Here is a 115,343-nt window from a genome sequence, read left to right as displayed (position 1 = left end):
GCGTGAATCTTTATGCCATAGATAAGGCCAAGATCGAGCAGGTTGATAGGAATCTCTGGATCATAAATCGTGCGTAGGGCTTGGCGAATTTGCTCTTCACGAACAATACCATCATCGTGATTTTCAAATACGATCTCTTCTGCTTCTAAACCTAGCGCTGCGGCATCAGTACCATCAACACGAACCATATTGCCATTCATGGTGACTGTGTAGTTACCACCGAGAGCTTGGTTGATGGTTACGAAGGTGCCCGCAGGAATAACCGTGGGTATACCAGAGGGAACTTGACGGGCCGGACAGGCTTCTTGTGCGACCACCATGCGGCGTTCCATACTCTTCTCCAAAATCGTTTTAGCCGCAGGGGCGATTAGTGAATAGACAGGAACTAATACTGCCTATTTAAAAAGTTTAAACCGAGAACGACTCACCACATCCGCATAAATCTTTTGCGTTTGGGTTGTTAAATTTGATGGTACTGTTTAACCCTTCTTTGGTGAAATCGATCACAGTACCACGTAAGTATGGCCGTGCTTCTTCCGACACAAACAAGGCAACATCGTCGGCTACTTGAATGGTTTGATCGCCATCAGTTGCTTGTTCAACAAATTCAATATCGTATTTAAAACCAGAGCAGCCGCTCTTTTTAACGCCTAAGCGAATGCCCGCCATATTAGCGTTTTTAATTAGTTGTTTACGAATATGCGCGATAGCGGTGTCGGTCATGCTGACATCGGCCATGGCATTAGGATCAAAGGTTTCGATACTCATAGTGTTTCCTTCTATCCGTTACAGTAAAAACATTTTGGCTTTTTCAAGGCCAGTAAATAAGCGTTCAACATCGTCTAATGTGTTATAAAAACTGAACGACGCTCGTACTGTGCCTGGTATTGCATATTGATCCATTAATGGCATTGCACAATGATGACCCGTGCGTACGGCAATACCTTGTTGATCGAGAAGGGTGCCTACATCCCCAGGATGTGCATTAGCGAGTAAAAAGCTAAACACACTGGCTTTTTTTGCAGCAGTACCAATACGACGAATATCTCCAAGCTGCTCAGCTAGTTCATTCGCTTTCAGTAATAACGAGTCTTCGTGCTTGGCTAATGCTACGCGATCGAGCGTGTTTAAATAATCAATTGCCGCAGCTAAGCCAATCGCACCGGCAATATTTGGCGTACCGGCTTCAAATTTATACGGCAATACATTGTACGTCGTTTTCTCAAACGAACAGTGTGCAATCATCTCGCCGCCGCCTTGGTATGGGGGCATTGCATTAAGCAAATCTTCTTTGCCGTACAGTACGCCGATACCCGTTGGCCCAAATAACTTATGACCCGAAAATGCGTAAAAATCGACGCCTAAAGCCTGCACATCGACGTTCCAATGCGATACCGCCTGCGCACCATCGACTAAAACTTTAGCACCAACTTCGTGTGCCATCTTAATAATGGTTTCGACTGGGTTTATGGTGCCAAGTGCATTCGATACATGCACGACAGATACTAGCTTTACCTTATCACTCAACATGGTGGCGAACGCGTCCATATCAAGCTCGCCATTTTCCTTTACTGGAATTGGGCGCAACTTAGAACCAGTTTGCTCACACAGCATTTGCCACGGCACTATGTTGGAGTGGTGCTCCATACCGGTGACTAGAATTTCGTCACCTGCTGTTAAATTCTGACGACCCCAAGTGGAAGCCACGAGATTGATAGACTCGGTTGTACCGCGTGTCCATACAATTTCTTCAGATTTCTTTGCATTTAAAAACTGTTGTAATGTGACACGAGCCCCTTCAAATGCTTGAGTCGCTCGGTCGCTGAGTGTGTGCGCACCACGATGCACGTTCGAGTTATCGTACGCGTAATAATGTGCAAGCGCGTCAATGACGACTTGGGGCTTTTGCGTCGTCGCACCGTTGTCTAAATACACTAATGGCTTACCATTAACGTCTTGGTTTAACGCTGGAAAGTCGGCACGAATCCGCAGTATATCTGCATTGGTCATGCATGTTCTCCCGCTAATGCATTCGCTAATTCTGGGCTACGACCGAAGCGCTCAGACAAAATAGGGTAGAGCCATTCACCCACGCCTTCGTGAGTGGTTGCCGATAGTAATTCGTTAATAAAACCGAAGCTCAGCATGATTTCTGCATCTTTGGCACTGATACCACGACTTTGCAAATAGAAACTGGCCTTCTCGTCCAATTGCGCAACGGTTGCGCCGTGAGCACATTTTACATCGTCGGCGTAAATTTCTAATTCTGGTTTGGTGTAAATCTCTGCCGTATTCGTGAGTAATAAGTTTTTATTACTCAATTCGGCTAAGGTTTTCTGCGCATCCGGATGAATATGAATACGACCGTTAAATACGGCTTTGGATTTGTGATTCATAATCCCACGGAAAACTTCATTACTAGTGCAATGCGCCGCCTTGTGTTCGATGCAGGTGTGAAAGTCGATCAACTGCTGGTTTTGCGGAACATAAATACCCGCCATTTCGCAGTGCGAGCCACCAATGTTGTGATTTACCACCACATCATTACGGGTTAAACGAGTACCTAAGCCAAGGTAGAAGCCGTTGTAATTGGCATCGCGTTGCAGATCAATGTGCGTGCTACCAATATGCAGTGCATCTTCTTGCATCAGCTGTAAGCGGTAATGGGTCAGACGCGCATTATCTCCGACAAGGATTTCGGTTACTGTATTCGTGAAGCTATTTTGAGTTTCGTTAGTCGAGCCGAAGTGTTCAATGATATTGGCACTGGCACCTTGCTCTAACACCACCAATAAGCGCTCGTTCAAGGTGAAGGCGCTTTGTTGTTGCGTCGTAATGTGGCTGATTTGCAATAGGGTATCAGCTTGTACATTGCGGTTAACCAGAACGAAGTAGCCGTCGCTAATCGCAGCATTGTTGAGCTGGTTAAATACATGTCCACTTTTATCATTTAGAGTTTGGCCTAAGTACTGAGCGATCTGATCTTTTTGATCTGCGTTAGCATCGGCAAAACGAACGATGCGGTTAAGTGCAGCTTCGTCGGATAGTTCAATGCGCAATTGACCGTTAACAAGTACCAAACGATCAGCGTCGATATTAGGAATCGTCACTAAGGTACGAATCGCATTCATATCAAAATCGGCGGACTTTGCTTGAGAGGCGAAATCGCCGGTTAGCAAGGTATGTAGCGATGTATATTTCCACGCTTCTGTTTTACGGTTAGGCATACTGGCTTGGGCAAATGCGCTGCGGCCACGCTCATTCAGCGTGCTCAACAGTGCTAATGGTGTTTGCGCAGTGGCTAACGCCAGTTGCTGATTCTGAAACTGCTCAGGCATGTTAAGCGGCTCCGTTGTCTGCGGTTTCTAACCAGCCGTAACCTTTTTCTTCTAACTCTAAGGCCAGTTCTTTACCACCTGATTTTACGATGCGGCCATTGGCCAACACGTGAACATAATCAGGTACGATGTAATCCAATAAACGCTGATAGTGAGTAACGACAATAAAACTGCGGTTAGCATCACGCATGGCATTAACGCCTTCTGCGACCACTTGCAGCGCGTCGATATCTAAACCTGAGTCAGTTTCATCAAGAATGCACAGGCTTGGCTCTAGCATCATCATTTGCATTAATTCGTTACGTTTTTTCTCGCCACCAGAGAAACCTTCGTTAACTCCACGCTTTAAAAAGCCTTGATCTAAGTTAACGGCTTTGCATTTTTCTCGTGCCAATTTTAAAAACTGGACAGAATCCAATGCTTTTTTGCCTTGGTGCGCGCGTACCGCGTCGACCGAAGCTTTTAAGAATTCAAGATTCGACACCCCAGGGATTTCCACCGGGTATTGGAATGCTAGGAATACACCTTCGCGGGCGCGCTCTTCGGTATCCATGGCAAAAATATCTTTACCGTTTAGCGTCGCTGTACCGCTAGTCACTTCGTAACCCGGGCGACCGGCTAGTACGTTGCCAAGAGTGCTTTTACCGGCACCGTTAGGCCCCATGATTGCGTGAACTTCACCCGGCTTAATATCCAGTGATAAACCTTTAAGGATGTCTTTTTCTTCAACGCGGGCGTGCAAGTTATTAATGCTGATCATGCTGTTACCTTGTTTTCTTTGGCCTAACTTAATTCGTTGTATTGGTTGATTAAGCTAGGCATTAAATTTTAATTATGACTCATAGAGTTAGCGTGTTGGCCATCGGCCCGGTTCGTTTCGCTCCTTGAGTACCTCTAACAGGATTCAGTTCAACGATGTATTTCGTTAACCGACCGAACCTTCAAGCGATATCTCTAACAGCTTGCCCGCTTCAACGGCAAACTCCATCGGCAACTCTTTAAACACTTCCTTGCAAAAGCCATTAACAATCATAGAAACGGCTTTCTCAGTGTCGATACCACGTTGTTGACACAAAAATAGTTGGTCATCACTTACCGTAGAGGTCGTCGCTTCATGCTCAATGATGGCAGAAGGGTGCTTACTCTCGATGTAAGGGAAGGTATGTGCCCCACATTTATCACCAATTAATAGCGAGTCACATTGGGTATAGTTGCGAGCACCTTCGGCTGTTGGGTTCATGCGTACTAAGCCGCGATAGGCGTTAGAGCTTTTACCCGCTGAAATACCTTTCGAGATAATGGTCGAGCGCGTATTTTTACCCAAGTGAATCATCTTAGTGCCCGTGTCGGCTTGCTGATAATTGTTGGTTAACGCTACCGAATAAAATTCACCGATTGAGTTATCGCCTTTTAATACACAGCTTGGGTATTTCCATGTAACAGCAGATCCTGTTTCTACTTGAGTCCAACTGACTTTAGCGTTGGTGTGGGCAACCGCACGTTTAGTCACGAAGTTGTAGATGCCGCCTTTACCTTCGGCATCACCTGGATACCAGTTTTGTACTGTGCTGTATTTGATTTCAGCATTATCTAGCACAATCAATTCAACCACGGCGGCGTGCAACTGATTTTCATCGCGCATGGGTGCCGTGCAGCCTTCTAGGTAGCTCACATAAGAACCTTCATCGGCAATAATCAAAGTACGTTCGAACTGACCCGTTTTAGCTTCGTTTATACGGAAGTAAGTCGATAGTTCCATTGGGCAACGCACACCTTTAGGAATATATACGAACGATCCATCGCTAAATACTGCGCTATTTAACGCGGCAAAATAGTTATCGCGTTGCGGCACGACACTGCCCATGTATTTTTTGACTAGCTCTGGGTGCTTATGTACAGCTTCTGAAATTGGCATAAAGATCACGCCAGCTTCTTCTAACTTAGCTTTGAACGTTGTACCCAGCGATACCGAATCGAATACGGCATCGACAGCAATACCCGCCAGCGCCATTTGCTCTTGCAAAGGAATACCGAGCTTGTCGTAAACCGCTAATAGCTCAGGATCAATCTCATCCAAGCTCTTAGGTCGGTCTTCCATGCTCTTTGGTGCGGAGTAGTAAGACACTTCCTGATAATCGATCTTAGGGAAATGAACGTGCGCCCATTCAGGCTCTTTCATCTCTAACCACTGGTGATACGCCTTTAAGCGCCATTCCAGCAACCACTCAGGCTCGCCTTTTTTGGTCGAAATAAAACGGACAGTATCTTCGCTCAGACCCGCAGCTAGGGTTTCTGACTGAATGTCACTGATAAATCCGGCTTTGTATTCCCCGCCCATGCGGCGTTCGATTTCGGCGTTACTACTCATGGCGATCTCTCTTGGGTGTCTGGCTCATGAATGCCCCTAGCGTGTCTGCGGGTTTTGCAAAGACGATCTAAGAACCATGCTCGTGGCGCTGTTTTGGATGTGCGTTCTAATGCGCAACATTCTACCAAATCTCAACGCTGTATCGGAGTATTTTACTCGGGTATCACAATCAATACCAACTTGGTATGATTTGATTTATGGTGATTCTATCAAAGAGAATGAATTCTGACCAATCTACTGGGGTATTTGTTCTCAAAGTCTCGCAAAATCGACCTGTCAGATGGTTCATACAAGCAAAATAAGGCGTTAAAGAGGTGGGATTATGCTGAAGATCAGCAAACTGACAGATTACGGGATCGTGGTACTTAACCACCTTGCCCAGTCGGCCTCGTTGCAGCAATCGACCGACGACATAGGTCTTGCTACTGGTTTGGCTACCGCAACGGTACGCAAAGTGATGAAAGCACTGGCCGATGCCGGCCTAGTGATTACCCGTCGCGGTGCTCATGGAGGCTATCGTCTAGCTCGTTCGCCATTGCAGATTAGCGTACTAGATGTTGTAGAGGCCTTCGAAGGCCCAGTAGCTCTGACTGAATGCAGCACTGACGACCATCACTGTGATATTACCGAAAACTGCTCGCTCGCCAGTAACTGGGGTGGGATCAATCAACTTTTGATGCAAGTACTATCGCGGGTAACGTTAGAAGACTTGCGCAACCCACAAGTGCAAGACAGGTTGTATCGGGAGTTAGTGCAGCAATCGCCGCGGATACAGTTGCTGAATTTGTGAAGGAGTATCTTTTTAAATGCTGTTGCCGACGTATTTGGTAGGAGCGACGCAACCAACGTTTTTTGTTCGGAGTTACGAACTTGCTAGGTGATCTTGGTCAGAATTATTCACCCAGCTTATTCACATTGTTGGTTTTTCTAGCTCTTGAATCAGATAGCTCAATTCGTCGGCTTTTTCAGAAAACAGCGTCTGTGCATCAGATAGGCCTTGGTTGTAAAAGTAGGCTCCGATTTCTTTAGCGAAAAAGTCGATTAAAAATTCAGCTTCAAATCCACCGATATCTTGATGAAATTCGGCTTCGAAATAGTTTTTTACTTTGTGGATCACTCGATCTTTCTCTTCCGTAGATAATTTAATATCGGCCATCGTTACCTCTCGGTTTATCTGCGTTATCGCGAACGTCTATATTGCAGGTTTTAGCATTTTGAGCAATGTTTTTGCTCATCATCGCCAATCGCGGATAAGATCCGCGCTTACACACTCTTATGCTCATTATGCTAGATCCACTACTGCAGAGGTGATTCGCTCGCAAGAGACTCGTGTTGCTCAATAAATCCATGCCCCGAAAGCCGTTGGCCTATATAATCAGCCTATTGTTTTCATCCCAAACTCAATAGGAATCCGCGTGACACCTGATTATCTCGATCGTTTTGGTGGTATTGGTCGCTTGTATGGCACCGCTGGTTTGCAGCGTTTGCACGCTGCGCATGTATGCGTGATTGGTATTGGTGGTGTAGGGTCTTGGGCGGCGGAGGCTTTGGCACGTTCGGGTATTGGTCGCATTACCTTGATCGATATGGATGATATCTGTGTGACCAATACCAATCGTCAGATTCATGCGATGAAGGGCACGGTAGGGCAGTTGAAGGTCGAGGCTGTGGCCGAGCGTATTCGTTTGATCAATCCTGAATGCCAAGTTGAAGCGCGTATGGCGTTTGTAACAGCTGCAAATTTGGAAGAAATGATCAGCACGGATATGGACTATGTAGTGGATTGCATCGACAGCGTGAAGAATAAAGCGGCGCTGATCGCTTTTTGTAAGCGTCGTAAAATTCGTATTGTGACTACCGGTGCAGCAGGTGGGCAAACCGATCCTACGCAAATTCAAATCGGTGATTTAAATAAAACCTTCAATGATCCATTAGCGCGCAAAGTGCGGTCGTTATTACGCCGCGAATACAATTTTTCGCGTAATCCATCACGTAATTATTCGATTCCGTGTGTATTCTCGACGGAACAGCTGCAATATCCACAGGCGGATGGCACTGTGTGTCAGACCAAGCGTTTTGATGGCGACAGCACACGCTTAGATTGCGCCAGCGGTTTTGGTGCGGCCACCATGGTAACCGGTACATTTGGCTTTGTGGCTGCGTCGCGTGTGGTTAAGCGTATTGCAGAAGATGCGGGGAAAAAGGCATGAGTAAACTTGCGTCGTTATTAATGGATTTACTCTGCCATATTACGATTGAGCCGGATGATGGCCTGAATCCAGATGACACTGCCGATCTGCAAATTGATACGTGGCAGGCCTTGATTCACGATCTCGATAGCGCAGAATTGAGTTTAGTGAAAGCCGCGGCGCAGGCCAAGCTAACCGTGTTAGCAAGTATCGCAACGCCATCGCCAGACGAAGAGCAATTGATGGCGATTCTTGATGCCTTTATCAATGATGAGCTGCAGTAGACCCGTGCAGTTATCTAAATAGAATGTTGGGCATTTTCTGCCAGAATTCGACAATATGACCCCTCGATGTTTCTGTGGGTCTACTATTCCGTGTGTTTCCCCGTAACTGTCCGAACCTAACCTCAAAGCTAGGTTCTTATCACTGGTAGGATGTAGGACTGTTTGCGTTGATGAGGCATTCCTCGCGGCGGCATAACTTTTTGGCAAAGGATTATAACAATGACAACTCTCACGAAAGTTTTGGGGCATGGCGCGGTTGCGATGGCAATGGCACTGAGTTTAACGGCGTGTAATTGGGGTGATGAGGTTATCGACGAAATCGGTACTGATGATCCAACAACGGATCCAGTCGATCCAGATCCGGTTGATCCAGCGCCAGTTGATTTGTCAGGCTTACCGGCTGCGAACTCTGCGTTAAGCACCACCTCTCCAGAAGGCATCTGGATGTTGATAGCGACTGAAAACTCAACGCTACCAAACGATGCCGACAGCATGAACCCGTTTAATTTTACCAGTACTAGCCGCGAGCTAGTCGCTATCAGTGCCAATGCTGATGGTATTTATACTGTTACTCGTTGTGAGAGCGGCTGGCGTGATGCGTATACGTTAACTGCTACCGCTGATGGCTATACCGCCACTCTAAGTGAAACGACAGCGGCTGATTCTTCTGGTGTGTCTTACACCACAGATACGAATTTCACCGTTGCTTATAGCAGCGATTTCCAAACACTCACCGTGAACGGCAGTGCGATTACCACTCCAGTAGGCGAGAACTTAACCTTAGCGATTGAAGGCGTAAAAGTCAGCGACAGCACTGATTTCTCCGCGGCTCCGGAATTAACCTACACCTACAACTTGGATTACACCAATTTGGGTACGGCAGGTGAGCAAACGTCGGCTATCGCGCAGTGTATTGGTGTGCAAACGGCAACGAAAACGACTGAGCAACCGAATGATGTTTGGCAGGTGGATCAAAGCGAATACACCTTTTACAACGCCAGCAATCAGCAGCTTCAGTACTATCGTTTTGATCAAAACATTGATGGTGTGATTACCAATACGTTAGGTGCGACGATTAATACCGCCGCGGTAACGACTTTGTACATTAATACCTGCAATGACACTGAGCCAGATTGCAATGCAGCTGCGAACTGGACCGAGGCGATTTCAAACGATGCGACGACCGTTGCCTTTGATGTTAATTACGAAGTAGTGAATAACGACTATGTGATTAATCCATTAGCGTTAACGCCGTTTACTGCATTCTTGTGGCCACACGATGGTGACTTTATGCATGGTGCTGCTTCTGTGGTTATTAACCCCGTTGCTCCTTGATATTAAGTGAAATATTAATTTGCTGTTGATTAGCAAATAATAAAAACCCGCGAAAGCGGGTTTTTTTATACTTGTTCGTTGGTCATTCTGAGCACGGCTGAGCTTGGCGTAACCGCTATTTATTAACCAGTCGTAATGCTAAGCTTTCGAGTCATTGGTTCGCAGCGGGTGGATAAGGGTGTCACTGGATTACCGTGAGAAAATAGAGATTGAGCAGTTACGGTCTATCGAGCAACAGAGTCAAGCATTGACCATACGTTCCCAGCCGGCCTCAAGTTTTGAGGCATTTCTACGTCAGCGAGTTTCACAGAGTAAGTTACAACCTGAATTCGAGAGTGCGCTTGACCAAGCGCAGCATTGGTTTCGAACCTTATTGTTGGGTAGTTGTTTGCTGGCTGGTCTAGCGGGTATGTTCGCTGTTGTTCAAGCTGTTAGCGGTGCTGGCACTTTGAATGTGTTTTGGGTGTTGATGGTTTTGTTAGGCTTTAATCTGTTGTCGTTTGTGCTTTGGTTGCTGTTCACTTTTGTATTACGTACACCGGCAAGCAGTCCGCTGGTGTCGATATTTATGCCGTGTTTGAACTGGACTATAAAGCTGGCGGCAAAGGAGCATTATTCGCAATATGCGAGCAAAACTTGGTTGCATATTCAACTGTCCAATCCGCAAGGCAAGTGGTTTATAGGGCGGGTCGTGCACAGCGTTTGGTTAGGCTATTTAGCGGGCGGTTTTATCGCCTTATTGTTGGTATTGATGACGCGCCAATACGATTTTATTTGGGGGTCAACCATATTAGACCAAGCAGCGTTCCAGCAGTTAACCGCTTATTTAAGCTTTCCTATGGATGTTATTCACTGGCCGACCCCCTCGGTTGATGAGGTTATTGCCAGTCAGCAAGGGCTAAATGAAATGAGTTCAACCTTGCGTTCTTCATGGGCCTATTTTTTGTTGGGATGTTTGCTATTTTACGGTTTATTTCCTCGGCTAGCGGCATGGGTTATGTGTCGCATACTCGACGCCTTTCAATTGCGTCGGTTTTCTCTGAATTATCAAGATCCTTATTATCTTGCGCTGAAACGTGAATGGCAGCCGCTGAGTAGCCAAGGTCATATATTAGATGCCGACAGTCGTGGGCAACCTCATCAGTCATTGCAGAAGACGAAGCAAAGTCTTCAAGCGTTACCTAGCGAAGCGCTGTACTTAGGTGTTGAACTCCCTAACTTACTGGTTACCCGAGTTTCATCTCAGTTGACTACTCCAGTAATGGTTAATGTGGTTAATAAAGATACAACTGACCAAGCATTGGCGTTTATTAAAAATAGCGTGGTTAGCGTGGTGTTTTTGGTCAATGCTAATAAGCCACCCGACCGTGGGACATTGCGGTTGTTGCAGAGCCTGATGCCGAAAGGTAAGAAATATTGGCTCGGGTGTATTGAGGATGGGGCAATGCGGATTGCTAGTGAAAATACTTATGCACAATGGCAAGAGCAGGCGCAGATGTTGAGTATTCAGCCTCAACACTGTGTGTTATTGCAAAGTACGGATGACGCTCATGACTAATAAGCAGATTTCGTTACCCATCATATTAAGCGTTGTTGGGCACACCAATACGGGTAAAACCTCGCTAGTGCGTACGCTCATGCGCAATTGTGATTTTGGTGAAATTGATAATCGTGCTGGTACTACACGACATGTCGAGTCGGCGCAGATTTTTCTAGGCGATAAAGCCTTTCTCGAATTGCGTGATACGCCCGGATTAGAAGACTCCGTAGCGCTGGCTGAGCGTTTGCAAGCACTTACATCGGCACATTTGTCGGGGCGTGATACGCTGCTTACCTTTGTAAAAGACTCTGCTAATAAAAAGGAATTTGATCAAGAGCTGAAGGTACTTAATCAAATTTTGATCAGCGATATTATTTTATATGTGATTGATTGCCGCGAACCCGTATTGGAAAAATACCTCTTTGAGTTACGGTGTTTGAGCATGGCTGCAAAGCCGATTATTCCAGTGCTTAATTTTATTGAAAAGAGCGGAAATCACAAAACTGAATGGCGTAAAACCTTAGCCGATTTTAATTTCCATTCCTTGGTCGAATTCGACACGGTAGCATTTAGCTTTGATGCGGAAAAACGCTTGTATCGAAAGTTCCAAACCGTACTTGAGCCCTATTATGCGCTGCTAGAAACCTTTATCCAGCAGCGCGAAGAAGATTGGTTGGCATTAAGGCACGCATGTATTCAATGCAGTAGCGAATTTATGCTGGCAGTCAGTAAAATTCAGGTGACTGTAGATACCACTACGGCAGACAAAAATGCTGAGGTTGAGGCCTCCGCTCGACTACAAAATACGGTGCGAGTTAAAGAAAAAGAACAGCTAGGGCGCATTTTACAGTTACTGCAGTTCTCTGCAGATGATATCCAATACGCCAATGTCCCAATTAAAGACGGGCGTTGGACACTGGATTTATTTGCCCCAGAGGCATTGAAAAAATTTGGTATTGATACCGCGTCTGCTGCGGCAACGGGTGCTGCTATTGGTGTCGGTGTTGACGTCATGCTCGCTGGCTTGAGTTTAGGTACGGCAACGCTTGCCGGCGCCATTTTGGGTTCGTCCTGGAGTACCGGTAAGCGGTTTGGTAAGCAACTATTAGCAAGGTATCGAGGGCAGTATGTCATTGGGCTTGATCAGCCAACGATAACCTTGTTACTTGCACGTCAGGCGCATTTGTTGGATGCCTTGTTTCATCGCGGCCATGCTGCACAGCAGCAACTTATGCTGGGTGACGATAAGGTGACCAAACTTGATTATTCTGAGCCGCTGCAAGTGTTAAAAAAGGTACAGAATTTGGCGGTAAGTGATGATGAAGAACTGGAAGCAGATATCACACAGGTGTTAAACAACTGGTTTACAACGGTGATATCTGCATAGAAATGAGCATTTAAATCAGGCGCTAGCCTTCGTCGTCGTATTTCGATTTGCCTTTAAGCTGCTTTAGCAGACTCTCCGGTATGGCGTTAACGATAAGACGCTTATTGGGTGCGTCGAATTCAATGCCTTCGCCCATCAAGTTAGCGGAAAAACTAATGCTTAAATCTTTGTTCTTACCGCTGTAACGAATAAATCCACGTAATTGTTTTCTATCTGGGATTAACTCGGCTTTTACCGCTTCGGCCACTTCAATCATTGGCGCTCCTTGGGCGGCTAATTGCTCAGGGCTTAGGCCCGAATTACTGCGCTGTTGTTGGCGCGTTTCTTTTTTCTTCTCGATAATGTAATGCGAAAATGCTTCCGCTGGATGTGATTTGGTTTCGGCGGCTAAATGATCAGCAAGCTCATCAAATACAACGGGTTCACCGCGTAAATCATGCTCCATGCAGTAGTCCACCACTTTGGCCTTGTACTCAAAGCGTTGTTCTTCAGGCAGCGTTTGGCTGTATTGATCCACTATCGACAAAAACTCTTCAGTTTCGGCTTGGGTGTTGAGGGTATCGGTAAAACCAATGCCTGCAGCCATATGATTTTGCAGTGGCTTATCACCGCGCCCAAATGAGAAGGTGATGTACTTGCTATCACTATCTTGCTGCCAATCCGTTAGGTTAATACAAACGCCAAAGCCAGTATTGGAGAAGTCGATGTAGCGCGTTTCCGTCAGGCTCATGTCCGCACCGACGCTCACACTCTCTTTGTGGCGTAAGTGAAATACATACAGCTTGTCGTGATCAGCTAAGGTTTCGTAAAAATAGGCAAGATAACCTTCCATCTCAAATTCACTGCTATCCAGAGTCGAGCTTAAGTGCTCGGTTAGGCGTTTGGAGAAGCTTTGGAACGACATGCCATCGCGTTGCCAATCTTTGATGAGGCCGCGCACCGTCGGCTGTTCGTCGGAGAATACGCCATAGCGTTTGCCGCTGCGTTGCATCAGTATGCCTTTCAGCTGAGAAGCCGCTTGCTGATAATACGGCGCTAGCGCACCTTCGTCGGCATTGCCTTCTAGCACGCTACAGTTAAGTTTCGCCGCCGGATCGTTGCTCGCTTTAGCGATTTGGTGGGTAATGAAAAAACGTAATGCCATGATGAAGATGCCGAATTTGAGAGCTGCATATGATAACACGGCAAAATGCTCTGACACCGTTATGGCGATAGTAATTCATCCTTCGATTTCGAGCATTTCAGCGCTGAGAGCGTTACACTTAGGTCTTTACATGAATTGCTTTAGCCTTTGTATTGGAACTTCAGATGACTTACTCATTATCTAGCAAAAACCGTCAAGCATCCTTGGCGTTATCCGACAATAAGCGTTACGAACTTTTTGTTCGCAAAGTGGCAGAAGAGGGTGAGATTTGGAGTCTAGCGAATGACGAAGGTTGGGTAACCGTTACCGGCGAAGATGGTGAGAACTGCTTGCCTGTATGGCCGCATCCAGACTATACCTTGGATTGGGCGAATGGCGATTGGGCTGACTGCAAGCCAAAGATGATAGATCTAGCGACTTGGTTAGAGCGCTGGACTCCGGGCTTAGATCAAGACGAAACCTTACTGGTAGTACTACCTAATTTGAAAGAAGAGGCGGTTTTAGTTGATCCGCTGGTGCTGGATGAGGACATTCGGGCAGCGTTAGAAGCGGCCGAGTAAATGGCATTGGCTGCAGGCCAATGCATCTAACCGCACCGTTAGAACGTACTAACGAGTAATCAATGTATTGCAACGTATGTTTTGGAGAGCGCTATGACAAGTACAGTAAAATTTAAGTTTATTTCACGGGGTATGAAGCAGCTAACCTTGCTGGCAATGCTTGCTGTGTGCAGTGGCGCGCAAGCCGCTCCAGAAACCGCGGCGGTGGTTGATGAAGGCGTTTATCCTGATTCATGTCCAGCGATCTTTCATCACACTATGAAACAGCTGCACAGTAGTAATATGCTGAACCTGTGTGATGTGACCAATGGCCACCCGGTATTGTTAGTTAATACCGCTAGCCATTGTGGGTTTACCGATCAGTTTGGCGATTTGCAGAAGATTAACGACAAGTACAGAGATAAAGGTTTAGTTGTTATTGGCGTATCGTCGGATTCGTTCAATCAAGAAGCCGACGATGAAGCAGAAGCGGCCGATGTGTGCTTTAAGAATTTTGGTGTGAGTTTTACTATGCTCGCCACTGTGCCGGTTAAAGGCTCTAATGCGCATCCTCTATTTAAAGAAGTTGCTGAGCAAGATACAGCGCCAAAATGGAATTTCTACAAGTACCTGATTGATCCAAGTGGAAAAATTGTAAAATCACACTCTAGCTTTAAAGTACCTAGTGATAAAGAAATCGAATCTTTATTACAGCTGTAACAATAAAAGAAATAAAAGGCGGGTATCGGTATAGATGCCCGTTTTTCATTTCTAAATACTATTTTGGGAATAATTTTTTTTGCTATGACGTTTGCAGATATTACAAGTATTGCACCACTTGATTGGTATGCCATTTTCTCTGCCCTAGTGTGCGGCACGATTATTGGTCTCGAACGTCAACTTCGCGGTAAGCCCGTGGGCATTCGCACGTCGTCTTTAATTGTTTTGGGCACTTATGCTTTTGTTGCTCTATCACAATCCCTCAATAACGAAGTAACAGACACAACCCGTATTATAGGGCAGGTGGTCACAGGGGTTGGGTTTTTGGGCGCTGGGGTTATGCTATCGAAGGACGGTGTGGTCATGGGGGTGACATCAGCCGCTACTATTTGGGCGCTTGCAGCGATCGGTGTCTGTATTGCTGTCGCAGGCCATGTGGTTGCCATTAAATTAGCCGTATTGGTCGTGCTTATCTTAGTGGGTGTTGATATTCTCGAAAACTATTCCGCAGCGCTTACTCGTGGCGTGCATTCTAAAATAACCGATTGGCGTAAGCGTCGTTAAGCGTTTATTGGTTAGATTCTAGGAAAAATTTAATGATTTGCGGTTTTGACTACGGCACTTCCAACTGTGCCGTTGGTGTAATCAATTCAAAGCATGAAGTGCGCTTGTTGACGTTAGATCAAGGCAAAGCCTTTATGCCATCGGCCTTGTATGCTTTGGAGCGAGAGTTGATTTGCGAGGCGGTCGCAAACACTATCTCATTGCCTGAATTACAGCAGCAGTTTATTGATTTACGCGTTAATCCTTTGGCGCAAGCTCGCCGTGTACGTCGTGAACATGATATTGCTGGTGATGAAGAAATATTATTTGTCGGTTCAGAAGCCTTTGAACAGTATTTTTCTTTTCCGGAAGAAGGCTATTTTGTTAAATCTCCTAAATCTTTTTTAGGCGCTAGCGGTTTACGTCCTGAGTTTATTCACTTTTTTGAAGATATTGTTACGGCCATGATGCAGACGGTAAAGTGTCGAGCAGAAGCTGATTTAGGCCAAGAGCTTACTCATACCGTGATTGGTAAGCCCGTTAACTTTCAAGGAATGAATGCCGAAAAGAGTAATCAACAGGCGTTAGATATTTTGCGCGTAGCAGCGCAACGTAGCGGCTTTCAACAGATTGAGTTTTTATTTGAACCTATTGCTGCGGGTTTGAATTTTGAACAGAGCTTAACCACCAATAAAACCGTGCTGGTTGTTGATGTGGGTGGTGGTACCACCGACTGTGCCATGGTGCGTATGGGTCCTGATCATCGTGACAAGGATATTCGCGACAACGATTTTATCGGTCATAGTGGTGAGCGTATTGGTGGTAATGATTTAGATATTCAGATCGCTGGTAAGCAGTTAATGCCGTTGTTTGGTATGACGGCTCCGCTAAAAACCGGTAAGCCGATGCCAATGCAAACTTTCTGGAACGCAGTGAGTACTAATGACGTCGGTGCGCTTGCTACTTTTAATAGTTTGGATACAGCCTTATATCTGGATCAGCTGCAGCGCGATTGTGCGCAGCCTGAATTAATCAAACGCTTTATAAAAATGCGTGAAGATAAGCAAAATCACCATTTGGTGCGGAGTGCCGAGCAGAGTAAAATTGCTTTGTCGGATGTGAGTGAGTACGAATTAGATTTAGCCTATATCGAAGCTGGCTTAGGTATTCACCTTACCCGTACTGACTTGGCGCAAGCAATTGCTTGGCCGCTAGAAAAAATGACCAATTTAATGTCCGAAGCAATCAATCAAGCAGGTACGCAACCGGATTTAATATACATTACTGGTGGTAGTGCTAAGTCGCCTGCCATTCGTCATGCGGTTGAACAAAAGCTAGGTAATATTCCGGTGTTAGACGGCGATCACTTTGGTAGTGTGGCCGCAGGTCTAACCGTGTGGGCTAATCGTTTATTTCGCTGAGATAATATTTAGCCCAAGCTACTCTTGAAATATTCTTGGATTCCAGCCAGTACCGCATTGGTGGCAACCGACGCGAGAATAAGGCCCATAACACGGCTTATAACGCTGGCTCCAGCCTCGCCAATGATTTTCAGAATCCGAGAGCCAAGTAGCATAAAGATTAAGGTAATCGCTAAGACGGATAGAATAATCATAGTAGTCACCAATTGGTGCATCCAAGAAAAACGATGATTATCGGTTAACAGTACCGCTGCCATCATGGCACCGGGAGAAGCAATTGATGGGATCGCGAGAGGGAATACCGCTGTGTGCATTCCCTTTTTTATCATGTTCAATTCTTCTTCTGGTTTGCTATCGCCAAACATCATGGTCATTGCAAATAAGAAAAGAACGATACCACCGGCCACTTGGAATGCCGGTAAAGGAATGCTCATCGCATCGAGTAAAAATTCACCCGCTATCACGAAAAATAGCAATACTAACGTTGCTACCCAAGTTGCTTTGATTGCTAGTTTTCGCTGTAGGGTGGGATCGGTATAACCCGCGGCTAGTGCCAAAAATACTGGGATAGTGCCAATGGGGTCGATAACAGACCACAGCAATACAAACTGTTTAACAACATCTTCGAAGCCGTTCATTTATCGATTCTCAAGGCGGTTGTAGTCTAATAAGCCTGCATTTAACGGGTCGTTTTTCTTGTACCACGCAAGCATTTGGTCGCTGTGCGTCCAGAATGCACTATCGGTTCTGCGCACCGCGAAGCGCGTAGCAAAGCGGTAGTAATCACTTTCGTCATCGAGCTTAGATATCGCGTCAACGAAGTCGTTCAAACGGAACGATGATAAACGATAAAATGCTGCAGGGTGACTACCCATTACACCCGGTACTAGCGTCAAATAATCTTCCTCTGGTAAGCGGTTTTCATCCTCATACAATAGCCCAGTAAGATTACTGTGGGCGCTATTGCGCAGCAGGGTATATACCTTTTGCGAGCCACTGTAGTCATCAATCATGATCATTGATATTTCAGGCATTAGGGTTGCTGCTCGGCCTTGAATACGATTGATTTTTTCTAATGCGGCTAGAATTTCAGGGGCGACTTTTGTGGCTAAGTCGTATTGATGCGAAAGAACTGGCTCCAGTTTATTACGTAGCATTTCCAGTAGTTCCAGTTTTGGCTGATCACTGTAATAGCGAATATCTGGATCAGATAGCACATGCGCTTCGTTGTCGACTAAGTGCTTTTTCACATCCTTGCTAGCATCGCGATACCAGTAGTTGGTCAGTTTAATGCGCTCGTTTTGGGGCAGCATGGTTAAGAAATTAGCTTCACCTTCCATACGTAAAAAATCCATATAGAGACGAGTCATTAATTGATGTCCTACATTTCCAAAGACATCGAATTCTGCGACCAGTAAGTAGTGAATACGCTCAAGTAACGGATAACCGACAATCCAAGCTGTTTTTGGATACTGGCCAACTAGGCCTTTCACCACAGTAGCACTGTCGAAATGACGTGTAATTGTTAGTGCAGCGTTCGGATTGTTGCCATCACCATCCCACACTAAGTCTAGATTCAGGTGCTTACCTTCAGGAAAACGGTCGAGCAACATGGAATTCTTCGCATCGAGATACTTACTGTGTAGGTTGGAATATCGCAGCCAGTTGGCGAGTATTCCGGTATTACTTTCCGCTTCACCTGGTAAACGTAGATTATTGCTTTGTTCAGCTAAAAACTTTCCATATTGTTCTTCGTCATAATCGTCAGGATCGACGAAAAAGGCCCAGAAATGATCATCAATAACATTGAGTGCTACTTGGCCACGACAGACTGGTCCCTTGATAAAGCCTTTAATAATGTATTCGGATTCCTCCAGCATGAAACGATAACGGCTATTGATTGGCAGTGCCTGAAAGGCGATAAAGGGATTGGCCGCAGTCTTTGGGTCGTAATCTGGAAGTACGTCGACCGTGTAGTCGGGCGTATTGAATAATGATTTCATCCAATCCATACGCTCTTCGTTCAGGCGATAGGGCATTAGTGTTTTAGCAACTACAGTGCTGGTATCGCGTTTTAAACGATAGTAAATGCGTTTAGCTCCTGGATCATCATATGGACGACGCGTCGCAACTGGGCGGATTGGTAATCCTGGCGCTGAATAAGAGCGTACCAGTTTGAAAAAATACTCAGGCTGTTGCTGGGGTTCGCTACCATTGAATAGTGGCTCTTCAGAGAAATACAGACTCGCCAGAAATAAGTGCTCGTACATATAACGACTAGCAAGCTGCTGTTTTAAGTCATCACTGTTGAGGTAGGCTTCCCAATGACTCACTCGCTGCTCCACAGCACGGGGTAGTTCTCTGGGGCTAGCCATTGGCGCACCGCGCTTGATCCAGTCGGTAAGTAGGCTATATTCCTCGTCTTTTAGTCCTGGTAGAGCGTAGGGCATTCCCCAAAGCGGATGATCATCTGCAAATTCATTAAACTCTTCACGAGTAGGGCATTGACGCTCACTATTCAAATGTAATTTAAAATCGTCGTCTAATAGGGTATCAGCGGGTAGTGGCTGGTTCTTTTTTAATACCAGCATTTGGTACATAACAGAGTTGGCTAGATTGATCTCGGGCGTTTGTGAGCGTTCGTTCAATACAGAAAAAAATCCTTTGTTACGCCATTCTTCTGTATTCTCAGCGTCGATACCTAATCGTGTAGGCTCGCTAGCGATTAAGCGTGTGCCGTTATAAATAGGAGTTTTTGATGCGCCACGCATTATCCCTTCTGCGGAGGATAGTTTGAGTTGGCAAGGAGCATCATAGCAAGAGTGACAAACCACACAGCGGTTTTCGAGTATAGGTTCGATTTGTTCTGTGTAGTAAGTCGCATTATCTGTATTGGCTAATGCACGGTGATCGGTAATAACCGTTTTACCGAAAAGAGATTCAACATTGGTGTTCTTCCAGTCTACCGCCGCGCAACCTGCCAGCAGTAACACCGGCAAAATGAGTTGGGTGATACGTACTTTTTTTAACAGGTCGAGCAAGCGATAAAACATGCAATTTAATCTCTTTAATAATTAAGCGTAAGCGTAAGGACCGCCTTTTTTTAGCGCTGCCTTGTATGCACTGAGTGCGTGAACTTTTTCCACAAATGCCAATACGTGTGGCAATTTACTCGCCACTTCTGAGCGGCTCATGGCTGCTTCGAGTGGGAAAATCATTTGGAAATCTGCGCCGCTAAGCTCGTCGCCAGCAAACCACGTATTCTTACTCAAATGATTTTCAATAAATTGCAGGTGATTGGTAACGTTTGGATCGACGTAAGATTTTAACACCTGATTAGCAATGCCTTTAGCGACAGGGCGAACAAAGAATGGCATAGGTGCAGATTTCACTTTCTGAAAAATCAGCGCCATAACCAAGAATGGCATTAATGATCCTTCGGCATAATGCAGCCAGTATTGTAACTGGTTGTACGCATCACTGCCGACTTCTGGCATAAAGCGGTCTTTACCATAGGTATTAATTAGATAGTCGATAATAACCGCGGATTCTGCGATGGTTTTGCCATTATCAGTAATCACGGGTGATTTACCTAATGGGTGAATAGCTTTAAGGCTTGGCGGCGCTAGATTGGTTTTAGGATCACGTTCATAGCGTTTGATTTCGTACTCAACGCCTAATTCTTCTAACAACCAGAGTATACGTTGAGAACGTGAGTTCTCTAAATGATGAAGCGTGATCATAGTAGTCCTTAAAAAAGTACGGTTATTGAGCGTGGGATACCAATAAACAGAAGGATGTTATAAACGACGTTCGCAACTATTTAAAGTGCTGAGAACGCCGTTATTGAGGTAAGACAGAGTGTTGCGGCTTAAAACAAAATCAGATTTAGCTGCGAAATTGGAATTGGCTCAATTTCGTACTGATGTTTGTTGCTAGTACTTCTAAATCTGTGCCGTTGCCTTGTATGACGCCTGCGGCTTCAAGAATATGATCTGATAGGTCTTTCAGATGAGTCATATTTTTATCAATTTCTGCAGTAACGGCACTTTGCTCTTCGGCAGCCGTAGCGATTTGGGTACTCATGTTTTCTACGTTATCGACCAAGGTTGTGACCTCGTCCATCTGCTGAGCGGTTTCTTCGACTTTCGTGAGGCTATCTTGAGTACCTAGTTCAGAATCTGTAATTGAATTTCGCACATTATTTACTTGATTTTGTAATGAGTGAATTTTCGCACGAATTTCTTCCGTACTTTGCGCAGTACGGCTCGCTAATGTTCTTACTTCATCGGCAACAACGGCGAATCCTCGTCCTTGCTCACCGGCTCGGGCGGCTTCAATCGCAGCGTTCAGTGCGAGTAGATTAGTCTGTTCCGCTATCGTTTGGATCACATCTAATACCGCTCCGATTCCAGTGCTCTCTTGTTCTAATAACGTCATGTTTTCGATTGAGTGTTGCATGTTCGTGCGTAGCGCTCGAATGGTCGTTCTTGCGTTGTCAGACATGTGATGACTCGCTTGAACCTTTATTCGGGTATCTCGCATACTATTTGCTGCGTGCTCTGCGTGAGTAGCTACTTCAGCAACAGAGGCACTCACTTCCGTGGTTGCTGTGGCAGCAGAATTAACCTCTTCATTTTGTTGATAGACTTGGGTGACGGTCGTTTGTGTCGCATCCTTCAATTGCATGGATTTTGCGGTGAGCTCATTTGATGTGTGTTGCATATCAGCCATGAACTCTTCGAGCTGCTGCATCAGGTCGTTCATTGCGTGCCCTAGATTAATAAATTCAACTTGACCTGTGGGGCTGAATCTGGCGGATAGATCGCGTTTTTCCGCTATTTCTTTAATTTTTTGAATAAATGTTAAGATAGGGCCAGTAATTCGTTTAGAAATTAGAACGCCTATAACAATCGCGAGAGAGGAGATGATTAATGTACCAATGGCTATATCGAGTATTAGTCTGTTAGTCATTGTTTCAATAGAAGTGAACGCCTCATTTACATTCAATTGGTTAATCAGTGCCCAGCGGGTGCCCAAGTAGTCGATGAACGTATACGAGGTTAAAGTCTCTTGCCCCAACGGACTATCAATGATTTCTGTTCCCTTAGATCCATTTAATGCCTTAGTAACTGCCAGTGTATCGGCCGCTTGTATACCAATACTTGAATCTCGAATAGCAATTTCACGGATCGTTTTATCGGGTGTTTTAACGGCCTTCAAAGCTTCAATAAAAGCGTCTTTATTCTCTACTAGCATTCGACTTTGGTTGCGAAATTTTTTGTCTGGGCCAACAAGGTAGGTTTCACCGGTTTGTCCGTAGCCGACGTCTTTCCAATTAAAATTACTCGTCATTATCTGGTTGATAGCATCTACAGGCATTTGAAATATTAGAACGCCAACTATTTCTTCGCCGTCCATGATTTTCTTAGAAATAAAAGATGCTGGTGCATTGTAAGAGGGCACGTACGGAGCGAAGTCGATGAAGCTCGGTTCTTCATTAGTCGCTTCCATTGCTTTGTTGAATGCCTGACCGAGACCAGAATCGGCATAAGCTCCAGTCTTTAGAGACGTCGCGAAATCTAATTCTTTAAAAACAGAGTACACGACGTAGCCATTTTTTGGCTCAACTAAAAATATATCGTAGTAGCCAAATCGTCTTTGAAGATCGTGCAGATAGGGGTGAACATACTGGTGAATTTTGTCGTATATAGTTTGATTTGGGCTGCTTATCATTAAGTCTTTTTGACCTAATGGATTTGGATTTTCTGCAATGTAGGCTAATTGCAATATTTGGCTAGTTTTGGGTAATTTATTCAACAAATCCGTTGGATTTGAATTGGCTCCTTGATTCAGAGATTGGAACTGGCGATCAAACTCGTTTTGGTAGTAATTGGATAATGCGCTCGATGTCGTTGTATTGATATCGGGTTGATAATTTGTAAATGCGTCACTTAAGGTCGGTAGAATATCGACAATTAGAGGATTTTGACTGACGCTGGTTATTTGATTGGAAATGCTATCCAAGTAATCTTGAATTCTAGCTTTGGTTTGTTCTCGCTGACTAACTAGGCGTTCATTGACCTGTTTCAGCATACTATCTTTTGCAACAGACGTACCTGTAATTAGGCTAATACCAGATGTAACGACTATCGCTAGGATCGTCGTGATTGTGATTACAAGTACAATTTGTGTTTTGAGCTTCATCAAGAAACACCATTTAAAAGCATTCCCCTAAGAGTAGAATATATCCAGCATAGTATTGGCGATTGGAATATAATACCGCCTATCAAGAACATGTCTTTTGTGACTAATATTAAGCAATGAGAAAGAAGAGAGATATTTATGGAGCGTGTTGAACGCGATTTCTATGCTCGTGAGCAAGAAGATCAAGAAGCCTTTTTGAGCCAAACATGGTGTAACACCTGTATGGAAGCCGACTTAGGCATGAAAGATCCAAAAGAATACGAGCAAGATGGCGTTATCTTTGTTGAAGGCGCATGTGTTAAGTGTGGCGAGCCAGTGTGTACTGAGATTGCTGATGACGACACCGACGGCGAGTGGGAAGACGAAGCTTAATTGCTGACCGCTGCACTCGGCAGTGCGACTATGCCGAGTGCATACGTAGCTAAGCCGAGTGCATACGTAGCTAAGCCGAGTGCAGCAGCATGCCACTTAGTTGCGGCTAATGTAGCTCAAAATTTCTACAATCTGTTGCGGAGTTTCGCACACTGCCATTGCCGCAGCATCGACCTCCTTTAATGGATGCGTTAGCGCTGGATCGTGTTGGACAATTAAAGATTTCCCTAGAGCTGCTGCATAGCCTGCATCAAACGCCGCATTCCATTGCTTGTACTTATCACCAAATCGCACGACTACAATGTCGGCATCGCTGATTAACTTGCGGGTGCGCAAGGCGTTAATCTTGGCGGCTTTGTGATCTTTCCAGAATGGTGTCGCTTCAGTTCCTAAAATCTCATCGCCACAATCATCGCTCGAAGCGTGATCGGTATTGGGCGAGGTTAGGGTTACTTGTAGATCTTTCTCGGCAATACCGCGGGCGATCTCATCACGCCAATCAGTATGAATTTCGCCAGATAGATAAACGGTCAATTTCATCGTTATTCCTCTTTTACGAGTTTTGTTCAGCTTGTAAACGCAACGCTGCTTTTTGCCAGCGTGTGAACAGCATGGAAGTGACAAATACGGTGAGTGTCAGCGCGATTAGGAGCCAGCCCCAAAGCTCGGTGCCTTGGGTGAACAACACCGTAATCGCGAAGACAAAATACAGCATGATGACATACGCCAACCACGATGCCGCCTTGTGAGATTTCTTTAGCAAACCCGGAATAAATAGCAGTAACGGTAGCGAGCGCAAAGCCCAATACAAGGTGCCGGTTGCATACAACACTGTGGCGGAATCGAAGGTTTGTGGCGGGCTTCTAAAGGTATACGCTAACAACACTAGGAGCGTTCCTAAATAGCTTGTCAGCATGAGTTGATAGACGCGGGTTAATTTCATACATCCGCTCCTAGGCGCTTGGCCAAGGTTGCAATGCGCTTACCTTGAGCTTTGCAAAGTGCAATCTCGTGCTCAGATAGTTCATTGCTGCCATCCTGGCCGCTGTGATGGCTCGCGCCATAAGGCGTGCCACCCGTTTGGGTATTGGTTAAACCCGCTTCGCTATAGGGTATGCCTGCGAACACCATGCCGTGATGCAGCAGCGGCAGTACCATGCTCATTAGGGTCGTTTCTTGGCCACCATGCAATGACGATGTTGACGTGAACACTCCCGCTGGTTTATCGATTAGCGCGCCGGTTAACCAGAGGTTGCTGGTGCTATCGAGAAAATACTTGAGCGGCGCTGCCATATTGCCAAAGCGAGTTGGGCTACCCAATAGTAGGCCAGCGCAGTGTTTTACATCATCAAGAGTGCAATATATCGCACCTTCGCTCGGTACGGCTGGGCTGCTCGCTTCATTGGTTGGCGATACTTCTGCGACAGTGCGAAGACGCGCTTCAAAGCCTACTGCTTCGATGCCGCGAGCCATGTACTTGGCCATTTCTGCCGTTTTGCCATGGCGACTGTAATACAGCACCAATATATAAGGCTGAGACATTATAAAATTTCCAAAACCTGTTGCGGTGGACGACCAATGCGCGCGTTCTTACCTTTGATTACGATAGGGCGTTCAATCAGTTTTGGATGAGCGCACATAGCTTCGATTAAGGCGTCGTCACTTAGGCTAGTGTCAGACAGGTTTAATGCCTTGTAGTCGTCTTCTTTAGTGCGCAGCAGTTGGCGCGGCGTTAGGCCTAGTTTGGTGAGCACATCGCGCAGGGTCTCTGCGGAAGGAATGTCTTTCAGGTACTCTACTATCACTGGCGTGATACCTTGTTCTTCAAGTAAGGCAAGGGTCTGGCGCGATTTCGAACACCGAGGATTGTGATAAATAGTGATTTCGCTCATGCTTTCTGCTGTCCCGATTACATTTTCAATGCCGGTATTGTAACTACATTTTCAAAAGGATGCGCATGAAGCCCAGACTAAACCTGAAATGGCGTCGTACTGCTCAGATTATTTGGAGCACACTGACGCGTTTTGAAAGCATGGAGCGTCGCCGTGACGCTGCGGCCTTAACTTATACAACGCTGTTTGCGTTAGTACCTGTATTGACCGTAAGTTATTCGATCTTGAGTGCCTTACCGGCTTTGCAAAGCTGGGGCGAACAGGCGAATGCGCAGCTATTTGCGTATGTGATGCCTGAAGGCAGCGAGGTCATTTCGGAATATTTACAGCAGTTCAGTCAGCAGGCGCGTAAGTTAACTTGGGTTGGTTTGGTATTCTTATTTATCACGGCGTTTATGCTGCTGCAGACGGTTGAAACCCAGTTTAATCGTATTTGGAATGTACAAACTTCGCGCTCGAAGATTCAAACCTTTTTCCGTTATTGGGCGGTATTGAGTCTCGGTCCGCTCTTTTTCGGTGCTGCTTTTGCGACCACTTCGATTGTTGCATCTTTGCCGTTGTGGGGCGGCGATTTAGCCACTAGCGTTGAGTTTATTGCTCATTTGCTGCCTTGGGCTCTTAGCAGTATCGCTATTGCTTTGCTTTATATTGTGGTGCCTAACTGCAAAGTGCCTGTGCTGCATGCATTCATCGCATCGACGGTCATTGCCACTGTTTTTGAGTTAGCCAAATTTCTATTTAGCGAAACACTCGGAATGTTTCCTTCTTATAAATTGATCTATGGTGCGTTTGCTGCGGTGCCTTTGTTTTTATTGTGGATGTACGCGTCGTGGATGTTACTGCTGCTGGGGGCTGAATTGACGTTTAGTTTAAGTCATCACCGCGCGGCGAAGAAAAATGGTAATTCTGCACTAGAGCGTCTGCGCGTAGCGGCCACGCTTTATGAGGCCCAACAAAAAGGTGGTTTGCTCACTGAAGATCGCTTACGCAAACGCCTTGATGACATTGGAGCCGAGCGAATTTCAGCAATCTTAAGTGACTTTCAACAGCAACGTTGGGCTACCATCTCGCATGAACAAGAATGGACTTGGTTACGGGATCCGCGTTCGCTGACATTGGCCGAGTTTTTTGCGCACGAGCCTTTAAAGGCAATGAGCCAGATAGAGGGCAGTGGTAGTGTGAGCAACGATCCATTGAAACAACGCTGGGTGGCTTGGCAACAGGATTGGCAGAACACGATTACTGATGATTCAGGTCGTTCGTTAGATAGCTTGTTTCAGTAATAATGAGAAACCTTGATCACTAAGCTAGTTACTGCATTTTGGGTGCATAGAATCGAGTCAATTTAATTTAGTCAGGATGATTCATGAAGAATGCTCTGCAAGAGTCAAAGCTAGAAAACGCCTCTCCGGAAATTGCTGCACCGAGCGTGTCATTGCGAGTACATCCGTTGCGTTCAAGCTTGTACGAAGAGCTGCACAATCGACCGTCGCCGATTATTGATCGCGATTGTCATGTCGCACATTTCACCGTTAAGTTAAGCGATAATCGTCAGGAGATGTACGAGCACGTAGTCGATTTATGTCGGCGCTTCAGTGTGCCTTCTCCGGCGCCAGAATCGAGCTGCTTGTACCAAGATTTCGGTGGTTTTGAACTGCGTTGGGAACGCCACTTGGAGTTCGCCAACTTCACCTTCATTTGTTATGACTTACTGCCATTTGATGCCGATGCGTTGAGTTTCATTCCTAAAGATTGGTTGGCTGCGTTACCGGGTGAACTGGTGGTGGCGGTTAATATCTCGGTGTTGCATGAAGAACCTAATGAAACGTCGATTCGTCGCTGGTTTGAAGGGCAGCGTGTTTCGGGGGCGTGGGTTGCAGATGACAAAGCCCAGGTGTGGACGGCATTTAAGCTGCACAGTGACGGTTTTGGTCGTATTGTTACCTACAGTAAATCATTAACCAGTTATCAAGCTGGGCGCTTAATTCAGCGTTTGTGTGAATTAGAAACCTATCGTTTGATGTCGTTAATGGCGTTGCCGATTGCGCGGCAAATGGGTTCTGAATTGACTCGTATTGAAGACTCGTTAGCGACACTGAATCAAAGTATTTCAGAAATTGATGTCGATAAAGACGAACGCATGTTGCTGCAAGAGTTGTCGCAACTCGCAGCAGAGGTTGAACGTCATCGCTCGAATACTAACTTTCGCTTCTCTGCGGCGGTGGCCTATCACGATTTAGTGCGTGACCGTTTGCGGCAGTTAAAAGAAAGCCCAGTGGATGGTACCCAAAGCTTGCGTGAATTCCTTGAGCGTCGTTTAACACCTGGCATAAAAACCTGTAATTCGGTGCGCGATCGCTTAGAAGACTTGTCTCGACGTATTCACCGTACTACCAGTTTGTTGCGTACGCGGGTGGATTTATCCATTCAAGAGCAGAACCAACATTTACTGTCGTCAATGAATCGTCGTAGTCAATTGCAGTTGCGCTTACAACAAACCGTCGAAGGCTTGTCGGTTGTCGCTATCGGCTACTACATACTTGCCTTGCTAGGAATTGCGTTTGCTGGTTTGCATGATTTTGGCGTTCCAATCGAAGAGACAACCGGCAAAGCGATCGCTCTGCCGTTTGTTTTAGGGGCTGTTTACCTTGGTGTTCGCAGTTTGCGTCAACATATCACTCGTAGTAGTCGCGGTAATGAGCGGCAAAAAGATGACGCTAAGCGGTCGTGATTGGCCGCTAATATTCTTAACTTATTGATTTTAAAAGACCTTTATAGACTGGCTTAGTAATTGCTGTACCTCATTAATAGCGAACTTAATGAGGTATTCGCATGAACCAATCGTCCTCTGCTTCTACGCAATCGTCATCCGAACTTTCAGAGGTGTTATCACGCTGCTTAACGCCGAGTCTAATGCCTGTTCGTTATCTTAATACCCCTAGACCACAGCCTTGCCCGGTGATTTGGGCGTTATCTTTCTTACGTCGCAGCATGATTCATGAGCGCGATTTGGGTGATCAATATGGTGCGATGGCGTTAGCCAGCGTAAGCGAAGTGTTGCAAAACATGGATGCACCGACCGATGCCTTGCGTCGTCGTGCCGAAGCAGAAGCGTACGACTATATTGCCAACTATACTGATTTATTGGCAGAGGCCGGTGCATCGGCACAACTGCTCGAAGGGTATCAATGCGTATTGCAGGTATTGGCAGCGTTGGATTTGGTACGCAAACAGGAATTATTGACCGGGGTGTTGACCAGCTATGCCCGAGTTCAAGAAGTATATGAGGCTATGTATGTGGCGCACAGGTAGTATTTTATTGTTGTCGATTATCTCGGCGGCGGTTCAGGCTGAAGGTCTTTATTGGCGTAATGATGTGAATGGCGGTGTTGAAAGTGGCGCCGGAACACGATTTTCGTCGAATGAATTGAGTTTGACCATTCCACTAGAACGCAAAAGAAATGGCAGTGAAGATGTATCTACCGCACTCAATTTAGATTTAACAGAGTTCCGTTGGTCGGGTACTACCGCTGCGCAGAATGAATATTATTGGATCTCCATGCCGATTAGTTATCGTCAGCGGCGTAGTGGCGGCCAAGAGTTCTACATTCGTGCAGAACCGGGATTGATGACCGATTTAAATGCCTTGGAAGGTAAAAATATCGGTGTGAATTTGGAATTAAGTGGCCGCACCTATGTGTCTAAAAGCGATTTTTGGCAATACGGCATCATAGTTGATCGTGAATTTGGCGATTTTAATCCGCGACCTTTAGTCGGTTATGCCACTAAGCCGACGGCACAAACAGAAATGTTATTGGGGTTTCCTAAAACGTTAATTCAGACCCGTTGGTCTCGCGAAGTTTCAACGTACTTATCGATTCGTCCTGCGGGTGGGGTATGGCGTGAAGAAGTTACTTTGGACGCAGCGGCTACCGCAACACCGAGTGTTTCCGATGTTAAATACACCAACTGGCGTATGGGTGTCGGGGGGGAATTTCATTGGCGCGAACGCTTTTGGTTAAACGGGGAAATAGGTCAATTGCGTAATCGTCGCATACGTGCAACCGATAATACCGGTGTTGAGGTTGTCGCAACACCGGGGCAAGACGCTTATTGGCAAATTGGTATTACGGCTCGGATGCCTTAGCCGAAGGATCTGTCATCTCTGAATCAGCTGGCGCCTGTTTGTTATTTAAAATTGGGCTTGGGGCCGCAGTGGTATCTGCGGCCTTTTCATTGGCTAATAATGTTTGGCTAGCGCGCATCTTTCGTTGCGTTGCCCAGTCGCTCATTAACCGTTCTAGCTCTCTCGGTGTTACCGGCCCAAAACTCAATAGTGCGCTATGAAATTCTTTTAAATTAAAGTCATCCCCTAATTGTTTTTTAGCTTTTTTACGCAAATTTTCTAATGCCCAATTACCCATGACAGCGGCTGTTGCTACGCCCGGATGGGTATTTATATGTTGCAATAAAGTACTCATCTGCGTCTCGGTTAAAGGTGTGTTAGCCGCGATAAATTTGCGCGCATCTGTGGCGCTCCAGCCGAGGTGATAGATGCCCGTGTCGACGGCTGCGGCAGCTAAAAGGCTGAGTTCGCTCACTTGTTGACCAAACTTTTCTTCGGCGGTGAAATATCCGCCCATTTCAATGGCAAATTTTTGTGCATATAAAGACCATCCTTCAGTAATTGCCGGATGCGGTACTAGACGCATGATCTCTGCGTTGTCGGGATCGGAGAGTACGGCACCTTCTTGCATGTGACGCCCAGGAATCGTCAGTGCGAAAATCTCAGCCGGTTGATTCTCTCGTGGAACATGAAGTTGTGCCGTAGGATTTAAATAATAAATACCGGGCGTTTCATCATTAAACGCAGGCGCTGAATAGTAAGCTGAAGGCGCTAGCCCTTGACGCTCCATCGAAACTTCTTGAATGGCAAGTGCATACGGAGGTAGCACGGCAAAATAGTGCGGAACCTGTTTTGCCATGTAGCGAATGCGTTGGCGTTGAAAATTAACCAAATCCTCACGTCCAGCGGTGCTCGCTGGGAAGGTATATGAGGCCGCTTGCATGCGCTGATAAAGTGCTTTCAGGGCGGTGTTAATATCCTCAGATGTGGCATTGGGCTTGAGGGCATTGCTAGGTAGCATGGCCAAATGTAAAGCCGCTATCGCATCACGTGCACGCTGATGTATTTCGCTCGGGGCTGCATCGCTACCGCTAAAATAAGCGACTCGTTCATTGTACTCTTCATCTGATAATGGCGAATTATCTTCACGCGTAGGTAACCCTGCTAGAAATAAATGCAAGCGGTCGTAAGCTGGTTTTACATCATTCAGTAAGGCTTCTTTTGCTTTGTTTTTTAATATGCGTGCGCTAGATGGGTGTAGCTGAAGATGTTCGATTTTTAATGAAATATCGCGCCATAAAGGTGAGTCGCTGCCTGCGGTGAATGGAGCTCCAGCGAGTATGCCTGAAATAGCCGTTTGGGCGTCGGCCAGAGTTGCGGCCGTTGGGCGTTTTCCTGCACTGATTTCGTCTTGTATTTGTAATTGCCAGTTACTGAATAGTAAAGGGATACCTTTTAAGCGCCGAATGTATTCGTGAGCATCACCAATATCGGCTACCGGATGGTGGTTAATCAACACGTCAAGAGCATGCAAATGCCAGCTATCGGCGCTGCTCAAGCTAGTACGCGCACCATCATTGGTGTTAGCGCCTAGCCGGAATTCTAGTGTTTCGTTTAGGGTAACTGCAATCGCTCGCTGAGTCGGAGGCAGAGCGGCAACCGGCAAGCTCGTGAGTTGCTGACGAATATCGCGCAAGCGTTGTTGGCGCAGCTCGCGTTGTGTTGCCGTTAGGTCATCCCAACGATCGCTATCGCCTAAGCCTAACTGACTTTGCAGGGCCGGATGTTGGTCAATTTCAAACTGATAGAAATCATTAAAAATTTGATTGGCTGTCGCAAGTGTTTGCGCTTTTTCATCATCGCTGTAATGGGGAACCGATTCATTGTTGATGGATTGTAGTGGTAAACAGGCGGAGAGTGCAAAGAGGGAGACAAGTGCCGTCAATCGGCCAAGTACAGGCAAAATCATGGTGGTAAAAAGCTCAAAAATTTCGTTGGATCGAAGTGTAACAGCAGTTAGGCTGTTTGGTCAGATTTGAACCGTCGTTTGTACTGCGTATGCGTGTTAAAGTCATGTTTTGCAATAGGAAATAGAATTCATGTTGTTTCGCCGTGTGGTAATACCATTCGCCTTCATGCTGCTAGGTGGCATTAGCTTAGCTTGTCAGGCCGTCACGCCGTTTCCGGTATCGAAGCAAATCGACTCTTTCGATAAGGACGTTACTCGTTATCGGTTGGTTTTATCCGGATTAAAGACGGAGCAAGCAACGACATTCGGCGAAGATGAACGGCGCTTGTCAGGTACGCTAAATCGAACTGTTTGGCGTTTACAGGATGATCTTAGTATTGATGAGTTGTTTTCATTTTATCGCGAGCAATTTAATGGCGATGAGCGCGTGCTATACGAATGCGTGGGACTAGATTGCGGGAGTAGTGCGTTTTGGGCAAATGAAGTCTTTGATAATCCGCGTCTCGTGACCCGCGATAAAGATCAGGCCTATATTGCGACGTTAAGTGATCTTGAAGACGGAAAGCAAAAAGTTACTGCTGTGTATATTGCTCGTCGCGGATCGCGTCAGACCATGATCAATGTTGATGAAATGATCACTGCTGACGCTGTATCAGATCGACAATCGTTAACGGCCAAAATAAATGATGAGCTAACTCACAGTGCTGGTTGGTTATCTGGCTTTAAAACGAATAAAGATCAGCTTGATGAGAATGCGAGTCGTGAGTTACTCGATATTTTAGCCAACTTAAATCCAGCGCTTAAAAGCCGCCTTAACTTGGTTGTTCATTGTTACAGTGCTCCTCATATGAAAGACAATTTGAGCTGTTCTGAACGCTTGGCGGAGTCACTGCGCCAGCGTGTCTCTAGCCCCAATAATCCCGTCCAAATATATGCTCAGGGAGCATTAACATTGACGCCAAATAATGATTTGGCTCCAGCGCTACGCTTTGTATTTTGGCCTAGGAGGTAATTGTGAAAAAACGTGTTGCTCTTGCGCTTGGTAGTGGTGGTGCTCGTGGTAATGCTCATATCGGCGTAATTGACGCTTTGGTAGAGCGCGGATATGAAATTGTGAGTGTGTCTGGTTGCTCAATGGGGTCGATTGTTGGCGGCTTTTATTGTGCGGGTAAACTCGATCAGTATCGAGAATGGGCTTGTGGATTAGGCTATTTGGATGTGCTTCGCTTGGTGGATTTTAGTTTACTGTCGAGCGGTGCCATTCGCGGCGATAAAGTGTTTGGTGTGCTTAGCGAGATGCTCGATGGCTGCCTTATCGAAGATTTAGATATCCCGTTCACGGCGGTGGCAACCGATTTGCGTGATAAAAAAGAGATTTGGTTTCAGCGTGGCCTGTTGCGTGATGCGGTACGAGCTTCGTCAGCCATTCCGACGGTGATGAGTCCGGTGCTTTTGAATGGACGTATGTTGGTAGATGGTGGCGTGTTGAATCCGCTGCCAATTACGCCCTGCGTTTCTGCTCATGCGGATCACATTATCGCGGTTGATTTGAATACCGATGTGCCGATGCCGCACGATTTGATGAATACTCTCTCTAAGGTACAAAGTGAGAAGGAGGATTGGTTTAATGTGGTGCTAGATAAAGCCAGTCATTGGTTGGGCAAGTACTCGAAGGGCGCCCGTGAACAAGCCGATGAGAATTTAGGCAAGATAGAGATCCTCAACCAGATGTTTGAAGTCATGCAGTCGTCGCTGACGAAATTTAAAACGGCGGGCTATCCACCGGATCTAATGATTAAAATTCCTACCTCCTGCTGTCAAATGTATGAGTTTTATCGAGCGGAAGAGATGATACGTATCGGCTATCGTATTGCTAGCGAAGCACTTGATGCCTATGAAATGGGACATAGTAGCCTGTATGGTGAGCGTTTAAACTGAGCCTCAATAGCCTAGGGATGGTCGCTAGCGCCTGAATTCGGTAAACTAACAGGCTTTACACTGCCAGCGAATAGCATCATTCCATGAGTCATACCGATATGAACTTTCAGCAACATGCGTCCCAAGCGATCGATGAGTTGCGTACCGTACAGGATATGATTCGATGGGCGGTTAGCCGCATGTCAGAAGCGCAGCTATTTTACGGTCATGGCACCGACAATCCATGGGATGATGCATTGCAGTTAGTAACGCATGCGTTGAGCTTGCCATGGAATTTAGCGGAGGAATGGCGCCACTCTAGATTGACTCGTTGCGAGCGCGAAGCGGTTATCAACGTATTGGAAGCGCGCATCGAAAATCACGTTCCAACACCTTACATCACAGGCATTGCCTGGTTTTGTGGTCAGCCTTACAGCGTTGATGAGCGGGTGCTGATTCCGCGCTCTCCCATTGCTGAGCTGATCGAAGAGCGTTTTGCTGACTACTGGCAGGCCAACCAAGACCCAACGCGCATACTCGATTTGTGCACTGGCTCTGGTTGTATTGGTATTGCTTGCGCGTTGACCTATCCAGAAGCGGAAGTCGAATTGTTGGATATCTCTTTTGATGCCTTAGAAGTGGCAGAGGAGAACATTCATAATCATCAAGTTGAAGATCGAGTAATTGCTTTGCACTCCGACTTATTCGCCTCGGCATCGGGTCGTTATGACATCATAGTATCCAATCCGCCGTATGTGGATGAAGACGACATGGCATGTTTGCCAGAAGAGTTTTTACATGAGCCAGAATTGGCGTTGGCCGCGGGCCAAGATGGTTTAGACTTAGTTCGTATCATGCTCGCTCAAGCCAGAGAATACCTGACTGATGACGGCATATTCGTGCTTGAGGTCGGCAACAGTTGGCCAGCGTTACGCGCAGCGTATCCTGAATTACCATTTAGCTGGCCCGAATTTAAACGTGGTGGTCATGGTGTGTGTGTCTTACATGCCCGCGACTTAGAACGATTAGCTGAAAGCGCCCTTACTCAGTAATAAGAATTCAGAGACGAGAATTTTATGTCTGGAAATACCTTTGGAAAAAGCTTCACCGTTACAACCTTCGGTGAAAGCCATGGTTTAGCATTGGGCGCCATTGTTGATGGCTGCCCGCCAGGAATTCCTCTAACAGAAGAGGATTTACAAGCGGATTTGGATCGTCGTAAGCCTGGTACATCGCGTTATACCACGCAGCGTCGAGAGCCTGATCAGGTTAAAATTCTATCGGGTGTATTTGAGGGCAAAACCACGGGTACGCCGATTGGTCTATTGATCGAAAATACCGATCAGCGTTCTAAAGACTATTCCAATATTGCCAAGACTTTCCGCCCAGCACATGCGGATTATGCTTACACGCAGAAGTACGGCTTTCGCGATTATCGTGGTGGTGGTCGTTCTTCGGCGCGTGAGACGGCGATGCGTGTTGCTGCCGGTGCTATTGCTAAAAAAGTATTGGCAGAGAAGGGCATTCAAATTCGTGGCTATTTGTCTCAACTTGGTCCTGTAAAAATTGACTATGCTCACTTCGATTGGGAACAAGTCAATGAGAATCCATTCTTCTGCCCTGATCCAACCAAGATCACAGAAATGGAAGACTACATGATTGCCTTACGTGAAGAAGGTAACTCGGTTGGCGCTCGTATCAGTGTAGTGGCGAGTGGTGTGATGCCTGGATTAGGCGAACCTATTTTTGATCGTCTTGATGCCGAACTTGCTCATGCACTGATGAGTATTAATGCCGTTAAAGGTGTTGAAATTGGCGATGGCTTTGATGTTGTTGCGCAAAAAGGCACAGAGCACCGCGATGAGATGACTGCGGCTGGGTTTTTAAGCAATCATGCTGGCGGCGTTTTGGGTGGTATCAGTACCGGCCAAGATATCATTGCTCATATTGCGTTAAAGCCGACGTCGAGCTTAGTGATTCCTGGTCGTTCAATTGATAGCGATGGAAATGAAATCGAAGTCATTACTAAAGGTCGTCATGATCCTTGTGTGGGGATTCGTGCGACACCCATCGCTGAAGCTATGATGGCCATAGTGATTGTCGATCATCTATTACGTCATCGTGGACAGAATGCCGATGTGAATTGTTTGACACCTGTTATTGCTGGCCAAGCGCCCGAGTAATGTACGGTGATTGAAATAAAGCGGCTGAGGCCGCTTTTTTTGCATCTATTAAACCGTATCATCGCGTTCTTATTCTTAGGGTTAGTTTTCTTCTCTTCGTTTTCGTAAAGCCACTACAAGCACTTGTTATGACGATGAATTCAACTGCCGCACCAACGACTCGCTTGTCGCTATTTTATGGCTTGTACTTTGCCTTGCTTGGCTGCATTGCGCCTTACTGGGGCTTGTATTTAACCGAGCTCAGTTTTACCCCGCAGGAAATCGGTTCGTTGATGGCCTTGTTTGGTACGGTGCGTATTTTAGCGCCAAACTTGTGGGCCTATTGGGGCCGAAATATCAGTGCCCCTTTAAGAATGGTTCGAGTTGCTGGACTGCTAACTTTGTTCTGCTTTGGCGGAATATTCCTAGTGGATAGTTTTATTGGCGTTGCCTGCATTATGGTGTTGTACGGATTTTTTTGGGCGGCGATGTTACCGCAGTACGAAACAATTACCATGCAAGCATTAGGCAATAAACTAGACGAATACAGCCGAATTCGAGCATGGGGCTCAATTGGTTTTATCGCAGCAGTGATGTTGTTAGGACGGTTATTCGACGATGTCACTATCAAGGCGTTGCCAATATTCATGCTGTTACTAATGGCTGCCATCGTACTTAACAGCTGGTTATTAAAGTCAGCGACGGTGCGTCATAAAGCCACGTTAGCAGCGGGTAATATGTTGAGTTTCTTGCGGCAGCGCAAGGTGATCGCTTTTATTCTTGTTACCATTCTATTGCAAATAGCGCATGGGCCTTATTACACATTCTTCAGTATTTTCTTAGAAGAAAACGGTTATTCAAATTCGCAGATCGGACTTTTATGGTCTATAGGTGTATGCGCCGAAGTTGTTCTGTTTTGGCAATTTGGTCGAATGATGAAATTGTTGACTTGGCAGCAGTGGTTTCTTGTCAGTTTGGCTATGACAGGAGTACGCTGGTGTCTTGTTGCTTGGGCAGTTAATAATGTTTGGGTGTTAGTTGCGGGTCAAACCTTACACGCGTTCAGTTTTGCGGTAATGCATGCCGTATCGATGCGTTACATACAGATGTTTTTCCCGGCTTCGATGCAAGCCCGCGGACAAGCTCTGTATTCTAGTGTGGGATTTGGTTTGGGTGGTGCCATAGGAGCAATGCTAAGTGGTTTGTTGTGGCAGCCTCTTGGTGGGACCGGGGTATTTATGTTGGCCGCATTAGTCGCATCCGTTGCGCTGTTCATTGCTTGGTGGGGACTGCGTGATTCGCAGCATGAATGTAACACTCGATAGATAAGATTTTAGAATTAGAGGGAACACTTGATGCAAATTAATGTCACTTTTGATATGACACCGGAAGAACTTCGCCGCGTGATGGGTCTACCGGATGTTCAGGAGTTTCAGCAAGAGCTGTTTGCCAAAATGATGGAAAAAATGAATTCTGGTGAAGAAGGCTATGATCCAATGAGCCTTTATCAGCCATTGCTGAACGGTGGGGTGAACGCCATGTCTGAATTTCAGCGCATGATGTTTGCCATGATGTCTGGTAAAAGTGACGGTAAAGGCCAGTCTTAAGACAAAGCCGGTCAGTGAAGCTTAGCAATGTAACCTTTGCTCAGAACGATTACTGCTTTCGCGTGATTTTTCTGATGAAATTGCTAATTTAACTGGTAACCGTCATGCAGGTGTAAGATAACTTTACGTAGTATGAATGAACACATTTCGACTAAACCATTGAAGGAGCAATACCATGCAAGAGAACATTCTGAATGCTTTCGCTGAACAAGCCAAAACCATGTACTCACCTATGGCTAAATTCAACAGTTTGTTTGTTGATAACATGGAAAAATTGACTGAGTTTCAAATCAGTGCAATTAAGAGTTACGCGGAAATGGGTCTTTCTCAGTTGAAAAGCGCCGCTGAAATTAAAGATGCTGACACTATGCGCAGCTACACTTCTGCACAAGCAGAAACTGCTACTTCTTTAAACAAGAAAATCATGGAAGATGCGAAAGCTATGTCTGACATGGCGATGGAATTCAAAACTCAGATCGAAGGTATTATGGAAGAAGTTCGTAGCACTGCAGCGACGACGGCTTCTACTGCTGCAAAGCCAGCACCTAAAGCTAAGACAGCGGCTTAATTAGCGCTAGTCGTTAAGGCCACCAATGGGTGGCCTTTTTTAATGGACGGTTTTTGAATTACTTGAGACTTCCTCAAGGTGAAGGACAATGGGTGGCGTATGAGTGTTTCAGCGGATAAGTTAGAAACGGCTGTCGGTGATATTTTAGAAATGACAGCTAAGGCAACAGAGCAAGGCAGTAAGCTTTGGGAGAAATTAATAAACCAGCCAACGACTGCAGATGATCCAGCTGCGTGTGTTCTAAACGATTTCAGCGAAGCGTTCCGCGAACTAGGAGAAGCCATGATGGCTCATCCAGGTAAGATTGTTGCGGATCAAATGGAAGTATTGAAAAAGCAGCAGGAGCTTTATCAGCATACAGTATTGCGATTTTTGGGTAAGGACGTAGGTCCGGTTGTTGAACCCGAAAAAGGTGATAAACGTTTTGCTAGTGAGCAGTGGTCAGAAAATCCCTTATTCGATTACATCAAGCAATTATATTTATTGCAGGGGAATGGCCTCATGAAAATGGTTAAAGATACCGACGGTATTAGTGACCATTCTCGTAAAAAAGTAGAATATTTGATGCGTCAATACGTGAACGCATTAGCCCCCTCTAATTTCGCCGGTCTTAACCCTGATGTTATTAACAAAACATTGGAAACCGGTGGCGCTAATTTAGTAGCAGGCATTGAGCAATTAACGGAAGATTTAGAAGCCAGCGCTCAAGGCTCTCTGAACGTGACCATGACCGATACGTCGGCTTTCCAAGTGGGTCGCAACGTTGCTACAACACCGGGTAAAGTCATCCACCAAAATGACATGATGCAGTTGATTCAATATGAACCAACGACTAAGACGGTATTTAAACGTCCACTGTTAGTCATCCCACCTTTTATCAACAAATATTACATCATGGATTTGCGTGCTGATAACTCCTTGATTAAATGGTTGGTTGATCAAGGCCACACAGTATTTGTAATTTCTTGGGTGAACCCAGGGCCGTCGTTACGTAATAAGGGCTTCGACAATTACATGCTGGAAGGCCCAGTAGAGGCTTTGGATGTTATTGAAACCATTACGGGCGAAAAAGAATTTAATGCTATCGGGTATTGCCTAGGTGGTACTTTACTGTCGGCGACTCTTGCCTACCTTAAGAAGAAACGTCGTGAACCGATTAAGTCGGCTACCTTCTTAGCTACTTTGATTGATTTTAGTCAGCCGGGTGAAATCGGCGTGTTCATTAATGAAACCGCGATAGCGGGCATTGAAAAGCAAATGAATATGCTTGGCTATTATGACGGTCGTCAAATGGCTTTTAGCTTTAACTTATTACGTGAGAATGATCTGTTCTGGTCATTCTTTATTAATAACTATTTGAAAGGTCAGCGTCCCGCGGCATTTGATTTGTTGTATTGGAACTCTGACAGCACGAACCTGCCAGCGACGATGCATTCGTATTACCTGCGTAATATGTATTTGAATAATCGTTTGGTCGAAAAGAATGCATTAGAACTTGATGGCGTGAAGATTGATTTGTCGGCAGTTAAGATACCAACGTATTTCTTGTCGGCCTCTCAGGATCATATTGCCTTATGGCAGGCGACCTACAAGGGTGCGCAAGCCATCGGTGGTAAGCCACGCTTTGTGCTTGGTGGCTCAGGTCACATTGCCGGTGTCATCAATCCTCCAGCTGCCAATAAGTATGGTTATTGGACCAATGACGCTGGCGCGTTACCAGAACAAGCGGACGATTGGTTTAAAGCAGCCGAAAGTCATTCGGGTTCTTGGTGGGTTGATTGGCAAGAGTGGGTTCAAACTCAAGGTGGCACCGAAGCCGTTGAACCTCGCGTTCCTGGTAAAGGTCCAGTGGCTGCCATTGAAGATGCGCCGGGTAGTTATGTGAAGCAACGCATTGTTGATGTGTTGGGTAAGTAACCCCTCGTGTGTATGGTTTGCCGGTGCTGAATTAGTAAGTATTGGCCAAATCATTGAAAACTAACAAAAACGGCGCTTCGGTGCCGTTTTTGTTTGGGTGGATTTCCGTTATTATCAATGTCATAACAAGTGCTGGGTGCGACCAGTAAGCAAAGCATTAAGAGGAGCATACGTGTCTCAATTTGATCAAGAATCCATTGTGTACGGAGTCATACGCCATATTCCGGCAGCTGATCCTTTTGGTTCTCGTCGCGAGCGCCGTGTTAATTGGGCTGCTATTCAGGCATTACCGTTAGGTCTGGATGAGGATTGGTCGCTATTGAAGCGCGAGATGTTTTCTATGCCTGGTGAAGATGTTTTCAGTGGCACTTATCAAACTCAGTTAATGCATTTTGCCGCATCTTACCGCGCTGTAGAGTACGAGTGGGAAAACTGGTTGCGCCAGTTTGAAGCCTTGCTAAAAAGTATGTATTGGGTGTCTGCTACAGTGCATCTTGAAACTGAATTGTCGGGTAAACACACCTTTAGCTGGCAAGCTGATGAAGGCCACTTACCATCCGATGGCGAACTTCGCATGAGCTGCGAATGGGAACGTGAGGCTTCTTTTGCAAATTGATGATGCGCCTGATGAAGGCGTAATTGCGATTCCTTACGAGCGTCTTGATAAGGCCACACTTGATGCTATCGCCGAAGATTTTGTCACCCGAGAGGGCACTGACTACGGCGATGTTGAATATTCTTTGCAGGATAAAATAGCCCAAGTAATTGAGCAGCTGCGCCGTGGTGAAGCTACCTTGCTTTATGATCCTGTGCAGCAGACTTGTCATATTCAACTTACAGCAACCCTGCGCCAGTTTGGCTGGCAACCATAGGCTTTAATACCCGTCAGGCTAGTCGTAATGATCGTTTGGCACTTTTCTCCGCGCGATATCGCGTACCAAAAAACGCACTGGTAATACGGCTTCTAAAATTGTGCGACTGACGCAAGAACTGCGACCGGTTATAAGGTCGGTCAGTATTTCTGCGCATAAGGGTGCCGATACCAGTCCGCGTGAACCGTGACCAATATTCACGAAAAGTCCGGGTATTAACGGCGCCTCGACCTGCGGTATTTGCTTAGTGTTTTTACTTAACTGCTTAAATGCTTTGGCAAAAGGACGAGTGTCCGCAAGTGGGCCGACCATAGGTAAATAATCGGGAGTGGTGCAGCGAAAGCCGACACGGCCACCGACAATCTTGTTATGTGTCGCCATCGACTGCCATTCATCACCAAATTCTTTGAGGTGATCAAGATTGGTTTGATGATCACTGTCGCGCAGTTCTGTACTGGGATCATTCAAATTATAAGTAGCGCCCAAACATAATTGGCCGCTAAGTGGTGGTGCCATATAACTGTTAGCACACAGTACATGAGGCATAGCGGGTGCGGATGTTGCGTCTAAATACGTTAGCTGGCCTCGAATATTCTTAACCGGCAAATAAGCATCCGTGAGTAATTCTTTCGCTTGCCATGCGGTGGCGATCACTACAGTCGATGCTGAGCGTTGCTCGCCAGAGGCAAAGCTGAGCTGCCATAGGGCATCATCTCGATCAGTGGGGGTTAGACCGGTTAATTCAGCCTGTTCAAAGCGAATGTTGGGATGGCGCACTAAGGCTTCGCACAACCGAGCGGGCGCCACCCATCCTGCTTGCGGATAAAATAAACCGTTATCGCGGACTTCAATTAAAGCTGATGGTGGTTGGCGGATAGCGATAAATTGCGCTTGGCGAGCCGCTTCTTTTTCGCTGCTTGCAAGCTGCATTACCCCACAAGATTGCCAGCCACGATTATGCTCATCGCCGTCGCCTAACTGTGCTTTCACGGAGCGCAGGGCGAGTTCGTAAGCCTCTAGATAGAAGTCGGTATGAGTGGCTTTGTCATCGGCAGCCAGTTTTACGTATAAGCCGCCTTGTGGATTACCTGAGGCGCATTGAGCAATGCCTAGGGCGTCTATCAGAGTAACCTTAAAACCGGCCTCTGCCAGCGAACGAGCGCTGTGACAGCCCGCAAGTCCGGCACCGATAATAGTGACTTCTCGATTACCCCTCGGGTTTGGGGCTATTAGCCATGGCTCTTGTTGAAAGTATGGTGGTTGTTCCGGCCCGCACTGAGCATGATAAATACCTGCCAGCATATGACGTTTGCCGCCGAAACCCTCGGGATTATGTACTTTAAAACCGGCACCTTGTAGCCCTCGACGAACTTGGCTGGCGGCGGTAAATGTGGCGACACTCGCTTCCTTACCTGGTTGTGGGTTGCGGCTTAAGTGACGCATCCGTTCATACAATTCATCGGTCCACATTTCTGGGTTTTTAGCAGGTGAAAATCCATCCAAATACCATGCGTGGACTGGGCCTGTTAATTCTTTTAGGGCATCGTGAACGTCGGCAAAAATCAAGGTCAAACTGATGCGTTGCTCGGGCCAACGTAGGTGGTGAAAACCTGAGGTTAAGTGCGGGTATTGCTCTAATAATGCTTGTGTAAGATCAGCAAGTTCAGGCCAAAGTGCCAATGCTTGGGCTAATTGTTCTTTGCTAAGCGGATATTTTTCGATACTGGTGAAGTGCAGCCAAAGATCGTTTTCTTCGGCTGACTCTTGTTGACTGCGCTGTTTATTACTTTGTTGAAAAGCACGCCACGTTGCTAAAAAATTCAGCCCCGTGCCAAAACCGGTTTCGATAACGCAAAAGGGGCCTTGCCATGTCGCCCAGCGTTCGCGTAATTGGTTGTGTTGGATAAACACATAGTCGGTTTCTGCTAAGCCATTTTTTAACGAAAAATAAGGGTCGTTAAATTGAGTCGACACTGGTAATCCAGCTTCGCTCCATTTTAAGGCAAGATTTGCAGTACTGACGCTAGCTTCAAAAGCTTGGCATATTTCAGATATTTGGTTTTCTTCTGACACTGGCGGCGCTATGAGTTAGAGAATAGAGCCGGTAGTTTACCGTGCTGTCGGTGCTGGCGTACACTCGCGGCCTTGTTTAGCTGCCTGTTTTGGAGATTAGGGCTGTGATGGACATCCTAACTGTTCTATTTCCAGTGCTGGTATGTGCTCTAATCGGTGCATTATGGGCACGTTCGGGCACGAATTTCGACACCGATTTTATCTCGCGCTTGGTGCTGAATGTGGGTGCTCCGTGTTTAATGCTGTCGGTTCTTGGCGGTGTTGAAATAGACCTTGTTGCGTTCAATCAAACCGCTCTGGCGTGTATTTTAATCGCCTCACTGATGTCGTTAGCTGGTTGGCTCATTCCCAAAGCCTGCGGCGATGATGTTCGCACTTACTTTCCGTCGTTTGTTTTTCCTAACGTGGGCAATATGGGTCTTCCCGTTTGCCTATTCGCATTTGGTGACGAAGGCCTGGCGCTAGCTTTAGCTTTCTTTATGATGCTGTCTGTAGCGCACTTTCCCGTGGGTATTTTAGCCGCTGGTGGAAGTCAAGCAGGGGGTTGGCGTGGCTTGTTTAAAATGCCGATTTTATATGCCATAGCGTTATCGCTGTTGTTGCTTTGGTTAGATGTGCGGTTACCCGAATTGCTGCAGAACCCCATCGTGCTGATTGGCGGAATGACCATACCTTTGATGCTCATTACCCTTGGCGTGTCGTTGGTGCGCTTACAGATTACCGCGTGGCGTAAAGCCTTGTTCTACAGCGTTTGTCGAGTGGCTGGAGGCTTGTTGGCAGGTTTGCTGGTGGTATGGTTATTGGAGCTAGAGGGGATTGTACGGGGCGTGGTGTTATTGCAGGCATCAATGCCCGTAGCCGTATTCAATTACCTATTTGCCGTGCGCTACCAGCGCCAGCCCGAAGCTATTGCCGGGCTGGTGGTCACTTCGACCTTGTTGTCGTTCGTGACCTTACCGCTGCTGCTTTGGTGGTTACTCTGATGCTTTTGGTGCATCGTCGATAATACGCACATCGTGCAGAACAATCGGCTGTACCGGTACATCGCGAGCACCGGTCTGGCTGTTTGCTATCGCATCCACCACGGCCATTCCAGTCACCACTTTACCGAATACGGCATAACCAAAATCACGCACGCCATTGTTTAAAAAGGTATTGTCTTTTACGTTGATAAAAAACTGGCTAGTAGCGCTATCAACAGATGCAGTACGTGCCATAGCAATGGTGCCACGATTATTTTTTAAGCCATTATCAGCCTCGTTTTTAATGGGCGGTTGTGTGGCTTTTTGACGCATGTCAGCGCCAAACCCGCCGCCTTGTACCATGAAGTCTTTGATAACGCGGTGAAACACAGTGCCGTTATAATGACCAGAGTTCACGTAGGATAAAAAGTTGGCAACGCTGATCGGCGCTTTGGTTTTATTCAGTTCTAATTCAATATAACCAACGCTAGTGTTCATTCCGACCAGAACAACCTCGTCGGGGGCGGCAGCTTTGCTGTCGGCCGCAAAGCTAGAAATACTGAACAGTAGAGCGCACAGTGTCATCATCAAACGCATGGTTAATCTCCAGAGATAATTTGAATGTCTAAACCTACGGTAAGAATACGCTTTTGTGAAGGCTGTAAATGGGGTTTACGTGCAGGTTGGTACGCACAAGAGCTATTTAGTACATTTAATGGCCAATTAGCGGGTATTTTTATGGAAGTGGGAGAGTCGGGCGACTTTCAGGTGTGGGTAGACGATATTTGCTTATGGGATCGAAGAAAAGATGAGGGCTTTCCAGAAGCGGCCGATTTAAAACGACGTTTGCGTGACGCGATATCGGCGGAAATGTCTTTGGGTCACTGCGATCTGCCTGAAAGACAGATCACAGATAACGCCGGTGCTGACCAGAGCTAACTCAGCTCCAGCCACTGTTATTGCGCTTGCCGCGTAATCCAGGTAATACCAGCCCGGCAAAGATGCCGATAAATACTAAGCCGCCACCATAGAGTAAAAAGGTCTGGCGGCTGTCGTCGCGCAACTGAGCGTTTTCATTAGTCATGGTTTCAACTTGAATTTCCAGCTCTTGATTGCGTAGCGTGAGCTTTTTGGTTTTCTCGTCCAATGCCAATGCGTTGTCGGAGATGCTCATAATACGCTCTAATTCTTTTTCTAATTTAGCGTTGTCGCGAGCTAAAGTAGAACGTTCGCTCTTTACTGTTTCCAGTTCGGCTTGCAATTCACTACTCTGACTTTGCGTCGTGGATTTTTCTGCACGTAATTGTTCTAGTTCACGATTGGCTAGAATCAGCTTCTCTTTCGCAATAGGCTCATTTTCAAGGAAGCGGGTCAGTACCCAACCTTCAACCCCCTTGTCGGTTTTTACCTTGGTGTAACCTTCGGTTTCGTTTTCTTCTAATACGATTAAGTGCTCACCACTTTGAATCACTTTTAGAATCCGGTATTCCTGACTAGGACCCGAGCGCAGTTGAATATAGAGTTTGTCGGAGACATAGCGCTTCTCAACGGCAGAGGCCGAGATAGCTAGCAATAGGCCAGCGAATAACAGGACGACACGTTTCACAATCGATACCTTTATTGTTGTTGTAAAAATTTAGGGAAGTACACGCTTAAATGGCTTAACGACTACCCGTTCGTATACACCAGCACTTACATAAGGATCTGCATCAGCCCACTCTTGGGCATCGTTCAAACTGGCAAATTCGGCGATAACTAAGCTACCGGTAAATCCTGCATCACCAGGATTTTCGCTATCAATGGCTGGGTGAGGTCCGGCAACCAGCAATCGACCTTCTGCGGTCAGTTCTTGCAAGCGCAATAAATGTGCAGGACGAGCTGCAAGGCGCTTGTCTAAGCTATTACTGACATCTTGGCTAATAATGGCATACCACATACTTATTCGTCCTCGTGGTTTATGTAACGGTACAAAAACAGCGACTGGCCTACAATAAACAGGATGGTCAGGCCAAGCAAACCGAATAACTTAAAGTTAACCCAAGTATCTTCGGAAAAATGGGCCGCTACATACAAATTGGCGGCTCCACTGAAGAAGAAGAAGAGCACCCATGCATAGTTTAAACGTACCCATAATTCGGGGGGTAACGACATATTGCCGCCCATCATGCGTTCGAGAATGGATTTTTCTGTAAACAACTGGCTGAACAAAAATGCTGCGGCAAATAACCAGTTAACGATGGTGGGCTTCCATTGGATAAATTCTTTATTTTTAAACGCCACGGTCAAGCCACCTAACACGATCACCAATGCGAGGGTTACTAATTGCATTTTTTCAACATGTCCGGTTTTGTACACCGTATAAGCAATTTGCATAATTGTGGCGGGAATTAGCACCGCAGTGGCTAAAATAATGGGGTCGAGAGATCCTAATATGTCGGCATTTTCTGAACCGATAAACGGCGTTACGAGTTCAACTGTTTCTGGGGCAAATTTGTAGACCAAGAAAAAGATGACGATGGGCAAAAAATCGATTAGTAACTTCATTCGCTAGTTGGCTTCTGTGCATTTACAATGAAGGGCATTATGTATTAACCCACCACGAGCGTCCATGTGAACTCCGAAATTGATCTGCATTGCCACAGTACCGCCTCAGACGGCAAATTATCTGCACCCGATGTTGTCAGTCGGGCAGCTGAGCGCGGGGTGAAGATCTTGGCGATTACAGACCACGATACTGTCGAGGGGTTCCGTCTGGGGCGCGAAAAAGCGGCCGAAGTTGGAATTAAATTGATTTCTGGCATAGAGCTGTCATGTGTCTGGGGTGGGATCACAGTGCATATTGTTGGTTTGAATTTCGACCCAGAATCCGACGTGATGCGGGCAGCTGAAGCGGCGCAAACCGCCGCGCGGGAATCACGCTCGCTGTTGATTGCTGAACGCGTCGGTAAGCGCATTAAGCAAACCGTCGATCTGGATGCCGTGCGCGAGTATGCCGGTGGCGAGGCTATTGGGCGGCCACATTTTGCTCAATACATGATTGATCAAGGTTGGGTGCCGAATATGGCAGCGGCCTTTAATAAGTATCTGGGGGCAGGCAAGCCGGGCGATGTGAAAGCGAGTTGGCCAGAACTCGCCCAAGTAACTGAGTGGATCGTTGCGGCTGGCGGCACGGCCGTCATGGCCCATGCTCATTTATACAAGATGACGCGTACTAAACTGAAAGCGTGTTTGCAGGATTTTAAAGATGCAGGCGGCCAAGGGTTAGAAGTAGCTTACGGTAATATGGATGCCAACCAGCTCGGACAAATGTCGGCGTTGGCACGAGAAATGGATTTATTAGGTTCTTGCGGAAGTGATTTTCATGGTCCTAATCGATTTGGTTTGGATTTGGGGGTAATGCCTGCATTTCCGAAGGACGTGACGCCAGTATGGGCTTCATGGTCTTAATTTTTTAGAGGTTAGAGTGTGAGTCAGTTTTTCCAAATACACCCAGAAAATCCCCAGCAACGTTTAATCAAACAAGCGGCTGAGATTATTCGCGGCGGCGGTTTAGCCGTCATTCCTACCGATTGCGCCTATGCCTTAGCGTGTCGTTTAGGTGATAAAAATGCGACTGAGCGCCTGCATCGTCTGCGTCAGCTGGGTCCTAAGCATAATTTCACCTTACTGTGCCGTGATTTGTCCGAGCTATCGTTATTCGCAAAGGTCGATAACAGCCAGTATCGCTTGTTAAAGGCCCATACGCCGGGAGCTTTTACCTTTATTTTGCCGGGTACGCGTGAAGTTCCAAGGCTGCTGATGCATCCGAAAAAACGCACCATTGGTATTCGAGTGCCGGCCAATGCGATTGCGATGGCATTACTAGAAGAAATGAACGAACCCTTAATGACGACGTCTTTGATTATGCCGGGCGAGATCATGCCTTTGTCAGACCCTTACGATATTCGTCAAATGCTAGAACATCAGTTAGATCTCGTTGTTGACGGCGGTTATTGTGGCATTGAGGCCACCACAGTCATTGATATGACGGAAGACGCACCAGAGCTTCTGCGTCAGGGTGTTGGAGATGCTTCCGCATTCCTGTAAACCTCGTCTTAAAACCGGTATGATGGCGCGCTTTATTATTGGCAGAGTCAACGAGTAAGCCACATGAGCAAACAGCGTGTATTAACCGGTATCACCACCACGGGTACGCCGCACTTAGGTAACTATGTTGGGGCTATCCGTCCTGCGATTGAAGCCAGCCGCGATACTAACAATGAATCGTTTTATTTTTTGGCGGATTACCACGCCCTGATTAAGTGTCAGGACCCTGCGGCGGTGCATCAATCGACCAAAGAGATTGCTGCTACGTGGCTAGCGTTGGGCTTAGATACAGATAATGCCGTGTTCTATCGCCAATCAGATATTCGCGAAATACCAGAACTGACATGGATGCTGAATTGTATTTGTGCCAAGGGTTTGATGAATCGTGCCCATGCCTACAAAGGCGCTGTCGACGTCAATATCGCTGAAGGCGAAGATGCTGATAAAGCCATTACGATGGGCCTGTTTAGCTATCCTGTGCTGATGGCTGCTGACATTTTAATGTTTGGTGCGCATAAAGTACCTGTTGGCAAAGACCAAATTCAGCACGTTGAAATGGCGCGCGATATGGCTCAGCGTTTCAACCACATTTACTGCAAAAAAGAACCTTTGTTGACGCTACCCAACTTCCAAGTTGATGACAATGTTGCAGTTTTACAGGGTTTAGACGGTCGCAAGATGAGTAAGAGCTACGGCAATACCATCCCGCTATTTCTAGGCGAAAAACAGCTGAAAAAGCACATCAACAAAATCAAAACTAATTTGCTTGAGCCGGGTGAAGCGAAAGACCCCGACACTTCAACGGTTTTCCAAATTTGGCAAGCTTTTGCTACACCAGAGCAAACAGCAGAAATGCGCCAAGCCTTTGCCGATGGCATTGGCTGGGGGGATGCTAAAGCTCAGTTGTTTGCACTTGTTAACGCTGAAGTAGCTGAAGCCCGTGAGCGCTATGAAGACTTGATGGCACGTCCTGCGGATATAGAAGCCGAGTTACAAAAAGGTGCGATCAAAGCCCGCGCCGTCGCCGCGCCTTTGTTAGAGAAGATCCGTGCGTCGGTCGGTATTTTCGGTTTGGCGTGAAGCCAACAGCAATGCTAGGGTATCTAGTCAGCCTCGTGAGGATTACGAGGCGTTCGAATTTAATAGGAAAGAGGAATTAAATTGAGTTCTGTTGATCCGCAGAGGCGGGTGGTATCGGGTATGCGTCCTACGGGGCGTCTTCATCTTGGGCATTATCACGGCGTCCTGAAAAACTGGGTGCGTCTTCAGCATGAATATGAATGTTTCTTCTTTGTTGCCGACTGGCATGCACTGACGACCGACTATGGTAAGTCAGATCATATCGCTAAGGCGACATGGGACATGGTGGTGGATTGGTTGGCAACGGGTGTCAACCCTGGTTCTGCTAATCTGTTTATTCAAAGTCGAGTGCCAGAGCAAGCTGAGCTGCACATGCTCTTGTCTATGATTACACCGTTGAGTTGGCTGGAGCGTGTTCCTGCTTATAAAGATCACCAAGCGGAATTGAAAGAGAAAGACCTCGCGACCTACGGTTTCCTTGGCTATCCGTTACTGCAAGCTGCCGACATTTTGGCCTATCGAGGCGGGCTGGTGCCTGTTGGTGCTGATCAGGTTGCGCACATCGAAATCGCGCGAGATGTGGCGCGCCGATTTAATCATTTATACGGCAGCGAGACGGATTTCGAAGCCAATGCTGAAATGGCAATTCGCAAGTTAGGTAAAAAGGCGGGGCGTTTGTACAGCGAGTTGCGTCAAGCGTATACCAGTCATGGCGATGCCAATGCCTTATTGACTGCACAAGCGTTGATAAAAGAGCAAAGCAATATCACTCTGGGCGACAAAGAACGCTTGATGGGATATATCGTTGGCATGGGAAAAAGTATCTTGCCTGAGCCGCAAATTATTCTCAGTGATGCGGCCAAAATGCCAGGGCTTGATGGTGCGAAAATGTCGAAATCAAACGGCAATACGATTTCTTTGCGGGCTTCGCCGGATAAAATCGAAAAGAAAATTCGCAATATGCCGACGGATCCGGCGCGGATTCGTTTAACCGATCCGGGTGAACCGACGCGCTGTCCTGTGTGGCAATTTCATGAAGTGTATTCTGATGAGAAAATACGCGCGACCGTACAAAAGAATTGCACCAATGCTGCTTGGGGTTGTTTAGAATGCAAACAGTTGGTGATTGACGCCATTGTGGCAGAGCAAGCGCCGATTCGTGAGCGCGGCAAGCAATATGAAGAGAATACTGATCTGGTTCACAGTATCATTGCCGAGGGAACTGAGCGAGCACGTGATGCTGCTCGAGCAACATTGGAAGAAGTACGCGATGCCATGGGGCTCGCTTATCGCTAAAGCCCAGTATTGTTAATTTTCCGTATCGTCGTAATTAATGTGCGTTAAGTCCGTGAGGCCTGAATGAGCGAAGTCGAAATCACTAACCCTTTGTATACCGGCCGTGTCGGTAGACAAGCGCGTCAGGGCGAAATGCCGTTTGCCTTAGTACAAGGGCAGCCGATGACGCAGTTGCCGTTGGATTTATACATTCCGCCTGATGCACTAGAAGTCATTCTTGAGCAGTTTGAAGGTCCACTTGATTTACTCCTGTACCTTATTCGCAAGCAAAACCTCGATATTTTAGAGGTTAACGTTTCTGACATCGTAGATCAGTACCTGCAGTACATCGAAATGATGCAAGCCATGCAGCTTGAGCTAGCGGGTGAGTATTTGGTTATGGCGGCTATGCTGGCCGAAATCAAAAGCCGTGTATTACTGCCGCGTAATCAAGATGCCGAAGACGGCGAAGAAGAAGATCCGCGTGCCGAGTTGCTACGCCGTTTGCAAGAATATGAACGCTTTAAAGATGCGGCAGAGCAAATAGATGAATTGCCACGACTAGAGCGTGATGTATTTACCGCCATTATTGATGCTCCTGATCGCATTCAGGAACGCGTTCACCCAGAAGTGGACATGCGTGAAATGATGTTGGCTTTGGCTTCAGTCATGCGACGTGCAGAGCGTTTTGAACACCATGAAATTCAGCGCGAGCAGTTATCCACACGTGAGCGCATGAGCGACGTACTCGAAGCGTTGAAAGGCGGGCATTTTGTTCCCTTCCGCAATTTATTTTCGCCAGAAGAAGGAAAGCTCGGAGTTGTCGTTACATTTTTAGCCATTCTTGAGCTAATTAAAGAGTCGACGATTGATATCGTCCAGCATGAATTGTTTGGCGTGATCCATTTGAAATTGAGGGTGGCATGAGTCAACCGGCCTTAAAAATTATTATCGAAGCGGCTTTGATGGCAGCGGGTTCGCCGTTATCGGTAGAGCGCATTCAAACTCTGTTTGATGAAGATCAACAGCCCAGTCCGAGTGAAATTCAACAAGCCTTAACTGAGTTGAAAAACGATCTTTTAGGGCGCGGTATTGAGATTGCTGAAGTGGCGTCAGGTTATCGGCTGCAAGTTAGAGCCAGTGTGGCGGGTTGGGTCGCGCGTTTATGGGAAGAAAAACCACAACGTTATTCGCGTGCCTTGCTTGAAACCTTAGCCCTGATTGCTTATCGCCAACCAGTAACCCGCGGTGATATCGAAGATGTGCGCGGAGTTGTCGTTAGCTCTGGTACAATGAAAACTCTTTTGGAGCGTGAGTGGGTCAGAATCGTCGGCCATCGTGATGTGCCGGGGCGGCCAGCCATGTACGCGACTACGCGCGAATTCCTCGACTATTTCGGTCTTAAGTCGCTGGAAGATTTACCATCACTGATGGAAATTCGTGAGTTGGACGATGCTAATCGTAAGTTGGAGTTAGGTGATGATGCCGAGGCGCGGCAAGCGCCAGCTGCCGACTATCGTTTTACTACCGACGAAGAAGCAGCGGAACGCAGCGCCAGTGTATTGGCTGCTACTGATGAAGATTTAGCCAAAGCCGCCGCGTTACTGGCGCAAGTAGAAGATAACGTGTTTGAAGAAGCCAGCGAAGAGAACGGTGGTGGGCGTAAAGTACGTGATCTTGGCCAGTTGCTAGAGCGCTTAGAGGCGTCGGAAAAAGCCAAACGCGAGCAAGAAGCTCAGGATGCTGACCTGAGTGAAGAAGAATCAACGAGTGATGACACTCAAGAGCGCGTTTCAATGGATGAAGCGCAAGTTAATGAACACGCAGTATCGTCGGGTGACGTGACTGATCGTGTAATCGAAGAAGATAAAAAACCCCATGAATGAACGAATTCAAAAACTGCTGGCAATTGCTGGTGTTGCTTCTCGTCGCGAAGTTGAGCGCTGGATTGCCGAAGGCCGTGTCACGGTTAACGGCGTAACGGCTCAATTGGGCGACCGCGCTGGACGTCACGATGATATCCGCGTTGATGGCCGTAAAATGGAAGTGGAAGAAGCAGGCCGCTCACGTCGAGTATTGGCTTACAACAAGCCGATTGGTGAAGTGTGTACGCGTAACGATCCTGATGGTCGTCCTACCGTTTTCGATCACTTACCAAAAACCAAAGGCGAACGTTGGATTAACGTTGGCCGTTTGGATATCAATACCAGTGGCTTGTTGCTGTTTACCACCGACGGTGATTTGGCCAACAAGTTGATGCATCCATCGACCGGTGTCGACCGTGAATACGCTGTGCGTGTGCGTGGCGAGGTTGACGATGAGATGATCGAGCGTCTTAAAGAAGGCGTGTTGTTAGAAGACGGCGTTGCTCGTTTTACCGATGTGAAATTCTTTGATGGCGATGGCCAGAATAAGTGGTATCACGTCGTGGTTATGGAAGGTCGTAACCGCGAAGTACGTCGCCTCTGGGAAAGCCAAGGTATTACCGTTAGCCGTCTGAAACGGGTGCGTTACGGCTGTATTTTTATGCCGGCCAACGTACCTGTTGGTACTTGGGTCGAGCTAGGCCAGCGAGAAGTGAACGATCTTGCAGATTTAGTCGGTATTAATCATAAGCGCACTAAGCGTATGGTTGGTCGCGAGAAAGAGCAGTTTGATCGGCAGGCGAAACGTCAGAAAATTCGTCAGCAGGTGGGTTCAAAACCTAAGCCACCGAAAGCACCAGAGTAAATTTGGCACTGGTTCGGTGGGACAATTTATTGGCCTGCTAGATGGAATAGAAAAGGGGATTCATGTTTTGCATGAATCCCCTTTTTTGGTTTAGCCAAGTCGGACTAACGATTTGGGTTTGGCGTTGGCACAGTTTGCTTGTCGAGCGGTTCGGGTATCGCCATATCGCAATCACTGATAACGCAGTTTCGGCCATGCTTTTTGGCCACATAGAGTGCCTCATCGGCGCGAGTAATGAGAGATTCCATAGAGTCATCGCCTTTTAAACTCGAGCAGCCGATACTAGCGCTAACTTGCAGCGTGCCTTTGTCGCCAGTGAATCGTAATTCATTGATGCTCATGCGAATACGTTCGGCAATACGCAGGGCTCCCGCCTCTTCTGCGCTGCTGAGCATGATTAGAAATTCTTCACCGCCATAACGAAAGCACATATCCGTTTGGCGAATGCAATCAGTCATCGAAAGTACCGCTTCTTTTAGTACTCTATCGCCCATACCGTGGCCGAACTCGTCGTTCACTCGTTTAAAGTGATCGAGGTCGAGCATCAGTATGGATAGGTCTTGACCATGACGTTTCGCGAGCTCAATTTCACGCGACAAGGTCTTATCTAAGGCTACACGATTGCCTGCACCAGTAAGAGGATCACGGAAGGCTGCGGCGAGTGCCTCGTGGTAACGTAAGGCGTTACGCAGTGGATACACTAAGGTGGACAGTAGCCCTTCGATATTCGCAAGTTCGTGCTCACGGAATCGGGTTGAGCGATGGAACATCAAATCACCCATATAATCTTGTTGGGTCTGCAGGCGATAACTGGCGCTATGAACGCTGGCTTTGCCCTGACTTAACAAAATATTGTTAGGCGCATGATTAAATGTCAGGCCATCAATTAAAACTGCTTGCTGGATCTCGGTAAAAAAGATCTCAATCAGCTGGCTGAGTTCCAGTGTGGTTTGCAGTTTGCCGGATAATTTGAGCAGTACTTCCGGACGGATGTCCGGCCGTGGCGCTAAGTCGCCAAATGGCATGACGACTTTTTCATCGCGGAGTTCTGCTCTACCGTTGCTATGTAACGGACTGACCATGAGCTACCTCATTAAATGGTGATTGCATCTGTAGAGGTGATAAGCGATTTCTATGCCATTATTGAAAATTAAATAAAACGTAATAAAAACAAATAGTTATGAAGTATGGCAGGTAGGGGAGTGGCAAGGGGTTGGCAAATTGACGCCATGAGGCGAGATGTGTCAGCCAAAAAAATGACTGTTCAGTAATGAAAAAGCGGCGATTAATCGCCGCTTTTTTGCGTTTAGCGAACGCCGTGGCCTATCAGGCTACTTAGGCTGTGCATCAAGGCTTTGGCAGTGCGTGCCAATGGACGCTGGGCTCATTAAGTGTAGATAAAGCGGCATGATAGCGGCAGCTTCTGTCACTGTTGCTGGATCTTCTGCCGGATACGCTGCCGCTCGCATGGTAGTACGAGTTGCACCGGGATTAATACTGTTCACTCGAACCTGACTGGTATTTTCCAGTTCTTGCGCCATGACTTGCATTAGCCCTTCGGTGGCGAATTTCGATACCGAATAAGCGCCCCAATAGGCACGACCTTCGCGGCCAACACTGCTGGTGGTGAAAATAACCGATGCGTCTGCGGGTGCAGATCGCAACAGTGGCAGTAAGTGTTTCATCAAAGCAAATTGGCCGTTGACGTTAATTTGCATCACTTTCTGCCATGTATTGAAATCATAGTTTTCAAGTGTAGTACGCTGTCCTAGAACCGAGGCATTCAGCAGGACGCCGTCAAGATGGTCGAAGTTTTCGTTAATGAGAGCAGCCAGTTGACGGAAAGGATCTTCGTCTTTTTGCTCAAGATCAAAAGGCAGTACCGCGGCTTGTGGCAGATTCTCGGCTTCAATCAAATCGTAGGTGTCGTTCAGTGCCTCTTGGGTACGGCCAAGCAACAAAACTGTCGCACCAGCACGGGCGTAGGTTAGGGCAGCTTCGCGGCCAATACCATAGCCTGCTCCTGTCACTAAAATGACACGGCCTGCTAAAATTTGATCGTTTTGTTCATTCATTGTTCGGTCTCAATAGGTGGTAGCGGCAATAGCGGCAAGGGTGTCGGGCAAACTGCCGGTGGAAGTTTGCCGCCATGCTGGTGGAATATCAATAACGTCTCAAGCTTGGTGTGCTGCGATAAGCGTTAATAAGTCGGTCGGTTGTTCAATCCAAAGATCGACTGGCCATAAACTGCCATTGTCGCTGGCCTCGAGATAACCAAATCGGGCAGCAATGGCCAGCATGCCTGCGGCTTTGGCTGCTTCCATATCGCGCAAATGATCACCGACATACCAACATTCGCTGGCGTTGACGTTCAGCTGCTGTGCGCCAAGAAGCAGTGCATCTGGAGCGGGTTTTGATTGGCTAACATCTTCTGGGCAAATCACGCTATCACAGTGAATGCCCAAATTAGCGAGTAATGGGTCGGTGTAGGCACGAGGCTTATTGGTAGCAATACCCCAGCGGATTCCTGCTGCTTCGATACCTTTGATGGTTTCATCAAAGCCCGGAAAATAACCGCTTAGGCTACCAATACAGGTGCTATAGCGGTCGAGTACGCGCATGCGATAAGCCTGAATATCATTGTGGTCTGCTGTGATCTCGAAGGTCAGGCAGGCGAGAGCAATGCCACCATTACTCACTTGTTCACGAATGCGCTCGTGATCAAGTGCTGGCAAACCTTCGTCGGCACGTAAGCTATTAACTACATCGTAAAAATCCGGTGCGGTATCAACGAGAGTGCCATCAAGATCAAATAGTATGGCCTTAGGTGGCGTTAGCTTCATGCCTCGGCATCATCTTTACGAGTAGCGACCAAATAGTTTACGGCCACATCGAGGTCTTTCAGGCTGTAGTCTTTGGTAATTGGGTTGTAGACCATCCCCGTCATATGGGTCACCGATAATTCAGCGGCACGACACCAGCGTGTGAGTTCACTCGGTTTAATGAATTTACTGTAGTCATGGGTGCCGGCTGGCAGCATGCGTAACAGATATTCGGCACCAATAATCGCCATTGCATAAGCTTTGGGATTGCGATTAAGCGTTGAGAAGAATACGTGGCCGCCCGGTTTTACTAGGGTTTGACAGGCTTTAATGATCGAGGCTGGATCTGGCACATGCTCTAGCATTTCTAGACACGTAACGACGTCGAAGCTCTCAGGCATTTCAGCCGCCAGTTCCTCTACGGCAACCTGACGATATTGAACGCTCACACCGGATTCCAGTGCGTGAAGTTTGGCGACGTTCAATGGTGCGGCACCTAAATCGATACCCATAACGTCGGCACCACGTTGCGCCATCGCTTCGCTGAGAATACCGCCGCCGCAACCCACATCTAATACGCGCTTTCCGGCTAAGCTTGCATGACGATCAATGTAGTTGGTTCGTAATGGATTGATGTCGTGCAGCGGCTTGAATTCGCTATCCATATCCCACCAACGTGACGCTAGGGCTTCAAACTTAGCGATTTCGGCGTGATCGACATTGCTTTTGATGGCGGCGCTCGTGGTAACTTCGGTCATATTAAAAATCCTATTAAGCGTTGGCTATCTGTTGCTGCCAGTACTGAGTCTGCTGACGTAAAGTATTTTCGTTTAAGGTGGTTAACTCGCCGCTATCGAGCAAGGCTTTACCAGCCACCCATACATATTCTGTAGCACGGCTGCTATCCGTGTAGACCAGCTGTGAAATTGGATCATACATGGGCTGCTGTGCCAAACCGGTGAGTTTCACGGCTTGTAAATCGGCCCATTTGCCAAGGCTAATAGAGCCCGTCTGCTCGTCGATTCCAAGCGCTTTAGCGCCACCCATTGTCGCAGCATATAGGGCTTGGCCCGCAGGAAAAGCTCCGGCATCCATGGCAACCGCTTTGGCTAGCATTGCGGCGGTTTTCAATTCACCTTGGATGTTTAAATCGTTATTACTGGCAGCGCCATCCGTTCCTAATGCTACGGTAATTCCCGCATTTAAGAATTTCTGGGTTGGACTAAAGCCGCTGGCCAGTTTTAAATTCGACTCAGGACAATGAACGATCGAAGCCCCAGCATGCTGCAACAATTGAATATCGCTGTCGTTGATTTGCGTCATGTGCACGCAGCTGACACGCTCTGTAAGAAAACCTAAATCAGCTAAGCGTTGCGTCGGGCGTACGCCGTATAGTTCCAAGCTTTGCTCAACTTCAAAAGCGGTTTCATGCAGGTGAATTTGCACGGGCATATCGAGTTGGTCAGCGAGCATTGTGATCTCTTTGAGCGGTTCGTCGGATACGGTATAGGGCGCATGGGGGCCAAGACCGAGTGTTACTAATGCCTCATGACGAAAGCGTTCGTGTGCCGCCAGAGCTTTGCGAATGTACTCGTCGGCGTTCTGTGCGAAGTTAGTTGGAAAATCGAGAATCGGTGTGAAAGCAACACTGCGGATTCCCGCATCAATCGACGCTTGTACACTGTCTTCCGGAAAGAAATACATATCTGCAAAGGTCGTAGTGCCGCATTTCAGCATTTCTGCAATGGCTAGCTGGGTGCCTTGATAAACAAATTCGCTGTTTACCCATTGGCCTTCTGCGGGCCAGATGTGTTCTTGCAGCCAAGTCATCAAGGGTAGATCGTCGGCCAAGCCGCGAAACAGCGACATAGCAGCGTGACCATGAGCATTAATATAGCCAGGTAAAAGAGCGTGCTCATCGAGTGCAATGGTCTCGTCGGCTGTCCAAGTCGCGTTGGCCGAGTCCTCTATGGCAACTATTCGACCCTCTTTGATGAACACAGCTTTGTTGTTTTCAACCTCAGCTTGGCCGTCCATGGTGATTAACCAGCGGGCATTGAGTCGCAGATCGGCGTGTTGGTTAGCCTGCATTCCTGATTGCCTTATTACTATAAATAGTAGCGAGTATACCTAATCGGTTTGGGGCGGTGCGACTGCTAAGGGCGTTAACTTGGTAAAAAGCGGGTGTAATTAACTAAATGAACGTAAAAAGGAGAGTGATTGTACTTATTTTGATCAATGGGAAGCTGGCGGTTTAGAGCAAAAACGGCTGAAATCGCCGTACAGGCGCTCTCATTAGGTATCTCGTTGTTTTGTGGTATCATTCAGCGCTTTATTGACGGGCTTGAGCCTGTCATCCAAATAACAAGGACAGCATCATTCATATCGAATTTACGATGTGAGTGAGCCGAACTAAACGGGCCAGAAATTTATGGGTGAGTTAGCCAAAGAAGTTCTTCCGATTAACATTGAGGATGAGCTGCAGCAGTCGTATCTAGATTACGCGATGAGTGTAATTGTAGGACGTGCTCTGCCAGACGTGCGGGATGGTTTAAAACCCGTTCATCGACGCGTTCTGCATGCGATGAATGTTCTTGGAAACGATTGGAATAAACCCTATAAAAAATCCGCTCGTGTTGTTGGTGACGTAATCGGTAAATACCATCCACACGGTGACTCTGCGGTTTACGATACCATCGTTCGTATGGCGCAAGACTTCTCTATGCGTTACACGCTGGTGGATGGTCAAGGTAACTTCGGTTCTGTTGATGGTGATTCCGCTGCGGCGATGCGTTACACCGAAATTCGTATGCAAAAAATCGCACACGATATTTTGGCCGACATCGACAAAGAAACCGTTGATTGGGTGCCTAACTATGACGGTACGGAACTCATTCCTGCAGTAATGCCGACTCGTGTACCGAATCTATTGGTTAATGGCTCTTCGGGTATCGCGGTTGGTATGGCGACGAATATTCCGCCGCATAACCTCACTGAAGTGTTGAATGGTTGTTTGGCCTTGATCGACAATCCCGATCTCACCATCGACGATTTGATGGAATATATTCCTGGCCCCGATTTCCCTACTGGCGCCTTTATCAATGGTCGCGATGGTATTGTTGAAGCATACCGCACGGGCCGTGGCCGTATTTACTTGCGTGCACGTCATCATTTTGAAGAAGACGAACGTAACGGCAAGATCAGTATTATCTTTACCGAGATTCCTTATCAGGTAAACAAAGCACGCTTGATTGAAAAAATTGCGGAGCTGGTAAAAGAGAAGAAATTAGAAGGCATCACGGAGCTGCGCGACGAGTCTGATAAAGACGGCATGCGTATCGTGATTGAACTGCGTCGTGGCGAAATGCCAGAAGTCGTATTAAACAACCTGTTTGCGCAAACCCAGCTGCAAGGTGTGTTTGGTATTAACACCGTAGCCTTGGTTGACGGTCAGCCGCGCATTTTGAATTTGCGCCAATTGCTTGATGCCTTTATTAAACATCGCCGTGAAGTCGTTACGCGCCGCACTATTTATAATCTGCGCAAAGCGCGTGAGCGTGGTCATTTGTTAGAAGGCTTAGCGTTAGCGTTAGCCAATATCGACCCTGTTATTGCGCTGATCAAACAGTCGCCAACGGCTTCAGAAGCGAAAGAAGCTTTGATTGCTGCTGCGTGGCAGCCGGGCGATGTGCTGGATATGTTAGAGCGTGCTGGTGAAGATGCCTGTCGCCCTGATGATCTGCCAGAAGAATACGGTTTCCGCGATGGTCTTTACCATTTGTCACCTGCTCAAGCTCAAGCCATTCTCGATTTACGCTTGCAAAAACTGACAGGCTTAGAGCACGAAAAACTGATCGAAGAATACCAAATTAAATTAGCTGAAATTGCTGAGTATTTAGAAATTCTTGGTAGTGGCGAGCGTTTGATGGAAGTGATTCGTGAAGAGCTAGTGGCCATTCGCGAAGAGTACGGCGATGAACGTAAAACTGAAATTATGGCCGTTAAGCGTGACTTGACGACTCGTGATTTAATTCCTGAAGAAACCCTGGTCTTAACCCTTTCCCATGGTGGTTATGCCAAGACGCAACCGATGGATGCCTACCAAGCGCAGAAACGTGGTGGTAAAGGTAAGTCAGCGGCTTCGGTTAAGGATGAAGACTTTATCGAACACCTGTTAGTGGTTAACAGCCATGACACGGTTCTATGTTTTACCGATGCCGGCAAGGTGTATTGGCTAACGGTTTATGATATTCCGCAAGCGAGTCGTAATGCGAAAGGCCGTCCGATCGTTAACGTATTGAATCTTTCGGAAGAAGGCGAGCGCATTACTGCAATTCTGCCAGTACCAGAATACAGCGCAGAACGTTATGTGTTTATGGTGACAGCACGCGGTACGGTGAAGAAAACCACATTGGATCAATTCTCTCGTCCACGTTCTTCGGGCCTAATCGCCTGTGAATTGGATGAAGGCGATCACTTGGTTGGTGTTGCTATTACCGATGGTACACAAGAAATCTTGATGCTGAGCAACGCCGGTAAAGCGGTACGCTTTAAAGAAACCGACGTGCGCGCTATGGGTCGAACAGCCCGCGGTGTGCGTGGTATTCGCTTAGGTGAAGGTCAGCGCGTTATCTCGTTAATTATTCCTGAAGAAAATGGCGCGATCTTAACCGCTTCTGAGCGTGGTTATGGTAAGCGTACACTGGTAACGGAATTCCCAACCAAAGGCCGTGGTACTCAAGGCGTTATCGCTATGGTCACCAGTGAGCGTAACGGTGCTTTAGTTGGCGCTGTACAGGTATTCGAAGGCGATGAAGTAATGCTGGTGAGTGATCAGGGTACGCTTGTTCGTACTCGTACTAGTGAAGTGTCTTTGTTAGGCCGTAATACTCAAGGTGTTACTCTGATTCGTATCGCGGATAAAGAAAAACTCGTTGGCGTTGAACGTATTTGTGATCCTGATGAAGACGAGCTGGTTATTGATGGTGTTGTCCTTGATGGCGAAGCTAGTGAGATGGAAACTGGTTTGGTCGACAATGCAGATGATTCAGTAATGGATGATGATGCTTCTGACTCTGAAGGTGATGAAGAGGGCGACGCGGAATGAGTAATCTAGAGTCTGGATATAAGGCCGAAGACGAAATCGATTTGTTTGATTTGATCGACGATATTAAATCAAAGTGGTACTGGTTGGTTGGTACTGCTTTTGTGGGTGTTGTTGTCGCAGTGCTTTATGCGCTGCTGGCAACACCCACGTACCGTACAGAGCTAGTTTATAAAGAGATAGCGTCAGCGGGTTTAAGTCAATTGAATCAACCGCGATTAAAAGAAACGTTCGAAGTAACGTCTGGTGGGAAAGTAGAGCGAAGAAAAGACGAAGTCATTTTTTCACTAGGGACTGGGCGTGCCTTTTCAGAACTTCGAGGGATGGCTAAGTCGGGTACAGTAAAGCGAGCGTTCTATCAGAAGCTTCTTAGTGAGCAAAATCCAGCTCTCTTAGCTCTAATTCATGATGAAAAATTAACAGATGAGCAGAACTTTAGTCTGTTTTCTGAACGTTTTGAGTATCTGGATCCGGGTGCAAAAGATGGGGGGGATTTGTTTTTGAAAATCACCTTCGACTTATCCGATCCGCAATTAGCGACTAGTATTTTAAATCAATATGGTGAATTCATTATAGAGAGCTATGACGCGCGTATTAAAAACCAGATGGATTTAGCGGTTACTAGTCAGTTGAATCAATATAAAGTTTGGGCGGCTAATATGCGTACTGGCTACTTGGCTGCAAAGCAGTTACGAATTGCTGAATTATCAGAGGCGGCAAAAATAGCCGAAAGTATTGGTCAGGAGCGTCCTTTCTACAGTTCTAATGACGTGGTTGTCAGTAGTGAACCACCGTTATACATGATGGGAAGAAAAGCACTTCTTTCTGAAGTCGAGCAGCTAAAGAATCGTTCCATTGAAGGTGGTGAAGATATTTATATCAAAGGTTTGCCTGAGTTGCTGTGGAATATCTCTCTGCTTGAGACCCTAAGTATTGATTGGGATGCTGTTCGATACGTCCAATTAGACCAAGGTGCTATTTTACCGCTTCGGCCAATTAAACCTCGTAAAATATTAGTGGTAGCTTTAGGCGGAGTTGCCGGTTTTATGGCTGGTATTATGTTCGCTTTATTAGCTGCTGCTAATGTGCGTCGTAAAGAACAACAATCAGCGAAAAGAAAGGCAAAGCGCCCTCCTCATTGGGCAGCTTAAGTAAAAATTGATTGAGTAATGCGCACACTAAAGTGCGCTTGCTTGTTTAAATGTAAGTGACTTTGAGAACGAGTGTAAAAACACCATGAGTCGAGTATTTAATTTTTGTCCCGGTCCTGCAGCGTTACCAGAAACTGTGCTTGAGCGCGCTGGAAAAGAACTAGCTAACTGGCATGAAAAGGGCTTATCCATCATGGAGATGAGCCACCGCAGTAAGGACTACGTTGGCGTCGCGGAAAAAGCCGAGCAAGATTTACGCGACCTAATGAACATCCCAGACAATTATAAAGTCTTGTTTATGCAGGGTGGTGCGAGTAGTCAGTTCACTATGGTTCCTATGAACTTATTGCGTGGTGGTAATAAAGCCGACTACATCAATACTGGGCAGTGGTCTATCAAGGCGATTGCCGAAGCTAAGCGTTACTGTGAAGTCAATGTTGCTGCGACCACCGAAGGCAATGCATTTACCTCGGCACCTTCTCAGGATGAACTTAATTTAAGTGCCGATGCGGCTTATGTTCATTATTGCCCGAATGAAACCATTGGCGGTGTCGCGTTTGACTATATTCCAGATGTTGGTGACAAAGTTCTTGTCGCGGATTTCTCATCTTGCATTTTGTCTGAGCCACTGGATGTGACCAAGTTTGGTTTGATTTACGCTGGAGCGCAGAAGAATATTGGCCCAGCGGGATTGTGTGTTGTTATCGTACGTGAAGACTTGCTTGGCGACACCATTGCTGGAACACCGACCATGTTTGACTACAAGGTTTGTGCTGATAACGCGTCTATGTACAACACACCGCCGACTTACAGCTGGTATTTAGCGGGCTTAGTGTTCGAGTGGCTGAAAGAGCAAGGTGGCTTGGAAGCCATTGCGAAGGTCAATCGTCGTAAAGCAGAGAAGCTTTATGGCTTTATCGATACGAATCCGTTTTATGCCAATCCAGTAGCCATAGCGAATCGCTCCATTATGAACGTGCCATTTACTTTGGCGGATGCTTCGTTAGAAAAATCTTTCTTAGCAGAAAGCGAAGCTGCGGGTTTATTAAACCTAGCGGGCCATCGCAGCGTTGGTGGCATGCGCGCAAGTATTTATAACGCCGTTTCAGAAGAAGCAGTAGATGCATTGATTGCATTTATGGCGGATTTTGCGCAGCGTAATAGCTAATTCATACTGTCTGACCATCGGAATATTCATGAGCGAAGCACAGGAACTCGATCAATTACGCCAGCAAATTGATGCTTTGGATCAACAGATTCAATTATTGATTAATGAGCGGGCTAAATGTGCTCAGCAGGTTGCTGAGGTGAAGTATAAGTATGCGGAGCCTGGCAGCCTTGTTACTTTCTATCGTCCAGAACGAGAAGCGCAAGTATTGCTGAATGTCATGGCGCGCAATGAAGGACCATTACCGAATGAGTCCATTGCGCGCGTTTTTCGTGAAATTATGTCGCAATGCTTGGCACTCGAAGAGCCATTAACGATCGCTTATCTAGGTCCGCACGGTACGTTTACTCAGCAGGCTGCGGTGAAGCATTTTGGCCATGCGGTGACCTGTGCTGGTCAGGTATCTATTGCGGATGTCTTCCGTGAAGTGGAAAGTGGTTCTGCACAGTACGGTGTTGTGCCGGTGGAGAACTCGACTGAAGGTGTTGTTACTCATACGTTAGATAGCTTTTATGATTCGAATCTGTATATCTGTGGTGAAGTGACTCTGCGTATTCATCACCACATGTTAGTAAAATCATTAACGGATAATGTGCAGCGCATATACTCGCATGCGCAGTCGTTAGGTCAGTGCCGTTTATGGCTGGATCAAAACTTCCCTAATGTGGAGCGCATAGCAGTAAGTTCGAACGCCGAAGCGGCGCGTCGAGCATCTTCCGAAGTTGGCGCGGCTGCAATTGCTGGCGAAGCAGCGGCAGAGCTCTATGAGCTAGAAGTGCGTAATGCGAACATTGAAGATCGTCCTGATAACACCACACGCTTTTTGATTATTGGTAAGCAAGAGACCATTCCAAGCGGTGATGATAAAACGTCGATTATGGTTTCTAGCCGTAACCAGCCGGGTGCCTTGTACAATGTATTAGCCCCATTTCATGAAGCTGGAGTCAGTTTGACCCGTATTGAAACCCGTCCAGATCATTCTGGTACGTGGAATTATTTGTTCTTTATTGATTTTGAAGGCCATAAAAATGATCAACGTATTTCGCCATTAATGCAGCGTTTACGTGATGTGGCGGTCGATTTTAAGTGGTTAGGTTCATATCCTAAAGCCGTTCTTTGAGGTGACTTTATAATGACTGGGGCAGTAGATTTTACTGAATTAGCGGTTGAGGGTGTGCGTGGGTTACGACCTTATCAGCCTGGCAAACCGATTGATGAATTAGCGCGCGAACTGGGTTTGAACGAAGCCGATATCGTTAAATTGGCTAGTAATGAAAATCCATTAGGCCCGAGTCCAAAGGCGCTTGACGCTATTCGCAATGAACTTGCTGATTTAACTCGCTATCCTGATGGTGCCGGTTTTGAATTAAAAAAAGCCTTGTGCGAAGCACTCGATATTCGTCCAGAACAAATTACGCTGGGTAACGGATCTAGCGATATTCTCGATTTTATCACCCGTGTTTTTGTTAATGATGGCGATGAAATTGTGGTATCGCAGCATGCTTTTGCTATTTATGGCTTAGTTGCCAAAATGGTGGGTGCCAATACTATCGAAGTTCCGGCGAGGAACTTCGGCCATGATTTAGAGGCTATGGCGTCGGCTGTTACAGAAAAAACACGCATCGTATTTATTACTAACCCTAATAATCCAACCGGTACTTGGCTAACTAAAACCGAGTTAGTGCGCTTTATGGACCAAGTGCCTCAGCGTGTTTTGGTGCTGCTAGATGAGGCGTATTTTGAATATGTTGATGAAGCCGAGTATCCCAATGGTCTGCGCTTATTAGAGCAGTATCCTAACTTGGTGGTTACTCGTACTTTTTCTAAAGCGTATGGCTTGGCCTCATTACGCGTAGGGTACGGTGTATCGAGTCCTGAGATTGCCGATTTATTAAATCGCGTGCGCCCACCTTTTAATGTCGATTCGTTCGCGTTGGCTGCTGCTAAAGCAACTTTGACAGATACCGATTATGTCTCACGCAGTGTTGCTGAGAATAATGCCGGCATGAAACGCTTGGTAGAGGCATTTCATGCCTTGAATTTAAGTCATATTCCTTCGGTTGGTAACTTTGTCTGCTTCAAAGTACCTACTGGCGTTAATGCGATGGATGTTTATCAGGGTTTATTGCAACGTGGTGTTATTGTTCGGCCTGTTGCCAACTATGAAATGCCTGAATACTTGCGAGTATCGATTGGTACATCAGCCGAGAATGAGGTTTTTGTGGCTGCTTTAACTGCGGTGCTGTCTTGAGTTCCGAGTTTCGAATTGAGCGAATTGCCGTTATCGGTTTAGGTTTGATTGGCTGTTCTTGGGTTAAAGGCTTGCGTGCTCGTGGGCACGTTGGTTTTGTTAGTGGATACGATCGAAATCTAGAGTCAATGACGCTAGCCCAAGAGGCTGGGTTAATTGATTTTTTCAGTGAGGATATTACGGACGTCGTTGCTGATGCCGATTTAATTATTATTTCGGTGCCGATTATGGCTGTCCGCGGCGTGCTGGAAAGTATACTTGCTTCGATTTCGTCCACTGCTGTGCTCACGGATGTTGGATCTGTTAAAGGTTCGGTAGCGGCTGATGTAAAGGCTGTGTTTGGCGATGGTTTTACACGTTTTGTGTTAGGTCATCCTATTGCGGGGTCTGAACGCAGTGGTGTTTTGGCTGCGGATGAAAATCTATATGTTCATCATAAGGTCATTATTACCCCCGAAGCTCATACCGATAGCAAAGCCTTAAAACTGGTGCGTCAAGCTTGGCGCGCAGTGGGCGCAGATATTGAAGATATGGCGGTAGAGCACCACGATGAGGTCTTGGCAGCAACCAGCCATTTACCGCATTTATTGGCTTATTCTTTGGTAGATACCCTAGCCAATAGCCATGAAAATAAAGAAATTTTTAACTACGCTGCGGGCGGTTTTCGTGATTTCACCCGAATTGCTGCCAGTAGCCCTGTTATGTGGCGAGATATATTTTCTGCCAACCGCGAGCAAATACTAAAGACCTTAGATTTGTTCGAGCACGATCTTAAATTTCTGCGCGCTGCGATTGAGCTGGGAGATACGACTACCGTTATGGGCGTATTAACCCGAGCCAAGGTGGCGCGTGACCATTTTTCTAAAATACTCGCCCGACGGGCCTATGTGGATCCTATGAAAACTGCATCTGTTACTTATATTGCGACTCCAGGTCAGGCGCTGTCTGGCAGCTTCCGTGTACCCGGCGACAAATCGATTTCTCATCGATCCATTATGCTGGGGTCATTGGCCAACGGCACAACTGAAGTAAGCGGCTTTTTGGAAGGTGAAGATAGCCTCGCCACGCTGCAAGCATTTCGCGATATGGGTGTTGTGATTGAAGGGCCGCATCGAGGTCGCGTAACCATTCATGGTGTTGGTTTGCATGGCTTACAGACACCGCCAAATGCTTTGTACTTAGGTAACTCAGGTACTTCTATGCGTTTATTGGCTGGCTTAATGGCTGGACAGGTGTTTGATGTTGAGATGAGTGGTGATGAATCCTTATCTAAGCGTCCGATGGGGCGTGTTGCTGACCCATTGCGATTAATGGGCGCAGCTGTCGAAACGGCGGAAGCGGGACGTCCTCCTATTAAGGTGATGGGTGGTAGTAAATTAAAAGGCATTCATTACGATTTACCGATGGCCAGTGCACAGGTAAAGAGTTGCGTTTTGCTTGCTGGTCTTTATGCCGAAGGTGAAACCTCAGTTACTGAGCCAGCCCCAACGCGTGACCATACCGAGCGCATGCTTAAAGGTTTTGGTTACGATGTGCAGGTTGATGGCAATAAAGTGACGTTGAAATCTGGTGGTGAATTAACGGCCACAAGCATTGATGTTCCTGCGGATATTTCTTCTGCCGCCTTTTATATGGTTGGCGCCAGCATTATGCCGGGTTCCGACATTACCCTGCAGCATGTGGGTATTAATCCGACGCGTATTGGTGTGATTAATATTTTACGCGCCATGGGCGGTAATATTGAGGTGTTGAATGAACGTGAAGTGGGCGGTGAACCGGTTGCTGACATTCGAATTCGAAGCGCCCAGTTAAAGGGTATTCATATCCCTGAAGATCAAGTCCCTTTGGCCATTGATGAATTTCCAGCCATCTTTATCGCGGCTGCTTGTGCCGAAGGCGAAACCGTATTAACAGGTGCAGAAGAACTGCGCGTTAAAGAAAGTGATCGTATTCAAGCCATGGTTGATGGTTTAGTCACGCTAGGTGTTGATGCGAAAGGCACACACGATGGCGCTATTATTCAAGGTTTTGGTGCTGCCGGAAGCTTTGGCGGCGGTGAGATTGAAAGTCAGCACGATCATCGTATTGCCATGAGCTTTGCCATGGCTTCTCTACGCGGTAGCGACCCTATTATTGTGCGTGATTGCGCAAACGTCGCGACCTCATTCCCGGGGTTTGTTGAATTGGCTAATGCAGCCGGTTTAGCCCTCAAAGTTAATGAGGAATCTGTGGATGCCTGATATTGCACCAGTAATCACCATCGACGGACCTTCCGGTGCCGGTAAAGGCACTGTTTGCGCTAAGTTAGCGGAAGTACTGGGTTGGCGTTTGCTTGATAGCGGTGCGCTGTATCGCATTACTGGCTTGGCCGCGCAGCGACGCAATGTTGATCTGGAAGATGAAGAATCCGTTGCATCGATTGCGGCAAATTTAGATGTCATGTTTGAACCAACACCAGTCGGCGTGCGTGTCATTCTTGAGGGCGATGATGTTACTGACACCATTCGCACAGAAGAAGTCGGCAGTTTAGCATCGCAGGTTGCCGCTCTTCCGGCAGTTCGCGCAGCGCTGCTGCAGCGCCAACGTGATTTCCGTGAAGCACCCGGTGTTATCGCTGATGGCCGAGATATGGGAACGGTTGTTTTTACCGATGCGACGGTTAAGATTTTTCTCACTGCGAGTGCCGAAGAACGTGGCCGTAGACGTTATGAACAGTTGCGTCAAAAGGGATTTAATGCTAGTTTACCCGCCCTTATCGAAGACATCCGGGCTCGTGACGAGCGTGATAGCACTCGTGCTGTTGCACCTCTACGCCCTGCGGAAGACGCTTTACTGATTGATAGTACATCAAGATCTATTGATGAAGTCTGTGAATTGGTAATGAATCAGGTCCGTAATTTAGGACTGATCTGAGATGAAACTCTTTTGCTAGCCAGCTCTCAACAGAGAAGAAGCAAAGGAATTTTTATATTGACTAACACCAAGTGACTGGCCATTTGGATAGCGCAGCTTTCCATTATTCACACCGGAAACGCGCACTAACGAGATAGGTAGATACTCATGAGCATGAGCGAAAGCTTTGCAGATTTATTTGAAGAATCCTTAAAAGATCTGGACATGAAACCAGGTTCAATTGTTATCGGTACTATTGTTGATATCGATAGCGACTGGGTAACTGTTAACTCAGGTCTAAAGTCTGAAGCCGTTATCCCACGTAGCCAGTTCCTGAACGACAAAGGCGAACTAGAAGTTGCGATCGGTGATGAAACTTACGTTTCTCTAGAAGCGGTTGAAGATGGTTTCGGCGAAACTAAACTATCTCGTGAAAAAGCCAAGCGCGCTGAAAGCTGGAAAGAGCTTGAGAAAGCTTTCGAAGCTGACGAAATGGTTATCGGTGTTATCAACGGTAAAGTTAAAGGCGGCTTCACAGTTGACCTTAAAAACATCCGTGCATTCTTGCCTGGTTCATTGGTAGACGTTCGCCCTGTTCGCGATACTGCTCACCTTGAAGGCAAAGAATTAGAATTCAAAGTTATCAAGCTAGATGCTAAGCGTAACAACGTTGTTGTATCTCGCCGTGCGGTTCTTGAAGCTGCTAACAGCCAAGAACGCGAAGAATTACTGGCTAACCTGCAAGAAGGTCAGTCTGTTAAGGGTATCGTTAAGAACCTGACCGACTACGGTGCATTCGTAGATCTGGGCGGTGTTGACGGCTTGCTACACATCACTGACATGGCGTGGAAGCGTATTAAGCACCCAAGCGAAATCGTTGCTGTTGGCGATGAAATCGACGTTAAAGTATTGAAATTCGACCGTGAGCGTAACCGCGTTTCTCTAGGTCTGAAGCAGTTGGGCGATGATCCATGGGTTAACATCAATGATCGTTACCCAGAAAACGCTCGTGTTACTGCACGCGTTACTAACCTGACTGATTACGGCTGTTTTGCTGAGTTGGAAGAAGGTGTTGAAGGTCTGGTTCACGTTTCTGAAATGGATTGGACTAACAAAAACATTCACCCAAGCAAAGTTGTTCAAGTGGGCGACGAAGTGAATGTAATGGTTTTGGATATCGACGAAGAACGTCGTCGTATCTCTCTTGGTATCAAACAATGCACCATGAACCCATGGGAAGAGTTTGGCACTAAGTGCAATAAAGGCGACAAGATCTCTGGTAAGATCAAGTCAATCACTGATTTCGGTATCTTCATCGGTCTAGATGGCGGCATCGACGGTTTGGTTCACTTGTCTGATATTTCTTGGAACGATACTGGCGAAGAAGCCGTTCGTGCATACAAGAAAGGCGATGAGCTAGAAACGGTTATTCTTTCTATCGATCCAGAGCGCGAGCGCATTTCTCTAGGTGTTAAGCAGCTAGAAAGCGATCCATTCTCTGAATACGTTTCTGAGAATGACAAAGGCACTATCATCAACGGTAAAGTAATCGCTGTTGAAGCAAAATCTGCAACTATCGAGATATTGCCAGGTGTTGAAGCAACTTTGAAAGCGTCTGAAATCAGCCGCGATAAAGTAGAAGATGCTCGTAACGTTCTGAACGAAGGTGACATGGTTGAAGCCGTTATCACTGTCGTTGATCGTAAGAATCGTACTATCGCTCTGTCTATCAAAGCGAAAGACAGCGTAGACGATAAAGCAGCATTGAAAGAACAGCGTGCGAAAGCAGACGCTGAGATCACTGGTCCTACCACTATTGGTGACCTGATCAAAGAACAGTTAAACCAAAAAGACTAAGTCTTGTTGAGTTAACCGTTTAAAGAAACCCGCTTCGGCGGGTTTTTTTATGCCCGAAGAAAATCATTTTGACCTTTATGGCTTTTATGGTGCTGATAGTGACGTACGGAGTGGACAATTTGCATATTTTCTGATCACAGTGTGCATTGCTTGCTTGCAAAAGGGTTGAGCTAACTGCATGATTTAGCTAGATTTATTGTGAAGCTTTGTTCTCAAGGAGGGATAGGCGGTGACAAAATCTGAGTTAATAGAACGTATTGTTGGAAGACAACCTCAGCTTTCATCGAAAGATGTTGAGCTGGCTGTTAAAACCTTGCTTGATCACATGTCGCTGACGTTATCGTCTGGCGAGCGCATCGAAATTCGCGGCTTCGGCAGTTTTTCGCTGCACTATCGCGCGCCTCGTACGGGTCGCAATCCGAAAACCGGTGAGACGGTCGATCTGACGGGTAAGTTTGTTCCTCATTTCAAGCCGGGTAAGGAACTGCGCGATCAAGTTAACGACGGGTTGGATCCTGAGGATGACTGAGATTTAAGATTTAATCTCAGATTTGTTGATCTAGTACGGATCATTCGTCGATTTAGCGGGTCTAGATTTAGTCTTCTCAATTGAGCGTTGGTATAGTGGCCAGCGATATGTGATGTCTTGTTTTATTTTGGTGCGACAATAGGAATGCCTGACGGCTTATGATGGATTCGGCGCTGGTTTATATCTTATTGCTCACTGGAGTCGCACTAGGCTGGACGTTTGGTTATCGCTTTGCGCAGCAAGGAAAAAAATCGGAAAAGCCAGACTGGATTCCAAGCATTGAATACCTCCTCGCAGAATCTAACGATGCCTCGTTAGCAAAACTTCTTAATGTTGATCAAATTGATGACGATGCCATCGATCTTTTTTTAAAGCTAGGACGTAGCTTACGAGAAAAGGGCGAGGCTGATCGCGCTATTCATCTTCATCAAGCACTGTTTGCACGCGCTGATTTGCCTCGCAGTACACTGCATCTACTTGAACTTGAATTGGCACTGGATTATTCGTGTGCTGGATTATTGGATCGCGCGGAGAAACTGTACGTTGAATTGTTGGAAAGCAAGGGGCGAGTGCACGAACAAGCCTCTCGTTATCTTGTTGAGTTATTAGAGGAAGAAGGTGAGTGGCAACGTATATTTGATCTTCACAAACAGCGTAAATTCGCCTCTTTAGATCTGTTGGATCGCCGTATTTCTCATGCTGTTTGCGAACTTGCCGAGCGAGCGGTAGCCCGTGGCAACTATTTAGAAACACAGAACCTTTGTCGGCAAGCGTTAAAAATTGATTCTCGTTGCGCACGCGCATTTGTTGTGTTGGCGGATATGGCGTACCACCAAGGTGAATATCGGGAAGCCATTCGTTGTTATTTAAAAGCTGTTGATTTAGATGACCAAGCGTTAGTGCGAATACTTGACCGCTTGGTGCTGGCATTTAAGGCTGTAGATGATAGCAAGGGCTTGAAAGAGCACCTACAACGGCACTGGAATTTAACCCATTACGTACCCGCGTTAATCGCAACAATGGAATCGCTGGCTAGCGAAGAAGGCCCAAATCAGGCCATTCCTCAATTGTTAGCAGAACTGAAAAATCATCCATCAAATCAGGGCTTTTTCGCCTTAGTTGAGCTTGTCGTGCAGCACCGTCAGCAGCTCGACAAGTCGCAGTTACTAGTGGTCTATGATATCCTGCGGCGAATTGTTGCAAGCGAACCTAAGTTTGTTTGTACTAACTGCGGATTCAAGGCGAAGGAACCCCATTGGCGCTGCCCGAGTTGTAAAAACTGGTCGACTGTCACTGCATTTGTTCCCGCGCCACCAATGGCAAAATTGGACCTATGACGACATCATCTTCAACAACAATTAAATCGCCAATTGTTGTCGCACTCGATTTTCCAACCGCTGAACAAGCGTTGGCAATGGCAGACCAACTAGACCCGACCTTGTGTCGGATGAAAGTCGGTAAAGAACTCTACACGGCCACTGGCCCGATGATTTTGGAACAGCTGCATAAACGCGGTTTCGAAGTGTTTCTCGATTTAAAATTCCACGATATTCCTAATACCTGCGCAAAAGCGGTAGGCGTTGCTGCCGACCTTGGTGTGTGGATGGTCAACGTACACGCATCCGGCGGCGAACGCATGATGGTTGCTGCGCGTGAAGAATTAGAAAAGAAAAGCCACAAGCCACTATTAATTGGCGTTACCGTTTTAACTTCAATGGAACGCAGCGATCTTGCAGGCATTGGCTTAGACATCGATCCTATTCAGCAAGTAGAGCGTTTAGCGCGCTTAACCGAGAAATCAGGATTAGATGGTGTTGTATGCTCCGCCCAAGAAGTGAAATTGATCCGTGATATCTGCGGGAAAGAATTTTTAACTGTAACGCCCGGGATTCGTCCAGAGGGTTCCGATATTGGTGATCAAAAGCGGGTGATGACGCCGCGTCAGGCGAAGGAAGCGGGGGTGGATTATATGGTGATTGGTAGGCCAATTACTCAGAATTATGATCCGTCAGGAGTGTGCCTCCTGACCATTCAATCGATTGAGTTTATGCGAAATTAATATTAGCCCTATACATATTCGGGATTTTTTACAAACAAGTGAACAATTGTTGGTATTTTTTAAATCTTTACATATTACAATTAATGACTTAAATGTGTCTGAGTATTATCTCAGCATAAAACTATATTAATGCAAGCTGAGGTAGTTTAAAGAAATATATGACGGAGCATTGGAATTTATGAAACTAATGGGCTGATGGAGTTCAGCAGGTAATGTCGTTGGGATTATAGTTTTATAGTTTTATAGTTTTATAGTTTTATAGTTGAATTTTAATTAACAGGACCTCGATAGTGATAGAATTTTTATTAAGAAGGTTGGAGTTGATATTTCAACTTACCTCACGAGATATCTCATCAAAATTCAAAGGAAGTATATTCGGCAGGTTGTGGCTGATATTAACACCTATAGTTACTTTGTTAATATACACCTATGTATTTAGTTTTGTCTTCAAGATGAGGTGGGGTAGAGGTGATGAAGGGCTAGGATTTTTCGCTCTTAATATAATGGTAGGTATGATTATCTATAGTTTTTTTTCTGAATCTATCGGAAGAAGTAGTACGGTCATAAGAGGTAATACTTCCTATGTCAAAAAGATCGTCTTCCCACTAAATATATTGCCACTTGTGGTTGTGTTTTCTGCACTATTTAATGCCATAATAGCTTTTGGAGTTTTTCTTATCGGATACTTTGTTGTTCTGGGTCTCCCTAGTCTAGCAATATTTCAGTTGATTTTTTTGCTTTTGTCTTTACTTCTTACTGTGGCTGGCTTGTCTTGGGTCATTTCGAGTCTTGGTGTCTTTTTTTCGGATCTTCAACATTTAATTGGAACTCTACTCACGATGATGATGTTTATGAGTCCAGTATTCTATTCCATAACTATGGTTCCAGAATCAATGAGAGAGCTGATCTATTTAAATCCCCTCGTTTATTATATCGAAGGCTTTAGAGCCGTTTTGTTTCACGGTGAAATTCTAGACTCTGTCGACTATCTTCGTAACATCTCCATCTCGTTGTTGATATTCTCTCTAGGTTATAAGTGGTTTAATCGAGTTAGTAAGCATTTTTCGGACGTCATTTAATGAAAATACTACAGGTAAGTAAGTCAGATTCATTCGGCGGTGGTGCTAGCAAGGTCGCTTCACAGCTAACGGATTTAATGAATAATCTGAATCATCAAGTAGAGCACTTAGCTAGTTGGTCTGGATATGGTTATAATTCCACGCGTAAGTCGCTTTATGGTCGAAATGAACAAAGTATAAGGAGGTTGCATTACTATACTAAGAAAATTGGTTTTCCTGAGTATATACCTTATGAATATCCATCGTTACTCTCGAAGGTGAAAGAATTCAACCCCGATGTAATACATTTTCACGATTTATCCTCCGCGATATCCCCATTGACATTAAGTCTATTGGCGGAAAGTTTCAATGTTGTATGGACTTTGCATGACTGTTCTCCATTTACTGGAGGTTGCTTGTATCCTTTAAGTTGTGAGAAATATAAGCAGAAGTGCGGTTCTTGTCCGCAATCTGGAAATTGGCCTATAGATTCAGTTGTTGATACAACTAGTATAGGTTTGAGATTAAAAAAATACGTTCACTCTAAATCTAATATCACCTTGATTTCACCATCCAATTGGATGGCTGATATGGCATATAACAGCAAGATGATAAAGAATAGGCCATTTGTCATACCAAACGCTGTCGATGAAATTATTTATAATCCGGCGAGAAAGCATGATGTTCCGGATAAGGGGATTTTAGATTATGACGGATTAAAAGTTATTATTTCTGCCGGTGACCTTAATGATTATAGAAAGGGCATAGCGCAAGCAATAGAAGCAGTACAATTACTCGAAGAATATAATCCATTAATTATTTTAGTTGGTAGTTATAGCGAAGAGATAAATTCAAGGCTTAAAGGTTTTAATCGAGTATTCACTGGCTATATATCCGAACCGGTGACATTGGCTGCATACTTTTCTGCGGCAGATATCTTTCTATTTAGTTCTCTGGCGGACAATATGCCGTTGTCAGTACTAGAATCGTTAAGTTGTGGAACTCCTATTGTTGGATATAAAACAGGTGGCGTTGTTGACATGGTAAAGCATTTGAAAAATGGATATTTAGTCGATCAAGGAGATATCGAAGGATTGGTTGATGGGCTAAAGTTAGCGATGAACTGTGATATTCTTGAATCTTGGAGTGTAGAGTCGAGATTGGCTGTGGAGCGAAGTTACACTCAAGGAAGTCTCATTCAAAATCATATGAATTTATATAAAGAAATAATGGGTTGAGTTTTAATATGAAGCACTTTAAGTCAAGTAAATCAGCCTTTGAATATGCCGAATTGTTAGTGGCAGATAGTGTGGTTTTGTCATTTGATATATTTGATACGCTTGTGCACCGTTATGTGTCACCCAAAATTGTTATTGATGGCCTTTGTAATTGGCTGAAAAAAGTAGCAAATGATAGAAGTATTGCCTTATTAGCCGACCCATGGGAAGCAAGGCATCAAGCGTATGTCGAAATTTCAGCGGGAAGAGAATCTAAAGGGTTGGATTTTGAGGTAGATTATATTGAATTTTGTAGAAAATGGATAGAAATTTGCTTTGGTTCTAGTTATTCCGAACATTTGGCTTCCGAACTGCAGGCAACAGAACTTGATCTAGAGCTTTCTGTTATATATCCAAATAAGCATGCTTTGGAATTCTTTAATAAGATTAAAGACTATGGCCAGAAAATAATTTTGGTTTCAGATATGTATTTATCGACGTCTCATGTAGAAAATATTCTTAAGTGTGCTGGGTATGATTTATCTTGGTTTGAGAAAATCTATGTTTCTAGTGATTCGGGATATCTAAAGCGAACGGGCAACTTATTTAAATTCATTGAAAAAGATATTGATTTTTCTGGTAATTATATTTTTCATTTCGGTGACAATGAAGAAGCCGATGGAATGAGTGCTAAAACAGTTGGTTGGAACTCAAATATAGTTCAAGATAAAGAAGAGTTTGAATATATTAGAGATGCACAAAAAGATGTCGATATGAATAATTATGACCCAAATTTCTTGGGTTTGAATGGTTATAAATATTCAAATAGAAAAATGATTAATGACCTTGGAGAGCCTGCAAGCCTTCTTGGTCCTGTGTTGACCTCGCATCTACATAAGTGTGTGGAGCATTGCTTAGAGCATGATATTAAAAAAATATACTTTCTTTCTCGAGAAGGAGCGGTTCTTAAGGTTATATTTGATAACTTGGTTAAAGGGCTCCATCCAAATTCTAAAATTGAGAGTAGATATTTTTACACATCTCGTTTAGCAAGTATTACTCCTAATTTCCGAAATGGTATTACCTTAAAGCTACTTCAAAATTGTATAAAAAATACTGGAACTTACACTGTTGATAAGATTCTTGCTCCTTTTAGAATTCATAAAGATATCTTAAATAGATGCTGCCGCGAATATGGGATCCCTTCAATTAATTCTCCGCTTCCTCCGAATTTTGAAACTTGGGATCCGTTCCTGAATTTGATAGATGATATTGAAATTAATAAACTTGTAACTAAAACAGGAATAGATCAGCACGAGTTATTTATTGAATATTTAGAAGATTTAAATTTCTTTAAAGATAAAAAAATTGCTATGGTCGATGTCGGCTGGAGCGGACAAATACAAGATAATATTTATCAGTCGATTAGATTTCATGGTGACTGCCCAGAGATCCACGGGATATATTTAGGATGTAAGGTGGCAGCGCATGAACGGCAGGCTTCAAAATCCAAATATTATTGGACTATGAGTGATGAGTCACATATGGGATGGTTTGGATATTCTACGATCCGGTCGGTTTTTATTATGGAAACTTTAACGAGAGCACCACATGCCACGGTGGTAGGATATAATAAAGAGCATGGGAAAGTAGTACCAGCATTTAAATCGGAACAAGAAAACTCTAGAAAAATAGAAATTGAGAGCGATTCATTAATAGCGAGTTATCAGCGAAATGCAATTAAATATTCCGAGAATTATGTCAGTTTCTGTAAGTTTTATAATTTAACTTCTAGTGCGCCTATGTCGTTTGCCAAAATATGCTTGGACCAGATGATTAGATTTCCATCGATAGATTTCTCCAGCAAGATAGGGAAAATTGATAATGTGTCTGATTTAGGATCGAATGAAGTTATTAATTTGTCAGGCGGAAATGAAGGGTTTTTATCATTTATACGTAGTCATAAATTTACACTATGGCCATACGCAAAAACCTCAAATTTTAATAAATGGGTTCAACTTACGTATGTTGCACTAAAGGCATATAGATGTGCTGATAGAAACATTCCGATTCCTCGTATGCCTTCGACTAATAATTTTGGCTATATAATACCTAAAGATAAGAGCCCAGCTAAATTATCGAATATTGTTACTAATGAAAAATTCTTAGTAAATGAAGAGTACTTCCAATTACTGTCACTTATAAATGATAGTGCTAAGGATTGCATATCACTATCTGAATCTTATAATCCATCATCTACTGTATTGTCATATTTTTCTTTTAAGTTGACAAATTTCTTATGTAACCTTAGGCGAAAGCAAAGATATTATAATGATACTTACAGATTTAAAGTTATGTTAAAACAGAAAAACTCAAAAAATATTAGTTGAAACCCGGTGTTGTAATATGAATGAAATTGCTATATCAGTAAAAGACTTGAAAAAGCGTTATCTTGTCTATGATAAGCCCTCTGATAAGCTTAAGGAAATTATATTTAATAAGAAAATTGGTAAAGAATTTTGGGCTATTAAGGGTATTTCTTTTGAAGTAAAGAAAGGTGAATCTGTAGGAATTATAGGCCTTAATGGAGCAGGTAAATCCACTCTTTTGCAAATGATAGTGGGTACGTTGAATCCTACACATGGTAGTTGTCATGTGGATGGTCGAATCGCTGCACTTTTAGAATTGGGAGCAGGGTTCAATCCTGAATACACAGGTATTGAGAACGTATTTCTTAACGCATCGATATTCGGATTATCTCGTTTAGAAACTCAAGAAAAGTTACAAAAAATAATAGACTTCGCAGATATAGGTGATCACGTTTATCAACCTGTTAAAACTTACTCTAGCGGGATGTTTGTAAGACTTGCATTTGCAGTATCAGCGCACTTACAACCAGATATCCTAATTGTTGATGAGGCGCTTTCTGTAGGTGATGTGTTGTTTCAGCAAAAATGTTTTGCACATCTAAGCGGAACTTTAAAAAACAAAACTAAGCTATTCGTTACTCATGATTTCGCAACATTATCTTTAGTTGCGAATAGATGTATTGTTTTAAGTGAAGGTCTAATTATTTTTGATGGACCAACAAAGCAAGCAATAAAATATTATAATGAAATTATTCATTCTAAGTCCCAAGTCCAAAATATCGAATCAGGTGATACTTTACTTCCCGATAATTTAAGTTCTTTAAATAATGCCATTAATGATTTCAAAGATGTGGACTCAAATGCTCTCAGTGGATTAAGGGATTATGAAATCAGTAAGTACTCTTTGGTTGTAAATGATAGTAAGACAAGTATTGTCAATCATGGGGATGTTATAACCATATCATTATTGGTTAAATCTAATATTGCTAAACGTTTGACAGGAAAACCTGTCGTAGGTTTTTTCTTTAGAGATAAATTTGGTCAAAAGATATTCGGCCAGAATAGTCTTTCTTTACGTGAAGAATTTTCAGTTGAAAATTTTACGAAGATAGAGTTTGAATTCAATTGGCCTAATCTACAAACAGGCGAATATACGCTCACTCTTGGTTTGGGCTTTGTCGATCAAAGTAATGAAGTCGTTCATGATGTTCAGTGCTGGGTAAATGATTTCGAAATATTGCACTGTGTTACTCCTCATATTGAACATGGTATTTTTTCAGTACCCTTCAATGATTTTAAGGTAAACGATTATGTTATCAAATGAAGTTATAGAAGAATTAGGTTTACCTAAGTATTTTATAGATACCTATAATTTAACCGAAATGGTTACATTTTGGCCGATATTTGTACAGGTATTTAAGCAAGTTCCCCACCAAATAATTTGTGAGGTAGGTGCTAATTTAGGATATACAAGTAAACTCCTTGAAGAGTATTGTGTCGACAATGAGCGGACGTTAGTTATCGTAGACCCTCTGTTGTCAGAGCCTGTTAAGGAGCTTGAATATGCTCAGCTTCATGAAAAGACATCTTTAGATTTTTTTTCCGATGGTGGCAAAGCTGATATATATATTCTAGATGGTGATCACAATTATTCTACGGTTAAGATGGAACTTGATAGTATAAAATTTGCGAATGGTCTAGATGGAATGGTTTGTCTTTTGCATGATGTAGGCTGGCCTTGGGCTCGTAGGGATATATATTATAATCCTAATGAAAATTATATTAGAGATTATTCATACAATAAGAGTCTTCATTTAGAAACAAATGGTTTTAGTGATCGCGGATTTCCAAATGGTACAACGTATGCTATGGCTGATGAATATGGAGGAGCATGTAATGGTGTTCAGACAGCTATTGATGATTTTTTAAAGAGTAATAGTGGATTAAAATACTATAAGTTCCCCTCTTTATATGGGCTAGGTATATTGATATCAGAAAACCTTATTACCGAAGAGCTAAATCAGTTCCTTAATAATATTATGATTTTAGGCCCGATGCTTGGCATACTTGAAGCAAATCGATTGAGATTAATTCAGGGTTTACATGAACACCAAATTGATTTGACTAAAAACATCTTTAAAGTTAACGAGCTAGAAAAGCAAATAAAGAAAAAAGAAGAAGAAGATCGCTTGGTGCGAGAGAAACTTCTTATTTCGAATGCTGAAACTTCAATATTGGAAGAATTAAGCGCTAGGCAGCTGAAAAATGATAATGAGATTAATAGGTTATTAGAAGAAAGTAAGTTTAGGAGTAAAAGGATTGACGAGTTAATAGAAGATGATTCATTGAAAAACATGGAAATTTTGAACTTAACAGAGATTAATGGATCTCTCGTTTCTCAGATTGATAGGATTAAAAGTAGTTTTCTGGGTAGGCTATTGTTAAGGATTATTAGATGATCCCGAAGATGCCATATATAAGTACTGATTTACTTAATATAGCTTCTAATCTTTTTTATAAGTTGTTCTATATTTTTGGTTCGACTACATCTGATTTAGAGTCCTTATTAGATAAAAAAGTAATTCTGGATAAGTATGAGGCGTTTAGTTTTGATATTTTTGATACTTTGATTGAACGTAAGAATTTTCGGCCCGAGGATTGGCAGCGTAGAATAGTAGATTTATGGGCCGAGTGCCTAAATAACCTAGGATATGCTGTAAGTGCAGATGACCTATTTATTGCCAGGGCTCGAGTGGGAAAGGAGTTACGAGAAAGAAATCTTAAGGAAGGAGGTGATGGAGAGGTAAATATTAGAGATCTAATTGATACCCTAGTAAATACGATCTGTGATAGAAACCATGAAGAAATATTTAAATGTCTTCTCGATATTGAGTTGAATTTGGAGCTGACAGCTTTAACTGTTAAGCCTGGTGTACTAAATTTCGTGAATATACTTACTAGAAAAGGAAAGAGGTTGTTCGCAATTTCAGATATGTATTTGGACATACATTCTATCAGGTTTATCTTGAACTCTCTTGGATTTGTTGATGTGTTCGAGAACGTATATGTTTCGTCCGACTCTGGAAAGTTAAAAAGTACAGGTAGGCTCTTTGAGAAGTATCTTATTGAAAACTCCTTAACTGCTGATCGTTGTGTTCATATCGGCGATAATATATTCTCAGATATCAAAGGGGCAAAGGCCTCCGGTATTTCGCCGATACTTGTGAAGAGGTCGAAAGTCAAATCCTTAACTAAAGATAGTTTGTATAAGCTTGCTTTAGAGGATTTATATGATATTTATTTGTCGAATATTCCATATAGGAATGAGTCGTTTATTAATGATTATGTAGCCGTTAATATCTATTTTCCATGTTTTTTTTATATTGAAAAATTAGCCAATGAAGCTATAAAACTAAATAAATCTGTTCTCTTTGTGGCAAGGGAAGGGATTTTTTTGCATCAGATTTTTAACAATTATTGTCAACTCAAAGGCCTATCTATATCTTCAGACGTTATTTTTCTTAGTCGTGGCGTGTTCGATATTGATCAAACAGTTTCTGATAGTCAGGCGTATGCTAAAGAAATCTTTAACGCTCATAAAGACTGTTCATTACCAGAGCTTAAGCAGATTCATGATTTGAATTTGAAAAGATACTTGGAACAGTATGATTTCAATAATGTTCTGCTAGCTGATGTCGGATGGGGAGGTACTATCGAAAAGTCTATAAACTCGATCTTAAATACACCGCTATCTGCGAGATATTTTGGTGTAGACAAGAGGTACTATAATCCTCACGGTGATGGCGTTGTTTTTGCTAAGGCTGATCAAGCTTTGATACCTTCTGTTTATAGAGGTTTTGGAGCTTTTGAGGCTATTTTGAGTCCTGCCTCATATGGCACAACGTTGACTTATTTAGAAGATTGTGAATCGAAGCGTATTGTTCCTGTTCTTTCAAAGCTCTACGATACCCCTGCCTTTCCTGTGAAGGATCTTGATTTTAGTAATATTGTGAATGCTTACATTGACTTTAGGAGATCAACTGTTTACACCGATTTTGATGTTAAAATCATTTCTCAAAAATTATTTTTGAATTTCGCAACAACCCCCCCTTTTGAGTTTACTAAGCTTGTGAGTGATTTTGATACGGGTGGTAGCCGAAAGCTGGTATCTAAAGTTGGTTTTAATAGAAGTTTTTTGTCTGATCTAATGAGGAGTATATGGTTAGAAGGCTCGTTAGTGAATTCTGGATATGGTTTTATGCTTCCAATCGTTAGATTGGGTAGTTTTCTTGATAACGATAGAACCCGTAAGTTAGTTAAGAGGTTGATCCGGTGATTTGGAGTTTTGTTCCATTTTTATATTTTTTCAAAACTAGAACTAAAGGATGGTCGAGAAAGTTATCTTTTTTGTTTATATATTTTTTCACTTTAATTTACTTCTCTTATTTTTATTACGAAGCCGATCTGTATGATTTAGTTAGAGTTTTTTTCTGTTCTATGTTGGTATATATACCCTATGAAATTGGCTATATGATTAATGACTGTTTTGGTAGTAAGTATGAAACTAATAAAACGGAAAGGTTGGGGCTAACGGAAAGGAAATTTATAGAGCGTAATATTAGGGTTATATTTCTTTTTAGATTCTTCACTTCAATTCTAATATCATTTTTCGTATTAGAAATGCCATGGGTTATCCTTGTTTTTTTTATAATTTATTTACTTCATATTATATATAATTCTGTGCCTATACGCTTTAGGTTGTTGCTTCACTTTTTAATGGTTACTTCTCGTTATTATATTCCACTTCTTTTAGTCTTTGGTTTTTCATCTGAAGTAATGTTGTATATGATTCTTATTTTTCCGTTGCATAATAGTATTGAGAGAGTTAGGGAGGATAAGTTTCAGTTTTCTTCTGTAATTCGTAATTTTTCTCTATTTAATGCCACGACAGGTCGTGTATATTACTATCTGGTTTTAATCCTCATTTTTTCGGTATTATATTTCTTGGGTTTTGAAACCAGTTTCACTTATTTCTCGTTGCTTACTTTATTTTTATTTTTTAGAGCTTTTGCTTTGACTTATTCCAAGAGAGGCTATGATGACTAAAGATAGAAAGAGGCTAGTTTTTGTTGTTAATGTCGACTGGTATTTTGATCTTCATTGGTTGGATCGTGCTTTATTTTTTAAATCAGTTGGATTTGATGTTTTCTTGATTACTCGATTTTCTAGTGAAAATATCCGAAGTCGTATGTGCGGTTTGGGTATACATTGCTACGATATAGATTTATCTCGGAAAGGTTTAAATCCGATTTCTGAAGCTAGAACGCTGATTTCGCTTGGGTTCTTACTTAAAAGTATAGGTCCAGAGATTATCCATTCTGTTACAATAAAACCTAATATTTATACAGGGATTTTGGTTAAGGTATTTCTAAAAAAGCCTCAGGTTGTTGCTGTTACTGGACTTGGCTTAGTGTACAGCTCAAAATCTATTCTATTTTGCTTTGTAAGGCATTTCGTAAGTTTATTATACAAAGTCGCGCAGAGTAAGTACTCATACTTCGTTTTTGAAAATAGTGATGACTTTGAAAAGTTCACCCGGTACAAGATCGTCAAAGAGAACCGGGGGGAAGTGATTTATGGGGCGGGAGTAGATACTGAAAAATATTTTTATAAAGTCCCGCCTGGTAATAGATATATTTTGTTCGCTGCAAGGCTTTTAAAGTCTAAAGGATTTTATAACATCGCTCGAGCGGTCAAGAAGCTCAATTGTGAGGGTGCACAGCTCACTTTATTAGTTGCTGGTATCGTAGATGATGATGTAAATGAAGCCATACCTATTACAGATGTTGAGAGAATGCATAGTGCAGGAGATATTGTCTGGCTAGGAAATGTTTCGGATATGGTTTCCTTGTTGCATTCGGTCGACTTGGTATGTTTACCCACAGTTTATGGTGAAGGAGTTCCTCGTATCTTAATTGAAGCCGCTGCATGTGGCAGGGCTCTTCTAGCGACTAATGTCTCAGGGTGTAATGCTATCGTCGAGAATGGTTTTAACGGTTATCTAGTCGATCCTAATAAGCCTGCGATGCTAGAGAAAAGATTATTAGATATTTTTGAGGATGAAAACTACCTTAAGATGGGGCGGTGTGGCCGTGACAAAGTAGTTCTTCAGTTCTCTCAGGAGTTGGTTTTTGAAAAAACAAATAAACTATACCAAAGACTTTTATTGAAAGTTGAAAGTTTTACATAAGGCATCTAGTAGTATTTCGTAAGCGCTCAAACAACCCCATCTAAAACCCACGTCAAAATCCATTTAAGCTGTCTTCAAATTATTTAGCGAGACAGCTCATGACCAAATCGGAACAATGTAAGCGCTCAAACAACCCCATCTAAAACCCACGCCAAAATCCATTTAAGCTGTCTTCAAATTATTTAACGAGACAGCTCATGACCAAATCGGAACAATGGCAACAACACCTTAATCTCTGGCACGCCAGTGGATTATCGCAAGTCGCCTTTTGCCAGCAGCACAACATAGCCGTTCATAATTTTCAGTATTGGCGTAAACGTTTGTCGCCCAAGACCCAGTTAACGAAAACCAAGGCTCTGATCCCTATCACTCTAACGTCTTCGGCTCCTGCACGACTACGATTAGGCTCGCAGGTGTTGATTGAACTGTCAGCCGAGGCCTTACCCGATCTATTGCTGGCTCTCAATGACCGAGGACTTTTGTATGCTTCGGCCTAGCGCATCGGTTCAGGTGTATTTATACGCAGGCGCGGTGGATATGCGCAAGTCGATTAATGGCTTGTCCGCTCTGATTGAGCAGGAGTTAGAACTCAACCCCATGATCAATGCGCTGTTCGTCTTTTGTAATCGTAACCGCGATAAAGTTAAGCTACTGTACTGGGAGCGCAATGGCTTTGTGCTGTGGTACAAACGGTTGGAAAAGCATCGCTTTAAATGGCTAAAGCCGACCGACACTGCATCTCTCTGCATCGACGGTTACCAGCTGAACTTATTATTGGATGGGCTGGATATTTTTAATAATAAACCGCATGAAACGCTATTTTACTCTGCTATAAATTAACGGGTTTGGTATAATCCAACCCCATGAAAACACCACCGACTGATCACTTACCTGACGATATTGTTGCGCTAAAACAACAGCTTTTAGCGCAGCACCAGTTATTGCAATCGCAACAGAATCAGTTGAAAAAAAAAGAACAATTAATTCATCACCATCAAGTACTGTTAAATAAGAAACAATCACGTATCCAGTTTTTGGAAGAGCAGATCATTCTGTTTAAACAGCGTCAGTTTGGTAAAAGCAGCGAGAAGAGTGATCAGCAAGCCGAATTGTTTGATGAAGTCGAACGTGAGGACGATGCCTTCGCCCCTGAAATCGCAGAGTCCATCGATGCCGAAGTAAGCACCGCAGAGTTGGCCTCTGATGCTGTATCGTCTACGCCTAAAAAAGCCTCCGGACGTAAACCTCTGCCTGCGGTATTACCGCGAGTACGTATCGAACACGACCTTGCTGAAGCCGATAAACGTTGTGCATGTGGCTGTGTAAAAACCTGTATCGGTGAAGACACCAGCGAACAACTGGATATTATTCCTGCCGTGGTTCAGGTACTCGTTCATGCTCGCAAAAAATACACGTGTAAGGCCTGCGAAACCGGCGTGCACATTGCTGAACTTCCGAAACAACCGCTTCCTAAGAGCAATGCTAGCCCAGGCTTACTCGCCCACATTGCGGTTGCCAAATATCAAGACGGTTTACCTCTTTACCGGATGGAAACCATTTTTAAACGAATGGGCATTCATTTACCGCGTAACACCTTAGCCAACTGGATGATTAAAAGTAGTGAATGTCTGCAACCGCTTTACAACCTACTCAATGATCAACTTCTGGATAGTGGCTACATCCACATGGATGAAACTCGGGTACAGGTATTAAAAGAACCGGACAAAACGGCCGAAAGCCTCAGCTACATGTGGGTCCGAAAAACCGGTGATCGAGAACATCCCATCATCTTATTTGATTACGCTAGTAGTCGACGTACCGACGTTGCAGCCTCACTATTAGGTGACTATCAAGGCTACCTGCAAACTGATGATTACGCGGGTTATCACCGCATTGGGCAGCAAGAAGGTATCGTCGCGCTGGGCTGCATGGCTCATGCTCGTCGTAAATTTATCGACGCTCAAAAAGTCAGCCCTAGTCCCAAAGGGAAAGTCAGCAAAGCCGATATGGCGATCACCATGATCAAAGGGCTTTACGCCATCGAAGCTAGCATCAAAGACCAACCGGCCGATCAAAAACACAAAATCCGACAAGAAAAAAGTCGGCCTCAGCTTAATAAACTCAGAGCCTGGTTGGATAAAGCGCTGCAACAAACCCTGCCGAAAGGAAAAACGGGCGAAGCCTTAGCATACCTCGATAAAAACTGGGATAAGCTCACGGTATACATCAGCGATGGCCGACTCCATATAGATAATAATCCCGTCGAAAATACTATCCGGCCGTTTGCGATTGGACGCAAGAACTGGTTATTTAGCGATAGCCAACGTGGCGCAAAAGCCAGCGCCATGCTGTACAGCATAATAGAAACCGCCAAAGCGAACGACCTAGAGCCTTACGCGTATTTACGTACGGTACTGACGCGATTACCGCACTGTGAAACGGTGGACGATATTGAAAAACTGCTGCCGGAAAATATAGAACTGGCGGTTATTTAATTGGCAGATGGGGTTGTTTGAGCGCTTACGAAAAACGACACCTTGCTTAATCGTCCATTCAGATCGTGGGGCGCAGTGTCGTGCTCAAGGTTACCTTGATTATCTGCGATTAAATGGTTGCCGTTTGAGTATGAGTCCTAAAGGAAACTGTTGGGGTAACGCACTTATGGAATCATTCTTCAGTCGATTAAAAGTGGAGCTTGTATGCGCGAAAAATTATAGTTCGATCGAAGTTTGGAAATCAGGTATCTTCAAGTATATCGAAATATTTTATAACCTTAAAGGAAGGCATTCAGCAAACGACGATATGAGTCCAATCGCGTTTGAGGAAGAGGCGGCAATAGTTGTATAGTCAGAGTGTCTGATTTTTATGGTTAACACCATAATCGAGGGAGTGGGATGTATTTAGTTACTGGAGCTAATGGTTTTTTAGGCCGGCATTTAACAGCAGGTTTGTTGGCTGCGCATATTGATTTTGTTGGTGCAATTAGAGTGTTGCCAGATGATTTTGATAGAGATTCTAATTTAGTAGCAGTTGATCGTATCGATGAAAATACTAACTGGTCTCAAATACTTTTAGATATAGATGTAGTTATACATTTGGCGGCCCGTACTTGCGTAGTACGAGGGTCTGACGCTGCAGCTCTACGAGATGTGCGCTGTGTTAATGTAGAAGGTACTCTCAATCTTGCTCGCCAGGCGGCAGCAGCTGGCGTTAGAAGGTTTGTATTCGTCAGTTCGATTAAGGTAAATGGAGAAAATACTAATGGACGTCCTCCTTTTACCGAATACGATGCTCCAAATCCTTTAGATGCCTATGGAATTTCTAAACTTGAAGCGGAAATTGGGCTTCGCGAGTTAGCAACATCGACGGGACTTGAAGTTGTGATTATTCGTCCTCCTTTGGTTTACGGGGCAGGCGTTAGGGCTAATTTTCTAAGTTTGTTAAAGCTTGCCGATAGTCGTATTCCTTTGCCATTCTCTTTGGTTAGTAATGTGAGGTCTATGATATACGTTGAGAATTTAGTAGATTTTATCATACTTTGTTGCACTCATCCGAAGGCAACGTCACAAACGTTTTTAGTTGCTGATCAGAAATCGTTGTCGCTGGCAGAATTGATGACATTAATCAGAACGAGCATGGGGCGAAAAACCCAGTTATGGCCACTACCTAGTTTTTTATTTCGTTTATTCGGCGTTATTTTAGGGAAGTCAAAGATTGTAGATAGGTTAGTAGGTAATTTAGAAGTTGATTCCAGTTATGCCATGAAACTTTTAAATTGGAGTCCGCCGTTTTCAGTTGAACAGGGTATTAAAGTAACTGTTGATGCTTTTATCCAAGGTGATCGCCGTTGATACGTTTTTTTGATATTTTGTTTTCCCTGCTGGGATTGGTGTTGGGTTTCCCATTGTTAGTGCTTATTTATATACTCGCACTAAGTGATTCGAGATCACCGTTGTTTCGGCAGCAGAGGATAGGAAGAGATAGAAGTCCATTTATGCTCGTTAAATTTCGTACGATGAAAGTTGATACTGAATCAGTAGCAACTCATCTCGCGTCAGCTACATCGGTAACTAAGTTAGGATCATTCTTACGAAAAACTAAATTGGATGAGTTACCCCAACTTTGGAATGTCCTAAAAGGTGATATGAGTTTAGTTGGTCCTCGTCCCAATTTATTAAATCAGACAGAGCTAATAATTGAGAGAAGCGCTTTAGATGTATACGCTGTGCGTCCAGGAATAACAGGTCTCGCTCAATTAAGTGGAATTGATATGTCTACACCAAGGGATTTAGCTAATATAGACGCAAAGATGATTAAAGAAATGTCCCTTAAAAGTTATTTTTCTATGATTTTTAAAACTCTTGGTGGTGGAGGTACAGGAGATCGAATTCGCAATTAGTAGCTGAAAGATCTCCCATAGATCTAGAAGATAATCAAAGACTATTTGGTTCGTTTAATACCCAGTCAGTACAGTCATTTTGCTTGTCGTAAGCCGCTGGCGCTTCTTGCAATAGGCTTATTACTTTGTCTACCTGAAAGTTATGACAAGCTTTATCTAAACGATTTAAAAGATTATGTGTTTCTGGCCAGTTAAGATGTACTTCGCTTGCGGTCATTATACGCGGATGTTCGGTACCCTCAACATCTTCGCTGATTAACAGTTCTTCAAATAATTTTTCTCCAGGACGAAGTCCCGTGAATTGAATTTCTATGTCACCGTTAGGATTTATATCGGTCCTCTCTGTTAAACCAGAGAGGTGAATCATCTTTTTTGCAAGACTAACGATTTTGACAGGTTCGCCCATATCTAATACGAATACGTCGCCGCCTTTAGCCATGGCGCTGGCTTGAATTACTAGCTGTGACGCTTCGGGAATCGTCATAAAATAACGAATAATATCTGGGTGGGTTACAGTTATAGGCCCCCCTTCTTTTATTTGTTTACGAAATCGTGGCACCACGGAGCCTGATGAATCGAGTACATTACCGAATCGCACCATGGAAAATAGGGTGTCTGTTTGGCGAGTTGACAGAGCTTGCAGGACGAGTTCTGCCATACGTTTTGATGCGCCCATTACGTTGGTTGGACGAACCGCTTTGTCAGTAGATATTAAGATGAAACGCTCCACACCCGATGTAATGGCTGCTTCAGCGCAATACCATGAACCAAATACATTATTTCTCACGCCCTCGACAACATTGCATTCGACCATCGGGACGTGTTTGTATGCTGCCGCGTGATATATGGTTTGGACGTTAAATGTTTTAAAGATAGTTTCTAGGCGATTTTGCTTTTGGACCGAACCTAAAATTGAAACTATAGGCACTGAAAGTTTTAGTTCTTCATTTGTCGCTTGTAGTTCTTGTTCAATGCTATAAAGACTAAATTCGTTAAGTTCCAATAGAACCAGTTTTGTCGGTTTTTTCATCAGAACTTGGCGACATAGTTCAGAACCAATAGAACCACCGGCACCGGTAATGAGAACAACTTTGTCTCTAACGCTAGTTTCCAGTAGGGTGCTGTTTGGTGCAACGCAGTCTCTGCCCAAGAGGTCTTCTATATCAACTTCTCGAACCTCCTCAATTTTTGCGCGGCCACTAATAATATCGCCAAAAGAAGGAGTGATCAGTATCTCTAATTTTCGCTCAGCAAGTTCTTCAATTAAATGTTTTCTCGTCTGCATGTTAGTTTTGCCAACGGCTAGCAGTATTTTTTTTACACCGTAAGTGTCACAGAGGTCATCTAGTTGTTTGCTCGGCCATACTTTTAAGCCTTGAATTGATGTTTTTTGTTTTTTTCTTGAGTCGTCAACAAAGGCAACAGGACGATAGAATTCGCTTGAAGAAAGAGCATGAACTAGTGACATGCCTTGTTTACCTGCTCCGTAGATTATAACCGGCTCGGCATTGGATTTAATTAGTTGTGCAACCATACCCCGCACAAATAATCTCGGTACACCTAAAAACATATACGCTGTAAAAGTATATATAATGATGCTTGAGCGTGGCACAGCTGCTTGAAGTAAGAATGCACTCGTAGCTAAGGTTAATGCCGATATTGCAATGCCTAACATCAGAGAGGTGAAAGCTCTCTCCGTCATGAACCGCACTACAGCGCGATAGAGTCCTAGTCTTATAAAAGCCGCGGAAGTTACTAAAGCGGTAATGGCCGCAGTGTAAACTAGATTTTCAGTTATGTTTAAGTTCATTGTGCCGTAGCGTAAAGCCATGGCCATGTATATCGCCAAAGGTATGGCTACAAAATCATAGGCAAGGGAAACTAGACGCTTTCTTGAGCGAGACATATCAAGTAGATAGCGAATCATACGTTCCTGTATTCATCGTGAATTAAGATACACGAAGTTTAGCAAATAATCAGAAATTTGCCTTAAATACTAAGTAAAGTCATTGATAAATATGACGAAATTAAGTCTTTTAGGTTTCGTTTAAACGAAAATTATCCGAACGGATAAAAGGAGTGGCTCCCCGAGTTGGACTTGAACCAACGACCAATAGATTAACAGTCTACTGCTCTACCGACTGAGCTATCGGGGAACATCAGTAAGTGCTGCGTATTATGCCAGCGGTTTTCTTGCTGTCAACAGCACTTTGCTTAAAAGTGTTTGATTTTGTTAGTTATTTTCAAAGCTAACAATTAATTTACAGGCTGTAGCCGTTTGGATTCTGCTTCTGCCAGTTCCACGTATCAACGACCATGTCGGTTAACGACAGCTCGGTTTTCCAGCCTAATATGTCCAGAGCCTTTTCGGCGTTGGCGTAGCAGGCGGCGACGTCACCGGGTCGGCGGTCGACAATGGTGTAGGGCACAGGTACAGAGTTGCCTTCTGCGAATGCGTTAACGAGTTGCAGTACGCTAACGCCGTCACCGGTTCCTAAGTTGAATGCTTCGACGCCACTGACCGGGGTCGCTCCTAGGAGGTTATCCACGGCTTTTACGTGGCCTTTGGCGAGGTCGACTACGTGGATGTAATCACGTACACCAGTGCCATCGACGGTATTATAGTCGCCCCCAAATACCGAGAGTTGATCACGACGACCTACGGCTACTTGGGAAATATACGGCATTAAATTGTTTGGAATGCCTTTGGGATCTTCACCAATCAAGCCCGACTTATGTGAACCAACAGGATTGAAATAGCGTAATAAAATCACTGCCCATGGCGTTGTGGCGTTACTGAGCTTGTCAGCTTCCGGCAGATCGCGCAGCATTTCTTCAATAATGAGCTTAGAACGACCATAAGGATTGGTTGCTGATAACGGCATGGTTTCTGTTAGCGGCAGTTGTTCAGGGTCGCCATACACAGTGGCTGATGAGCTGAAGACTAAGTTCTTAACGCCAAACTCTTCCATCACTTGTGCTAGTCCGAGTGTGCTATTCAGGTTGTTATCGTAATAGGCCAACGGCATTTGGCACGACTCACCAACGGCTTTTAGCCCGGCAAAATGAATGGCTGCATGAATCTGATTACCGGTGAATACGCGGCCTAATAGTTTGCGATCACGGACATCACCTTCGATAAAGGTCACTGTTTTGCCGGTGATTTTTTCGACACGAGCTAACGATTCTGGGCTGCTGTTACTCAGGTTATCGACAACAACAACGTCATAACCAGCTTCGAGAAGTTCAATACAAGTGTGGGAACCGATATATCCTGCACCACCGGTAACTAAAATCGTTGCCATCATCGTGTCTCTATCCTCAATTTGTCGTCTTAATCTTTGGAAATCCGGCTGCCAGTCGCGCCAGTTTGGTCGCGGTATTTTGCGTTTGCGCGGGTATTGTACGGACGTAGAGCAGGGCTACTCAGCATCTCAAACGACATAGCACAGATCACCATGCCAGGCTTCAACGCTAGTGGCAGTTTGCCGTTGTTGTAAAATTCTAAAACAATCTGCCCATGCCAGCCGGGATCAATGCGTCCAGCCGTTACGTGTACCATTAAGCCCAATCGCGCTAATGAGCTACGGCCATCCAGCCAGCCGACTAAGTCATTTGGAATCGTAACCGATTCCATGGTTGCACCAAGAATAAGTTCGCCGGGATGAATAAATAGCGCGCGCTCATCAGACACTTCGATTTCTTTGCTCATGATGCGGTCGATATCGCGTTCAAGCTGAGCGCGATCACCAGACAAGTCTAAGTGAGTTACCGAGTTGTTGCTGAACACCCGGAAGCGATGATCAAGGCGTAAGTCGACACTGATTCCTGCAATGGCATCCGCAGGCGGCTTAGGCTCGATAATGATTTGGCCTTCGGCTATTCGTTGTTCGATATCGCCATCACTCAGTCGCATGTCGTATTCCAAAAAATGTCGTTGTTAGCGGTGCCAAGCGGGTTAAAACTCAAGCTTGGTTGCATCTATCTGATAGCGAGTTTTGCCATCTTTTTTATCTGTCATGCGAATTAACGCATAGTGTTGATCAATTGCAAACCAAGCAAATATCTGACGACGTTTATCTGAGCGTAATTGTTCAACTTTTACCGCGCGGAACTTACCGGCAGGGGTTTTGAGTACTTCTTCGCCCACGACTTTAAAGCGAAAGGGCTTAGAGTTCTTCTTTTCGAATACTGGGTATTCAAACTCGGTTTGGCCGCTCGCCAGATCAACACTTGCTTGCAACATATAAGTAATGTTGTCTTGTATGTCGTCTTGCCATTGGTCGGTATAAAGCTTGTTTTTCTCATCACTAAAAACGGTCTGATCGTTAGCCTTAAACGTCAGCGTGCGGTCATCTTCATCGATTAGCCCAGAAGCTCGGTATTTGTAGGCGTTCGGCAGGATACGGCCATCTACGAACGTGAATTGAGAGGTTTCGCGTAAGCTCGCAACGCTCGCTTCAGCGTCGAATACTAATTCCCACTCACCGTTGTCTAATTTTTTCAGGGTGCGAGAGGCATCGATATCAAACGAAAACCAACCGACGTGCCATTCACTGCGATAGCTAATTTTGAACGGCGTGAGAGTTTGGCTTACCGGTGTTGGTGTTGTCGCGACGTTTGTTTCTGAAGTTTTTGTCGGTGTATCGTCTGCGAATGTCAGTGGCATAACAGCTAAGAGCCCAAAGCCACACATCAACAAAATTGAACGAAACATCATAGTAAGCATTCCCTGATCGATGATGTGTAAGACAGTTGATTAACCTTGCAGTTGCAAACCTGTGCTCGGAAGTTTATTGCCATCCAATTCAGCAGCGTTCTTCACCATGCGTAAACGACCTTCCACAAACCATTTAACGGCAATCGGGAAAATCACGTGTTCTTGCTGTTGCACACGCTTTTGCAGTGTCGCAGCATCGTCACCGTCAAATATAGGAACAACGGCCTGAATAATATTCGGGCCGTCATCCAAAACTTCGGTCACAAAATGAACCGTTACACCGTGCTGAGTATCGCAGGCGTCGATGGCACGCTGATGCGTGTGTAGGCCTTGATATTTCGGTAGCAGAGAAGGGTGAATATTGATCATATGCCCTTCGTAGCGGTTAACAAATTCAGCCGTCAAAATACGCATAAAGCCGGCAAGCACAACCAAATCAGGTTCGAAGCTATCAATGCTGGCCATTAAAGCACGGTCAAAGTCTTCACGGCTGGCAAACTGACGATGATCAACAACGTCGGTAGGAATATTGCGGTCACGTGCTTTCTGTAGGCCGGCAGCTTCAGGGTTGTTACAAATAACCGCAGCAACTTCCGCATCTATCATTCCAGCACTGACCTGATCGGCAATGGCAGTCATATTGCTGCCACCACCGGAAATCAGAATCACAACGCGAGGAGTATCTGGCTCGGTTGCGCCATAAAGCGATGTGACTCCTTCACTCATGCGCGGTTTCCAAGAAACTCAACGCGATCTTCATTTTCAGCGCGTGCTTGTACTTCACCAATAAGCCATGACTGCTCGCCTTCGGCATTTAGAAGAGCGATGGCAGAATCTGCTTTGTCTTCTGGTAGCGCGATGATCATGCCAACGCCACAGTTAAAGGTGCGGAACATTTCAGATGTTTTCACGTTGCCGTTTTCCTGCAGCCACTTGAACACATCTGGCCACTGCCAGCTGTTGGTATCAATCACGGCTTTGCAGTCGTCTGGCAAAACACGTGGGATGTTTTCTTGGAAACCACCACCTGTGATGTGAGACAGCGCGTGAATGTCAGACGCATTGATTAGCTTCAATACCGACTTCACATAGATTTTGGTTGGTGCCATTAAGGCATCGGCAATGGATTGACCATCAAGATCAGCAGACAAATCAGCCTTCGATACTTCGATGATCTTGCGAATCAAGGAGTAACCGTTCGAATGAGGGCCGCTAGAAGCCAAGGCAATTAACTTATCGCCAGCCGCAACACGAGAACCATCAATCAGCTGATCTTTTTCGGCGATGCCGACACAGAAACCCGCTAAATCGTAGTCTTCGCCTTCGTACATACCTGGCATTTCGGCAGTTTCACCACCGACCAGAGAAGCACCTGCTTGGAAGCAACCTTCACCGATACCCTCAACAACCGCAGCGGCAACGTCAACGTTCAACTTACCGGTCGCGTAATAATCGAGGAAGAATAGTGGCTCAGCACCGGCAACAACTAAGTCGTTGACGCACATAGCGACTAAGTCGATACCAATGGTGTCGTGTTTATTTAGGTCCATAGCGAGGCGCAATTTTGTGCCCACGCCATCGGTGCCCGAAACCAACACAGGTTGTTTATAACCCTGAGGAAGTTCGAACAGTGCGCCAAAGCCTCCCAGTCCGGCTAGGACTTCAGGGCGACGGGTACGTTTTGCAACGCCTTTGATCCGTTCTACTAATGCATTACCAGCGTCGATGTCGACGCCCGCGTCTTTATAACTCAGGGATTTTGATTCGCTCATGCCGTTGTCACTGGGTGGCCAATGGAAAGGCGCGTATTCTAACGATTTGTGTTGCATCCTGCATCATGGAAATGCCGAAAAGCGTAAAAGAACACTTATCTTCACTGGTTATATTCGTTGCTCATGGCACAATACCGCGTCTGATAACAATCTAAGGAAGTAAAAGTGCGGATTGCAGCGCTTATTTTGTTGGGCTTTTTAAGCTTTACCACACATGCCGTCGTCGTTTCTGGATTGCACGACGTGCGCGTCGTGGTGACTGATCAGTCGGCGGCGAATCGTCGTGCCGGTATTGAACAGGCTTATCAGCAAGTATTAGTCAAAGTATCGGGCCACGCAGCCACCTTGCAGAATCCTCTGTTACAAAAAGAGCAGAGCAACGCTGAGTCTATGGTGAGCCAGATTCGCTACGTTCGAGGCGAGCAGAGCCAGTTATTCCTGCAAGTGAGTTTCTCAGCTAGTCAAATTCAAGCCCTGTTGAAGCGGGCAGGCGAACCGGTCTGGGGCAGCAGTCGACCTCTAACCTTAGTATGGTTGGCGCAAGAAACTGACGGTCAGCAGCGCATGGTGACTCAAGAAGATCTTATTGTGCGCAGCGCCATTCAAAATGCGATGGAAGAGCGTGGCATCCCAGTGCTATTTCCTTCCAACGACTTAGATGACGAACTTGCTTTGCCAGTCGAGCGTTTGTGGGGCTTGTTCAGTCAGGATATCGCCCTTGCAAGTGAACGCTATCCAGTGGACGGCTATTTAGCAGGCCGCATTATTCCTAGTGCATCGTCTTGGTACTTTGCGGGTCAATTCAGTTACGGTGCCGATACTACCCAATTCAGTGTGCAAGCTGAGTCACCGGAGGTTCTTGCTCTGCAAGTTGCCGACAAATTAGCCGATACCTTAGCAAGCCGTTACGCCGTGACCGAAAATGCAGAACAAAGCTCAGATGGTTATGTTATTCGAGTGAATCATGTGGCGAACTTCAGCGATTACCAGCGTTTGTTGAACTACCTTAATGCCCACATAGCTATATCGAATACCCGAGTGCTCAGCGTTAACCAAGATGAAATCACCCTCAGTTTGACGTTAGCAACCAGCTGGCCTCAGACATGGGATGTATTGGCTTTGGATAAACGTCTAAAAGAAACCGATCAGCCTAATACTTTGCAGTGGCAGCCTTAAGATTCAGTTATGGAACATCAACAGTTAACGCTTCCGGTTGTTATTCGCGACGATGCCCGTTTTGCTAATTACCACGCGGGCCCTAACGAACAAATCGTTCAATCACTGCAACAGCAGTGGACTACCCGCGGTGAGCCCTTCATTTATTTATGGGGCGCATCAGGCGTAGGGTGCAGTCATTTATTGCAGGCTGCTTGCCATTATGCCGAAGGCCTAGGTCATCACAGCGTCTATCTACCGTTAGACGAGTTGGTCGAAATGGGCCCCGGCGTACTGGAGTCGATGGAGCAATTGCCGCTTGTTGCCTTAGATAATCTGCAAGTAATTGCTGGCAATGAAGAATGGGAAGAAGCCATCTTTCATCTGTTTAATCGAATTCGTGATCGACAAAGCCATTTGTTGATTGCCGCGAACGCCAACCCGCAACAACTTGGAATTCGGCTTCCAGATCTGACCTCGCGTTTGAGCTGGGGCATGGTATATCAGGTAGGGGCATTGGCTGATGAAGAAAAGGTACTGGCTCTACTACTAAGGGCACATCGTCGGGGTTTAAACCTAACCGATGATGTAGCGCGTTACATCCTTACCCGTGGGCCGCGCGATAGCCAAGCCCTGTTTGATTTGCTCGAACGTTTAGATCAGGCGTCGTTAACCGCACAACGGAAATTGACGATCCCGTTTATTAAGGCCGAGATGGGGTGGTGAGGATGGAAGCGGCTCGCTTTACCGCCTTATCTTCAAGCAGAAAACGAACACCGCCAACGATATCCGCAACGCCGGATTAAAAAAGCAGCACATCTTTTGTAGGAGCGAAACTTTTTCGCGAAAGCTTTACAAAATAAAGAGCCGAATTAACTTTCAATGCTTTCGCGAAAAAGTTTCGCTCCTACGATCCATCCGATTTCAAGCATATCGTTTCGTGCCTCTTGGCCTGCCGAGTCTGGCCGTGATCGTAATCGGTGAAAAATGATGAGGAAATACAGGCCAGAAAGCACAAAGCAGGGGGGCGGGGATAAGATCCTCGAAAAGGGAAAACCGCGGCGTCAGCCGCTAAAAACCTCAGAAACAAAAAACGCGGCTAATAAGCCGCGTTTTTAAATTCAAAGCCAGATGATCTCAGCTCAGAACTTTCTTAATGCGTGCAACCGCGTCTTTCAGCACATCCATGCTGGTCGCGAATGACAAGCGCATATAGCCCGGCGTACCAAACGCAGAACCCGGAACCAAAGCAACACCCGCCTCAAGCAATAGCTTCTCAGCGAATTCAACGTCACTTTCAATGCCAGCGGTTTTCATCGCTTCTTTCACGCTTGGGTAGGCATAAAATGCACCGTCGCCTTCAATGCAGCTAAAACCCGGAATGGTATTCAGCGCCGCAATTAAGTAATCGTGACGTTCTTTAAAGGCTTTCACCATAGGCAGAACGCAATCACGACCGCCATTCAGCGCTGCTTCAGCTGCTACCTGAGAAATAGACGTCGGATTCGACGTGCTTTGCGATTGAACTTTTTTCATCGCACCAATCAGCTTGGCAGGGCCAGCCGCATAGCCAATACGCCAGCCAGTCATGCTATAGGCTTTTGAGACACCGTTAAGAACGATGGTGCGGTCGTATAAATCAGGGCACGCCGTCACGATGTTTTCAAAGGCGAAATCGGCCCACCAGATGTACTCATACATATCATCAGTGGCGATCAACACATTCGGATACTTGCGCAGCACCGCACCTAACGCTTGCAGTTCTTCTTTGGTGTAAGCAACGCCAGAAGGATTTGATGGACTGTTCAATACCACCAAACGCGTTTTGTCGGTAATCGCTGCTTCTAGTTGCTCTGGGGTGATCTTGAAGCGCGTGCTTTCATCGGTTTCGATACAAACCGGCACACCTTCAGCAATGATCACCATATCAGGATACGACACCCAATACGGCGCAGGGATAACCACCTCATCGCCTTTGTTGATGTAGGCCAGCGCAAGATTAAAGAAGCTTTGTTTACCACCACAAGACACCAAAATCTGGTTCGCCTCGTAGCTCAAATTATTGTCGTTCTTCAGTTTCTCAATAATGGCTTTTTTTAGTCCCGGCGTTCCGTCAACCGCAGTGTACTTCGTAAAACCGCTCTCAATGGCTTTTATTGCCGCCTGTTTGATGTGATCCGGGGTATCAAAATCCGGTTCACCTGCACCCAAGCCAATAATGTCTTTGCCAGCTGCCTTGAGTTCTGCAGCGCGGTTGGTTACCGCCAGAGTAGGAGAAGGCTTGATCTGTTGTACGCGATCAGACAGTTGCAGGTCCAAAATGTGTATCCTCAAAAACGACAGTGGTCGGGACTTGCGCGGCAGGAGTATGACTTTGGCCTAGTTGAACCGAATTGAATCAGTTACAGTCCTAGCCATAGCGGAACTTCGGTTCTGCCATGCAAAAAACCGTATAATGCTACAAGATTTAGCCGTTAACTGGAATCCTGATGAGCAAGGCATTTGAGCTGAAATCCAAATATTCTCCCGCTGGTGATCAACCAAACGCCATCAAACAGTTGGTAGGGGGCATAAACGCAGGTCTGTTAAAACAGACATTGCTAGGGGTCACGGGCTCCGGCAAGACATTTACCATGGCGAATGTTATTGCTGAGTGCCAACGGCCAGCCATTATCATGGCGCACAATAAAACATTGGCGGCACAGCTGTATGGCGAGTTTAAAGAATTCTTCCCCAATAACGCGGTTGAGTACTTCGTTTCTTATTACGACTACTACCAGCCTGAAGCCTATGTGCCGTCGTCAGATACCTTTATCGATAAAGACGCCTCAGTAAACGAACACATAGAACAGATGCGTTTGTCGGCCACCAAAGCCTTATTGGAACGGCGCGACGCCATTATCGTGGCTACCGTGTCCGCAATTTACGGTTTGGGTGATCCTGACTCGTATTTGAAAATGATGCTGCACATGGTACGTGGTGATCGTGTTGATCAACGTACGATCTTACGTCGTTTGGCAGAACTGCAATACAGTCGCAACGATATGGATTTCCATCGAGGCACCTACCGAGTACGTGGTGAAGTGATTGATGTATTCCCAGCGGAAAGCGACGACGAAGCCATACGCATTGAATTATTCGACGACGAAGTAGAGCAGCTCAGCACCTTCGATCCTCTAACGGGTGCTATACGCAATCGTTTGGCTCGTGCCACGATATACCCTAAAACTCACTATGTAACACCGCGTCAGAAAATTCTCGACGCCATCGACGGCATTAAAGTTGAGCTGGATGAGCGCCTAGATTACTACCGCAAAGAAAATCTATTAGTCGAGGCTCAGCGTTTAGAACAGCGCACCCGTTACGACATCGAAATGATGCAAGAGCTGGGTTACTGCTCGGGTATTGAAAACTACTCGCGTTACTTGTCAGGTCGCGAAGAGGGCGCACCGCCGCCGACCTTATTTGATTACATTCCCAAAGACGCGCTTGTCTTTGTCGACGAATCGCACGTGACCATTCCACAAATTGGCGGCATGTATCGCGGTGACCGCTCGCGTAAAGAGACCCTTGTACAATTTGGTTTCCGCTTGCCGTCAGCGTTAGATAACCGCCCGATGCGCTTTGAAGAATGGGAAGCGATTGTGCCGCAGTGCATTTTTGTTTCTGCAACGCCTGGTAACTACGAAAAAGAACACCAAGATAACGTCGTTGAACAGGTCGTTCGCCCAACCGGCTTGATTGATCCTGTGATTGAAATTCGTCCAGCGACAGGTCAGGTTGACGACGTACTGCATGAGCTAAATGAGCGTACCGCAAAAGGTGAGCGGGTTCTTATAACCGTATTAACCAAACGCATGGCGGAAGATCTCACCGACTTCTTGCAAGAGCAACATGTGCGCGTGCGGTATTTGCATTCAGATATTGATACCGTCGAACGTGTGGAAATTATTCGTGATTTGCGCCTCGGCGAATTTGATGTGTTGGTGGGTATTAACCTATTGCGAGAAGGTTTGGATATTCCCGAAGTCTCTTTAGTTGCTATTTTCGATGCTGATAAAGAAGGCTTCTTGCGTTCTGAGCGCTCCTTAATCCAGACCATTGGTCGTGCCGCCCGTAACCTTAACGGTAAAGCGATTTTATACGCGGATCGTATTACCGACTCGATGCAAAAAGCCATCGACGAAACCGATCGCCGTCGTGAAAAACAAGTGGAATTCAACACCAAACACGGCATCACACCGAAAGGCGTCATGAAGTCAGTGGAAGATATTCTTGAAGCTACGCCAGCACCGGGTAAAAAGACCCATAACCGCAATGGTCGCAGTAAACAGAAAGTGGCCGAAAACGCAGCCGACTACAATGCAAATGACTGGCAACATTTACCAGCTCATAAGCTCGGCGCACGAGTGAGTGAAGTGGAAGATCAAATGTTTAAAGCTGCAAAAGACCTTAATTTTGAAGAGGCTGCGCGCTTGCGAGATCTGCTGCACCGTATGAAAGAGCAAATGATTGCGAACAGCTAAATCGTTTAGAAAGTGGCGATCAAACAATAAGCAGTATGTCGACTACCTGTCGACATACTGCTTAATTATTGATTACATGTTAAGGCTCGATTGAATCTCTTGCCAACTGACGTATTTAAAATTTTGCTTCTCATTAGGCAGTAAATTGCGTCCGTCTTGCACTACGAGTAACCCTTGTGGATAGTCCTTATTCAATGGAATTGACGTTACCGCAAGACCATCTGTTTCCGAAGCTCCATCAATATTCTTAGCGCTGTTCATTCCGACTCGAAAACGTCCCTTATATTCGTACGGAGCCTCGGCATCAAACACAACATAGCTATCATTGCCCTGACTGGAAACAATTAAATAAACGGCATTCGCACTACGGTAAATATCCATTCCTTCTATGTCCGCGACCAATTTTTCGGATACCGCTGCAACGAGCTCAAGTTGTGAGCTGGCGTTTGGTTCTGCATCCAATGTCCAAACGGCGACATCCTCTTCGCCGACAAAAAGGCGTTGTTTAGCATCGTCCGCTGCACAACCTTCCGGCTGAGAGTTAACCGAAAATGTTCTTACTCTTTGCGCTTGCCAGCCAGAAGGGTCATCTGTCACAGAGTATTGTTCAAATCGACCATCTTGATCATTGATGAAAATATAAAACTCATTATTCAGATTTTTATACATACACAAGCCATATATTTCATCGAGATTAGTATCGATTTCATTGGTTGTGACCATCTCACCGCTGTTCGGGTTGATGCGGAACAGGGCAATGGTGTTCCGGTCGCGCTGGCTTGCAGCCGCAATGTCGGCTGCTTCACCTTTGAACGTAAACCCTTGGCGAACATCGACATTATTCACACGACCAACGATCAGTTCTTGTAACTTTTTGCCTTGTAAATCGTAGCTGTATAAACCAAATTTCTTATTAGTGCCTAAAATTCGGCTTTGTTCCGGATTTCGAAGATTCACCCATATGGCAGGATCATCCGCGGCATCGCCATTGTCATCCATAGGATCCGTTTCTGCGTTAGCCGCTACTTGCATAATCGCATTACCCTGATTACTTCTTGGAGTTAGCATTAGCTCTGCGGTAAATAAATTTTTACTAATATCATCTGATAAGGTTAATAAAGATATCCCTTGCTTGTCGCTGATCGTAAAGGTGTCACTATATAGAGGGGAACTAAACTGCCATTGCTGATTAGAATGCGCACCTATGTTATCAATGCTATAAGAATGCAAATAAGGCCCATCTTTTTCGGCGATAAATAGCGAACCTTGGCTAATTGCAAGAGGGCCGCTGCTTTTTACTAAGTTACCCCATGGTGTAACTAAATCGACTGCTATGCGTGTGATTTGGCTTTCTGATCTGGCATTGTATGCCCATACTCCTACGGTTTCCTCGCTCACAAATAATTGATCGGTGACATCATCTACAACACAATATTCTGCTTTTGGTGGTAGTGGAAAGTGACGAATTTCTTGCTGTGAAATGCCATTTTTACTCTTATCGCTAAGCAACAATTGGTGCGCTATTTGATCTTCCGCCAGTAAAAATACATTGAGTTCTTGCTGGCTTGGTTGATACAAGCATAAGCCTTCCACCGAATACGTAAGGGGTTCGCCATAACGGATATCTGCAATGGTATTGTTTTTTACTCGGTAAGTTATCAGCCGATTTTTGTTGCTATCTAAACTGACGAAAAACTCGCCTTCTTCATCTGTTCGGCTGGAAATAAATTCCGCTGAAATTCCTCGTGCATCTATAGTCTGTTCAGACTGATTGGATATTTTAATATCGCCTTCGTCTTGTACGCTCAGCCAATATCCATTTGCTGTTTGTGATGCTGTTTCACCTGTTAACATCAAGGGTGTAGTCTTGAGTGTCAGCATCTTACCGGATTCGCTTACGGCGCCGTTCATCGCTTCCGGTGCTTGGCAGCCAACCGCCGCAATGCTAAAAATAGATGTTAATAATACACGCAGTTTCATAGTTATCATCTTGTAAATAGTGTTTTCTAGATCAATATTAAGCTGAGGCTTAGGAGCAATTTAGTCGGGCATTAGATGCCCGATATTCGAGCCATTAAAAGCTGCTGTATGTAAATCCTAGTCGGTAGGTAGGGTCATAGTCTTCATACTGAGCGTTGTACTGCTCTTTATTGACGTAAGCGTAATAGGGTTCGTCGGTGATATTGGCTACTTCGAAGTTAACTTTTAGATTATTCAGTAGTTCATAGGTCGCATTGAAATCGATCTGAGTTTGGCTGCTTTGATAAATGTCAGCCGTTTTGTTCGATATATTTCCAACCTCTAATAAATATTCCGATTTATAGTTTGCGGCTATTCGCATACTTAGCTTTTCGTTTTCGTAGCCGAGAATAAAGTTACCAGTGACGTCTGATTGATTGGGCAGCTGAATATCACGTTTTACAATATCGCCATCGACATAAGAGGATATTTCAGCATCAGATTCGCTTACTGCAGCGTTGGCGGCAATCAGTAATCCATTGAATGGAGCGGGTAGGCTTTCAAACTTATGGGATGCAGCAAGTTCGATACCGATCAAGTTAGCTTTATCACCATTTCGAAAGGTAATCACTTCATCGTAGGCCGAGTAAGCAGGAGACCCCGCCACATCCGTTTGATAAATGAAATTATCAATTTCTTTATAAAATAGGTAGGCTGAAAGGCTGCTACTATCCATGTAGTGCTCAATACCTAAATCGAAATTCTGAGCTTCCAGAGCTTTTAAGTCTGGGTTACCGAATTCTGCTTCTGTGCCATCGTCAGTGAAGTTTGGACGAATTTCCTCAAACGTTGGACGCACAACCGCATTGGTCCATGCTGCACGAGCTAGGGTGCTGTCCCCCAGTTGATAGCGTAATTGCGCAGACGGAAGAATATGGCTGTATTCATTGTTTCGTTGAACAGTAATGAGTTCGTCTGCGCTATTGAGAGCGTTACCTTTCGAGCTCAGTTTGGTTTGTTCGTAACGTACACCAGCTACGAGGCGCAAGCGATTAGCATCAAGGCGACCCATGATATACCCAGCATTGATGTCTTCATCTACGGCATAGTCTTCTAGTGTCGAATCCTCTTCATCAAAAGCACTGTCGCGATCCAAAGTGTTCATATACGCGCGTACTTTGTCTTTCGATACACCGGGGCCAAAGCGACCTAAACTGTAATCAGGCTCGCCACTGGCGAAGTCGCTCATTGATAGGCTGCTATCTTCGGATAAATCTTTATATACCCAAGTATCTGAGTCTTGGCTTTTTTCTCGTATTTTGGTTTTTATACCGAATTTAACGAACGCAGCTGTATCACTAAGATTAAAATCTTTAGTGATATCTAATTGCGCCATGGTTTGCTTATCTTCGGTATAACTTTTAGTGCGTTCGATCTCGGTCAATTCATATTGACTAGCGTCATAGAGGTTCGATGGGACATAGATTTTAGGATGGCGAGTGTTACTAAAAGTTAAATCGTTAAAATCATCGAGTCCTTCAAAGGCAGCACCTGCAATCGTATCGGGTTCATCTTCCGAAGCTTTGCTGTAAGCCAGTTTGTATTCAACCGTCCAAGCGTCGATATAGTGAGTAGCGCCAAATGTTGACGACATAATTTCTTGTGTTTCTTTACGATCTTTAAGCTCGCGTACAACTTCTGCATCGGCCATTTCGCCAGCAGCGATAGGGTCTGAGAATTCTATACTCGCAGCTTGTCTTTGTTCGTTATCACTAAATGTGCTGTATAAATTATGTAAAAAGTAGGTGTTATTTAAATCGTGCTCATAATCGAAATTAAGTGCAGCACCTAGGCGTTGACGCTCTATACTGTATTCACGCATTTCCACTTCTTCAAGCTTCGCACCATTTTCGAAATCCCAAGCACCGCCAGTTTCAACGTTGTCTGAGCCGAATTTACGATCATCAAAGCTGACGGCTGCCGCTACACCTAAACGACGATTATCACCAAATATGAAGGTGTCTCCGCCAGATAAACCGTAAGCCGGATTGCTCTGTTTTGTCTGTTGGTCGTAGCTCATCTGAACATTGGCAGAATAGAATTTGCCTTCGCGATCCAGTGCCGAAATGCTATTTATCTCAACCGCACCGCCAATCGCATTGGCGTCCATATCCGGAGTTAGTGTTTTAGTTACTACCAGTGAACTAAGTAGGTTGGAAGGAATAACGTCCAGTGCTACGGCTCGACTGCCGGCTTCCGGTGCAGGAATTTGCGTACCGTTAACACTCACACTGTTTAAATTGGCACTGATACCACGAATACGGACAAAACGGCCTTCACCTTGGTCGCGCTCTATCGATAACCCCGGTACACGCTGCAGAGCCTCTGCGGCATTCGCATCCGGTAATTGGCCGATAGCATCGGCATTGATTACGCTAATGGTGTTATCGGCATACCGCTGGCGATCAAGAGCACGTTGCATCTGTGCGGCTTGGCCGATTACAAGCAATTCTTCGATAGGTTGCTCAGATTGATTGAGTACAATATCGATGACTTTGGTTTCATCATCTTTAATCGTTATTGTGCGACGCTCAACTTCTTGGCCACCAACTTTAACCGTGAGGGTATATTCTCCAGATTTTAACTGAGGTAAACGGAAGCGTCCGGCTGTGCCTGACAACACTTCTCGATTAAGTTCTTCGATACGGACGACCGCTTCGGTGTAGCTATTGCGGCTTTGTTCGTCAGTAATTCGACCTTCAATACTGCTATCAGCAAAGCTATGGCTAGCAAGCAATGTGGATGTTAAAGCGATTGCAGCGCTTAGAGGGGCTAAACGTGAATTCATAATACTGCTCCGATGAGTAAAACTGACGAGACAGTAGAAATATCGTATTGCTGTTTTGTTACAGTCGTTTTTTAAGGAGGATAAAAGCCGCCTTAATACAGGAAAAACGACATAAAATGATCTTCTTTAACCTGTTAATTATTCAGCGCGAACTTAGCGCACTCCATATTTTTCGAAAAGGGTATCCATTCTTCAGTGTTGTGCTGATCAAATGCTTATTTTTCAGGTGAAACGTACTTTTTACTTGAGCTGATTTGACCCGTTGGTAAGAATCAGGCTTTATTAACTTTTGTCATTAAACTGTCACTTTATGCTGATAATACAGCCTTAATTTAATATAAGGCCGACATCATGCTGTCTAAATTACGACCTCACAGAAATAAATTAATCCTCATCTATGGTATCGCTTTTATGTCTTTAATTGCGTGTATTTGGGTGGGTGATAGTAAAGCTTGGGGCGAAATTGACTGGCTGGATGTGCTGGGAGAAGGTGGAAGTTCTATTGCTATTGCTATATGGATGATACTTATTCTAGGTAGTCGCCCAGCGGGTCGAGTTACCAACCTATTGACGCTCGGTTTGGGTTTTATGTTCATTGCTATGTGGCAAGACAATATTGACGAATTTATTCGCATACCGGCAGAGCAGTGGTGGGATCATTGGCTAGAGTCAGCTGCTATGCCATTTGGAATCGGGTTATTAACCTATGGGTTATTTCATTGGCATGACGAACAGCTTGCTGTTAACCAGCAGCTACAAAAACGTGAGAATTTATTTCGAGAACACCGTTACGTCGATACCCTGACTCAGCTAGGACGAGTTGATTATTTAAAAGAACATATCCAGCGGCTACGTTCAGAATATCCTGATGCAGAAATGTCTTTAATTATGCTTGAGATAGAACAGTTTTCGTTATTTTCTCGCCAGTATGGCCATCGAGAATCAGACCGCTTGTTACACGAAATCGCGGAAATTCTGTTACTTAATTTACGTCGTCAAGATGTTATTTGCCGTTATGCTGGCGATCGTTTTTCGGTGGTTATGATGGATACATCCCCAGAGCGTTCGTTACAGATAGCGGAAGAGCTACGCCTAGCAATTCAACATTTTTCGTTTAAAACGAAGGATGGTGATAGCTGCCCTCAGAGTATTTGTGCCGGTGTCGTCTGTACGAACAAAGACCAAACAACGAGTGATATTTTAGCCAATGCTAATCAGGCTTTAAATTCAGCTCGTGAACAGCACTGCTGTTATCTCGCAGCCTAATAAGAAGCCAATGTTATGAAACCCAACTGGTACGAGTGTGATCAGAGATACCTACCGGCACACCATCAACCGGCTTTATTGCTGGATTTATTGTTGGTCCGAGATGCTAGTTCACACAAAGTATTAAAAGGCACAGGTCTATTTTATGAAGACATCATTGAAGGCAAACGACATATGTCGGCCTTACAGTTTCAACAGCTCATTAGTAATAGTCAGAAGCTAGCACCCGAGGGCGATCTAAGCTTTCGGTGGGGCGACAACCTTTGGCCCGGCCACTATGGTCTTGGTAGTCAGTTATTGAGTAATGCCCCAGATTTGAAGCGCGGCCTACAAGCCCTAGTACATTTTCGGCATACATTAAGTCCACTGCTTGTACCGCGAGTGTTTGAAGATGAACATTACTGCTATATACAGTGGCTAGATACCTGCTGTGATTTAGCCTCATCGCGACCCTTTATGGTTGAAACCTCGATGATGGCTCTAACATCTTTATCGCGTTGGCAGTCACAAACGTCTTTACCTTGGCGTTATGGTTTTAGCTACCAAGCCCCCACAAAAGGTATAGAGCAGTATCAGGTGCATCTAGGCGAAAAGCTTATGTTCGGCTTAGGCGTGGATGTTATGGTCATTGAAAAACGCTGGCTAGAGCAAGCATGGCCTAAAGGTTCGGTTACCGCTTTTCGTGCATCATGGCACGAAGCTACCCAGTCAGATCCAGTACCTGAGAGTCTTAGTGGTTTTTGTGAATCCGTTTATGATTGGCTCGTGAAGCACATTCAGCAGCCCGTGACCCTGCCGGATGTGGCTTTGGCCTTCGATATGAGCTCTGCTACGTTAAAACGTAAGTTGAAGAAGCATCGAACCAGCTTTCAACAAATACAAGACCAAGCCCGATTGCACGTGTGCTTGTATCTGTTGCATGTTAAAGGCATGAACAACGAGCAAGTGGCCCAACAGCTGCTCTTCAATGACCTTACCAATTTTCGCCGAGCCTTTAAACGCTGGAGCGGCTTAACGCCAAGTGCCAGTCGTCAACAATTCCAGCTTCACTCTTTAGCTCTCTGATTCTTATCAGCTTTTACCAATCTTGGGGGCGAAAAAGGACTTGCACTAGAAACCGAGCATAGCTAATATACGCGCCTCTTCAGGACTATAGCTCAGTTGGTTAGAGCGCTACCTTGACATGGTAGAGGTCCCCAGTTCGAATCTGGGTAGTCCTACCAAGATACTAAAAACCCGCATCAGGTAACTGCTGCGGGTTTTTTTATGGTCGTTACTTAAGCCCCAAGTAGATGAGCAGCTAACTGTAATTCGTTAGAGCGTTCAGCGAGTGCCTTAGCGATATCGCGTTGTGAAAAGCGCGAAAGGGATCCGGCCTTATTAGGAACCAGCGCATTTAAATGCAAGCACGGCGTTAACTCTTTAAAGTCGCGTAAATCACCACGTTTAATAATCGGTAAAAATGGCCCTTTTAATTGTTGTTGAATTAGGCCAAATGCTTTCTGTAGTGGCATGCTAATTGTCTTGTTATTGCGTAAACGCATATTCACCGCCAATCCATTCGCACTTGGATAAAGCAATAAACCGGTACTCTTTATCGACTCTTCAGGAATATGCGAGTAAGTGCAGGTGAAATCGACAGGATCGGGCAATATCACCACACTCGTTTTAGTAAAATACGTTGTGTAGTCGCTATAAATTTGACGTAGGGCAGGGCTATAAACAGGCAGGAATTGAGCAACGTTGAGTAAGAATTGCTTCCCCGCTTCTTTTGCTCGCATTTCTTCCAATGACCAATGAAGATCAGCAACAATGGCTAATTTTCTTTCATGTAAGCTTGCCACAGGAAGCTCCGCTGTCAATTAAGTGTTTGATTCTACTGATATATGTGTCAAAAGAAAGAAGGTTTAGCGTCAACTATGAGAAGGGTGGCCATTAATTGACCAATGCGGACTAAATCTTAAAACTAACTTTGTACCTCGCGAAGACGTTTGTCATATCTATGACCCTTTTCTTTAACCTCAGCGTAAAGAACTCCAAATACCCTTTAATAAATTTTATTAAACTAGTTGTGAAAGGGTTATGTATGCAAAGTTTTAAGCTGTGTATGTTGGCGGCATTAAGCACGGGTCTTATTGCATGTGGCGGTGATGGCTCGCGTGGTCCACAAGGATTACAAGGCGAGCAAGGTCTGCAGGGGCCACAAGGTGAAATGGGCCAGCAAGCGCCAGTAGCAACGGAAGGCAAGGCATTGGATTTGACCATTCTTCATATGAATGATCACCACTCGCATATCGCTGCTGAAACCTTCGGTTATGATGTATCGTCACTGGGGTTATCTACCAAGCTTAGCGACGATTCAGCTATAACGAGTGTTTCAGTAACCTACGGCGGTTTTCCTTTACTGGTTAGTTTATTCGATACACTTGGTGCCCAGTCTAATAACGTACTAAAACTGCATTCGGGAGATGCCGTTACCGGCACCTTGTACTATTCATTATTCAAAGGTCGCGCCGATGCCGAAATGATGAATCAAGTATGTTTCGATGCATTTGCACTAGGAAATCATGAATTTGATGATGGCGACAGCGGTCTTGCTAATTTCCTAAATTCGCTAAATTCAACGGCGTGTGAAACGCCGGCTCTAGCAGCAAACGTTGTGCCGGGCGCAACTTCAGCCGTTAAAGAAGGCTACCTTCAGCCTTACACTATCGTTGAGCGTGATGGCCAACAAATAGGCATCATAGGTATCGATATTGCTGGTAAAACCAAAAATTCTTCAAGCCCAGATGCCGATACTCAGTTCCTTGATGAAACCACAACTGCACAAAAGTATATCGACGAATTAACAGCTCTAGGTGTGAATAAAATTGTATTAATGACTCATTACCAATACACCAGCGATCTTGTACTGGCAGCAGCGTTAAACGGTGTTGACGTTATCGTCGGCGGCGACTCGCATACTTTATTGGGCGATAGCACATTCAGTGATTTAGGATTCAATCCAGTCGCCGATTATCCAGCAGTCGTGGCTGATAGTACTGGTAGCACTGTTTGTGTCGTACAAGCATGGGAATATGCGCACATGCTGGGCAAGCTCGATGTTAGCTTCGATGCCAACGGTAAAGTAACCGCATGTAGCGGTCATCCGTATCTACCCATTAGCAACACGTTTAAATACAAAGATAGTGATGGCTCAACGCTTTCATTGAAGGGTAATGATGTCACTCGTGTGGCGGCCAAATTGACCGCCGAAGACGAAATTGTTATCGCCCAAGAAGATGCCACCACTGCGGCATTACTGGCGGTATTTGATCAAGACGTCGACGTACTGAAGCAAACAGTGATTGGAACAAATGCCACCGATCTTTGTTTGTCTCGTGTGCCGGGTGATTCACGTTCGTCGCTTTGTGATTCTTCTGCCACTTATGAGCGTGGTTCTGATATTTCTAACGTTGTGGCTAAAGCTTTCTTAAAAGTATCGCCAACTGCCGACATCGCCATACAAAATGGTGGTGGTGTACGTGTGGACTTAGCGGCTGGAGACGTCACTATTGCAGATGCATTTACCTTACTGCCTTTCTCTAACACTTTAGTGATTTTAGATATGACAGGCCAACAGATCATCAACGTATTAGAAGACGCACTGGCGAATTTCTTAGATAACGGCGGTTCTAACGGTTCATATCCATATGCTTCTGGATTACGTTACAACGTTGATGCCTCGCAAAGCAAAGGCAGCCGTATTAGTAACATTGAAGTAAATCCACAGGTCGATGGAGATTGGGTGGCGCTTGATACCGCTGCAACATATCGCGTAGTGACCAATAACTTTATTGCCTCCGGTCAAGACGGCTACGATACCTTTCAAGAACCGTATGATGCCGGTGAATTTGAAGATACCTTCACAGAATACGCCCAAGGTTTCATCGACTACGTAGAAGACCTCACAGAAGCTACCCAAGAGGTTGGCAAGCTACCAGTCAGTGAATATTCAACTCAGTTATTCATTGATACTAGCGGCTGCAATCACACAACAGGCGCGGGTTGTGAAATGAAATAGCCTTTTGCTGAAAATAGGACGGGAGCTTCGGCTCCCGTTTTTTTTTGCTCTTCTTTTAGATTTCAATAAGGCCGTACTAGAAAAATACATATCTCGGATGCTAAGGTATCCCACTAACTTCGATATCCAACAACAATAACAATAGGGACATCGGGTATGTTTATAGAGAAATTCAGTTTACCAACGCGCGTCGCACTTCTTAGTACATTAGGTCTTACGGCTTGGCTGACGGCTTTTAGTCGAATTTGGCTTAATGGCGCTGAAGCGGGGAGCATCGCTTACATCGTTATGCTCGCGCTAGGCGTGTTAAATGGCGTTTTTTTTATAGTCAATACCTTCGCTCAACTGCGTACCATGTTGAGGCAGAATATGAAGTGGCTTATTAATAATCGCAATGCTATTTCTTGGATTACCCTAACTGGCGCGTATTCTTGTGTGTGTATTATTCAAGTACTGTGGCGGCCGGATGTTCTCGATCTATTTCTTTTATCTTTGATGATCGTTATTCATTCTATCCACACCATACGATTTTCAGCTCCTCTTAGTGTATTGGTGTTGCTGACTCCCGCAGTACTCTACGGTTGGTTGTATGGTGGCGAAGTGGGTTTTTATATTACCCTTTCCATCGCGATTCAAGAACTCGTTCTATGGGGTTTAGGTCTTGGTGTTTTACGCGAATTACTGGAAACCAATAAGTTGAAAATCAGTACTGCTAAGTTAACCATCGCCCAAGCGCGGCTTGAAGAATCTAGTCGTAGTGAAGAAAGACGAAAAATTCGTCAAGATTTACACGATAAAATGGGTCATGAATTGGCAGCAATGAATATTAACTTACAGATATTGGAGCATAAATACCCCGCCAAAGGCGACGAAGAAAAACTCGCTTTAGAACAAGCCCAAGAATCCTGTCAGCGCTTATTTAGTACCTTAGGCGAAGTGGTCGGCGAGTTGCGCAAACAAACTAACGAACATTTTTATGACCAGCTGCGTAATGTTATTGATAAAGTTCCTGGGTTAGCGATTCATCTTGAATGCGATCCTAATATTCGTATTCGAGATGATGTCGTTGCTGATAATTTACTATGTTGTATTCAAGAGGGGATTACCAATATCTTAAAACATAGTCGTGCCAGTAGCGCTTGGGTAAATATTTTTTATGATGACGACCAGCTAAAAGTAACCATTCGTGATAATGGCACTGCTGAATCCAGTGTTACGGCAGGCAACGGTTTGAATGGCATCGTTGGTCGAATGCGTAATATTGGAGGTCATGCGAGTGCCGGAAGATCAGAGCGCGGGGGATTCAAAGTATCGCTAAATCTTCCAAGGGAGGTATTGATATGACAAAGGTATTGTTAGTTGATGATCAAACTATTGTCTTGCTAGGCATCGCTAAATTATTAGAAGTGTCTGGTGATATCGACGTGCTTGCTATGCTCAGCAGTGGTGAAGCCTGCATTGAATATTTGTCCGAACATCCGTTACCCGACGTCATCTTACTTGACATTCATATGCCAGAAATGAACGGTATAGACGTACTCAAGAAAATCAACAAATCTTATACAGCACCGGTAATATTTTTAACTACATTTGATGACGAATACCTATGTCAGCAAGCAGAAGAATTGGGAGCCAAGGGCTTATTGAAAAAGAATATAGGCCTAGAGCAACTGCTAGCCAGCATATTAAAAGTGGCGGCCGGTGGGCATCTTTTTCCCGCTAATACCCCCAAAAATATTAGTAAAATGACCGCTCGGGAAGACCTGATTGCACGCTCGTTAGTGCAAGGGAAAACCAATAAAGAAATAGCCGCAGTGCATCATTTAAGCCCAGGCACGGTGCGCAACTATGCCTCTAATTTGTTTGAAAAGTTAGGCGTGCGCAATCGGGCAGAGGCCGTCGTCAAACTCAAAGAACGTGGCCTTTTTTGACTAGACGAACACTACCTTTTTAATTTCTCTCGACTAAGTAGTGACAATTGTCACTATTGGATCTGCATTTAAATCAGGCTTGATGATAGGTGGAGCAGAGACTCCTACTTAATCAGGATTGAATAATGCAATCGTCAGCGACTGACCCGAGAGGATGCCATGACAATAAAAATAATGCGTCGGCTGATGCCATTTATGGCAAGTGCCGCACTAAGCATGAGTGCTCTAACCGTACACGCCGATTACAACTTGCCAGACGGCGTACCCAATTCCTTTAGTAGCAAAGCCAACTACACCTTATTCGAAACCGTGCCTGTTAGGCCAATGACCATGAGCGCGAATGGTCAACACCTATACGTGCTCAATACTCCCGATGACCGCGTCGAAATTTATGACATTACAACCAGCGGTTTAACACCGAGCGGCTCGGTTGCCGTGGGGATGCGCCCAGTCGCTATTGCCCAAGCCCCCGATGGTGATTTATGGGTGGTTAACTTTCTATCCGACAGCATCAGCGTTGTCGATCCTGATGCCCAGCGAGTAGAGCGAACTTTGCTGGTGGGCGATGAACCACGAGATATTGTTTTTGCCGGCCCAAATCGTGATCGCGCCTTTATTACCACCGCGCATCGCGGCCAAAATAGCCCGATTGACCCACAAACCTTTACCCCTTCTGTTGGGCGTGCTGACGTCTGGGTATTTGATAGCAATAATCCGGGTAATGGCACCCAAACATCGCCACTGGAAATTTTAACCTTTTTTGCTGACACACCTCGTGCATTAGCCACTACGCCAGACGGTAGCAAAGTGTACGTTGCGACATTTAATTCCGGTAACCAGACCACCACCATCCACGAAGGTGCCACCGACGACTACCCCGAAGAAAATATCCACGGTGATGCCCAGCCGCATAAAAGTAAAATCATTAAATTGATCGACGGCAAATGGATCGACTCCGTCGGTCGCGACGTAAGCGAACAAATTAATTTTAATCTACCCGATTACGACGTCTTTACCATCGACGCAACACCATCAACCCCCGTTGCCGTCAATGGCGATGGCGCACCGGTATCGGGTGTGGGAACGACCTTATTTAACATGGTGGTTAACCCGATCAGCGGCAAACTGTATGTCGCCAATACCGAAGCCAATAACCATAAACGCTTTGAAGGGCCGGGGCTTGATCCCGAATACAACACAACCAACCGAGGCGATTTTGTCCGTAGCCGAATTACCGTTATTGACGACGGCGCAGCGACACCGCGTCATTTAAATAAACATATTGACTATAGTCATTGCTGCGCACCAACCGGCAATTCGGAAGCACGTAAAAGCTTGGCATTACCGCGCCAAATGGCAATCAGTAGCGATGGCGAGCGCTTGTATGTGGCGGCATTAGGCTCGGCAAAAATAGGTGTTTTCGACACCAATGCATTAGAAACCGATAGCTTTATTCCAGCAGAATCTAGCCAAATTCAATTAGCCAATGGCGGCCCATCTGGCGTAGTACTGGACGAAGCACGTAATAAATTATACGTGCGCACACAATTTAATAATGGCATCGCCGTGATTGACCTTAATAATAATAGTGAAGTACAAACCATCGCCATGCATTCGCCAGAACCCGAAAATATTGCTCAAGGTCGTGCGTTTTTATACGACGCCTTTAATACCAGTAGCCATGGCGATTCGGCCTGTGCCGGTTGCCACGTAGACGGTGATATCGACCATATTGCCTGGGATCTTGGCGACCCAACGGCGGTGACTCGTGATGTGCCGGGAAGCTGGTTATCCCGTACTGGCATCGCCATTTTATTGCCCACCAACTCAACCGTTAATGCGATTGAAACCTGCGCCATTATTCCATTTAATTTATTGCCTTGTGCCAAAGAAGAGTCGTTCCATTTTAACTCTCTCAAAGGCCCAATGCTGACCCAAACCATGGCAGGCATGGACAACCACGGCCCAATGCATTGGCGTGGAGATCGCACGGGTGGCGAAGCTTGGTATGCCGGTAAACAGCCTAACGATGGCATGTTCGACGAGCGTGTAGCGTTTGCCGGATTTAACGTTGCATTTCCCGGCCTGCTTGGTCGCGACGCCAAACTAACCGACGAAGAAATCGGCGTATTTACCGACTTTGCTTTGCAAAATACATTAGCGCCCAACCCGCATCGTCATTTAGACAACTCATTAACCGAGCGCCAAGCCAAAGGTAAAGAAATATTCTTTGGCGGCCCAGACGGCGACCGCCTAACCGACATTACCCGCAACTGCAGCGGCTGCCATATTACCGACCTAAAAGGTAACGAAGAATATGGCGTAGAGCATCCCGGATTTTTCGGTTCTGACGGCCGTTATGCCTTCGTATTTGAACCTGAAATGCTCAAGGTTCCACACCTACGCAACGTGTATCAACGCGTTGGCATGTTTACCCTGCACGACACCAGCGTAAAAATGGAATGGGAAGGCAAAACCTACGACATGCCACACTTCTTCTTTCCATTTACCGACCCAAAAGAAACCGGCGATCAAATCCGTGGATTTGGTTACACCAAAGACGGCTCCGTCGGCGAAGTGGCCACCTTCTTACAAAACGGCGCCTTTATTGATTACGGCCCAATCACGTTAAACCTAGTGAATCCGGGTGGATTTCAACCTTACGTGGAACCCGGCACCTGGCCATCGGATTTAGCCGCCTATAACCAAGAAGGCTTCTTAAAATACGCCTACCTCGCGATTACCAACAGCGATTACTTTAGCGAAACCAACCCAGAAACCGGCGAGCCGGTAGGGCGTGAAGAACTCAGATCGGTCGAAGATTTTGTGATGGTATTCCCTAACAATATGGCACCCATTATGGGCCAACAAATTACCCTAAGCGCCAACACCAGCGGCAGCGAACTCGACCGTTTATTTATGATGGAAGAACGCGCGGCTGTTACTGAACCGCGCAAAGAATGTGACCTAGTCGCCCGCGCAGATGACCTTGGCCTGTTATACGACCCTGCTAGCAGCCAATACATCGCCAGCGACCTTAACAGCTACAGCCGCAGTGCATTACTTGCCCTAGCACCACAAGTAACCTTCACCTGCGTACCACCGGGTGACGGCCTACGCGTAGCACTCGACCGCGATCTAGACGGCTACTTCGACGCCATCGAACTCGCCGCCAACACCGACCCCGCCAACGCCGACAGCTACCCAGTAACCAATAGCTGGTGGAAAAACTTTTGGAAATGGTTAATTGGATAAAAAATAAACCGCAATAATAAAAAGCCCCTGCAGAAGCAATTCGCAGGGGCTTTTGGGTTTATGGGCAACGCAATAATTACGTTAATGGCGTGTTTATTG

104 protein-coding genes and 2 tRNA genes (1 of these 106 cut by a window edge) are annotated in these 115,343 nt (G+C 45.3%); 68 read left to right on the top strand and 38 right to left on the bottom strand.

The annotated features are described in order from the left end of the window. The 6 genes from sufT to sufB form a co-directional block, all read right to left on the bottom strand. Nucleotides 1-332, bottom strand: partial view of a putative Fe-S cluster assembly protein SufT gene (gene sufT, locus TOL_RS11355; protein ID WP_015487472.1) — the 5' portion only. Its footprint begins 196 nt before the window's first position; only the first 332 of its 528 coding nucleotides appear in the window; its start codon is at nucleotides 330-332; its stop codon lies beyond the left edge, outside the window. 76 nt (nucleotides 333-408) lie between these two features. After that, nucleotides 409-768: a HesB/IscA family protein gene (locus TOL_RS11350; protein ID WP_015487471.1), complete on the bottom strand. Its 360-nt coding sequence runs from the start codon at nucleotides 766-768 to the stop codon at nucleotides 409-411. An 18-nt stretch (nucleotides 769-786) separates the two neighbouring features. Then, nucleotides 787-2,010 (bottom strand): aminotransferase class V-fold PLP-dependent enzyme, encoded by a 1,224-nt coding sequence (locus tag TOL_RS11345; protein ID WP_015487470.1) that lies wholly within the window; start codon nucleotides 2,008-2,010, stop codon nucleotides 787-789. Then, the gene (gene sufD / locus TOL_RS11340) at nucleotides 2,007-3,338 is read right to left on the bottom strand and encodes a Fe-S cluster assembly protein SufD (RefSeq protein ID WP_015487469.1); all 1,332 of its coding nucleotides are present in this window, start codon (nucleotides 3,336-3,338) and stop codon (nucleotides 2,007-2,009) included. The genes TOL_RS11345 and sufD overlap by 4 nt, the downstream gene beginning before the upstream one ends. A gap of 1 nt (nucleotide 3,339) precedes the next feature. Then, on the bottom strand, nucleotides 3,340-4,098 hold the full coding sequence (sufC, locus tag TOL_RS11335; RefSeq protein WP_015487468.1) for a Fe-S cluster assembly ATPase SufC: 759 nt from the start codon (nucleotides 4,096-4,098) through the stop codon (nucleotides 3,340-3,342). A gap of 165 nt (nucleotides 4,099-4,263) precedes the next feature. Further along, a complete protein-coding gene (sufB, locus tag TOL_RS11330) occupies nucleotides 4,264-5,706 on the bottom strand; it encodes a Fe-S cluster assembly protein SufB (protein ID WP_015487467.1) in 1,443 nt (480 codons plus the stop codon). Nucleotides 5,707-6,028: 322 nt separating this feature from the next. Between sufB and TOL_RS11325 the strand changes: the two genes are divergently transcribed. After that, nucleotides 6,029-6,496, top strand: a complete 468-nt coding sequence (locus TOL_RS11325; protein ID WP_015487466.1) for an SUF system Fe-S cluster assembly regulator — start codon at nucleotides 6,029-6,031, stop codon at nucleotides 6,494-6,496. A gap of 120 nt (nucleotides 6,497-6,616) precedes the next feature. On the opposite strand, the gene TOL_RS11320 is transcribed toward TOL_RS11325, so the two are convergent. Next, nucleotides 6,617-6,862, bottom strand: coding sequence for a DUF2164 domain-containing protein (locus tag TOL_RS11320; RefSeq protein ID WP_015487465.1), 246 nt, complete (start codon nucleotides 6,860-6,862; stop codon nucleotides 6,617-6,619). A gap of 259 nt (nucleotides 6,863-7,121) precedes the next feature. Here TOL_RS11320 and tcdA point away from each other — a divergent pair, with 259 nt between their 5' ends. From tcdA to TOL_RS11295, 5 genes are all read left to right on the top strand, one after another. After that, a complete protein-coding gene (tcdA, locus tag TOL_RS11315; RefSeq protein ID WP_015487464.1) occupies nucleotides 7,122-7,916 on the top strand; it encodes a tRNA cyclic N6-threonylcarbamoyladenosine(37) synthase TcdA in 795 nt (264 codons plus the stop codon). Then, nucleotides 7,913-8,179 (top strand): hypothetical protein, encoded by a 267-nt coding sequence (locus TOL_RS11310; RefSeq protein WP_015487463.1) that lies wholly within the window; start codon nucleotides 7,913-7,915, stop codon nucleotides 8,177-8,179. Before tcdA ends, TOL_RS11310 begins: the two co-directional genes overlap by 4 nt. A 219-nt stretch (nucleotides 8,180-8,398) precedes the next feature. Beyond that, nucleotides 8,399-9,514, top strand: coding sequence for a hypothetical protein (locus TOL_RS11305; protein ID WP_015487462.1), 1,116 nt, complete (start codon nucleotides 8,399-8,401; stop codon nucleotides 9,512-9,514). A 178-nt stretch (nucleotides 9,515-9,692) separates the two neighbouring features. Then, entirely contained in the window at nucleotides 9,693-11,072 is a 1,380-nt protein-coding gene (locus TOL_RS11300; RefSeq protein ID WP_015487461.1) for a DUF2868 domain-containing protein, read from the top strand. After that, on the top strand, nucleotides 11,065-12,441 hold the full coding sequence (locus TOL_RS11295; RefSeq protein ID WP_015487460.1) for a DUF3482 domain-containing protein: 1,377 nt from the start codon (nucleotides 11,065-11,067) through the stop codon (nucleotides 12,439-12,441). The genes TOL_RS11300 and TOL_RS11295 overlap by 8 nt, the downstream gene beginning before the upstream one ends. A 22-nt stretch (nucleotides 12,442-12,463) precedes the next feature. Here TOL_RS11295 and TOL_RS11290 read toward each other — a convergent pair whose 3' ends face one another. Next, nucleotides 12,464-13,585 (bottom strand): nucleoid-associated protein, encoded by a 1,122-nt coding sequence (locus TOL_RS11290; protein WP_015487459.1) that lies wholly within the window; start codon nucleotides 13,583-13,585, stop codon nucleotides 12,464-12,466. Between the two features lie 164 nt (nucleotides 13,586-13,749). Here TOL_RS11290 and TOL_RS11285 point away from each other — a divergent pair, with 164 nt between their 5' ends. The 4 genes from TOL_RS11285 (at nucleotide 13,750) to yegD (ending at nucleotide 16,808) form a co-directional block, all read left to right on the top strand. After that, the gene (locus TOL_RS11285; RefSeq protein ID WP_015487458.1) at nucleotides 13,750-14,145 is read left to right on the top strand and encodes a DUF2750 domain-containing protein; all 396 of its coding nucleotides are present in this window, start codon (nucleotides 13,750-13,752) and stop codon (nucleotides 14,143-14,145) included. A gap of 93 nt (nucleotides 14,146-14,238) precedes the next feature. Next, the gene (locus TOL_RS11280) at nucleotides 14,239-14,844 is read left to right on the top strand and encodes a glutathione peroxidase (protein WP_015487457.1); all 606 of its coding nucleotides are present in this window, start codon (nucleotides 14,239-14,241) and stop codon (nucleotides 14,842-14,844) included. 84 nt (nucleotides 14,845-14,928) lie between these two features. Beyond that, nucleotides 14,929-15,408, top strand: a complete 480-nt coding sequence (locus TOL_RS11275; RefSeq protein ID WP_015487456.1) for an MgtC/SapB family protein — start codon at nucleotides 14,929-14,931, stop codon at nucleotides 15,406-15,408. A 32-nt stretch (nucleotides 15,409-15,440) separates the two neighbouring features. Further along, a complete protein-coding gene (gene yegD, locus TOL_RS11270; protein ID WP_015487455.1) occupies nucleotides 15,441-16,808 on the top strand; it encodes a molecular chaperone in 1,368 nt (455 codons plus the stop codon). A gap of 8 nt (nucleotides 16,809-16,816) precedes the next feature. On the opposite strand, the gene TOL_RS11265 is transcribed toward yegD, so the two are convergent. The 4 genes from TOL_RS11265 to TOL_RS11250 all read right to left on the bottom strand — a co-directional run bounded on the left by TOL_RS11265 (nucleotide 16,817) and on the right by TOL_RS11250 (nucleotide 23,015). Next, nucleotides 16,817-17,446: a MarC family protein gene (locus tag TOL_RS11265; protein ID WP_015487454.1), complete on the bottom strand. Its 630-nt coding sequence runs from the start codon at nucleotides 17,444-17,446 to the stop codon at nucleotides 16,817-16,819. Beyond that, nucleotides 17,447-19,861, bottom strand: a complete 2,415-nt coding sequence (locus TOL_RS11260) for a fatty acid cis/trans isomerase (protein WP_015487453.1) — start codon at nucleotides 19,859-19,861, stop codon at nucleotides 17,447-17,449. Between the two features lie 21 nt (nucleotides 19,862-19,882). After that, nucleotides 19,883-20,551 (bottom strand): glutathione S-transferase, encoded by a 669-nt coding sequence (locus TOL_RS11255; protein WP_015487452.1) that lies wholly within the window; start codon nucleotides 20,549-20,551, stop codon nucleotides 19,883-19,885. Nucleotides 20,552-20,696: 145 nt separating this feature from the next. Then, nucleotides 20,697-23,015, bottom strand: a complete 2,319-nt coding sequence (locus TOL_RS11250) for a methyl-accepting chemotaxis protein (protein WP_015487451.1) — start codon at nucleotides 23,013-23,015, stop codon at nucleotides 20,697-20,699. 138 nt (nucleotides 23,016-23,153) lie between these two features. On the opposite strand from TOL_RS11250, the gene TOL_RS11245 reads away from it, so the two are divergent. After that, nucleotides 23,154-23,387, top strand: coding sequence for a hypothetical protein (locus TOL_RS11245; protein ID WP_015487450.1), 234 nt, complete (start codon nucleotides 23,154-23,156; stop codon nucleotides 23,385-23,387). Between the two features lie 96 nt (nucleotides 23,388-23,483). Here the strand turns inward: TOL_RS11245 and TOL_RS11240 are convergent, their stop codons facing one another. From TOL_RS11240 to arsC, 4 genes are read right to left on the bottom strand one after another with little or no spacing between them, the layout of a single operon-like run. Further along, nucleotides 23,484-23,927, bottom strand: coding sequence for a YtoQ family protein (locus tag TOL_RS11240; protein ID WP_015487449.1), 444 nt, complete (start codon nucleotides 23,925-23,927; stop codon nucleotides 23,484-23,486). Between the two features lie 13 nt (nucleotides 23,928-23,940). Then, entirely contained in the window at nucleotides 23,941-24,330 is a 390-nt protein-coding gene (locus TOL_RS11235; protein ID WP_015487448.1) for a DUF2069 domain-containing protein, read from the bottom strand. Further along, a complete protein-coding gene (gene wrbA / locus TOL_RS11230; RefSeq protein WP_015487447.1) occupies nucleotides 24,327-24,929 on the bottom strand; it encodes an NAD(P)H:quinone oxidoreductase in 603 nt (200 codons plus the stop codon). The genes TOL_RS11235 and wrbA overlap by 4 nt, the downstream gene beginning before the upstream one ends. Further along, on the bottom strand, nucleotides 24,929-25,279 hold the full coding sequence (gene arsC, locus TOL_RS11225) for an arsenate reductase (glutaredoxin) (RefSeq protein ID WP_015487446.1): 351 nt from the start codon (nucleotides 25,277-25,279) through the stop codon (nucleotides 24,929-24,931). The genes wrbA and arsC overlap by 1 nt, the downstream gene beginning before the upstream one ends. Before the next feature lie 65 nt (nucleotides 25,280-25,344). Here arsC and TOL_RS11220 point away from each other — a divergent pair, with 65 nt between their 5' ends. The 4 genes from TOL_RS11220 (at nucleotide 25,345) to TOL_RS11205 (ending at nucleotide 29,426) form a co-directional block, all read left to right on the top strand. Next, nucleotides 25,345-26,562, top strand: a complete 1,218-nt coding sequence (locus TOL_RS11220) for a YihY family inner membrane protein (protein ID WP_015487445.1) — start codon at nucleotides 25,345-25,347, stop codon at nucleotides 26,560-26,562. Between the two features lie 83 nt (nucleotides 26,563-26,645). Then, nucleotides 26,646-28,010 (top strand): DUF3422 family protein, encoded by a 1,365-nt coding sequence (locus tag TOL_RS11215; protein ID WP_015487444.1) that lies wholly within the window; start codon nucleotides 26,646-26,648, stop codon nucleotides 28,008-28,010. A 101-nt stretch (nucleotides 28,011-28,111) separates the two neighbouring features. After that, entirely contained in the window at nucleotides 28,112-28,591 is a 480-nt protein-coding gene (locus TOL_RS11210; RefSeq protein ID WP_015487443.1) for a hypothetical protein, read from the top strand. Next, on the top strand, nucleotides 28,575-29,426 hold the full coding sequence (locus TOL_RS11205) for a hypothetical protein (RefSeq protein ID WP_015487442.1): 852 nt from the start codon (nucleotides 28,575-28,577) through the stop codon (nucleotides 29,424-29,426). The genes TOL_RS11210 and TOL_RS11205 overlap by 17 nt, the downstream gene beginning before the upstream one ends. On the opposite strand, the gene TOL_RS11200 is transcribed toward TOL_RS11205, so the two are convergent. After that, a complete protein-coding gene (locus TOL_RS11200; RefSeq protein ID WP_015487441.1) occupies nucleotides 29,407-31,374 on the bottom strand; it encodes a DUF885 domain-containing protein in 1,968 nt (655 codons plus the stop codon). The genes TOL_RS11205 and TOL_RS11200 overlap by 20 nt on opposite strands. Before the next feature lie 130 nt (nucleotides 31,375-31,504). Between TOL_RS11200 and TOL_RS11195 the strand changes: the two genes are divergently transcribed. From TOL_RS11195 to TOL_RS11150, 10 genes are all read left to right on the top strand, one after another. Further along, nucleotides 31,505-32,386: a DUF4892 domain-containing protein gene (locus TOL_RS11195; protein WP_015487440.1), complete on the top strand. Its 882-nt coding sequence runs from the start codon at nucleotides 31,505-31,507 to the stop codon at nucleotides 32,384-32,386. Between the two features lie 2 nt (nucleotides 32,387-32,388). Then, entirely contained in the window at nucleotides 32,389-33,312 is a 924-nt protein-coding gene (locus tag TOL_RS11190; protein WP_015487439.1) for a patatin-like phospholipase family protein, read from the top strand. Nucleotides 33,313-33,395: 83 nt separating this feature from the next. Continuing rightward, a complete protein-coding gene (gene prmB, locus TOL_RS11185) occupies nucleotides 33,396-34,343 on the top strand; it encodes a 50S ribosomal protein L3 N(5)-glutamine methyltransferase (protein WP_015487438.1) in 948 nt (315 codons plus the stop codon). A 24-nt stretch (nucleotides 34,344-34,367) separates the two neighbouring features. Beyond that, complete coding sequence (gene aroC, locus TOL_RS11180) at nucleotides 34,368-35,474, top strand: chorismate synthase (RefSeq protein WP_015487437.1); 1,107 nt, start codon at nucleotides 34,368-34,370, stop codon at nucleotides 35,472-35,474. A 128-nt stretch (nucleotides 35,475-35,602) separates the two neighbouring features. Further along, nucleotides 35,603-36,778, top strand: coding sequence for an MFS transporter (locus TOL_RS11175; RefSeq protein ID WP_015487436.1), 1,176 nt, complete (start codon nucleotides 35,603-35,605; stop codon nucleotides 36,776-36,778). Between the two features lie 30 nt (nucleotides 36,779-36,808). Further along, the gene (locus tag TOL_RS11170; protein ID WP_015487435.1) at nucleotides 36,809-37,060 is read left to right on the top strand and encodes a DUF6489 family protein; all 252 of its coding nucleotides are present in this window, start codon (nucleotides 36,809-36,811) and stop codon (nucleotides 37,058-37,060) included. Nucleotides 37,061-37,235: 175 nt separating this feature from the next. Then, nucleotides 37,236-37,628 (top strand): phasin family protein, encoded by a 393-nt coding sequence (locus TOL_RS11165; protein ID WP_015487434.1) that lies wholly within the window; start codon nucleotides 37,236-37,238, stop codon nucleotides 37,626-37,628. 99 nt (nucleotides 37,629-37,727) lie between these two features. Then, nucleotides 37,728-39,545, top strand: a complete 1,818-nt coding sequence (gene phaC, locus TOL_RS11160) for a class I poly(R)-hydroxyalkanoic acid synthase (protein ID WP_015487433.1) — start codon at nucleotides 37,728-37,730, stop codon at nucleotides 39,543-39,545. Between the two features lie 172 nt (nucleotides 39,546-39,717). Further along, nucleotides 39,718-40,161 (top strand): hypothetical protein, encoded by a 444-nt coding sequence (locus TOL_RS11155; RefSeq protein ID WP_015487432.1) that lies wholly within the window; start codon nucleotides 39,718-39,720, stop codon nucleotides 40,159-40,161. After that, a complete protein-coding gene (locus tag TOL_RS11150) occupies nucleotides 40,151-40,417 on the top strand; it encodes a YheU family protein (protein WP_015487431.1) in 267 nt (88 codons plus the stop codon). Before TOL_RS11155 ends, TOL_RS11150 begins: the two co-directional genes overlap by 11 nt. Nucleotides 40,418-40,435: 18 nt before the next feature. On the opposite strand, the gene mnmC is transcribed toward TOL_RS11150, so the two are convergent. Further along, the gene (gene mnmC, locus TOL_RS11145; protein ID WP_015487430.1) at nucleotides 40,436-42,490 is read right to left on the bottom strand and encodes a bifunctional tRNA (5-methylaminomethyl-2-thiouridine)(34)-methyltransferase MnmC2/FAD-dependent 5-carboxymethylaminomethyl-2-thiouridine(34) oxidoreductase MnmC1; all 2,055 of its coding nucleotides are present in this window, start codon (nucleotides 42,488-42,490) and stop codon (nucleotides 40,436-40,438) included. A 107-nt stretch (nucleotides 42,491-42,597) separates the two neighbouring features. Between mnmC and TOL_RS11140 the strand changes: the two genes are divergently transcribed. Next, nucleotides 42,598-43,473, top strand: a complete 876-nt coding sequence (locus TOL_RS11140) for an AEC family transporter (protein ID WP_015487429.1) — start codon at nucleotides 42,598-42,600, stop codon at nucleotides 43,471-43,473. On the opposite strand, the gene TOL_RS11135 is transcribed toward TOL_RS11140, so the two are convergent. After that, nucleotides 43,465-44,049, bottom strand: a complete 585-nt coding sequence (locus TOL_RS11135; RefSeq protein WP_015487428.1) for a peptidylprolyl isomerase — start codon at nucleotides 44,047-44,049, stop codon at nucleotides 43,465-43,467. The genes TOL_RS11140 and TOL_RS11135 overlap by 9 nt on opposite strands. 24 nt (nucleotides 44,050-44,073) lie before the next feature. Here TOL_RS11135 and TOL_RS11130 point away from each other — a divergent pair, with 24 nt between their 5' ends. Continuing rightward, nucleotides 44,074-44,391 (top strand): Rdx family protein, encoded by a 318-nt coding sequence (locus tag TOL_RS11130; protein ID WP_015487427.1) that lies wholly within the window; start codon nucleotides 44,074-44,076, stop codon nucleotides 44,389-44,391. Between the two features lies 1 nt (nucleotide 44,392). Here the strand turns inward: TOL_RS11130 and TOL_RS11125 are convergent, their stop codons facing one another. The 3 genes from TOL_RS11125 to TOL_RS11115 are packed head-to-tail and all read right to left on the bottom strand — an operon-like array spanning nucleotide 44,393 to nucleotide 45,996. Then, entirely contained in the window at nucleotides 44,393-45,058 is a 666-nt protein-coding gene (locus TOL_RS11125) for a TIGR04211 family SH3 domain-containing protein (RefSeq protein WP_015487426.1), read from the bottom strand. Between the two features lie 30 nt (nucleotides 45,059-45,088). Further along, nucleotides 45,089-45,388 (bottom strand): YciI family protein, encoded by a 300-nt coding sequence (locus TOL_RS11120; protein WP_015487425.1) that lies wholly within the window; start codon nucleotides 45,386-45,388, stop codon nucleotides 45,089-45,091. Between the two features lie 2 nt (nucleotides 45,389-45,390). Beyond that, nucleotides 45,391-45,996: a septation protein A gene (locus tag TOL_RS11115; RefSeq protein ID WP_015487424.1), complete on the bottom strand. Its 606-nt coding sequence runs from the start codon at nucleotides 45,994-45,996 to the stop codon at nucleotides 45,391-45,393. Nucleotides 45,997-46,062: 66 nt separating this feature from the next. Between TOL_RS11115 and TOL_RS11110 the strand changes: the two genes are divergently transcribed. The 7 genes from TOL_RS11110 to rluB all read left to right on the top strand — a co-directional run bounded on the left by TOL_RS11110 (nucleotide 46,063) and on the right by rluB (nucleotide 52,623). Further along, nucleotides 46,063-46,899, top strand: coding sequence for a PHP domain-containing protein (locus tag TOL_RS11110; protein WP_015487423.1), 837 nt, complete (start codon nucleotides 46,063-46,065; stop codon nucleotides 46,897-46,899). An 18-nt stretch (nucleotides 46,900-46,917) separates the two neighbouring features. Continuing rightward, nucleotides 46,918-47,538, top strand: a complete 621-nt coding sequence (locus TOL_RS11105; RefSeq protein WP_015487422.1) for an L-threonylcarbamoyladenylate synthase — start codon at nucleotides 46,918-46,920, stop codon at nucleotides 47,536-47,538. A gap of 63 nt (nucleotides 47,539-47,601) precedes the next feature. Next, complete coding sequence (gene trpS / locus TOL_RS11100) at nucleotides 47,602-48,618, top strand: tryptophan--tRNA ligase (protein ID WP_015487421.1); 1,017 nt, start codon at nucleotides 47,602-47,604, stop codon at nucleotides 48,616-48,618. Nucleotides 48,619-48,699: 81 nt separating this feature from the next. Then, nucleotides 48,700-49,914: a tryptophan--tRNA ligase gene (locus TOL_RS11095; protein WP_015487420.1), complete on the top strand. Its 1,215-nt coding sequence runs from the start codon at nucleotides 48,700-48,702 to the stop codon at nucleotides 49,912-49,914. A gap of 63 nt (nucleotides 49,915-49,977) precedes the next feature. Further along, nucleotides 49,978-50,820, top strand: a complete 843-nt coding sequence (locus TOL_RS11090; protein ID WP_015487419.1) for a segregation and condensation protein A — start codon at nucleotides 49,978-49,980, stop codon at nucleotides 50,818-50,820. Further along, entirely contained in the window at nucleotides 50,817-51,779 is a 963-nt protein-coding gene (scpB, locus tag TOL_RS18400; RefSeq protein WP_015487418.1) for an SMC-Scp complex subunit ScpB, read from the top strand. The genes TOL_RS11090 and scpB overlap by 4 nt, the downstream gene beginning before the upstream one ends. Next, on the top strand, nucleotides 51,772-52,623 hold the full coding sequence (gene rluB / locus TOL_RS11080; RefSeq protein WP_015487417.1) for a 23S rRNA pseudouridine(2605) synthase RluB: 852 nt from the start codon (nucleotides 51,772-51,774) through the stop codon (nucleotides 52,621-52,623). Before scpB ends, rluB begins: the two co-directional genes overlap by 8 nt. Nucleotides 52,624-52,727: 104 nt before the next feature. Here the strand turns inward: rluB and TOL_RS11075 are convergent, their stop codons facing one another. From TOL_RS11075 to TOL_RS11055, 5 genes are all read right to left on the bottom strand, one after another. After that, the gene (locus TOL_RS11075) at nucleotides 52,728-53,705 is read right to left on the bottom strand and encodes a GGDEF domain-containing protein (protein ID WP_015487416.1); all 978 of its coding nucleotides are present in this window, start codon (nucleotides 53,703-53,705) and stop codon (nucleotides 52,728-52,730) included. 249 nt (nucleotides 53,706-53,954) lie between these two features. Beyond that, nucleotides 53,955-54,698 carry a YciK family oxidoreductase gene (locus tag TOL_RS11070; protein ID WP_015487415.1) on the bottom strand — a complete coding sequence of 248 codons (744 nt, stop codon included), beginning with the start codon at nucleotides 54,696-54,698 and terminating at the stop codon, nucleotides 53,955-53,957. 99 nt (nucleotides 54,699-54,797) lie between these two features. Further along, nucleotides 54,798-55,466 (bottom strand): HAD family hydrolase, encoded by a 669-nt coding sequence (locus TOL_RS11065; protein WP_015487414.1) that lies wholly within the window; start codon nucleotides 55,464-55,466, stop codon nucleotides 54,798-54,800. Then, the gene (ubiG, locus tag TOL_RS11060; RefSeq protein ID WP_015487413.1) at nucleotides 55,463-56,203 is read right to left on the bottom strand and encodes a bifunctional 2-polyprenyl-6-hydroxyphenol methylase/3-demethylubiquinol 3-O-methyltransferase UbiG; all 741 of its coding nucleotides are present in this window, start codon (nucleotides 56,201-56,203) and stop codon (nucleotides 55,463-55,465) included. Before ubiG ends, TOL_RS11065 begins: the two co-directional genes overlap by 4 nt. Before the next feature lie 13 nt (nucleotides 56,204-56,216). Continuing rightward, the gene (locus TOL_RS11055; protein WP_015487412.1) at nucleotides 56,217-57,536 is read right to left on the bottom strand and encodes a TRZ/ATZ family hydrolase; all 1,320 of its coding nucleotides are present in this window, start codon (nucleotides 57,534-57,536) and stop codon (nucleotides 56,217-56,219) included. Nucleotides 57,537-57,876: 340 nt separating this feature from the next. On the opposite strand from TOL_RS11055, the gene gyrA reads away from it, so the two are divergent. From gyrA to TOL_RS10930, 24 genes are all read left to right on the top strand, one after another. Continuing rightward, nucleotides 57,877-60,552: a DNA gyrase subunit A gene (gene gyrA / locus TOL_RS11050; RefSeq protein ID WP_015487411.1), complete on the top strand. Its 2,676-nt coding sequence runs from the start codon at nucleotides 57,877-57,879 to the stop codon at nucleotides 60,550-60,552. Further along, complete coding sequence (locus TOL_RS11045) at nucleotides 60,549-61,700, top strand: Wzz/FepE/Etk N-terminal domain-containing protein (RefSeq protein WP_015487410.1); 1,152 nt, start codon at nucleotides 60,549-60,551, stop codon at nucleotides 61,698-61,700. The genes gyrA and TOL_RS11045 overlap by 4 nt, the downstream gene beginning before the upstream one ends. Nucleotides 61,701-61,785: 85 nt before the next feature. Continuing rightward, nucleotides 61,786-62,868, top strand: coding sequence for a 3-phosphoserine/phosphohydroxythreonine transaminase (gene serC, locus TOL_RS11040; protein ID WP_015487409.1), 1,083 nt, complete (start codon nucleotides 61,786-61,788; stop codon nucleotides 62,866-62,868). A gap of 28 nt (nucleotides 62,869-62,896) precedes the next feature. Next, nucleotides 62,897-63,988: a prephenate dehydratase gene (gene pheA, locus TOL_RS11035; protein WP_015487408.1), complete on the top strand. Its 1,092-nt coding sequence runs from the start codon at nucleotides 62,897-62,899 to the stop codon at nucleotides 63,986-63,988. A gap of 12 nt (nucleotides 63,989-64,000) precedes the next feature. Beyond that, entirely contained in the window at nucleotides 64,001-65,119 is a 1,119-nt protein-coding gene (gene hisC / locus TOL_RS11030; RefSeq protein WP_015487407.1) for a histidinol-phosphate transaminase, read from the top strand. Next, complete coding sequence (locus TOL_RS11025; protein ID WP_015487406.1) at nucleotides 65,116-67,359, top strand: bifunctional prephenate dehydrogenase/3-phosphoshikimate 1-carboxyvinyltransferase; 2,244 nt, start codon at nucleotides 65,116-65,118, stop codon at nucleotides 67,357-67,359. Before hisC ends, TOL_RS11025 begins: the two co-directional genes overlap by 4 nt. Continuing rightward, nucleotides 67,352-68,032: a (d)CMP kinase gene (cmk, locus tag TOL_RS11020; protein ID WP_015487405.1), complete on the top strand. Its 681-nt coding sequence runs from the start codon at nucleotides 67,352-67,354 to the stop codon at nucleotides 68,030-68,032. Before TOL_RS11025 ends, cmk begins: the two co-directional genes overlap by 8 nt. 153 nt (nucleotides 68,033-68,185) lie before the next feature. Beyond that, entirely contained in the window at nucleotides 68,186-69,868 is a 1,683-nt protein-coding gene (rpsA, locus tag TOL_RS11015; RefSeq protein ID WP_025265191.1) for a 30S ribosomal protein S1, read from the top strand. 229 nt (nucleotides 69,869-70,097) lie between these two features. Further along, on the top strand, nucleotides 70,098-70,397 hold the full coding sequence (gene ihfB / locus TOL_RS11010; protein WP_015487403.1) for an integration host factor subunit beta: 300 nt from the start codon (nucleotides 70,098-70,100) through the stop codon (nucleotides 70,395-70,397). Nucleotides 70,398-70,555: 158 nt separating this feature from the next. Then, nucleotides 70,556-71,734: a tetratricopeptide repeat protein gene (locus tag TOL_RS11005; protein ID WP_015487402.1), complete on the top strand. Its 1,179-nt coding sequence runs from the start codon at nucleotides 70,556-70,558 to the stop codon at nucleotides 71,732-71,734. Then, nucleotides 71,731-72,456 (top strand): orotidine-5'-phosphate decarboxylase, encoded by a 726-nt coding sequence (pyrF, locus tag TOL_RS11000; RefSeq protein WP_015487401.1) that lies wholly within the window; start codon nucleotides 71,731-71,733, stop codon nucleotides 72,454-72,456. The genes TOL_RS11005 and pyrF overlap by 4 nt, the downstream gene beginning before the upstream one ends. A gap of 290 nt (nucleotides 72,457-72,746) precedes the next feature. Beyond that, nucleotides 72,747-73,535, top strand: coding sequence for an ABC transporter permease (locus tag TOL_RS19530; RefSeq protein ID WP_041588485.1), 789 nt, complete (start codon nucleotides 72,747-72,749; stop codon nucleotides 73,533-73,535). Next, nucleotides 73,535-74,752, top strand: coding sequence for a glycosyltransferase (locus TOL_RS10990; RefSeq protein WP_015487399.1), 1,218 nt, complete (start codon nucleotides 73,535-73,537; stop codon nucleotides 74,750-74,752). Before TOL_RS19530 ends, TOL_RS10990 begins: the two co-directional genes overlap by 1 nt. An 8-nt stretch (nucleotides 74,753-74,760) precedes the next feature. Further along, nucleotides 74,761-77,121: a hypothetical protein gene (locus tag TOL_RS10985; protein WP_015487398.1), complete on the top strand. Its 2,361-nt coding sequence runs from the start codon at nucleotides 74,761-74,763 to the stop codon at nucleotides 77,119-77,121. A 16-nt stretch (nucleotides 77,122-77,137) separates the two neighbouring features. Beyond that, on the top strand, nucleotides 77,138-78,424 hold the full coding sequence (locus tag TOL_RS10980; RefSeq protein ID WP_015487397.1) for an ABC transporter ATP-binding protein: 1,287 nt from the start codon (nucleotides 77,138-77,140) through the stop codon (nucleotides 78,422-78,424). Continuing rightward, the gene (locus tag TOL_RS10975) at nucleotides 78,411-79,559 is read left to right on the top strand and encodes a class I SAM-dependent methyltransferase (RefSeq protein WP_015487396.1); all 1,149 of its coding nucleotides are present in this window, start codon (nucleotides 78,411-78,413) and stop codon (nucleotides 79,557-79,559) included. Before TOL_RS10980 ends, TOL_RS10975 begins: the two co-directional genes overlap by 14 nt. After that, entirely contained in the window at nucleotides 79,556-81,436 is a 1,881-nt protein-coding gene (locus TOL_RS10970) for an HAD-IA family hydrolase (protein WP_015487395.1), read from the top strand. Before TOL_RS10975 ends, TOL_RS10970 begins: the two co-directional genes overlap by 4 nt. Before the next feature lie 759 nt (nucleotides 81,437-82,195). Further along, nucleotides 82,196-83,350: a glycosyltransferase family 4 protein gene (locus tag TOL_RS10960; RefSeq protein ID WP_051052405.1), complete on the top strand. Its 1,155-nt coding sequence runs from the start codon at nucleotides 82,196-82,198 to the stop codon at nucleotides 83,348-83,350. Between the two features lie 197 nt (nucleotides 83,351-83,547). Further along, nucleotides 83,548-83,847 carry an IS66 family insertion sequence element accessory protein TnpA gene (gene tnpA / locus TOL_RS10955; RefSeq protein ID WP_015487392.1) on the top strand — a complete coding sequence of 100 codons (300 nt, stop codon included), beginning with the start codon at nucleotides 83,548-83,550 and terminating at the stop codon, nucleotides 83,845-83,847. Next, the gene (gene tnpB / locus TOL_RS10950; protein ID WP_015487391.1) at nucleotides 83,834-84,190 is read left to right on the top strand and encodes an IS66 family insertion sequence element accessory protein TnpB; all 357 of its coding nucleotides are present in this window, start codon (nucleotides 83,834-83,836) and stop codon (nucleotides 84,188-84,190) included. Before tnpA ends, tnpB begins: the two co-directional genes overlap by 14 nt. A 23-nt stretch (nucleotides 84,191-84,213) precedes the next feature. Then, on the top strand, nucleotides 84,214-85,845 hold the full coding sequence (gene tnpC / locus TOL_RS10945) for an IS66 family transposase (RefSeq protein WP_015487390.1): 1,632 nt from the start codon (nucleotides 84,214-84,216) through the stop codon (nucleotides 85,843-85,845). A 7-nt stretch (nucleotides 85,846-85,852) separates the two neighbouring features. Further along, entirely contained in the window at nucleotides 85,853-86,197 is a 345-nt protein-coding gene (locus TOL_RS19525) for an IS3 family transposase (protein ID WP_081601128.1), read from the top strand. 47 nt (nucleotides 86,198-86,244) lie between these two features. After that, nucleotides 86,245-87,201, top strand: coding sequence for a UDP-glucose 4-epimerase family protein (locus tag TOL_RS10935; protein ID WP_015487388.1), 957 nt, complete (start codon nucleotides 86,245-86,247; stop codon nucleotides 87,199-87,201). Further along, the gene (locus TOL_RS10930) at nucleotides 87,198-87,749 is read left to right on the top strand and encodes a sugar transferase (protein ID WP_041588482.1); all 552 of its coding nucleotides are present in this window, start codon (nucleotides 87,198-87,200) and stop codon (nucleotides 87,747-87,749) included. Before TOL_RS10935 ends, TOL_RS10930 begins: the two co-directional genes overlap by 4 nt. A 34-nt stretch (nucleotides 87,750-87,783) precedes the next feature. On the opposite strand, the gene TOL_RS10925 is transcribed toward TOL_RS10930, so the two are convergent. The 7 genes from TOL_RS10925 to purM all read right to left on the bottom strand — a co-directional run bounded on the left by TOL_RS10925 (nucleotide 87,784) and on the right by purM (nucleotide 94,241). Beyond that, nucleotides 87,784-89,676 (bottom strand): nucleoside-diphosphate sugar epimerase/dehydratase, encoded by a 1,893-nt coding sequence (locus TOL_RS10925; protein WP_015487386.1) that lies wholly within the window; start codon nucleotides 89,674-89,676, stop codon nucleotides 87,784-87,786. Between the two features lie 153 nt (nucleotides 89,677-89,829). Next, nucleotides 89,830-89,905 (bottom strand) — tRNA-Asn (locus TOL_RS10920). Nucleotides 89,906-90,010: 105 nt separating this feature from the next. After that, the gene (gene galE, locus TOL_RS10915; protein WP_015487385.1) at nucleotides 90,011-91,057 is read right to left on the bottom strand and encodes a UDP-glucose 4-epimerase GalE; all 1,047 of its coding nucleotides are present in this window, start codon (nucleotides 91,055-91,057) and stop codon (nucleotides 90,011-90,013) included. A 26-nt stretch (nucleotides 91,058-91,083) separates the two neighbouring features. Beyond that, nucleotides 91,084-91,665 carry a dCTP deaminase gene (gene dcd / locus TOL_RS10910; protein ID WP_015487384.1) on the bottom strand — a complete coding sequence of 194 codons (582 nt, stop codon included), beginning with the start codon at nucleotides 91,663-91,665 and terminating at the stop codon, nucleotides 91,084-91,086. Nucleotides 91,666-91,707: 42 nt separating this feature from the next. Further along, entirely contained in the window at nucleotides 91,708-92,469 is a 762-nt protein-coding gene (locus TOL_RS10905) for a DUF3108 domain-containing protein (protein WP_015487383.1), read from the bottom strand. A gap of 39 nt (nucleotides 92,470-92,508) precedes the next feature. Further along, nucleotides 92,509-93,195, bottom strand: a complete 687-nt coding sequence (gene purN, locus TOL_RS10900; protein WP_015487382.1) for a phosphoribosylglycinamide formyltransferase — start codon at nucleotides 93,193-93,195, stop codon at nucleotides 92,509-92,511. Continuing rightward, a complete protein-coding gene (purM, locus tag TOL_RS10895) occupies nucleotides 93,192-94,241 on the bottom strand; it encodes a phosphoribosylformylglycinamidine cyclo-ligase (protein WP_015487381.1) in 1,050 nt (349 codons plus the stop codon). The genes purN and purM overlap by 4 nt, the downstream gene beginning before the upstream one ends. 165 nt (nucleotides 94,242-94,406) lie before the next feature. Here purM and TOL_RS10890 point away from each other — a divergent pair, with 165 nt between their 5' ends. Together TOL_RS10890 and hda are read left to right on the top strand one after the other, a co-directional pair. Beyond that, on the top strand, nucleotides 94,407-95,417 hold the full coding sequence (locus TOL_RS10890) for a DUF2066 domain-containing protein (protein WP_015487380.1): 1,011 nt from the start codon (nucleotides 94,407-94,409) through the stop codon (nucleotides 95,415-95,417). 9 nt (nucleotides 95,418-95,426) lie between these two features. Then, nucleotides 95,427-96,122: a DnaA regulatory inactivator Hda gene (gene hda / locus TOL_RS10885; RefSeq protein WP_015487379.1), complete on the top strand. Its 696-nt coding sequence runs from the start codon at nucleotides 95,427-95,429 to the stop codon at nucleotides 96,120-96,122. 411 nt (nucleotides 96,123-96,533) lie between these two features. Here hda and TOL_RS10880 read toward each other — a convergent pair whose 3' ends face one another. Further along, on the bottom strand, nucleotides 96,534-97,718 hold the full coding sequence (locus TOL_RS10880; RefSeq protein ID WP_338055007.1) for a pyridoxal phosphate-dependent aminotransferase: 1,185 nt from the start codon (nucleotides 97,716-97,718) through the stop codon (nucleotides 96,534-96,536). A gap of 167 nt (nucleotides 97,719-97,885) precedes the next feature. Between TOL_RS10880 and uvrB the strand changes: the two genes are divergently transcribed. Continuing rightward, nucleotides 97,886-99,922: an excinuclease ABC subunit UvrB gene (uvrB, locus tag TOL_RS10875; RefSeq protein ID WP_015487377.1), complete on the top strand. Its 2,037-nt coding sequence runs from the start codon at nucleotides 97,886-97,888 to the stop codon at nucleotides 99,920-99,922. Between the two features lie 72 nt (nucleotides 99,923-99,994). Here uvrB and TOL_RS10870 read toward each other — a convergent pair whose 3' ends face one another. Both TOL_RS10870 and TOL_RS10865 read right to left on the bottom strand, forming a co-directional pair. After that, nucleotides 99,995-101,902, bottom strand: coding sequence for a phytase (locus TOL_RS10870; RefSeq protein WP_015487376.1), 1,908 nt, complete (start codon nucleotides 101,900-101,902; stop codon nucleotides 99,995-99,997). A gap of 94 nt (nucleotides 101,903-101,996) precedes the next feature. Next, nucleotides 101,997-104,729: a TonB-dependent receptor gene (locus TOL_RS10865; protein ID WP_015487375.1), complete on the bottom strand. Its 2,733-nt coding sequence runs from the start codon at nucleotides 104,727-104,729 to the stop codon at nucleotides 101,997-101,999. A gap of 411 nt (nucleotides 104,730-105,140) precedes the next feature. Between TOL_RS10865 and TOL_RS10860 the strand changes: the two genes are divergently transcribed. From TOL_RS10860 to TOL_RS10850, 3 genes are all read left to right on the top strand, one after another. Continuing rightward, nucleotides 105,141-105,995: a GGDEF domain-containing protein gene (locus TOL_RS10860; RefSeq protein ID WP_158505917.1), complete on the top strand. Its 855-nt coding sequence runs from the start codon at nucleotides 105,141-105,143 to the stop codon at nucleotides 105,993-105,995. Nucleotides 105,996-106,010: 15 nt separating this feature from the next. Continuing rightward, nucleotides 106,011-107,060, top strand: coding sequence for an AraC family transcriptional regulator (locus TOL_RS10855; protein WP_015487373.1), 1,050 nt, complete (start codon nucleotides 106,011-106,013; stop codon nucleotides 107,058-107,060). A gap of 81 nt (nucleotides 107,061-107,141) precedes the next feature. After that, nucleotides 107,142-107,218: transfer RNA gene (locus tag TOL_RS10850), tRNA-Val, on the top strand. 54 nt (nucleotides 107,219-107,272) lie between these two features. On the opposite strand, the gene TOL_RS10845 is transcribed toward TOL_RS10850, so the two are convergent. Continuing rightward, the gene (locus tag TOL_RS10845) at nucleotides 107,273-107,839 is read right to left on the bottom strand and encodes a hypothetical protein (RefSeq protein ID WP_015487372.1); all 567 of its coding nucleotides are present in this window, start codon (nucleotides 107,837-107,839) and stop codon (nucleotides 107,273-107,275) included. A 242-nt stretch (nucleotides 107,840-108,081) separates the two neighbouring features. Here TOL_RS10845 and nadN point away from each other — a divergent pair, with 242 nt between their 5' ends. From nadN to TOL_RS10825, 4 genes are all read left to right on the top strand, one after another. Further along, nucleotides 108,082-110,058, top strand: coding sequence for an NAD nucleotidase (nadN, locus tag TOL_RS10840; RefSeq protein ID WP_015487370.1), 1,977 nt, complete (start codon nucleotides 108,082-108,084; stop codon nucleotides 110,056-110,058). Between the two features lie 156 nt (nucleotides 110,059-110,214). Further along, nucleotides 110,215-111,402, top strand: a complete 1,188-nt coding sequence (locus TOL_RS10835; RefSeq protein WP_015487369.1) for a sensor histidine kinase — start codon at nucleotides 110,215-110,217, stop codon at nucleotides 111,400-111,402. Beyond that, nucleotides 111,399-111,989 carry a response regulator transcription factor gene (locus tag TOL_RS10830; protein WP_015487368.1) on the top strand — a complete coding sequence of 197 codons (591 nt, stop codon included), beginning with the start codon at nucleotides 111,399-111,401 and terminating at the stop codon, nucleotides 111,987-111,989. Before TOL_RS10835 ends, TOL_RS10830 begins: the two co-directional genes overlap by 4 nt. A gap of 159 nt (nucleotides 111,990-112,148) precedes the next feature. Continuing rightward, nucleotides 112,149-115,244: a beta-propeller fold lactonase family protein gene (locus TOL_RS10825; protein WP_144055364.1), complete on the top strand. Its 3,096-nt coding sequence runs from the start codon at nucleotides 112,149-112,151 to the stop codon at nucleotides 115,242-115,244. Nucleotides 115,245-115,343 lie beyond the last annotated feature (99 nt).

Source organism: Thalassolituus oleivorans MIL-1 (assembly GCF_000355675.1).
GTDB classification, from domain to species: domain Bacteria; phylum Pseudomonadota; class Gammaproteobacteria; order Pseudomonadales; family Oceanobacteraceae; genus Thalassolituus; species Thalassolituus oleivorans.
Note: the sequence above shows the minus strand (reverse complement) of the source record. Positions and strands in the feature narration are given on the sequence as shown.

Coding starts and splice junctions, on each gene's coding strand:
- TOL_RS11350 (WP_015487471.1), bottom strand. CDS start 768: ATGAGTATCGAAACCTTTGATCCTAATGCCATGGCCGATGTCAGCATG.
- TOL_RS11345 (WP_015487470.1), bottom strand. CDS start 2,010: ATGACCAATGCAGATATACTGCGGATTCGTGCCGACTTTCCAGCGTTA.
- sufD (WP_015487469.1), bottom strand. CDS start 3,338: ATGCCTGAGCAGTTTCAGAATCAGCAACTGGCGTTAGCCACTGCGCAA.
- sufC (WP_015487468.1), bottom strand. CDS start 4,098: ATGATCAGCATTAATAACTTGCACGCCCGCGTTGAAGAAAAAGACATC.
- sufB (WP_015487467.1), bottom strand. CDS start 5,706: ATGAGTAGTAACGCCGAAATCGAACGCCGCATGGGCGGGGAATACAAA.
- TOL_RS11325 (WP_015487466.1), top strand. CDS start 6,029: ATGCTGAAGATCAGCAAACTGACAGATTACGGGATCGTGGTACTTAAC.
- TOL_RS11320 (WP_015487465.1), bottom strand. CDS start 6,862: ATGGCCGATATTAAATTATCTACGGAAGAGAAAGATCGAGTGATCCAC.
- TOL_RS11310 (WP_015487463.1), top strand. CDS start 7,913: ATGAGTAAACTTGCGTCGTTATTAATGGATTTACTCTGCCATATTACG.
- TOL_RS11305 (WP_015487462.1), top strand. CDS start 8,399: ATGACAACTCTCACGAAAGTTTTGGGGCATGGCGCGGTTGCGATGGCA.
- TOL_RS11295 (WP_015487460.1), top strand. CDS start 11,065: ATGACTAATAAGCAGATTTCGTTACCCATCATATTAAGCGTTGTTGGG.
- TOL_RS11290 (WP_015487459.1), bottom strand. CDS start 13,585: ATGGCATTACGTTTTTTCATTACCCACCAAATCGCTAAAGCGAGCAAC.
- TOL_RS11285 (WP_015487458.1), top strand. CDS start 13,750: ATGACTTACTCATTATCTAGCAAAAACCGTCAAGCATCCTTGGCGTTA.
- TOL_RS11280 (WP_015487457.1), top strand. CDS start 14,239: ATGACAAGTACAGTAAAATTTAAGTTTATTTCACGGGGTATGAAGCAG.
- TOL_RS11275 (WP_015487456.1), top strand. CDS start 14,929: ATGACGTTTGCAGATATTACAAGTATTGCACCACTTGATTGGTATGCC.
- yegD (WP_015487455.1), top strand. CDS start 15,441: ATGATTTGCGGTTTTGACTACGGCACTTCCAACTGTGCCGTTGGTGTA.
- TOL_RS11265 (WP_015487454.1), bottom strand. CDS start 17,446: ATGAACGGCTTCGAAGATGTTGTTAAACAGTTTGTATTGCTGTGGTCT.
- TOL_RS11260 (WP_015487453.1), bottom strand. CDS start 19,861: ATGTTTTATCGCTTGCTCGACCTGTTAAAAAAAGTACGTATCACCCAA.
- TOL_RS11255 (WP_015487452.1), bottom strand. CDS start 20,551: ATGATCACGCTTCATCATTTAGAGAACTCACGTTCTCAACGTATACTC.
- TOL_RS11250 (WP_015487451.1), bottom strand. CDS start 23,015: ATGAAGCTCAAAACACAAATTGTACTTGTAATCACAATCACGACGATC.
- TOL_RS11245 (WP_015487450.1), top strand. CDS start 23,154: ATGGAGCGTGTTGAACGCGATTTCTATGCTCGTGAGCAAGAAGATCAA.
- TOL_RS11240 (WP_015487449.1), bottom strand. CDS start 23,927: ATGAAATTGACCGTTTATCTATCTGGCGAAATTCATACTGATTGGCGT.
- TOL_RS11235 (WP_015487448.1), bottom strand. CDS start 24,330: ATGAAATTAACCCGCGTCTATCAACTCATGCTGACAAGCTATTTAGGA.
- wrbA (WP_015487447.1), bottom strand. CDS start 24,929: ATGTCTCAGCCTTATATATTGGTGCTGTATTACAGTCGCCATGGCAAA.
- arsC (WP_015487446.1), bottom strand. CDS start 25,279: ATGAGCGAAATCACTATTTATCACAATCCTCGGTGTTCGAAATCGCGC.
- TOL_RS11220 (WP_015487445.1), top strand. CDS start 25,345: ATGAAGCCCAGACTAAACCTGAAATGGCGTCGTACTGCTCAGATTATT.
- TOL_RS11215 (WP_015487444.1), top strand. CDS start 26,646: ATGAAGAATGCTCTGCAAGAGTCAAAGCTAGAAAACGCCTCTCCGGAA.
- TOL_RS11210 (WP_015487443.1), top strand. CDS start 28,112: ATGAACCAATCGTCCTCTGCTTCTACGCAATCGTCATCCGAACTTTCA.
- TOL_RS11205 (WP_015487442.1), top strand. CDS start 28,575: ATGTGGCGCACAGGTAGTATTTTATTGTTGTCGATTATCTCGGCGGCG.
- TOL_RS11200 (WP_015487441.1), bottom strand. CDS start 31,374: ATGATTTTGCCTGTACTTGGCCGATTGACGGCACTTGTCTCCCTCTTT.
- TOL_RS11195 (WP_015487440.1), top strand. CDS start 31,505: ATGTTGTTTCGCCGTGTGGTAATACCATTCGCCTTCATGCTGCTAGGT.
- prmB (WP_015487438.1), top strand. CDS start 33,396: ATGAGTCATACCGATATGAACTTTCAGCAACATGCGTCCCAAGCGATC.
- aroC (WP_015487437.1), top strand. CDS start 34,368: ATGTCTGGAAATACCTTTGGAAAAAGCTTCACCGTTACAACCTTCGGT.
- TOL_RS11175 (WP_015487436.1), top strand. CDS start 35,603: ATGACGATGAATTCAACTGCCGCACCAACGACTCGCTTGTCGCTATTT.
- TOL_RS11170 (WP_015487435.1), top strand. CDS start 36,809: ATGCAAATTAATGTCACTTTTGATATGACACCGGAAGAACTTCGCCGC.
- TOL_RS11165 (WP_015487434.1), top strand. CDS start 37,236: ATGCAAGAGAACATTCTGAATGCTTTCGCTGAACAAGCCAAAACCATG.
- phaC (WP_015487433.1), top strand. CDS start 37,728: ATGAGTGTTTCAGCGGATAAGTTAGAAACGGCTGTCGGTGATATTTTA.
- TOL_RS11140 (WP_015487429.1), top strand. CDS start 42,598: ATGGACATCCTAACTGTTCTATTTCCAGTGCTGGTATGTGCTCTAATC.
- TOL_RS11135 (WP_015487428.1), bottom strand. CDS start 44,049: ATGCGTTTGATGATGACACTGTGCGCTCTACTGTTCAGTATTTCTAGC.
- TOL_RS11130 (WP_015487427.1), top strand. CDS start 44,074: ATGTCTAAACCTACGGTAAGAATACGCTTTTGTGAAGGCTGTAAATGG.
- TOL_RS11120 (WP_015487425.1), bottom strand. CDS start 45,388: ATGTGGTATGCCATTATTAGCCAAGATGTCAGTAATAGCTTAGACAAG.
- TOL_RS11115 (WP_015487424.1), bottom strand. CDS start 45,996: ATGAAGTTACTAATCGATTTTTTGCCCATCGTCATCTTTTTCTTGGTC.
- trpS (WP_015487421.1), top strand. CDS start 47,602: ATGAGCAAACAGCGTGTATTAACCGGTATCACCACCACGGGTACGCCG.
- TOL_RS11090 (WP_015487419.1), top strand. CDS start 49,978: ATGAGCGAAGTCGAAATCACTAACCCTTTGTATACCGGCCGTGTCGGT.
- scpB (WP_015487418.1), top strand. CDS start 50,817: ATGAGTCAACCGGCCTTAAAAATTATTATCGAAGCGGCTTTGATGGCA.
- rluB (WP_015487417.1), top strand. CDS start 51,772: ATGAATGAACGAATTCAAAAACTGCTGGCAATTGCTGGTGTTGCTTCT.
- TOL_RS11075 (WP_015487416.1), bottom strand. CDS start 53,705: ATGGTCAGTCCGTTACATAGCAACGGTAGAGCAGAACTCCGCGATGAA.
- TOL_RS11070 (WP_015487415.1), bottom strand. CDS start 54,698: ATGAATGAACAAAACGATCAAATTTTAGCAGGCCGTGTCATTTTAGTG.
- TOL_RS11065 (WP_015487414.1), bottom strand. CDS start 55,466: ATGAAGCTAACGCCACCTAAGGCCATACTATTTGATCTTGATGGCACT.
- ubiG (WP_015487413.1), bottom strand. CDS start 56,203: ATGACCGAAGTTACCACGAGCGCCGCCATCAAAAGCAATGTCGATCAC.
- TOL_RS11055 (WP_015487412.1), bottom strand. CDS start 57,536: ATGCAGGCTAACCAACACGCCGATCTGCGACTCAATGCCCGCTGGTTA.
- gyrA (WP_015487411.1), top strand. CDS start 57,877: ATGGGTGAGTTAGCCAAAGAAGTTCTTCCGATTAACATTGAGGATGAG.
- TOL_RS11045 (WP_015487410.1), top strand. CDS start 60,549: ATGAGTAATCTAGAGTCTGGATATAAGGCCGAAGACGAAATCGATTTG.
- serC (WP_015487409.1), top strand. CDS start 61,786: ATGAGTCGAGTATTTAATTTTTGTCCCGGTCCTGCAGCGTTACCAGAA.
- pheA (WP_015487408.1), top strand. CDS start 62,897: ATGAGCGAAGCACAGGAACTCGATCAATTACGCCAGCAAATTGATGCT.
- hisC (WP_015487407.1), top strand. CDS start 64,001: ATGACTGGGGCAGTAGATTTTACTGAATTAGCGGTTGAGGGTGTGCGT.
- cmk (WP_015487405.1), top strand. CDS start 67,352: ATGCCTGATATTGCACCAGTAATCACCATCGACGGACCTTCCGGTGCC.
- rpsA (WP_025265191.1), top strand. CDS start 68,186: ATGAGCGAAAGCTTTGCAGATTTATTTGAAGAATCCTTAAAAGATCTG.
- TOL_RS11005 (WP_015487402.1), top strand. CDS start 70,556: ATGATGGATTCGGCGCTGGTTTATATCTTATTGCTCACTGGAGTCGCA.
- pyrF (WP_015487401.1), top strand. CDS start 71,731: ATGACGACATCATCTTCAACAACAATTAAATCGCCAATTGTTGTCGCA.
- TOL_RS10990 (WP_015487399.1), top strand. CDS start 73,535: ATGAAAATACTACAGGTAAGTAAGTCAGATTCATTCGGCGGTGGTGCT.
- TOL_RS10985 (WP_015487398.1), top strand. CDS start 74,761: ATGAAGCACTTTAAGTCAAGTAAATCAGCCTTTGAATATGCCGAATTG.
- TOL_RS10980 (WP_015487397.1), top strand. CDS start 77,138: ATGAATGAAATTGCTATATCAGTAAAAGACTTGAAAAAGCGTTATCTT.
- TOL_RS10975 (WP_015487396.1), top strand. CDS start 78,411: ATGTTATCAAATGAAGTTATAGAAGAATTAGGTTTACCTAAGTATTTT.
- TOL_RS10970 (WP_015487395.1), top strand. CDS start 79,556: ATGATCCCGAAGATGCCATATATAAGTACTGATTTACTTAATATAGCT.
- TOL_RS10960 (WP_051052405.1), top strand. CDS start 82,196: ATGATGACTAAAGATAGAAAGAGGCTAGTTTTTGTTGTTAATGTCGAC.
- tnpA (WP_015487392.1), top strand. CDS start 83,548: ATGACCAAATCGGAACAATGGCAACAACACCTTAATCTCTGGCACGCC.
- tnpB (WP_015487391.1), top strand. CDS start 83,834: ATGCTTCGGCCTAGCGCATCGGTTCAGGTGTATTTATACGCAGGCGCG.
- tnpC (WP_015487390.1), top strand. CDS start 84,214: ATGAAAACACCACCGACTGATCACTTACCTGACGATATTGTTGCGCTA.
- TOL_RS19525 (WP_081601128.1), top strand. CDS start 85,853: ATGGGGTTGTTTGAGCGCTTACGAAAAACGACACCTTGCTTAATCGTC.
- TOL_RS10935 (WP_015487388.1), top strand. CDS start 86,245: ATGTATTTAGTTACTGGAGCTAATGGTTTTTTAGGCCGGCATTTAACA.
- TOL_RS10925 (WP_015487386.1), bottom strand. CDS start 89,676: ATGATTCGCTATCTACTTGATATGTCTCGCTCAAGAAAGCGTCTAGTT.
- galE (WP_015487385.1), bottom strand. CDS start 91,057: ATGATGGCAACGATTTTAGTTACCGGTGGTGCAGGATATATCGGTTCC.
- dcd (WP_015487384.1), bottom strand. CDS start 91,665: ATGCGACTGAGTGATGGCGATATCGAACAACGAATAGCCGAAGGCCAA.
- TOL_RS10905 (WP_015487383.1), bottom strand. CDS start 92,469: ATGATGTTTCGTTCAATTTTGTTGATGTGTGGCTTTGGGCTCTTAGCT.
- purN (WP_015487382.1), bottom strand. CDS start 93,195: ATGAGTGAAGGAGTCACATCGCTTTATGGCGCAACCGAGCCAGATACT.
- purM (WP_015487381.1), bottom strand. CDS start 94,241: ATGAGCGAATCAAAATCCCTGAGTTATAAAGACGCGGGCGTCGACATC.
- hda (WP_015487379.1), top strand. CDS start 95,427: ATGGAACATCAACAGTTAACGCTTCCGGTTGTTATTCGCGACGATGCC.
- uvrB (WP_015487377.1), top strand. CDS start 97,886: ATGAGCAAGGCATTTGAGCTGAAATCCAAATATTCTCCCGCTGGTGAT.
- TOL_RS10870 (WP_015487376.1), bottom strand. CDS start 101,902: ATGAAACTGCGTGTATTATTAACATCTATTTTTAGCATTGCGGCGGTT.
- TOL_RS10865 (WP_015487375.1), bottom strand. CDS start 104,729: ATGAATTCACGTTTAGCCCCTCTAAGCGCTGCAATCGCTTTAACATCC.
- TOL_RS10860 (WP_158505917.1), top strand. CDS start 105,141: ATGTCTTTAATTGCGTGTATTTGGGTGGGTGATAGTAAAGCTTGGGGC.
- TOL_RS10855 (WP_015487373.1), top strand. CDS start 106,011: ATGAAACCCAACTGGTACGAGTGTGATCAGAGATACCTACCGGCACAC.
- nadN (WP_015487370.1), top strand. CDS start 108,082: ATGCAAAGTTTTAAGCTGTGTATGTTGGCGGCATTAAGCACGGGTCTT.
- TOL_RS10835 (WP_015487369.1), top strand. CDS start 110,215: ATGTTTATAGAGAAATTCAGTTTACCAACGCGCGTCGCACTTCTTAGT.
- TOL_RS10830 (WP_015487368.1), top strand. CDS start 111,399: ATGACAAAGGTATTGTTAGTTGATGATCAAACTATTGTCTTGCTAGGC.
- TOL_RS10825 (WP_144055364.1), top strand. CDS start 112,149: ATGACAATAAAAATAATGCGTCGGCTGATGCCATTTATGGCAAGTGCC.